The 107,336-nt window shown below is 72.4% G+C and carries 122 protein-coding genes, 3 pseudogenes and 1 riboswitch (2 of these 126 running past the window's edge); of the genes and pseudogenes, 78 read left to right on the top strand and 47 right to left on the bottom strand.

The genetic code is table 11. The features are described from left to right. From ACIA5C_RS08735 to ACIA5C_RS08690, 10 genes are all read left to right on the top strand, one after another. Positions 1 to 34, top strand: partial view of a right-handed parallel beta-helix repeat-containing protein gene (locus tag ACIA5C_RS08735; RefSeq protein WP_396052695.1) — the 3' end only. The gene continues 1,916 nt to the left of window position 1, outside the view; only the last 34 of its 1,950 coding nucleotides appear in the window; its start codon lies off the left edge, out of view; its stop codon occupies positions 32 to 34. After that, positions 31 to 222: a hypothetical protein gene (locus ACIA5C_RS08730; RefSeq protein ID WP_396052694.1), complete on the top strand. Its 192-nt coding sequence runs from the start codon at positions 31 to 33 to the stop codon at positions 220 to 222. The genes ACIA5C_RS08735 and ACIA5C_RS08730 overlap by 4 nt, the downstream gene beginning before the upstream one ends. A 50-nt stretch (positions 223 to 272) precedes the next feature. Further along, positions 273 to 623, top strand: coding sequence for a DUF6204 family protein (locus ACIA5C_RS08725; RefSeq protein WP_396052693.1), 351 nt, complete (start codon positions 273 to 275; stop codon positions 621 to 623). Positions 624 to 754: 131 nt separating this feature from the next. Beyond that, positions 755 to 2,845: a GTP-binding protein gene (locus tag ACIA5C_RS08720; protein WP_396052692.1), complete on the top strand. Its 2,091-nt coding sequence runs from the start codon at positions 755 to 757 to the stop codon at positions 2,843 to 2,845. 381 nt (positions 2,846 to 3,226) lie between these two features. Continuing rightward, positions 3,227 to 3,943 (top strand): Clp protease N-terminal domain-containing protein, encoded by a 717-nt coding sequence (locus tag ACIA5C_RS08715; RefSeq protein WP_396052690.1) that lies wholly within the window; start codon positions 3,227 to 3,229, stop codon positions 3,941 to 3,943. A 130-nt stretch (positions 3,944 to 4,073) separates the two neighbouring features. Next, complete coding sequence (locus ACIA5C_RS08710; RefSeq protein WP_396052689.1) at positions 4,074 to 5,018, top strand: ABC transporter ATP-binding protein; 945 nt, start codon at positions 4,074 to 4,076, stop codon at positions 5,016 to 5,018. After that, positions 5,015 to 5,806: an ABC transporter permease gene (locus tag ACIA5C_RS08705; protein ID WP_396052688.1), complete on the top strand. Its 792-nt coding sequence runs from the start codon at positions 5,015 to 5,017 to the stop codon at positions 5,804 to 5,806. Before ACIA5C_RS08710 ends, ACIA5C_RS08705 begins: the two co-directional genes overlap by 4 nt. Positions 5,807 to 5,826: 20 nt before the next feature. Further along, positions 5,827 to 6,951 (top strand): sensor histidine kinase, encoded by a 1,125-nt coding sequence (locus ACIA5C_RS08700; RefSeq protein WP_396052687.1) that lies wholly within the window; start codon positions 5,827 to 5,829, stop codon positions 6,949 to 6,951. Next, positions 6,948 to 7,559, top strand: a complete 612-nt coding sequence (locus tag ACIA5C_RS08695; protein ID WP_396052686.1) for a response regulator — start codon at positions 6,948 to 6,950, stop codon at positions 7,557 to 7,559. The genes ACIA5C_RS08700 and ACIA5C_RS08695 overlap by 4 nt, the downstream gene beginning before the upstream one ends. Positions 7,560 to 7,748: 189 nt before the next feature. After that, on the top strand, positions 7,749 to 8,594 hold the full coding sequence (locus ACIA5C_RS08690; RefSeq protein WP_396052684.1) for a sigma-70 family RNA polymerase sigma factor: 846 nt from the start codon (positions 7,749 to 7,751) through the stop codon (positions 8,592 to 8,594). Positions 8,595 to 8,966: 372 nt separating this feature from the next. Here ACIA5C_RS08690 and ACIA5C_RS08685 read toward each other — a convergent pair whose 3' ends face one another. Together ACIA5C_RS08685 and ACIA5C_RS08680 are read right to left on the bottom strand one after the other, a co-directional pair. Beyond that, positions 8,967 to 9,644, bottom strand: a complete 678-nt coding sequence (locus tag ACIA5C_RS08685) for a hypothetical protein (RefSeq protein WP_396052682.1) — start codon at positions 9,642 to 9,644, stop codon at positions 8,967 to 8,969. Between the two features lie 73 nt (positions 9,645 to 9,717). Then, positions 9,718 to 10,431 carry a VOC family protein gene (locus ACIA5C_RS08680; RefSeq protein ID WP_396052680.1) on the bottom strand — a complete coding sequence of 238 codons (714 nt, stop codon included), beginning with the start codon at positions 10,429 to 10,431 and terminating at the stop codon, positions 9,718 to 9,720. Positions 10,432 to 10,801: 370 nt separating this feature from the next. On the opposite strand from ACIA5C_RS08680, the gene ACIA5C_RS08675 reads away from it, so the two are divergent. From ACIA5C_RS08675 to ACIA5C_RS08650, 6 genes are all read left to right on the top strand, one after another. Continuing rightward, complete coding sequence (locus ACIA5C_RS08675) at positions 10,802 to 11,239, top strand: SRPBCC family protein (protein ID WP_396052678.1); 438 nt, start codon at positions 10,802 to 10,804, stop codon at positions 11,237 to 11,239. Continuing rightward, on the top strand, positions 11,236 to 11,583 hold the full coding sequence (locus tag ACIA5C_RS08670) for an ArsR/SmtB family transcription factor (RefSeq protein ID WP_396052676.1): 348 nt from the start codon (positions 11,236 to 11,238) through the stop codon (positions 11,581 to 11,583). Before ACIA5C_RS08675 ends, ACIA5C_RS08670 begins: the two co-directional genes overlap by 4 nt. 2 nt (positions 11,584 to 11,585) lie before the next feature. After that, positions 11,586 to 12,032: an SRPBCC domain-containing protein gene (locus tag ACIA5C_RS08665; RefSeq protein ID WP_396052675.1), complete on the top strand. Its 447-nt coding sequence runs from the start codon at positions 11,586 to 11,588 to the stop codon at positions 12,030 to 12,032. 122 nt (positions 12,033 to 12,154) lie between these two features. Continuing rightward, on the top strand, positions 12,155 to 12,307 hold the full coding sequence (locus tag ACIA5C_RS08660; RefSeq protein WP_396052673.1) for a hypothetical protein: 153 nt from the start codon (positions 12,155 to 12,157) through the stop codon (positions 12,305 to 12,307). Positions 12,308 to 12,336: 29 nt separating this feature from the next. Beyond that, positions 12,337 to 12,651 carry a hypothetical protein gene (locus tag ACIA5C_RS08655; RefSeq protein WP_396052671.1) on the top strand — a complete coding sequence of 105 codons (315 nt, stop codon included), beginning with the start codon at positions 12,337 to 12,339 and terminating at the stop codon, positions 12,649 to 12,651. Positions 12,652 to 13,294: 643 nt separating this feature from the next. Further along, positions 13,295 to 14,248, top strand: coding sequence for a tyrosine-type recombinase/integrase (locus ACIA5C_RS08650; RefSeq protein ID WP_396052669.1), 954 nt, complete (start codon positions 13,295 to 13,297; stop codon positions 14,246 to 14,248). A 6-nt stretch (positions 14,249 to 14,254) separates the two neighbouring features. Here the strand turns inward: ACIA5C_RS08650 and ACIA5C_RS08645 are convergent, their stop codons facing one another. Next, the gene (locus tag ACIA5C_RS08645; protein WP_396052667.1) at positions 14,255 to 14,674 is read right to left on the bottom strand and encodes an organic hydroperoxide resistance protein; all 420 of its coding nucleotides are present in this window, start codon (positions 14,672 to 14,674) and stop codon (positions 14,255 to 14,257) included. A 12-nt stretch (positions 14,675 to 14,686) separates the two neighbouring features. Next, positions 14,687 to 15,091: a MarR family winged helix-turn-helix transcriptional regulator gene (locus tag ACIA5C_RS08640; RefSeq protein ID WP_396053095.1), complete on the bottom strand. Its 405-nt coding sequence runs from the start codon at positions 15,089 to 15,091 to the stop codon at positions 14,687 to 14,689. Positions 15,092 to 15,196: 105 nt separating this feature from the next. Between ACIA5C_RS08640 and ACIA5C_RS08635 the strand changes: the two genes are divergently transcribed. Continuing rightward, positions 15,197 to 15,703: a GNAT family N-acetyltransferase gene (locus ACIA5C_RS08635; protein WP_396052664.1), complete on the top strand. Its 507-nt coding sequence runs from the start codon at positions 15,197 to 15,199 to the stop codon at positions 15,701 to 15,703. Positions 15,704 to 15,714: 11 nt separating this feature from the next. Here ACIA5C_RS08635 and ACIA5C_RS08630 read toward each other — a convergent pair whose 3' ends face one another. Beyond that, a complete protein-coding gene (locus ACIA5C_RS08630) occupies positions 15,715 to 16,488 on the bottom strand; it encodes an endonuclease/exonuclease/phosphatase family protein (RefSeq protein WP_396052663.1) in 774 nt (257 codons plus the stop codon). A 129-nt stretch (positions 16,489 to 16,617) separates the two neighbouring features. Between ACIA5C_RS08630 and ACIA5C_RS08625 the strand changes: the two genes are divergently transcribed. Next, on the top strand, positions 16,618 to 17,079 hold the full coding sequence (locus tag ACIA5C_RS08625) for a heme-degrading domain-containing protein (protein WP_396052661.1): 462 nt from the start codon (positions 16,618 to 16,620) through the stop codon (positions 17,077 to 17,079). Positions 17,080 to 17,118: 39 nt separating this feature from the next. After that, a complete protein-coding gene (locus ACIA5C_RS08620; RefSeq protein ID WP_396052659.1) occupies positions 17,119 to 18,114 on the top strand; it encodes an NAD-dependent epimerase/dehydratase family protein in 996 nt (331 codons plus the stop codon). Between the two features lie 3 nt (positions 18,115 to 18,117). Here ACIA5C_RS08620 and ACIA5C_RS08615 read toward each other — a convergent pair whose 3' ends face one another. Continuing rightward, positions 18,118 to 19,080: a pyridoxal-phosphate dependent enzyme gene (locus tag ACIA5C_RS08615; RefSeq protein ID WP_396052657.1), complete on the bottom strand. Its 963-nt coding sequence runs from the start codon at positions 19,078 to 19,080 to the stop codon at positions 18,118 to 18,120. 56 nt (positions 19,081 to 19,136) lie between these two features. On the opposite strand from ACIA5C_RS08615, the gene ACIA5C_RS08610 reads away from it, so the two are divergent. Beyond that, the gene (locus ACIA5C_RS08610) at positions 19,137 to 19,892 is read left to right on the top strand and encodes an alpha/beta fold hydrolase (protein WP_396052655.1); all 756 of its coding nucleotides are present in this window, start codon (positions 19,137 to 19,139) and stop codon (positions 19,890 to 19,892) included. A 14-nt stretch (positions 19,893 to 19,906) separates the two neighbouring features. Here the strand turns inward: ACIA5C_RS08610 and ACIA5C_RS08605 are convergent, their stop codons facing one another. Then, positions 19,907 to 20,341: a helix-turn-helix domain-containing protein gene (locus ACIA5C_RS08605; protein WP_396052653.1), complete on the bottom strand. Its 435-nt coding sequence runs from the start codon at positions 20,339 to 20,341 to the stop codon at positions 19,907 to 19,909. A 46-nt stretch (positions 20,342 to 20,387) separates the two neighbouring features. Here ACIA5C_RS08605 and ACIA5C_RS08600 point away from each other — a divergent pair, with 46 nt between their 5' ends. From ACIA5C_RS08600 to ACIA5C_RS08585, 4 genes are all read left to right on the top strand, one after another. After that, complete coding sequence (locus ACIA5C_RS08600) at positions 20,388 to 21,563, top strand: MFS transporter (protein WP_396052651.1); 1,176 nt, start codon at positions 20,388 to 20,390, stop codon at positions 21,561 to 21,563. Between the two features lie 96 nt (positions 21,564 to 21,659). After that, the gene (locus ACIA5C_RS08595; protein ID WP_396052649.1) at positions 21,660 to 22,391 is read left to right on the top strand and encodes a class I SAM-dependent methyltransferase; all 732 of its coding nucleotides are present in this window, start codon (positions 21,660 to 21,662) and stop codon (positions 22,389 to 22,391) included. Further along, positions 22,388 to 22,915, top strand: a complete 528-nt coding sequence (locus ACIA5C_RS08590; RefSeq protein ID WP_396052647.1) for a 2'-5' RNA ligase family protein — start codon at positions 22,388 to 22,390, stop codon at positions 22,913 to 22,915. The genes ACIA5C_RS08595 and ACIA5C_RS08590 overlap by 4 nt, the downstream gene beginning before the upstream one ends. Further along, positions 22,912 to 23,088 (top strand): hypothetical protein, encoded by a 177-nt coding sequence (locus ACIA5C_RS08585; protein ID WP_396052645.1) that lies wholly within the window; start codon positions 22,912 to 22,914, stop codon positions 23,086 to 23,088. The genes ACIA5C_RS08590 and ACIA5C_RS08585 overlap by 4 nt, the downstream gene beginning before the upstream one ends. A gap of 5 nt (positions 23,089 to 23,093) precedes the next feature. On the opposite strand, the gene ACIA5C_RS08580 is transcribed toward ACIA5C_RS08585, so the two are convergent. The 3 genes from ACIA5C_RS08580 to ACIA5C_RS08570 are packed head-to-tail and all read right to left on the bottom strand — an operon-like array spanning position 23,094 to position 26,511. Further along, positions 23,094 to 23,930, bottom strand: a complete 837-nt coding sequence (locus ACIA5C_RS08580) for an undecaprenyl-diphosphate phosphatase (protein ID WP_396052643.1) — start codon at positions 23,928 to 23,930, stop codon at positions 23,094 to 23,096. Positions 23,931 to 23,981: 51 nt separating this feature from the next. Further along, on the bottom strand, positions 23,982 to 24,923 hold the full coding sequence (locus tag ACIA5C_RS08575; protein ID WP_396052641.1) for a tyrosine-type recombinase/integrase: 942 nt from the start codon (positions 24,921 to 24,923) through the stop codon (positions 23,982 to 23,984). Positions 24,924 to 24,927: 4 nt separating this feature from the next. Continuing rightward, a complete protein-coding gene (locus ACIA5C_RS08570; protein ID WP_396052639.1) occupies positions 24,928 to 26,511 on the bottom strand; it encodes an ABC-F family ATP-binding cassette domain-containing protein in 1,584 nt (527 codons plus the stop codon). Positions 26,512 to 26,690: 179 nt separating this feature from the next. On the opposite strand from ACIA5C_RS08570, the gene ACIA5C_RS08565 reads away from it, so the two are divergent. From ACIA5C_RS08565 to ACIA5C_RS08550, 4 genes are all read left to right on the top strand, one after another. Next, positions 26,691 to 27,032: a PadR family transcriptional regulator gene (locus ACIA5C_RS08565; RefSeq protein WP_396052637.1), complete on the top strand. Its 342-nt coding sequence runs from the start codon at positions 26,691 to 26,693 to the stop codon at positions 27,030 to 27,032. Positions 27,033 to 27,186: 154 nt separating this feature from the next. After that, entirely contained in the window at positions 27,187 to 28,221 is a 1,035-nt protein-coding gene (locus ACIA5C_RS08560; protein WP_396052635.1) for a hypothetical protein, read from the top strand. A 152-nt stretch (positions 28,222 to 28,373) separates the two neighbouring features. Continuing rightward, positions 28,374 to 29,234, top strand: coding sequence for a phosphotransferase enzyme family protein (locus ACIA5C_RS08555; RefSeq protein WP_396053094.1), 861 nt, complete (start codon positions 28,374 to 28,376; stop codon positions 29,232 to 29,234). 246 nt (positions 29,235 to 29,480) lie between these two features. Further along, complete coding sequence (locus tag ACIA5C_RS08550; RefSeq protein WP_396052634.1) at positions 29,481 to 29,696, top strand: hypothetical protein; 216 nt, start codon at positions 29,481 to 29,483, stop codon at positions 29,694 to 29,696. A 38-nt stretch (positions 29,697 to 29,734) separates the two neighbouring features. Here the strand turns inward: ACIA5C_RS08550 and ACIA5C_RS08545 are convergent, their stop codons facing one another. Then, on the bottom strand, positions 29,735 to 30,604 hold the full coding sequence (locus ACIA5C_RS08545) for an alpha/beta fold hydrolase (protein WP_396052632.1): 870 nt from the start codon (positions 30,602 to 30,604) through the stop codon (positions 29,735 to 29,737). Here ACIA5C_RS08545 and ACIA5C_RS08540 point away from each other — a divergent pair. From ACIA5C_RS08540 to ACIA5C_RS08525, 4 genes are all read left to right on the top strand, one after another. Then, the gene (locus ACIA5C_RS08540) at positions 30,497 to 30,976 is read left to right on the top strand and encodes a tyrosine-type recombinase/integrase (RefSeq protein WP_396052630.1); all 480 of its coding nucleotides are present in this window, start codon (positions 30,497 to 30,499) and stop codon (positions 30,974 to 30,976) included. The genes ACIA5C_RS08545 and ACIA5C_RS08540 overlap by 108 nt on opposite strands. Before the next feature lie 18 nt (positions 30,977 to 30,994). Next, positions 30,995 to 31,327: a helix-turn-helix domain-containing protein gene (locus ACIA5C_RS08535; RefSeq protein WP_396052628.1), complete on the top strand. Its 333-nt coding sequence runs from the start codon at positions 30,995 to 30,997 to the stop codon at positions 31,325 to 31,327. Positions 31,328 to 31,330: 3 nt separating this feature from the next. Next, the gene (locus tag ACIA5C_RS08530; RefSeq protein ID WP_396052626.1) at positions 31,331 to 31,633 is read left to right on the top strand and encodes a hypothetical protein; all 303 of its coding nucleotides are present in this window, start codon (positions 31,331 to 31,333) and stop codon (positions 31,631 to 31,633) included. Positions 31,634 to 32,217: 584 nt separating this feature from the next. Further along, the gene (locus ACIA5C_RS08525) at positions 32,218 to 32,427 is read left to right on the top strand and encodes a hypothetical protein (protein WP_396053109.1); all 210 of its coding nucleotides are present in this window, start codon (positions 32,218 to 32,220) and stop codon (positions 32,425 to 32,427) included. On the opposite strand, the gene ACIA5C_RS08520 is transcribed toward ACIA5C_RS08525, so the two are convergent. From ACIA5C_RS08520 to ACIA5C_RS08495, 6 genes are all read right to left on the bottom strand, one after another. Then, complete coding sequence (locus ACIA5C_RS08520; protein WP_396052625.1) at positions 32,411 to 32,887, bottom strand: GNAT family N-acetyltransferase; 477 nt, start codon at positions 32,885 to 32,887, stop codon at positions 32,411 to 32,413. The two genes, ACIA5C_RS08525 and ACIA5C_RS08520, sit on opposite strands and share 17 nt — an antisense overlap. Next, on the bottom strand, positions 32,884 to 33,708 hold the full coding sequence (locus ACIA5C_RS08515; protein WP_396052623.1) for a class I SAM-dependent methyltransferase: 825 nt from the start codon (positions 33,706 to 33,708) through the stop codon (positions 32,884 to 32,886). The genes ACIA5C_RS08520 and ACIA5C_RS08515 overlap by 4 nt, the downstream gene beginning before the upstream one ends. Before the next feature lie 90 nt (positions 33,709 to 33,798). Continuing rightward, positions 33,799 to 34,605 (bottom strand): lysophospholipid acyltransferase family protein, encoded by an 807-nt coding sequence (locus tag ACIA5C_RS08510; RefSeq protein WP_396052622.1) that lies wholly within the window; start codon positions 34,603 to 34,605, stop codon positions 33,799 to 33,801. Between the two features lie 429 nt (positions 34,606 to 35,034). Next, positions 35,035 to 35,880 (bottom strand): phosphotransferase, encoded by an 846-nt coding sequence (locus tag ACIA5C_RS08505; protein ID WP_396052620.1) that lies wholly within the window; start codon positions 35,878 to 35,880, stop codon positions 35,035 to 35,037. A 113-nt stretch (positions 35,881 to 35,993) separates the two neighbouring features. Then, positions 35,994 to 36,521: a LuxR family transcriptional regulator gene (locus ACIA5C_RS08500; RefSeq protein ID WP_396052618.1), complete on the bottom strand. Its 528-nt coding sequence runs from the start codon at positions 36,519 to 36,521 to the stop codon at positions 35,994 to 35,996. A gap of 12 nt (positions 36,522 to 36,533) precedes the next feature. Next, complete coding sequence (locus ACIA5C_RS08495; RefSeq protein WP_396052617.1) at positions 36,534 to 38,912, bottom strand: LuxR C-terminal-related transcriptional regulator; 2,379 nt, start codon at positions 38,910 to 38,912, stop codon at positions 36,534 to 36,536. 182 nt (positions 38,913 to 39,094) lie between these two features. On the opposite strand from ACIA5C_RS08495, the gene ACIA5C_RS08490 reads away from it, so the two are divergent. The 6 genes from ACIA5C_RS08490 (at position 39,095) to ACIA5C_RS08465 (ending at position 46,054) form a co-directional block, all read left to right on the top strand. Next, positions 39,095 to 40,624 carry a dynamin family protein gene (locus tag ACIA5C_RS08490; protein WP_396052616.1) on the top strand — a complete coding sequence of 510 codons (1,530 nt, stop codon included), beginning with the start codon at positions 39,095 to 39,097 and terminating at the stop codon, positions 40,622 to 40,624. Continuing rightward, a complete protein-coding gene (locus ACIA5C_RS08485) occupies positions 40,621 to 42,420 on the top strand; it encodes a dynamin family protein (RefSeq protein ID WP_396052614.1) in 1,800 nt (599 codons plus the stop codon). Before ACIA5C_RS08490 ends, ACIA5C_RS08485 begins: the two co-directional genes overlap by 4 nt. Then, entirely contained in the window at positions 42,417 to 42,932 is a 516-nt protein-coding gene (locus tag ACIA5C_RS08480; protein ID WP_396052613.1) for a hypothetical protein, read from the top strand. The genes ACIA5C_RS08485 and ACIA5C_RS08480 overlap by 4 nt, the downstream gene beginning before the upstream one ends. A gap of 81 nt (positions 42,933 to 43,013) precedes the next feature. Continuing rightward, positions 43,014 to 44,396, top strand: a complete 1,383-nt coding sequence (locus tag ACIA5C_RS08475) for an MFS transporter (protein ID WP_396052611.1) — start codon at positions 43,014 to 43,016, stop codon at positions 44,394 to 44,396. Beyond that, on the top strand, positions 44,396 to 44,749 hold the full coding sequence (locus ACIA5C_RS08470; protein ID WP_396052609.1) for a GntR family transcriptional regulator: 354 nt from the start codon (positions 44,396 to 44,398) through the stop codon (positions 44,747 to 44,749). Before ACIA5C_RS08475 ends, ACIA5C_RS08470 begins: the two co-directional genes overlap by 1 nt. Before the next feature lie 66 nt (positions 44,750 to 44,815). Next, complete coding sequence (locus tag ACIA5C_RS08465) at positions 44,816 to 46,054, top strand: styrene monooxygenase/indole monooxygenase family protein (protein WP_396052607.1); 1,239 nt, start codon at positions 44,816 to 44,818, stop codon at positions 46,052 to 46,054. Here ACIA5C_RS08465 and ACIA5C_RS08460 read toward each other — a convergent pair. From ACIA5C_RS08460 to ACIA5C_RS08440, 5 genes are all read right to left on the bottom strand, one after another. Then, the gene (locus tag ACIA5C_RS08460; RefSeq protein ID WP_396052605.1) at positions 46,008 to 46,922 is read right to left on the bottom strand and encodes a sugar nucleotide-binding protein; all 915 of its coding nucleotides are present in this window, start codon (positions 46,920 to 46,922) and stop codon (positions 46,008 to 46,010) included. The genes ACIA5C_RS08465 and ACIA5C_RS08460 overlap by 47 nt on opposite strands. Positions 46,923 to 47,141: 219 nt before the next feature. Further along, positions 47,142 to 47,594 carry an Hsp20/alpha crystallin family protein gene (locus tag ACIA5C_RS08455; RefSeq protein WP_396052603.1) on the bottom strand — a complete coding sequence of 151 codons (453 nt, stop codon included), beginning with the start codon at positions 47,592 to 47,594 and terminating at the stop codon, positions 47,142 to 47,144. Further along, entirely contained in the window at positions 47,497 to 47,922 is a 426-nt protein-coding gene (locus ACIA5C_RS08450; protein ID WP_396052601.1) for an Hsp20/alpha crystallin family protein, read from the bottom strand. The genes ACIA5C_RS08455 and ACIA5C_RS08450 overlap by 98 nt, the downstream gene beginning before the upstream one ends. 154 nt (positions 47,923 to 48,076) lie before the next feature. Next, entirely contained in the window at positions 48,077 to 48,991 is a 915-nt protein-coding gene (locus ACIA5C_RS08445; RefSeq protein WP_396052600.1) for a phosphotransferase, read from the bottom strand. After that, positions 48,988 to 50,397: an FAD-dependent monooxygenase gene (locus ACIA5C_RS08440; RefSeq protein ID WP_396052598.1), complete on the bottom strand. Its 1,410-nt coding sequence runs from the start codon at positions 50,395 to 50,397 to the stop codon at positions 48,988 to 48,990. The genes ACIA5C_RS08445 and ACIA5C_RS08440 overlap by 4 nt, the downstream gene beginning before the upstream one ends. A 623-nt stretch (positions 50,398 to 51,020) precedes the next feature. Here ACIA5C_RS08440 and ACIA5C_RS08435 point away from each other — a divergent pair. The 4 genes from ACIA5C_RS08435 to ACIA5C_RS08420 are packed head-to-tail and all read left to right on the top strand — an operon-like array spanning position 51,021 to position 56,312. Then, on the top strand, positions 51,021 to 52,577 hold the full coding sequence (locus ACIA5C_RS08435; protein ID WP_396052597.1) for an IucA/IucC family protein: 1,557 nt from the start codon (positions 51,021 to 51,023) through the stop codon (positions 52,575 to 52,577). Then, on the top strand, positions 52,574 to 54,088 hold the full coding sequence (locus ACIA5C_RS08430; protein ID WP_396052596.1) for an IucA/IucC family protein: 1,515 nt from the start codon (positions 52,574 to 52,576) through the stop codon (positions 54,086 to 54,088). The genes ACIA5C_RS08435 and ACIA5C_RS08430 overlap by 4 nt, the downstream gene beginning before the upstream one ends. Then, entirely contained in the window at positions 54,075 to 55,202 is a 1,128-nt protein-coding gene (locus ACIA5C_RS08425; protein WP_396052594.1) for a type III PLP-dependent enzyme, read from the top strand. The genes ACIA5C_RS08430 and ACIA5C_RS08425 overlap by 14 nt, the downstream gene beginning before the upstream one ends. A 42-nt stretch (positions 55,203 to 55,244) precedes the next feature. Further along, entirely contained in the window at positions 55,245 to 56,312 is a 1,068-nt protein-coding gene (locus ACIA5C_RS08420; RefSeq protein ID WP_396052592.1) for a hypothetical protein, read from the top strand. Positions 56,313 to 56,320: 8 nt separating this feature from the next. On the opposite strand, the gene ACIA5C_RS08415 is transcribed toward ACIA5C_RS08420, so the two are convergent. Beyond that, the gene (locus tag ACIA5C_RS08415; RefSeq protein ID WP_396052591.1) at positions 56,321 to 56,812 is read right to left on the bottom strand and encodes a GyrI-like domain-containing protein; all 492 of its coding nucleotides are present in this window, start codon (positions 56,810 to 56,812) and stop codon (positions 56,321 to 56,323) included. A gap of 621 nt (positions 56,813 to 57,433) precedes the next feature. Next, a complete protein-coding gene (locus tag ACIA5C_RS08410) occupies positions 57,434 to 58,057 on the bottom strand; it encodes a class I SAM-dependent methyltransferase (protein ID WP_396052589.1) in 624 nt (207 codons plus the stop codon). Positions 58,058 to 58,126: 69 nt separating this feature from the next. On the opposite strand from ACIA5C_RS08410, the gene ACIA5C_RS08405 reads away from it, so the two are divergent. Then, a complete protein-coding gene (locus ACIA5C_RS08405) occupies positions 58,127 to 58,870 on the top strand; it encodes a winged helix-turn-helix domain-containing protein (protein WP_396052588.1) in 744 nt (247 codons plus the stop codon). Here ACIA5C_RS08405 and ACIA5C_RS08400 read toward each other — a convergent pair. The 4 genes from ACIA5C_RS08400 to ACIA5C_RS08385 form a co-directional block, all read right to left on the bottom strand. Continuing rightward, positions 58,800 to 59,300 carry a peptide deformylase gene (locus ACIA5C_RS08400; protein ID WP_396052586.1) on the bottom strand — a complete coding sequence of 167 codons (501 nt, stop codon included), beginning with the start codon at positions 59,298 to 59,300 and terminating at the stop codon, positions 58,800 to 58,802. The genes ACIA5C_RS08405 and ACIA5C_RS08400 overlap by 71 nt on opposite strands. Positions 59,301 to 59,322: 22 nt before the next feature. Then, positions 59,323 to 59,814: a SigE family RNA polymerase sigma factor gene (locus ACIA5C_RS08395; RefSeq protein ID WP_396052584.1), complete on the bottom strand. Its 492-nt coding sequence runs from the start codon at positions 59,812 to 59,814 to the stop codon at positions 59,323 to 59,325. Beyond that, entirely contained in the window at positions 59,811 to 60,587 is a 777-nt protein-coding gene (locus ACIA5C_RS08390) for a hypothetical protein (protein ID WP_396052582.1), read from the bottom strand. The genes ACIA5C_RS08395 and ACIA5C_RS08390 overlap by 4 nt, the downstream gene beginning before the upstream one ends. Before the next feature lie 103 nt (positions 60,588 to 60,690). Continuing rightward, positions 60,691 to 61,899: a chorismate-binding protein gene (locus ACIA5C_RS08385; protein WP_396052580.1), complete on the bottom strand. Its 1,209-nt coding sequence runs from the start codon at positions 61,897 to 61,899 to the stop codon at positions 60,691 to 60,693. A 121-nt stretch (positions 61,900 to 62,020) separates the two neighbouring features. Between ACIA5C_RS08385 and ACIA5C_RS08380 the strand changes: the two genes are divergently transcribed. Then, positions 62,021 to 62,221 (top strand): DUF5999 family protein, encoded by a 201-nt coding sequence (locus tag ACIA5C_RS08380; protein ID WP_396052579.1) that lies wholly within the window; start codon positions 62,021 to 62,023, stop codon positions 62,219 to 62,221. Between the two features lie 157 nt (positions 62,222 to 62,378). On the opposite strand, the gene gcvP is transcribed toward ACIA5C_RS08380, so the two are convergent. Beyond that, entirely contained in the window at positions 62,379 to 65,183 is a 2,805-nt protein-coding gene (gene gcvP / locus ACIA5C_RS08375) for an aminomethyl-transferring glycine dehydrogenase (protein ID WP_396052577.1), read from the bottom strand. Positions 65,184 to 65,278: 95 nt separating this feature from the next. Further along, positions 65,279 to 65,384, bottom strand: a riboswitch (glycine riboswitch). 52 nt (positions 65,385 to 65,436) lie between these two features. Between gcvP and mgrA the strand changes: the two genes are divergently transcribed. From mgrA to ACIA5C_RS08355, 4 genes and pseudogenes are all read left to right on the top strand, one after another. Then, complete coding sequence (gene mgrA, locus ACIA5C_RS08370) at positions 65,437 to 66,432, top strand: L-glyceraldehyde 3-phosphate reductase (RefSeq protein WP_396052575.1); 996 nt, start codon at positions 65,437 to 65,439, stop codon at positions 66,430 to 66,432. 15 nt (positions 66,433 to 66,447) lie between these two features. Continuing rightward, positions 66,448 to 67,122 (top strand): DNA polymerase beta superfamily protein, encoded by a 675-nt coding sequence (locus tag ACIA5C_RS08365; RefSeq protein ID WP_396052573.1) that lies wholly within the window; start codon positions 66,448 to 66,450, stop codon positions 67,120 to 67,122. Further along, a pseudogene (locus ACIA5C_RS08360) lies at positions 67,119 to 67,582 on the top strand (DNA polymerase beta superfamily protein). Before ACIA5C_RS08365 ends, ACIA5C_RS08360 begins: the two are co-directional and overlap by 4 nt. After that, the gene (locus tag ACIA5C_RS08355; protein WP_396052571.1) at positions 67,579 to 67,743 is read left to right on the top strand and encodes a hypothetical protein; all 165 of its coding nucleotides are present in this window, start codon (positions 67,579 to 67,581) and stop codon (positions 67,741 to 67,743) included. The pseudogene ACIA5C_RS08360 and the gene ACIA5C_RS08355 overlap by 4 nt, the downstream one beginning before the upstream one ends. Here ACIA5C_RS08355 and ACIA5C_RS08350 read toward each other — a convergent pair. Beyond that, complete coding sequence (locus tag ACIA5C_RS08350) at positions 67,740 to 67,880, bottom strand: hypothetical protein (RefSeq protein ID WP_396052569.1); 141 nt, start codon at positions 67,878 to 67,880, stop codon at positions 67,740 to 67,742. The genes ACIA5C_RS08355 and ACIA5C_RS08350 overlap by 4 nt on opposite strands. A 150-nt stretch (positions 67,881 to 68,030) precedes the next feature. Here ACIA5C_RS08350 and ACIA5C_RS08345 point away from each other — a divergent pair, with 150 nt between their 5' ends. From ACIA5C_RS08345 to ACIA5C_RS08325, 5 genes are read left to right on the top strand one after another with little or no spacing between them, the layout of a single operon-like run. Then, positions 68,031 to 68,360: a hypothetical protein gene (locus tag ACIA5C_RS08345; RefSeq protein ID WP_396052567.1), complete on the top strand. Its 330-nt coding sequence runs from the start codon at positions 68,031 to 68,033 to the stop codon at positions 68,358 to 68,360. Further along, positions 68,357 to 68,995 carry a nucleotidyl transferase AbiEii/AbiGii toxin family protein gene (locus ACIA5C_RS08340; RefSeq protein ID WP_396052566.1) on the top strand — a complete coding sequence of 213 codons (639 nt, stop codon included), beginning with the start codon at positions 68,357 to 68,359 and terminating at the stop codon, positions 68,993 to 68,995. The genes ACIA5C_RS08345 and ACIA5C_RS08340 overlap by 4 nt, the downstream gene beginning before the upstream one ends. Positions 68,996 to 69,014: 19 nt before the next feature. Further along, entirely contained in the window at positions 69,015 to 71,504 is a 2,490-nt protein-coding gene (locus ACIA5C_RS08335; protein WP_396052564.1) for a DEAD/DEAH box helicase, read from the top strand. Next, entirely contained in the window at positions 71,501 to 72,874 is a 1,374-nt protein-coding gene (locus ACIA5C_RS08330; RefSeq protein ID WP_396052563.1) for a DUF4118 domain-containing protein, read from the top strand. Before ACIA5C_RS08335 ends, ACIA5C_RS08330 begins: the two co-directional genes overlap by 4 nt. Next, complete coding sequence (locus tag ACIA5C_RS08325) at positions 72,871 to 73,542, top strand: response regulator (protein WP_396052561.1); 672 nt, start codon at positions 72,871 to 72,873, stop codon at positions 73,540 to 73,542. The genes ACIA5C_RS08330 and ACIA5C_RS08325 overlap by 4 nt, the downstream gene beginning before the upstream one ends. Here the strand turns inward: ACIA5C_RS08325 and ACIA5C_RS08320 are convergent. After that, entirely contained in the window at positions 73,505 to 74,167 is a 663-nt protein-coding gene (locus ACIA5C_RS08320; protein WP_396052559.1) for a DedA family protein, read from the bottom strand. The genes ACIA5C_RS08325 and ACIA5C_RS08320 overlap by 38 nt on opposite strands. A 210-nt stretch (positions 74,168 to 74,377) precedes the next feature. Between ACIA5C_RS08320 and ACIA5C_RS08315 the strand changes: the two genes are divergently transcribed. Together ACIA5C_RS08315 and ACIA5C_RS08310 are read left to right on the top strand one after the other, a co-directional pair. Continuing rightward, on the top strand, positions 74,378 to 74,977 hold the full coding sequence (locus tag ACIA5C_RS08315; protein WP_396052558.1) for a trypsin-like peptidase domain-containing protein: 600 nt from the start codon (positions 74,378 to 74,380) through the stop codon (positions 74,975 to 74,977). A 4-nt stretch (positions 74,978 to 74,981) separates the two neighbouring features. Beyond that, positions 74,982 to 75,425: a pyridoxamine 5'-phosphate oxidase family protein gene (locus ACIA5C_RS08310; protein WP_396052556.1), complete on the top strand. Its 444-nt coding sequence runs from the start codon at positions 74,982 to 74,984 to the stop codon at positions 75,423 to 75,425. Between the two features lie 125 nt (positions 75,426 to 75,550). Here ACIA5C_RS08310 and ACIA5C_RS08305 read toward each other — a convergent pair whose 3' ends face one another. The 6 genes from ACIA5C_RS08305 to ACIA5C_RS08280 form a co-directional block, all read right to left on the bottom strand. Next, positions 75,551 to 76,954 (bottom strand): pyridoxal phosphate-dependent decarboxylase family protein, encoded by a 1,404-nt coding sequence (locus ACIA5C_RS08305; RefSeq protein ID WP_396052554.1) that lies wholly within the window; start codon positions 76,952 to 76,954, stop codon positions 75,551 to 75,553. 44 nt (positions 76,955 to 76,998) lie between these two features. Beyond that, positions 76,999 to 78,318, bottom strand: coding sequence for a nitrate/nitrite transporter (locus ACIA5C_RS08300; protein WP_396052552.1), 1,320 nt, complete (start codon positions 78,316 to 78,318; stop codon positions 76,999 to 77,001). A gap of 1 nt (position 78,319) precedes the next feature. After that, positions 78,320 to 78,616 (bottom strand): Rieske (2Fe-2S) protein, encoded by a 297-nt coding sequence (locus tag ACIA5C_RS08295; RefSeq protein WP_396052550.1) that lies wholly within the window; start codon positions 78,614 to 78,616, stop codon positions 78,320 to 78,322. After that, on the bottom strand, positions 78,613 to 81,066 hold the full coding sequence (gene nirB / locus ACIA5C_RS08290; protein ID WP_396052548.1) for a nitrite reductase large subunit NirB: 2,454 nt from the start codon (positions 81,064 to 81,066) through the stop codon (positions 78,613 to 78,615). Before nirB ends, ACIA5C_RS08295 begins: the two co-directional genes overlap by 4 nt. Before the next feature lie 68 nt (positions 81,067 to 81,134). Continuing rightward, positions 81,135 to 81,785 carry a sirohydrochlorin chelatase gene (locus ACIA5C_RS08285; RefSeq protein WP_396052546.1) on the bottom strand — a complete coding sequence of 217 codons (651 nt, stop codon included), beginning with the start codon at positions 81,783 to 81,785 and terminating at the stop codon, positions 81,135 to 81,137. Next, entirely contained in the window at positions 81,782 to 82,873 is a 1,092-nt protein-coding gene (locus tag ACIA5C_RS08280) for a uroporphyrinogen-III synthase (protein ID WP_396052544.1), read from the bottom strand. Before ACIA5C_RS08280 ends, ACIA5C_RS08285 begins: the two co-directional genes overlap by 4 nt. A gap of 1,740 nt (positions 82,874 to 84,613) precedes the next feature. Between ACIA5C_RS08280 and ACIA5C_RS08275 the strand changes: the two genes are divergently transcribed. From ACIA5C_RS08275 to ACIA5C_RS08245, 7 genes and pseudogenes are all read left to right on the top strand, one after another. Further along, positions 84,614 to 85,600, top strand: a complete 987-nt coding sequence (locus ACIA5C_RS08275; protein WP_396052542.1) for a polysaccharide deacetylase family protein — start codon at positions 84,614 to 84,616, stop codon at positions 85,598 to 85,600. Between the two features lie 84 nt (positions 85,601 to 85,684). Further along, a pseudogene (locus ACIA5C_RS08270) lies at positions 85,685 to 85,897 on the top strand (hypothetical protein); the annotation flags it as partial. A 121-nt stretch (positions 85,898 to 86,018) separates the two neighbouring features. After that, positions 86,019 to 86,843, top strand: coding sequence for an alpha/beta fold hydrolase (locus tag ACIA5C_RS08265; protein WP_396052540.1), 825 nt, complete (start codon positions 86,019 to 86,021; stop codon positions 86,841 to 86,843). Between the two features lie 111 nt (positions 86,844 to 86,954). Then, positions 86,955 to 87,326: a maleylpyruvate isomerase N-terminal domain-containing protein gene (locus ACIA5C_RS08260; RefSeq protein ID WP_396052538.1), complete on the top strand. Its 372-nt coding sequence runs from the start codon at positions 86,955 to 86,957 to the stop codon at positions 87,324 to 87,326. Positions 87,327 to 87,384: 58 nt separating this feature from the next. Beyond that, positions 87,385 to 87,930, top strand: a complete 546-nt coding sequence (locus tag ACIA5C_RS08255) for a class I SAM-dependent methyltransferase (protein WP_396052536.1) — start codon at positions 87,385 to 87,387, stop codon at positions 87,928 to 87,930. A 20-nt stretch (positions 87,931 to 87,950) separates the two neighbouring features. After that, complete coding sequence (locus tag ACIA5C_RS08250; RefSeq protein WP_396052535.1) at positions 87,951 to 88,124, top strand: hypothetical protein; 174 nt, start codon at positions 87,951 to 87,953, stop codon at positions 88,122 to 88,124. A 231-nt stretch (positions 88,125 to 88,355) separates the two neighbouring features. Continuing rightward, on the top strand, positions 88,356 to 88,802 hold the full coding sequence (locus ACIA5C_RS08245) for an AAA family ATPase (RefSeq protein ID WP_396052533.1): 447 nt from the start codon (positions 88,356 to 88,358) through the stop codon (positions 88,800 to 88,802). On the opposite strand, the gene ACIA5C_RS08240 is transcribed toward ACIA5C_RS08245, so the two are convergent. After that, complete coding sequence (locus tag ACIA5C_RS08240; protein ID WP_396052531.1) at positions 88,773 to 89,225, bottom strand: winged helix-turn-helix transcriptional regulator; 453 nt, start codon at positions 89,223 to 89,225, stop codon at positions 88,773 to 88,775. The genes ACIA5C_RS08245 and ACIA5C_RS08240 overlap by 30 nt on opposite strands. Positions 89,226 to 89,283: 58 nt before the next feature. On the opposite strand from ACIA5C_RS08240, the gene ACIA5C_RS08235 reads away from it, so the two are divergent. From ACIA5C_RS08235 to ACIA5C_RS08220, 4 genes and pseudogenes are all read left to right on the top strand, one after another. Continuing rightward, complete coding sequence (locus ACIA5C_RS08235) at positions 89,284 to 89,874, top strand: dihydrofolate reductase family protein (RefSeq protein WP_396052529.1); 591 nt, start codon at positions 89,284 to 89,286, stop codon at positions 89,872 to 89,874. A 29-nt stretch (positions 89,875 to 89,903) separates the two neighbouring features. Then, positions 89,904 to 90,287, top strand: coding sequence for a PPOX class F420-dependent oxidoreductase (locus tag ACIA5C_RS08230; RefSeq protein ID WP_396052527.1), 384 nt, complete (start codon positions 89,904 to 89,906; stop codon positions 90,285 to 90,287). 9 nt (positions 90,288 to 90,296) lie between these two features. Then, a pseudogene (locus ACIA5C_RS08225) lies at positions 90,297 to 91,148 on the top strand (alpha/beta fold hydrolase). 36 nt (positions 91,149 to 91,184) lie between these two features. After that, complete coding sequence (locus ACIA5C_RS08220; protein WP_396052526.1) at positions 91,185 to 92,012, top strand: LLM class flavin-dependent oxidoreductase; 828 nt, start codon at positions 91,185 to 91,187, stop codon at positions 92,010 to 92,012. A gap of 4 nt (positions 92,013 to 92,016) precedes the next feature. On the opposite strand, the gene ACIA5C_RS08215 is transcribed toward ACIA5C_RS08220, so the two are convergent. The 3 genes from ACIA5C_RS08215 to ACIA5C_RS08205 form a co-directional block, all read right to left on the bottom strand. After that, positions 92,017 to 92,199 carry a hypothetical protein gene (locus tag ACIA5C_RS08215; RefSeq protein ID WP_396052525.1) on the bottom strand — a complete coding sequence of 61 codons (183 nt, stop codon included), beginning with the start codon at positions 92,197 to 92,199 and terminating at the stop codon, positions 92,017 to 92,019. Positions 92,200 to 92,204: 5 nt separating this feature from the next. Continuing rightward, positions 92,205 to 92,381: a hypothetical protein gene (locus tag ACIA5C_RS08210; protein ID WP_396052523.1), complete on the bottom strand. Its 177-nt coding sequence runs from the start codon at positions 92,379 to 92,381 to the stop codon at positions 92,205 to 92,207. 106 nt (positions 92,382 to 92,487) lie between these two features. Beyond that, positions 92,488 to 93,357 (bottom strand): diiron oxygenase, encoded by an 870-nt coding sequence (locus ACIA5C_RS08205; RefSeq protein ID WP_396052521.1) that lies wholly within the window; start codon positions 93,355 to 93,357, stop codon positions 92,488 to 92,490. A 46-nt stretch (positions 93,358 to 93,403) separates the two neighbouring features. Between ACIA5C_RS08205 and ACIA5C_RS08200 the strand changes: the two genes are divergently transcribed. Both ACIA5C_RS08200 and ACIA5C_RS08195 read left to right on the top strand, forming a co-directional pair. Then, complete coding sequence (locus tag ACIA5C_RS08200) at positions 93,404 to 94,072, top strand: TetR/AcrR family transcriptional regulator (protein WP_396052519.1); 669 nt, start codon at positions 93,404 to 93,406, stop codon at positions 94,070 to 94,072. After that, positions 94,065 to 94,346, top strand: coding sequence for a DUF4873 domain-containing protein (locus ACIA5C_RS08195; protein ID WP_396052517.1), 282 nt, complete (start codon positions 94,065 to 94,067; stop codon positions 94,344 to 94,346). Before ACIA5C_RS08200 ends, ACIA5C_RS08195 begins: the two co-directional genes overlap by 8 nt. A 34-nt stretch (positions 94,347 to 94,380) precedes the next feature. Here the strand turns inward: ACIA5C_RS08195 and sigJ are convergent, their stop codons facing one another. Beyond that, positions 94,381 to 95,262 (bottom strand): RNA polymerase sigma factor SigJ, encoded by an 882-nt coding sequence (sigJ, locus tag ACIA5C_RS08190; RefSeq protein WP_396052515.1) that lies wholly within the window; start codon positions 95,260 to 95,262, stop codon positions 94,381 to 94,383. A gap of 107 nt (positions 95,263 to 95,369) precedes the next feature. Between sigJ and ACIA5C_RS08185 the strand changes: the two genes are divergently transcribed. Continuing rightward, the gene (locus tag ACIA5C_RS08185) at positions 95,370 to 96,386 is read left to right on the top strand and encodes an LUD domain-containing protein (RefSeq protein ID WP_396052513.1); all 1,017 of its coding nucleotides are present in this window, start codon (positions 95,370 to 95,372) and stop codon (positions 96,384 to 96,386) included. Here the strand turns inward: ACIA5C_RS08185 and ACIA5C_RS08180 are convergent. Both ACIA5C_RS08180 and ACIA5C_RS08175 read right to left on the bottom strand, forming a co-directional pair. Continuing rightward, positions 96,383 to 97,096: a class I SAM-dependent methyltransferase gene (locus ACIA5C_RS08180; protein ID WP_396052511.1), complete on the bottom strand. Its 714-nt coding sequence runs from the start codon at positions 97,094 to 97,096 to the stop codon at positions 96,383 to 96,385. The genes ACIA5C_RS08185 and ACIA5C_RS08180 overlap by 4 nt on opposite strands. A 20-nt stretch (positions 97,097 to 97,116) precedes the next feature. Then, the gene (locus ACIA5C_RS08175) at positions 97,117 to 98,121 is read right to left on the bottom strand and encodes an AraC family transcriptional regulator ligand-binding domain-containing protein (RefSeq protein WP_396052509.1); all 1,005 of its coding nucleotides are present in this window, start codon (positions 98,119 to 98,121) and stop codon (positions 97,117 to 97,119) included. Between the two features lie 70 nt (positions 98,122 to 98,191). Between ACIA5C_RS08175 and ACIA5C_RS08170 the strand changes: the two genes are divergently transcribed. The 4 genes from ACIA5C_RS08170 to ACIA5C_RS08155 are packed head-to-tail and all read left to right on the top strand — an operon-like array spanning position 98,192 to position 101,893. Next, on the top strand, positions 98,192 to 99,628 hold the full coding sequence (locus ACIA5C_RS08170) for a flavin-containing monooxygenase (RefSeq protein ID WP_396052507.1): 1,437 nt from the start codon (positions 98,192 to 98,194) through the stop codon (positions 99,626 to 99,628). Then, positions 99,625 to 100,446, top strand: a complete 822-nt coding sequence (locus tag ACIA5C_RS08165; protein ID WP_396052505.1) for an SDR family NAD(P)-dependent oxidoreductase — start codon at positions 99,625 to 99,627, stop codon at positions 100,444 to 100,446. Before ACIA5C_RS08170 ends, ACIA5C_RS08165 begins: the two co-directional genes overlap by 4 nt. Then, complete coding sequence (locus tag ACIA5C_RS08160; RefSeq protein WP_396052503.1) at positions 100,443 to 101,279, top strand: alpha/beta fold hydrolase; 837 nt, start codon at positions 100,443 to 100,445, stop codon at positions 101,277 to 101,279. Before ACIA5C_RS08165 ends, ACIA5C_RS08160 begins: the two co-directional genes overlap by 4 nt. Then, positions 101,279 to 101,893: a maleylpyruvate isomerase N-terminal domain-containing protein gene (locus ACIA5C_RS08155; RefSeq protein WP_396052502.1), complete on the top strand. Its 615-nt coding sequence runs from the start codon at positions 101,279 to 101,281 to the stop codon at positions 101,891 to 101,893. The genes ACIA5C_RS08160 and ACIA5C_RS08155 overlap by 1 nt, the downstream gene beginning before the upstream one ends. Here ACIA5C_RS08155 and ACIA5C_RS08150 read toward each other — a convergent pair. Beyond that, a complete protein-coding gene (locus tag ACIA5C_RS08150; RefSeq protein WP_396052501.1) occupies positions 101,890 to 102,396 on the bottom strand; it encodes a GNAT family N-acetyltransferase in 507 nt (168 codons plus the stop codon). The two genes, ACIA5C_RS08155 and ACIA5C_RS08150, sit on opposite strands and share 4 nt — an antisense overlap. A gap of 50 nt (positions 102,397 to 102,446) precedes the next feature. Here ACIA5C_RS08150 and ACIA5C_RS08145 point away from each other — a divergent pair, with 50 nt between their 5' ends. Then, positions 102,447 to 102,788: a YnfA family protein gene (locus ACIA5C_RS08145; RefSeq protein WP_396052499.1), complete on the top strand. Its 342-nt coding sequence runs from the start codon at positions 102,447 to 102,449 to the stop codon at positions 102,786 to 102,788. Here the strand turns inward: ACIA5C_RS08145 and ACIA5C_RS08140 are convergent. Then, a complete protein-coding gene (locus tag ACIA5C_RS08140; RefSeq protein ID WP_396052497.1) occupies positions 102,757 to 103,602 on the bottom strand; it encodes a helix-turn-helix domain-containing protein in 846 nt (281 codons plus the stop codon). The two genes, ACIA5C_RS08145 and ACIA5C_RS08140, sit on opposite strands and share 32 nt — an antisense overlap. An 86-nt stretch (positions 103,603 to 103,688) precedes the next feature. Here ACIA5C_RS08140 and ACIA5C_RS08135 point away from each other — a divergent pair, with 86 nt between their 5' ends. Next, positions 103,689 to 104,387 carry an SDR family NAD(P)-dependent oxidoreductase gene (locus tag ACIA5C_RS08135; RefSeq protein ID WP_396052496.1) on the top strand — a complete coding sequence of 233 codons (699 nt, stop codon included), beginning with the start codon at positions 103,689 to 103,691 and terminating at the stop codon, positions 104,385 to 104,387. 281 nt (positions 104,388 to 104,668) lie between these two features. Next, complete coding sequence (locus ACIA5C_RS08130; RefSeq protein WP_396052494.1) at positions 104,669 to 105,271, top strand: hypothetical protein; 603 nt, start codon at positions 104,669 to 104,671, stop codon at positions 105,269 to 105,271. Here the strand turns inward: ACIA5C_RS08130 and ACIA5C_RS08125 are convergent. Continuing rightward, positions 105,268 to 106,104: an alpha/beta fold hydrolase gene (locus ACIA5C_RS08125; protein ID WP_396052493.1), complete on the bottom strand. Its 837-nt coding sequence runs from the start codon at positions 106,102 to 106,104 to the stop codon at positions 105,268 to 105,270. The genes ACIA5C_RS08130 and ACIA5C_RS08125 overlap by 4 nt on opposite strands. An 84-nt stretch (positions 106,105 to 106,188) precedes the next feature. Here ACIA5C_RS08125 and ACIA5C_RS08120 point away from each other — a divergent pair, with 84 nt between their 5' ends. Next, complete coding sequence (locus ACIA5C_RS08120; protein WP_396052491.1) at positions 106,189 to 106,944, top strand: SDR family oxidoreductase; 756 nt, start codon at positions 106,189 to 106,191, stop codon at positions 106,942 to 106,944. Next, on the top strand, positions 106,944 to 107,336 hold the 5' portion of the coding sequence (locus ACIA5C_RS08115) for a helix-turn-helix domain-containing protein (RefSeq protein WP_396052489.1). 1,563 nt of this gene lie beyond the right edge of the window; the window shows 393 of its 1,956 coding nt (coding positions 1-393); it begins with the start codon at positions 106,944 to 106,946; its stop codon lies beyond the right edge, outside the window. The genes ACIA5C_RS08120 and ACIA5C_RS08115 overlap by 1 nt, the downstream gene beginning before the upstream one ends.

Here is a 107,336-nt window from a genome sequence, read left to right as displayed (position 1 = left end):
GGCCCCCGGCCCGAGCCGTCTTCGCGTGTGGTGAGCGCCCAGCCACGACGACTGGCGGACGATGGCCGACGGCGCGGCCCCAAAGGCCTGCCGTCGTCGACGGTCGCCGCGTCCGGGCTGAGCCCGGCCCGCGACGTGCGGCTGAACTGCGACCGGGCGCGGTCACTGCTGACCGTGCGCCTGCGGGGCGTACAGGAGTTCCTGGACCAGAAAACCACCTGATTTCCGGCCGCCGGACCGCAATACTCGACCGTCGATCAGAGAGGACCACCATGAGAACGATCCGGGTCACGGTGCGAGGCGCTTTCGACGGGCTCAGCGCCGAGCAGACCGCGCGCTTGAGGAGCGAGCAGGCCGAACACGACTTCCTGCGCACCGAGTACACCGCCGAGGGTTATCTCGCCTATGAGGTGCCGGGGCGGCCGTTCTTCACCGTCCGCTTCGCCGAGCAGGCCGAGGACGAGGCCGGTGTCGCCGCGGCGGCCGCCCGTGCCGAGGCGAAGGCGGTGGCCTGGATGGCGGAGCAGGGCTATCCGATCAAGAACGTGACCTCGCAGGCGGTCGACATGTCGGAGGTGCCGCTGGGCAGGCGCGGCAAGCGGGAGGCCGCCCGCCGCGACTAATCCGGTTGCCGGGCCGGCGCCGCTCTGATGGGGTGAATGGGTTAGCGAAGCCGAGCGGAAAGAGCGGGAAATGCGAGCTGCGTCCATGTCCAACACAGCATTCATCCCGCTCACGGACAGGACCGTTCCGCTTGTCATCGCTCAATCTCGGCATCCTCGCGCATGTCGACGCCGGTAAGACGTCACTGACCGAGCGCCTGCTGTTCACCGCCGGCGTCATCGCCACGATCGGCCGGGTCGACCACGGCAGCACCACGACCGACTCGCTCGACCTGGAGCGCCGCCGCGGCATCACCATCAAGTCGGCGGTGGTGTCGTTCCCGCTGCGCGGCACCACGGTCAACCTGATCGACACCCCCGGCCATCCCGACTTCATCGCCGAGGTGGAGCGGGTGCTCGGGGTGCTCGACGGCGCCGTGCTGGTCGTCTCGGCGGTCGAGGGCGTGCAGGCGCAGACCCGCGTGCTGCTGCGCACCCTGCACCGCCTGGCCATCCCGACCCTGATCTTCGTCAACAAGATCGACCGGCCGGGGGCCCGCACGCGGAGCCTGCTCGACGAGATCGCCGCCCGTCTCGGCCCGCGGATCATCGGAATGTCCGTCGTCGAGGGCGGCACCGTCCGGCCGGCGCCGGACATGATGCGGCTGGCCGACCACGACGAGGACGTGCTGGCCGCTTTCGTCGACGGCCGCCCGCTGCCCGCTCCCTACGCCCGGGGCGACACCCACCCGGTCTACTTCGGCTCCGCGATCACCGGCGCCGGCATCGACGACCTGATCGGCGGCATCACCACGCTGCTGCCCCCGGCCGCGGCCGATCCCGCGGAGGACCCGAGCGGCACCATCTTCAAGATCGATCGCGGTCCGGCCGGGGAGAAACGGGCCTATCTGCGGATGTTCGCCGGCACGGTCCATGTCCGCGACACGGCCGGCCCGGACAAGATCACCGGCATCGAGCTGTTCCGCGACGGCGGCCTGCACCCGGTGGGGTCGCTGCGGGCGGGCGAGATCGGCCTGCTGCGCGGCCTCTCCCAGATCAAGATCGGAGACCCTCTGGGCGTACGCGCCCCCGCCGCGCCCCAGTCGCATTCGAGGCTCCAGCCACGCACCGCGCCGCAGCCGCACTCCGGCCCGCAGCCGGGCTCGGCGCTCCAGTCGCACTTGGGGACCCAGCCGCTTTCGGGGCCGCAGCCGGGCTCGGCGACCCGGCCGCATCTCGCGCCGCAGCCGGGCTCGGTGCTACAGCCGCATTTCGCGCCGCCGTCGCTGGAGGCGACTGTCGTGCCGCGCCACCGGTCCGACCGGGGCGCCCTGCACGCGGCCCTCGCCGAACTGGCCGAGCAGGATCCGCTGATCAACCTGCGGGGCGACGACGTCGTCTCGCTCTACGGCGAGGTGCAGAAGGAGGTCATCGAGGCGACGCTGGCCGACGAGTACGGCCTGGCGGTATCGTTCGAGGCGACCACGACGCTGTGCATCGAGCGCCTGGCCGGCTGCGGCGCCGCGTACGAGCTGAACAAGGTCGCCCCCAATCCGTTCCTGGCCACCGTCGGCCTGCGGGCCGAGCCGGCGCCGCCCGGCGCCGGGGTCAGCTTCCGGCTGGCGGTCGAGCCCGGCTCGATGCCGCCCGCGTTCTTCAAGGCGATCGAGGAGACCGTCGCCGAGACGCTGCGGCACGGCCTGTACGGCTGGCCGGTCCCGGACTGCACGGTCACCCTGACCCGTTCCGGCTATTCGGCCCGGCAGAGTCACTCGCATGCCGTGTTCGACAAGAGCATGTCGTCGACCGCGGGCGACTTCCGCAACCTGACCCCGCTGGTGCTGACCGAGGCGCTGCGCCGGGCCGGCACGACCGTGCTCGAGCCGATCCACGCGTTCACCGCCGAGGTCCCGCCGGACACGGTCCCGGCCGTCCTGCCGGTGCTGGCGCGGCTGCGGGCGGTGCCGCTGGCCACGACCGGCGCCGCGATCAGCGGCGAGATCCCGGCCGCCCGCGTGCACGACCTGGTCCGCGCGCTGCCCGGGCTGACCCGCGGTGAGGGTGTCCTGGAGAACGCGTTCGACCATTACGAACCGGTCCGCGGGACCGTGCCCGTTCGCCGGCGGACCGACGCGAACCCGCTGGACCGCAAGGAGTACCTGCTGCGCGTGCAGCGCCGCGCCGGACCCGGGAGCAGCCGTGACGGCGCCGGACGCGGGGCTGGTCCGCCGGCTTCTGCGTGAGCAGTTCCCGCAGTGGGCCGGTCTTGCGCTGAGGCCGGCCGGCACCGTCCACGTGATGAATGCGCCTGGGTGATGACCTGGTGGTCGGCCGACGTCGAGCTCGAGCAGAGGTGGCTGCCGCTGTCCGTCCCAGTAACGGCCGGCTTCGGCGAGCCCACGTCCTACCCCGGCGAGGTGGCGGTGCAGTGCCGGCTGGACGGAGACCACGAGTTCACCGACCTGCGGTCCGGCTGGCCCGCTTCCTGGCCGCTCTGCGCGCGGTCGACACCACCGGCACTGCGGCCCGCTGGGACGCGACCTCGACGTACCGCGCGGAACTCGGCCCGCGAACCGTCAACCATGTGTTGACGAACGGCACGCAGTCAACCTAAGGTTGACGGCATGACGCAGATCAAGCCTCCCGTCCGGCTGGACGACCTCATCGCCGCCATTACCGACAACGAGCATGACGCCCTGTCCCGCCTCTCCCAGGCGGTCATGCTCGCCGACCACCTGGGGGAGCTGTCCGATCATCTGATCGGGCACTTCGTCGACCAGGCCCGCCGCTCCGGCGCGTCGTGGACCGACATCGGCCGCAGCATGGGGGTGAGCAAGCAGGCGGCCCAGAAACGGTTCGTGACCAAGGACGAGCCCGACCCGTCGGACGGCTTCAAGCGCTACACGGTGCCCGCCCGCAGCGCGATCGTGGGCTCGATGAACGCGGCGAAGGAGTCGCGCCACCGGGAGATCCACCCGGAGCACCTGGCCATGGGCGTACTGGATGTGCCGCAAGGTGTGGCTCTCGCCGCGCTGGCCGCGCAGGGGGTTGATCCGGCCGTGGCCCGGCGGGTCCTGGCCGCCGCCCTGCCGGCGGCGGGCGACGGCGAGATGCCGACGCTGACGCCGTTCGGCGCGCGGTCCCGTAAGGCCCTGGAGCTGACGTTCCGGGAGGCGCTGCGGCTCGGCCACGAGCGGGTCGGCACCGGGCACATCCTGCTCGCCCTGCTGGAGGAGGAGCCCGACGGCGGGGTGCTGGCCGGCCTCGGCCTGACCAAGGCGGCCACCGACGAGGTGGTCTCGGCCGCCGCACCCGAGCCGTCGGGCGAGCAGGCGGCCTAGTTCCGGCGCCCCGATCCCGTCGCGCGGGCCGGTGCCTGCGCGACGCGTGTCATCACCCCTGACGAATGTCATGCCGGACAGATGACACGACGCCCGCGGTGCGGCAACCGGCGGCCGCCAGGATGGTCCCATGACCCTCACCGCCCAACCGAACCTCGCGGCCCGCGGCTCCAACGAGCTGGCCGTCGACCTAGACCGTGTCGTCAAGCGCTTCGGCGCAGTGACCGCCGTCGACGGCATAGACCTCCGCATCCGCCCGGGTGAGGTCGTCGCCCTGCTCGGCCCGAACGGGGCCGGCAAGACCACGACCGTCGACATGCTGCTCGGCCTGTCCCGTCCGACCGAGGGCGCGGTGCAGGTGTACGGCCGGCCGCCGCACGACGCGGTCGCGCTGGGCCTGGTGTCCGCGGTCATGCAGACCGGGGGACTGCTCAAGGACTACACGGTCGAGGAGACCGTGCGGCTGACCGCGGTGCTGTTCGGCCGGCCGGAGAGCTCGGCCAAGGAGGCCCTGCAGCGGGCCGGCATCGCCGACATCGGTGACCGCAAGGTCGGCAAGTGCTCCGGCGGCCAGCAGCAGCGGCTGCGGTTCGCGATGGCGCTGGTGCCCGACCCGGAGCTGCTGATCCTGGACGAGCCGACGACCGGCATGGACGTCAACGGCCGGCACGAGTTCTGGGCGGCGATCCGCGACGACGCGCGCGGCGGCCGTACGGTCATCTTCGCCACGCACTACCTGGAGGAGGCCGACGCGTACGCCGACCGGGTGGTCTTCGTACGCCGCGGCCGGATCGTCGCCGACGGCACCTCGTCGGAGGTCAAGGCCATGGCCAGCGGCCGTACGGTCCGGGCGACCCTGCCCGGCGCCGTCGAGAGCGAGCTGGCGGCGCTGCCCGGCGTGGAACGCGTCGAGATCCGCGGCGACTCCGTCTTCCTGCACAGCCGCGAGACCGACGACATCGCGCGTTACCTGCTCAACCAGACCTCGGCGCGCGACCTGGAGATCACCTCGCGCAACCTCGAAGAGGCCTTCCTGGCCCTGACCGCCGACGACGCCCCGGAGGGCACCAGATGAGCACCGCAGCCGTGATGCCGGCCGCCCGCAGCCTGCCGAAGTTCGGCGGCTTCAACCTCGGCATGATCAAGCTCGAGTTGCGCCGGATGCTGCGCAACCGCCGTACGGTCGTCTTCACCTTCATCATGCCGGCGGCGTTCTTCCTGCTCTTCGGCACCAACGCCTCCTCGCGCAACGAGTCGGTCGGCGCCGGCGGCAACGTCACCGGCTACATCCTGATCAGCATGGCCGTGTACGGCGCGATGCTGTCGACGACCAGCGGCGGGGCGATGGTCTCGGTCGAGCGGGCAGCCGGGTGGAGCCGCCAGCTGCGGCTGACCCCGCTCAAGCCGGTCGCCTACGTGGCGATCAAACTGGTCCTCGCCATGATCATCGGGGCCGCCTCGGTCATCGTGACCACCATCGTCGGCGCCCTCGCCGGGGCCAAGCTCCCGATGCACGCGTGGCTCGAGTGCATCCCGCTGGCCTGGGTCTGCGCGCTGGTGTTCGCCGCGTTCGGCCTGTTCATGGGCTACCTGCTGCCGAGCGAGAACGTCATGCAGATCCTCGGCCCGGTGCTGGCCGTGCTGTCGTTCGCCGGCGGCCTGTTCGCCCCGGTCGACACGTTCGGCCACGTCTTCGCCACGATCGCCAAGTTCACCCCGGTGTACGGCGTGGGCGAACTGGCCCGCTACCCGCTGACCCACGACGGCAACCTGTGGATCGCCATCCTCAACGTGGTCGTCTGGACCGCCATCTTCTCGGCCGGCGCGATGTGGCGGTTCCGCCGCGACACCGCCCGCGTCTGACCGGCCGGTAACGTACCCACATGAGCGCCGTCGAGGGGCAGCCGGCCAACCGGGCCTTCAAATACGGGTGGATCTTCGCCGCGGTCTGGCTGTTCTACCTCAGCGGCACCGTCGTCACCCTCTGGCACGACGACAACATGTTCACCCGCTACCTCGGCTTCGCCGGGGTGGCGGGGTTCGCCGCGACGTACCTGTTCATGGTCAGCCTGACCCGGCAGATCCGGCGGGGGATCGCCTCGCCCGGATTCACCGGCCAGGCGACCGGCCGGGCGACGCTGGGCGTCCTCGTGATGCTGGTGCTGTTCGCGATGCAGATCCCGGGCGCCGGCGACCACGCTCTGAGCTGCCTGGTCTTCATCGCCGCGTTCGGCATGGTCGGGCTGCCGCTGATCCGCGCCATCCCGCTCGCGGCCGCGCTCTGCACCCTGGCCGAAGTGCTGGTGAGCCTGCTGCCGGGCTGGCACGACGACGGCTACGGCCTCGCCGTGCTGCTCGGTTCGGTCGCCACCTGGGGCCTGCGGATGGCCGGGGAACGGCAGCACCGGCTCAGCTCGGCCCAGCAGGAGATCGCCGACCTCGCCGTACAGAACGAGCGCGCCCGCATCGCGGGCGACCTGCACGACATCCTCGGCCATTCGCTGACCGTGGTGACCGTCAAGGCCGAACTGGCGCAGCGGCTGCTCGACATCGACATCGAGCGGGCCCGCAAGGAACTCAGCGACCTGGAGGCGCTGGCCCGCGACGCGCTGTCGGACGTGCGCTCGACGGCGATGGGCATGCGCGGCATCTCACTGCCGGGCGAGATCGCCGCGGCGCGCGAGGCCCTGGCTGCGGCGAACGTGGAGGCCGACCTGCCGGGCGCGGCCGACGAGGTGCCGTCACGCAACCGGGAGCTGTTCGCCTGGACGATCCGGGAGGCGGTCACCAACATCGTCCGGCACAGCAAGGCCACGCACGCCCAGGTCAAACTGGGTGTGGGAAGTGTGGAGATCCTCGACGACGGCGTGGGGGGCGGCGTTGTCACCGGCGACGGGCAGGGCATCAAGGGCCTGCGCCGGCGTGCGGAGGCCCTGGGCGCCCACCTGACGGTGGGTTGCCGCGAGAACGAGCCCGGCTTCCGGGTACGCGTGGAGGTCCCATCATGATCAAGTTGTTGCTCGCCGACGACCAGGCTCTGGTGCGTGGCGCGATGGCGGCCCTGCTGGACATGGAGCCCGACCTGAAGGTCGTGGCCGAGGTCGGCCGGGGCGACGAGGTCGTCGAGGCGGCCCGCGCCCACGACGTCGACGTCGCCCTGCTCGACGTCGAGATGCCCGGCATGGACGGGGTGGCCGCGGCCCGCGAGCTGCACAAGGCGTTCCCGAAGTGCCGGGTGCTGATGGTGACCACGTTCGGCCGGGCCGGCTACCTGCGCCAGGCCATGACGGCCGGGGCCAGCGGGTTCATCGTCAAGGACACCCCGGCCCGCCAGCTGGCCGACGCCGTACGCCGCGTACACGAAGGCCTGCGCGTCGTCGACCCGGCCCTCGCCGCACAGTCGCTGGCCCAGGGCGACTCGCCGCTTACCGAACGCGAGACCGACGTGCTGCGCTCGGCCCGCGACGGCGGCACCGTCGCCGACATCGCCCGCGACCTGCACCTGTCCGAGGGCACCGTCCGCAACCACCTGTCCTCGGCGATCGGCAAGACCGGCGCCCGCACCCGTGCGGAAGCTGTGAGACTGGCCATCGACAACGGGTGGTTGCTGGCCTGAGCCTGTGAATCCGTGAAAGGGGCGCCCGCCGGGCGCCCCTTTCGTGTATGAGCCCGACCTGAGACAAACGCGCACGGTGCAACCAAGCAGCAACCGTAGGTGACCGTTTTCTGCACCCGCCGCCCCGAAGAGTTCACCCCGTCAGCCGGTCAGCCGTCACGGCGACGAACACACGGGGGGAACCGAACCATGAGTGCAGCGATCAAGACCGTCACCCGGGCCCAGGAAACCCTGATCCGCGACAACATGGCGCTCGTCGGCCACATGGTCCGCGAGATGCTCTTCAAGGTTCCCGCCCACGTGCACCGCGACGACCTGGCCTCGGCCGGCTACGCCGCCCTGGTCACCGCCGCGCAGGCGTTCGACGGCGAGCGGGGCATCCCGTTCGGCCGGTTCGCCGCCATGCGGGTCCGCGGCGCCCTGCTCGACGAGCTGCGCAGCATGGACTGGGCCAGCCGCTCGGTGCGGGCCCGCGCCCGCCGCGCCGAGACCGCCCGCACCGAACTGACCGCCCAGCTCGGCCGCACCCCGAACGCCCAGGAACTCGCCCAGCTCCTCGGCGTCGCCGTCAGCGAACTCAGCAACGTCGACGACGACGTGCAGCGCGCCGCCGTCCTGTCCCTGCAGGGCTTCGCCGCCGGCACCGCCGACGACATGGTCACCGAGAAGGCCCTGAACCCGGAGGAGATGCTGCTGCACCGCGAGCGCATCGGCTACCTGCACGACGCCGTGGCGGTCCTGCCCGAACGCCTGCGCTACGTCGTCGAGGCCTCGTTCCTGCAGGAACGCCCCCTCTCCGAGGTCGCCACCTCCCTCGGCGTCACCGAGTCGCGGGTGTCGCAGCTGCGCACCGAGGCCCTGGCCCTGCTCAAGGACGGCCTGACCACCCACATGGACCAGCAGGAGTCGTCGGCCGCCAAGGACGGCTGCGTGGCCCGCCGCCGCGCGGTCTACGCCGCCCAGATCGCCGCCCGCTCCACCATGTCGACCCGCCTGAGCGCCACCGACGCCCAGGGCTTCCGCAAGGCCGCCTGACCACTACTACCGGAGCGCCGTCTCGACCCGCTCCGCTTCCCGAGGCCGTCACGCTCACCGCGTGGCGGCCTCTTCCCGTACGCGGCGGCCTCTTCCCGTACGCGGCGGCCTCTTCCCGTACGCGGCGGCCTCTTCCCGTACGCGGCGGCCTCTTCCCGTACGCGGCGGCACCGCACCCCCCGGCTGCCGGCGCCCGCTGAGGGCGTCCCTGCAGCGGCGGCACCCTGCTGCCGACCGCACTGCCGACGCTCCTTCAGCCATGGGCACGTGTCCCTCCCGAGCTGCCCGGCACCGCGCCCCTCTCACGTCCGGCCGGCCCAACCGCCGCCGCGCAAGGCACACCACATTGCTTTCGGCCGGCCGCTGCGCCGGTCAGCCGGCCTCGCCCAGCTCGGCCAGGCGCGCCTCGATCTCGGCCAGCTCGGCCCGCAGCTTGTCGGCCTGCGCCTGCGCCTCGGCGCGCTCGGTGGACAGGATCTGCTCGACGGCCTCCTGCACGCCCGGCACGTCGACCAGCTGCACCATCTTCATCGCCTCGGCCGGGCGGATCACATAGGGCTTGGCCAGCGCCTTCGAACCCTGGGCGGCGGCCAGCGTCCACTCGCCCTCCGCGTACGCCAAAGTGACCGTGAGCGAAGCACCCGGCTTCGGTTTCGCCGGCCGTGAGGCCGCCTTGCGCGGAGCCGGAGCAGCCACCTCTGTCACCTCTGCCACCTCTTTCCGGGGAGCCGGCGCCGGCGCCGGGATCGGCTTGTCGATCACGAACTCGGGCTCCGGCCGCGCCGGCTCGGGCGGCGGCGGGGGAGCCGTCACCTTTCTAGCAGCCGCACCCCGCGGCGCCACCTGCAGATCGCCGGGGGAGAACGGCAGCTCGTCGCGGCCGAACCGCACCACCACCCACTCGTCGGACGCCGCCGGATCGGCCAGCTCCACCACCTGGCCGACCTGCCCGGCGATCTGACCGGCGGCCTCGGTGAACTGCACCTTGGGCTTGCGCCCCGCACCCACCTGACCCCGGATGGTCTCCAGCTCCTCGGTGTTCAACCCCACGACGACCCCGCCTTCCGCTAAGCTCTCGAACGCCTGTTCGAAGATGTTGTATCAGAAGCCACCGACAGAAACGTCAGAAGGGGGAGCGCGCCGTCACGCAATATTCGCGACCCGCCGGGTCGAGCAGCGTCGTCCACTCACCCGGCACCACCCGGACCACTCGGGCACCCAGCGCCACATGCCGCGCCACCTCGGCCGGCACGTCGTCGGACGCGAAGTCCGGATGCATGCCCGCCCGCTCGCCGCCGACCCGCTGAAGAAGAATCCGCAACGGCATCCCGCCCGGCCGCGCCAGCGACTCGAACTCGGGCCGATCCGTCGGCCGCCGCTCCCACCCGGTCAACGACGACCAGAAGGAGGCCTCCAACTCGAACCGCGCCTCCGGCACGTCCACACACACCTGATCGAGCCGGCTCGACTGCCCACCCGGCCACCGGACGGCCGGCGGACGCTCCTGCTCATTGCGCCACGACACCAGACAGAACTCCAGCCCGGCCGGCGACCTCATCACCACCAGGCCGCCCACGTCCCGGACGACACGCGCTCCGAACGCCGCAGCCTCACGGGCCGCCTCCGGCACCCCGGCGACATGAAGATCCAGGTGGGTCCCCGCCGGCCGGCCGGTCACTTGCGCCCGGAGGTATGCGTCGCCGCGCGCCGGCACCAGCGTGGCAAAAACACCACCGTCCCGCCTGGGGGACAGGGACATGCCGGTGACCGCCAGCCAGAACGGCTCCACGTCGGTCGTCGGCGAATCGAGAAACCCGGTAGTCCAGCGCACATCCACGCGTAGACCTTGCCATGCCACCATCCGGCCCCGCGCCGCGGTTCTCCAGCGGCGCGGGAGACCCGGCCGCCGCCGGGGAACGCGAGTGGGCTGCGCGCCGGCCGTGCGGCTGAGCCATGGGAGCGAGCACCGCGGCTCGAGTCATCTACCGGGGGCGCACCGCCCATGTCCCTTCCGCCACGCCGGACCCTCCGACCCGCGGGGTGCCGGCGCGCGAGATGAGTGCCCCGGGCCATGCTGGGTTCACGGCACCCTTGGCGGCCGTCACCCGCTGCACGCCCCAATGAAAGACCGAAAGCAACCTTTGGTTGCACTCCGAGCCGTACCCGCGTACGCTCGACCGCAACCAAAGGTTGCGGATTGGGGAGTCATGGAAATCGGAACCATCGAACGCCAAATCTTCGTCGAAGCGGCCCCGGAAATCGTCTTCGACGTGGTGAGCAAACCCGAACACGTCAAACAGTGGTGGCCCGACGACGCCCGCTACGAAACGTCACCCGGATCCACGGGGGAGATCAGCTTCGGCGACAACGCCGTCGGCTTCACCGTGGTCGAGGCGCAGCCGCCCCGGACCTTCTCGTTCCGATGGACCCAGCCCGCCGGCACCGAAGCCGCCGCCGGCAACTCGCTGCTGGTCACCTTCGACCTCACACCCTCGGGCAACGGCACCCTGATCCGGATGACCGAGACCGGATTCCGCGAAATGGGCTGGGAAACCGCCGTCCTCGAAGAGCAGTACCAGGACCACATCAAAGGCTGGGACCACTTCCTGCCCCGCATCGCGCCCTACCTCGCACGCCTGACATGACCGCACCCGCAGTCGACGACGAACTCTGGTCGGCCATCGGCGACCCCACCCGGCGCCGCCTGCTCGACCTGCTCCTGACCGACGGCGAGGGCACCGCCACCACCCTCGGCAACCAGCTGCCCGTCACACGACAGGCAGTCACCAAGCACCTCGTCATCCTCGGTCGCGTCGGACTCATCCGCCCCGCCACCCGGTCCGGCCGCGAACGCCGCTACCGCGTCGACGAGACCCAGCTCGCCCGGGCCGTCGCCCAACTCGCCGCGGTCGGCTCGACCTGGGGCGCCCGCCTCCAGCGCATCAAACGCCTCGCCGAAGCCATCCAGACCACCCACCCCAAGGAGTAGAAATGCCGGACATCCTGCATCGGATCGGCGTCCGCGGTGCGGACGCCTCCCAGGTGTACGCCGCACTCACCACCGTCGACGGCCTCGCCGGCTGGTGGACCGACAACACCACCGGAAACCCCGGGCCCGGCGGCAAAGTCGAGTTCCGCTTCCCGCCGGTCGGCGGCTTCGACATGGAAGTACTCGACGCCACGCCGTCCGCCCACGTCGCCTGGCGCGTCGTCGACGGACCGCCCGAATGGATCGGCACCACGATCGACTGGACCCTGCGCCAGGAAGGGGAGTGGACCATCATCCTGTTCAAACACGAGGGCTGGCGCGAACCCGTCGAGTTCATGCACCACTGCAGCACCAAGTGGGGCAGCTTCCTGATGAGCCTCAAAGCGCTCGTCGAAACCGGATCGGGCGCCCCGGCACCCCGCGACGTACAGATCAGCGACTGGCACTGACCGCCGGCGAACCGTGGCGCGGTGGCGGCACCCCGGCCGGCCGTGGTGGGGTAGGTGCAGCATCGCGTGCCGGTGACGGACTGCGTCAGGCATGGAGGTGCGGAAACGAAGGGCCGCCACCCGTGGCTACCCACGACCGCGACCGCGCCGTCGCGCTCAGCCTGCAACTCGCGCAGGCACACCGACAACTCCGCAACCGGATCGACGAGCTGCGCACGAACCCGGGGGAGAACCACACCCTCACCACCACTGCCTGGCCTTCTGCGAAGCGTTGACGGCACATCACCAGGGTGAGGACGCGGGGATGTTCACCGACCTGCTCCGCGAGCGCCCCGACCTGGCCACCACCGTCGACAACCTCGTCCAGGACCACGAGATGATCTCGTCGATCCTGGCGCGCGTGGCCGAACTGGCCGGCCGTGCCGCGGTCACCGCGGACTCCGCCGGACACGGCTCGATCGAACTCGAGCTGGACGGCCTGGCCGCCATCATGGACAACCATTTCCGCTACGAGGAACGCGCGATCAGCGCGGCCCTCGACCGTGGACTCGACGACACCCGCTGGTCCGGTCAGGTGTTCCGCTTCGAGCCCGCGGGGGAAGGCTCCAAAACTCCTTAGTTGACATAATGTAGATTATCGACCTGGCAAGACTATCGATCTTCAGAAGCGCAAAAACCACGAGAAACAGCCCGCGGGCTCATGCCCGGCAAGAACCACGCCGGACGACGGCCCGCGGGCTTTTGACGCCGCGACGTGAGCCGGGCCGCGGACGGTCGTAATGGCTGAGCTGGAGGCCGTGAAGGAAGTCGGACGGTCGTAGTCCCCGAACTGGAGGCCGCGAAATGAACCCGAAGCGCCTGGGACGAACCCGCGGGCCGTCGTAATTCCCAACTGGAGGCGTCTGGGAGAACTCGGCGCACTGCGGTCCCGAGCCGATGTCGCCGGCGGACCTGCCTCGGCGGAGCGGCGCGAGCGGTCGAGATCTGGACCGGGGGCATTGGGACGAACTCGGCTCGGCGGCCAGTCGAAATTCCGCGGTTGCATCGGCTGACCGCTCGTCACCGTCGTCAACTCTCGAGCCGGCGCGGAGCCTCGGCCCCCGCCCGTACATATGCGTGTGTCGGCGGCCGGGCGTCGACATGTTGACTGGATCGACTTGATGACATGTTGATTCAGTCAACATGTGTCAGACGCGCGTTCGGGAGTTATTGGGATCCGCCTGACCTGCCCAAATGCCCCTGGATGCTGCATAATATGACTTATGCAGGACGAACAAGACTTTCCGGTCATGGCGCTCGTCGACGACTTTCTGGATGCCCGGGCGGCGCGGAAGCCGTCGGTGCACACGCTGGCGGCGTACCGGAGGGATCTGGGTTTGATCGTGGGATTGATGGAGGGTGAGCCGACTACTCTGCGTAGCCTCTCCCCTCGCTCGCTGCGGGCGGCTTTCGCGAAGTTCGCGGCGGCGCGGGCGCCCGCGTCGGTCGCGCGGGCCTGGTCGTCGTGGAACGCGTTCTTCACGTTCCTGGTGACGGAGCAGATCGTGGCCGGTAACCCGATGCCGGCCGTCGACAAGCCGCGCCTGCCGTCCCACTCCCCTAAGCCGTTGCGGGGCGAGGACACGCCGGAGCATCTGCTGCACGCGGTGAGCACGGCCGACGAGAGTCAGCGTGACCCGTGGCCGGAACGCGATCTTGCGGTGCTGGCGCTCGGGCTCTGTGCGGGGTTGCGGCTGTCGGAGTTGCTGGGGCTGACGCTCGGGTCGATCAGTGGGCGTGCGGGTGAGCGGCGCGTCGAGGTGGCGGGTAAGGGTGGGCGGCCGCGTACGGTGCCGATCGAGCCGGAGCTGGATGCGGTGGTGGATCGCTATCTCGACAGCCGCCGGCGGCGGTTCGGGCGGGCACAGGCGGCCTCTCCCCTGCTGGTGGATCGCAAGGGTGAGCCGCTCAAGCGGGGCGGGCTGCAATATCTGGTGGAGTCCTGTTTTCGGCGGGCGGGGATCACCGATCGGGTGCCGCGGGGTGCGCAGTTGCATGCGTTGCGGCATACGTTCGCGACGCGGCTGGCGGAGGACGGTGCGAATGCTTCGGAGATCATGCGGTTGCTGGGGCATGCGTCGTTGTCGACGTCGCAGAACTACATCGAGGTGACGAACGAGCAGCAGCGCGCGGCCGTACGGGCGAACCGTACGAACCGCGCGCTGCGTGGGGTCTGAGAGGGGTCAGGCCAGGCTGAGGTTGACCTCGATGTTGCCGCGGGTGGCGTTGGAGTAGGGGCAGACCTGGTGTGCGGCCTCGATGAGTTCCTGGGCGGTGGCGGGGTCGACGCTGGGGATTTCGGCTTCGATGGTGGCCTGGAGCTGGAAGCCGCCCTGGCCGTTGGGGCCGATGCCGACGTCGACGGTGATGGCGGTGTCGGTGAGGGTGATCTTCTTGGAGCGGGCGACGGCTTTGAGGGCGCCGTGGAAGCAGGCGGCGTAGCCGGCGGCGAAGAGTTCCTCGGGGTTGGGCTGGGCGCCGCCGGGGCCGCCCATCTCCTTGGGTACGGCGAGGTCGAAGTCGAGGACGCCGTCGCTGGAGCGGACGTGGCCGTTGCGGCCGTCGCCGGTTGCGGTGGCGGAGGCGGTGTAGACAGCTTCCATGGTGGTGGCCTTTCAGGCGGGGGCGTTGCTGCCGCGGATGCGGCCGAGCAGCTCTTGCAGGTATTCGTAGTCGTCTGCGGTGAGTCCGGTGTTGCAGGCGGCGCGTTGGGGCAGGTCGGCGAGTTGGTCGCGGAGGCGCAGGCCGGTGTCGGTGAGGTGGATCCAGACCGTACGTTCGTCGGCGGTGCCGCGTTCGCGGCGGATGTGGCCCTGGGTTTCGAGTCTTTTGAGCAGGGGCGAGAGGGTGCCGCTGTCGAGGTGCAGGGTGTCGCCGAGGGTGCGGACGGTTACCGGGCCCTGGTGCCAGAGGACTCGCAGGGCGATGTATTGGGGGTAGGTCAGGTTCGCTGCGTCCAGGTGGGGCCGGTAGAGCGCCGTCATGGCGCGGCTGGCGGCGTAGAGCTGGAAGCAGATCATCTGCTCTAGTCCGGTGGTGTCCACGACAAGAACAGTAGTGCACAATTCAGTTGTGCACAGCCTGAAAGTGGCAGCGATCACCGGGCCCGTGTGATCATGCGTTACGTGCCGGACATCCGATTCGTACAGCTTTCCCCCGAGACGCTGGTGGCGTTGATCGACGGGGATCTCGCCGCGGCGAGCGCGGCCGCGGGCACCGAACTGTCGCCGTACCTGGTCGAAGAGGCCTGGCTGTGGCGCATCCGGCTGGATCAGGTACGCGCCGACCCGGCGAGCGCGGAGTGGATCGCCCGGGCCGCGGTGGTGCAGGGTGTGGGAGTGGTCGGGCACGGCGGGTTCCACGGGCCGCCGGACGACGAGGGCGTGGTGGAGGTGGCGTACTCGGTGGCGCCCGAGCACCGGCGCCAGGGTTACGCGAAGGCGATGTTGCAGGCGCTGCTCGAGCGGGCCGACGCGGATGAGCGGGTCACGGCGGTGCGGGCCAGCATCCGGCCGGACAATCTCGCGTCGCGGGCGACGATCGCCGGTTCCGGGTTCCAGAAGATCGGTGAGCAGTGGGACCCGGAGGACGGCCTCGAGGACGTCTTTCTGCGCCCGGCGAAAGGGTCGTGAGCGCTGGTGGTTCAGCCCAGCTGCACGACGAGCGGCCGGTGGTCGGAGACGTCGACCCGGGGCGCGCACACCTGGACCACCGGCCCGACCGGGTGCGCCCCCCGGGGGTCCAGCAGCACGTGGTCGAGTTGGGCGCGGGGACTGGGCGACGGGTAGGTGGCGGCCCGGCCGAGGGGCCGCCAGCCGGTGAACGCGCGTACGACCGCGGCGGGCAGGTTGAGATCGCCCAGCAGCACCCTCGGTGGCGGGAGGGCGCGCAGCGCCCGCACCGCATGCCGCAGCTGGCGCAGGTTCCAGCCGGGCACGAACGACAGGTGGGTGGTCGCGACGGTGACCGGGCCGCCCGGCGCGTCGATCACCGCGGCCAGCAGCACCCGGGGTTCGTCCTTGAGCAGGGCGATCCCTCCTCCCCCGGGCAGCAGCACCGGGGACCGGACCGGCGCGCCGGGTAGCCGGGTGATCTGCCAGCGGAGCACCGGGAACCGGCTGACCAGGGCGATGCCGTAGAGCGGGTGCAGGTTGTCGTCGTCGCTGCGCCACGGCTGCCAGGTCTCCCCCGGCGTGCCGACGACGGCGGCGGCGAAGCGGTGGACCGGGGCGTTCATCGCGTCGGCGGCGATGGCGGTGAGGTCGAGCAGGCCGCTGCGGGGCTGGGCCTTGTCGACCTCCTGCAGGCCGAGTACGTCGGCGTCGAGGGCGGCGACGGCGGCTGCGACCCGGTCGGCGTGTACGGTGCCGTCGGACAGGGATCGGCCGTGCAGCAGGTTGAAGGTGGCCAGGCGCACGGTTACCGACCCTAGCGAACCCGGAGGCGATGATGTTCATCAAGACGCTGTGCTGCTCGATGATGATCTTTGTCGCTGTCGGGTGGCTGGGTATCTGGTTGCGGACCAAACGGCGTCGATAATGATCGGGTGACTGACGACGACCTCATCGCGCGGCTCGAGCAGCAGGAGCGCGACCTGATTTTCACCCGGTTCGATTTTTCCGACGCCTGGCGGCTGGGTTCGCTGCTGGTCGAGATGGCCGGCGAGCGGGGCCTGCCGGTCGCGATCGACATCCGGCGGGGCACGCAGCAGCTGTTCCATGCCGCGCTGGCCGGTAGCTCCGCCGACAACGACGCCTGGATCGAGCGCAAGGTGCGGGTGGTCCAGCGGTTCGGCCACTCGTCCTTCCTGGTGGGACGCCGGCTCGCGGCCCAGGGCCGCGAGCTCGACGCGGGCATGGGGGTGAACCCGGCGAGGTTCGCGGCGCACGGTGGTGCTTTCCCCGTACGCGTGGAGGCCGCCGGCGTCATCGGCGTGGTGACCGTGTCGGGGTTGCCGCAGGCCGAGGATCACGCGTTGGTGGTAGAAGCCATCGAAAGGTTCCGCTGACTCTTCCCCGTACGCCGGTGGTCGTGCACCGTGGGCCGGATGAGGCTGCTGATTCTGGGCGGTTCCGGCTTCGCGGGCCGGGCCGTCGCCGAGGAGGCCGTGCGACGCGGCTTCGACGTGACCGTGTTCAACCGGGGGCACCGCGACGGCCCGGCCGGGGTGCGGACGCTGACCGGCGACCGGGACTTCCGGACCGGGCTGGGTGCTCTTCAGACCGGGTCGTGGGACGCGGTCGTCGACACGTGGTCGGGTGATGCGGAGGCGGTGCAGCGGGCGGCCGGCCTGTTGCGGGGACGGGCCGGGCATTACACGTACGTGTCGACGCGCTCGGTGTACGACTGGCAGCGCCCGATCGGGGTGCTGACCGAGCGGACGCCGCTGACGTCGCCGGCCGAGAAGGGGTACGCCGGGGACAAGCTGCGCGGCGAGATCGCGGCGGCGTCGTTCGACGGGCCGGTGCTGCTGGCCCGGGCCGGGCTGATCCTGGGCCCGGGTGAGGACGTGGGCCGGTTGCCGTGGTGGCTCAACCGGCTGGCCCGCGGCGGGCCGACGGTGGCGCCGGGCCCGGCGGACTATCCGCTGCAGTACATCGACGTGCGGGATCTGGCCGCGTTCCTGGTGTCGGCGGCCGAGGCCGGCCGGTCGGGCCCCTACAACGTGGTCGGGCCGTCGGGGCACGCCACGATGGGCGGGCTGCTGGCGGCCGGTAACGAGGTGACCGGCGGGCGGGCCGATCTGGTGTGGGTGAGCGCGGCGCAGATCGCCGAGGCGGGGATCCGGCCGTGGGAGGAGTTGCCGATCTGGCTGCCGCCGGGCCCGGACGCCGACTACATCCACCGCGGTGACGTGTCGAAGGCGCTGGCCGCCGGCCTGACGGTGCGTCCTCCGCGGGAGACGGTCGCCGACACGTGGGCGTGGTTGCGGTCGCTGCCCGGGCCGCCGCCGCAGCGCCCCGACCGGCGGCCGGTCGGGGTCCCGGCGGACGCGGAGGCGCGGGTGCTCGCTCTGGCCGGGCGGCCGCGGGCGAGTCGCTAGGCGTCAGCCGGCAAGCAGTGCGGCGAGCCGGGCCGCGCCGACGTTGCCGCCGGAGAGGATGACGCCGACCTTCTCCCCTTCGGCCGGCCGGTAGGCGCCGGCCAGCAGCGCGGCCAGCCCGCTGGCGCCGCTGGGTTCGAGCACCTGCTTGAGCCGGTCGACGGCGAACCGCAGCGCATTCCGGAGGTCGTCGTCGGAGACCAGCACGATGTCGTCGACCAGCCGCCGGTTGATGGAGAACGTGAGCTCCCCCGGGATCGCCGCGGCCTGCCCGTCGGCGATCGTGCGCGGTACCGGGATCTGCACGAGGTGCCCGGCGGCCAGCGAACGTTTCGTGTCGTCGCCCGCTTCCGGTTCGACGCCGACGATGCGGATGCCCGGGTGCAGGCCCTTGGCCGCGGTGGCGCTGCCGGCGATCAGCCCGCCCCCGCCGACCGGGACGATCAGCGTGTCGAGTTCGCCGGCGTCCTGCAGCAGTTCGAGGGCGGCGGTGCCCTGCCCGGCGATGACGTCCGGGTGCTCGTAGGGCGGGATCAGCGCCAGGCCGCGTTCCTCGGCGAGGCGCCGGCCGATCGCCTCGCGGTCCCCGGTGTACCGGTCGTAGGCGAGGATCTCGGCGCCGTAGCCGGCGACCGCGTCGAGTTTGGAGGCGGGCGTGTCCTCCGGCATCACGATCACGGCGCTGCTGCCGAGTTCCCGGGCGGACAGGGCGACGGCCTGCGCGTGGTTGCCCGACGAGTACGCGGCGATGCCCTTGGCCAGCTGTTGCGGGGCGAGCCGGGAGATCGCGTTGTAGGCGCCGCGGAACTTGAACGCCCCGACCCGCTGCAGGTGCTCGGCCTTGAGGGCGATCGCGGCGCCGGCCAGCTCGTCGAGGGCGCGCGAGCGCAGCACCGGCGTGCGGTGCGCGGCCCCCTCGATCTGGCGGGCCGCGTCCTGGACGTCCTGCAGCGTCACGCTCGTCATGGCGTCGATCCTAAATTGGGTGCGATCTTCCAGCGAGCGCGCCTAGTGTGCCGTCGATGACTCTCGCCCATGACGTGACCGGCTCCGGGCCGGCTGTCCTTCTGCTGCATTCGATGGTGTGCGACCGCCGGATGTGGTCGCCGCAGGTGGCCGCCCTGTCGGCCGCGGGTTTCCGCGTGATCCGCTGCGACCTGGGCGGTTTCGGCGAGTCGCCGCTGCCGGCCGGCCCCTACGACGACGCCGGCGACGTGGTCGCCCTGCTGGATTCGCTGGGTGTCCCGTCGGCGGCGGTGGTCGCCTCGTCCGGTTCCGGCCCGGTCGCGGCCGAGGTGGCCGCCCGGTGGCCGTCGCGGGTGCCCGCGCTCGTGCTGGTCTGTTCCGCCCTGCCCGGCTGGCCGCCGTCACCCGCCCGGCAGGCTTTCGCCGGGCAGGAGGACGCACTGCTCGCGTCCGGCGACATCACCGCGGCCACCGAGCTCAACCTCAGGACCTTCGTCGGTCCGGCGGCCGGCGATGCGGCCCGCCTTCTCGTACGCGACATGCAGCGCCACATCTTCGAGGTGCAGTTGTCGGCCGACGAGCCGGAGGCGATCGAGGTGCCGTGGGAGTTCGCCTCGATCACGGCTCGCACCCTGGTCGTCTCCGGAGATCTGGACCTGCCCGACTTCCCGGCCATCGCCGACGAGCTGGCCCGGCGCATCCCGGGCGCGTCCCGGGCCCGGCTTCAGTGGGCCGGTCACCTGCCGAGCCTGGAGGACCCGTCCCGTTTCGACCCGCTCCTGCTGGGCTTCCTGCTCGACGCGGCCCGCTAGCAGCCCGGTAGCGGTCAGGCCGGTCGGCTGATCAGGACGGCCGCGTCGAGCAGCCGGTGCCAGTCGAGGTCGGTGAGCGGGCGCGGGCTCAGCGCGGCCATCGCGGCCATGGCCTGCAGCAGGCGGGCACGGGCCCCGGTAAGGCCGGCGTCCCGCAGGAGGGTCGTCTCGGCCGCGAAGCGGGGTGTGCGGGCGAACGCGATCAGGGAAGCGGGCAGCGGCGGTTCCGGTTCGCCGGGCAGTGCCGCGCCGTCGAGGGTGATGCTGAGGCCGGCGCCGAGGGCCCGGCTGAGCGCGGCCAGCGCGGCCAGGGTGGGGTTGCCGCGGCCGTTCTCCAGGTTCGCGATGTAGGGAACGGACAGCCCGGCGTCGGCGGCCACCGAGGCGATGGTGCGACCGGCCGCGGCGCGGCGGGATCTCAGCTCGCGGCCCAGCGCTTCTATCTCCACAGAACACATGATGCCACGGACTGTTCTGCAGGGATAGCATGCGGGCATGTGGGGGCTGCTCGCGCGCAACGGCACGTTCCGGCGGCTCTGGGTGGCGGCGACCGTGGACGCCTTCGGCACGTGGCTGCTCGTCACCGCCGTACCCGTCGAGGTCTTCGCCCGCACCGGATCGCCCGGCTCGACCGGTCTCGCCCTGGCCGTCGAGGCCGGCCCGGCACTGCTGCTCGGACCCTGGGCCGGAGCCGTCGCCGACCGCCTGCCCCGCGCCCGGGTGCTGCTCGGCGCCGACCTCGCCGCGGCGGCCGGAGTGGCGTTGATGCTGGTGCCCGGCGTGCGATACCTCTACCTCGGCGTCGCGACCGAAAGCGTGGCGGTGTGCTTCATCGCGCCCGCGGTGCAGGCGTCGGTGCCGCTTGTCGCACCCGACCTGGCGGCGGCCAACGGCGCGCTCGCGGTCAGCCAGAGCACGTGGCGGGTGCTCGGCCCGCTGATCGGTGCGGCCGCCGCGGCGGCCGGCCGGTTCCCGGTCGTCGTGGCCGCCGACGCGCTGAGCTACCTGGCCGCCGCCGCGATCGTCGCGGGGATGCCGCTGCCCGCGCCGCCCGCCGCCCGGGGCGCCTCCCGGCGGGAGGTGCGGGCCGGGCTGACGTTCGTCGCCCGCCGCCCGGTGCTGCGCGCGATCATGGCGGGCAGCTGCCTCTACTGGACCGCCAACGCCGGCCTGACCGCGCTGCTCGTGCCGTTCGTGGCCGGCCGGTTGCACGCCGGCGGCGCGGCGGTCGGCTACCTGGTCACCGGGCTCGGCCTCGGCTATCTCGCCGGGTCGGCGCTGGCCCGGCGCCTGCTCGTACGGGGGCCGCGCGTCGTCGCGGTCGCCTACGCGCTGGCCGGGGTGTGCTTCCTGGTGCTGGTCACGGCGCCTACGCTGCCGGTCGCGGTGGCGGCGGTGACGGCGAGCGGGCTGCCCGGCGCGGCGGCCCTGGCCGCCACCGGCCACTGCCTGCAGGTCGAGGCGCCCGACGCGTTGCGGGGACGGGTGTCGGCGGCGTTTCGCACCAGCGACGCGCTGGCCGCGATCGCCGGGGCCGTGACCGCGCCGGCGCTGGTCGCCCTGGCCGGTCTCGGTGGCGCGCTGATCGGTCTCGCGTCCACGGTGCTCGTGGCCGCCCTGCTCACCGACCGGCTCTTGCGCCGGCACCACGAGACGGCTCCGGCCTCGTGACCGGCTCCGGCCGCGGAACCGTCGTCGGCGCCGGGCCGCTGTGATTTTGTGGGCGCGGGGTTGCCGGATGTCGCGGATGGACGGTGTGATCGCGGGATGGCGATGATCGCGTACGACCGGACGGACGCGGGGGCGTTCGCCGGCACCCGGCACCTCAGCGACGACGGGGCCGCCGCCTGGCGGGCGGCGGTGCGGCGTTACGGGCGGCCCCGGCCCGGTGACCGCTGGGCCGACCTCGGTGCGGGCACCGGCAGCTGGGCGGAGCAGTTCACCCGCTGGTTCCCCGGCCTCGGCGTGGTCGCGGTCGAGCCGTCCGCGGCGATGCGGGACCGCTGCCGGCACCGGCCCGCGGTGGCCGGGCACGCGGCGGCGATCCCGTTGCGGGCGGGTACGGCCGGCGCGGCCTGGATCTCGACCGTGCTGCACCACGTCCCCGACCTGCCGGCGGCCGCCCGCGAGCTGCGGCGGGTGCTCAGGCCGGGTGCTCCGGTGCTGATCCGGTCCGCGTTCGCCGGGCGGCCCGGCGGGATCAGCCTGTTCCGCTGGTTCCCGGAGGCGATCCGGGTCCTCGACACCTATCCGGGCATCGACGATGTCGAAGCCGCCTTCGCGACCGCCGGGTTCCGGCTCGAGACGGTCGAGGCGGTGCCGCAGGTGACGGCGCCGTCGCTGCGGGAGGCCGCCGGCCGGTTACGGCGCGAGGCCCACACGCCGCTGCAACTGATCAGCGACGACGCGTACGAGAAAGGCGTCGGGCGGCTGCAGGCCGCCGCCCGAACCGCGACCGGCCCGGTGATCGACTCGCTGGACCTGGTGGTGCTGCGATGAGCGCGCCGGCGCAGACCGGGCTGATCGTGCCGGTGCCGCAGTCCGAGCCGGTCGTCGGGCGGCACCGGGCCGCGCTGGACCCGAGCGCCGCCTGGGGCATCCCGGCACACGTCACCGTGCTCTACCCGTTCCTGCCGCCCGGGCAGGTCGACGACGAGGTGCTCGCCGCGCTGCGGTCGCTGTTCGCGGCGTTGCCGCGATTCGAGACGGCGCTGTCGCGGGTGGACTGGTTCGGTTCCGAGGTCCTGTGGCTGGCGCCGGAACCCGAAGAGCCTTTCCGCCGGCTCACCCAGGCGGTCTTAGACCGCTTTCCGTCGGCACCCCCGTACGCCGGTGCCTTCGACGACGTGGTTCCCCACCTGACCGTCGGCGACCGGGCCCCGCTGCCTGAGCTGCGGGCGGCGGCCGCCGGCATCGCCCCGCACCTGCCGATCCGGTCGGCCGTCGGCACCGTTCGGCTGGTCGAGGGCACGACGGGCGAGGTGGCGTGGCGCACGGTGGCCGAGTTCCCCCTGGGCGCATGATCGCCGCGGCGACCGGCGCCGACCTGGAGGCGGCGGCGCTGCGGTTCGGCAGCGGGGCCGCCGGGGCCGCCGCCTTCCACGAGACGCCGGGGACCCTCGCCTTCGTCGCCCGCGACGGCGAGGACGTGCTGGGGTGGTGCTGGGGATACTACTGGTGGCGGCTCAATCGGTGAGCTCGTCACTTCGCGGAGATGGTGTTCGTCGCCAGCAGGACGGCCAGCAGCGCCCCGAGCACCAGCCGGTACGCGATGAAGATGCTGTACGAGTGCCGCGAGATGAACTTCAGCAGCCACGCCACCGCCGCGTACCCGACGATGAAGCTGACCAGCGTGGCGGCCGCCGTGTTGGTCCAGCCGACCCCGTCGGCGATCTCACCTGAGTAGTCGTGCACCTGCAGCACGGTGGCGCCGAACAGGGCCGGGATGCTCAGGAAGAACGACAGTTTCGTCACCGTCACCCGGTCGAGGTCGCGCAGCAGGCCGGCCGACATCGTCGCACCCGAGCGGGACACGCCGGGGATCAGCGCCAGGCACTGCACGACACCGATGATCAGGGTGTCCTTCCAGGTGACGTCGTCGGAGTGGCGGATCTGGGTGGCGGCGTGGTCGGCGAACGCCATCGCCCCGCTCCAGATGATCAACGCGCCGGCGATGAACCACAGGCTGCGCAGGGTGTGCTCGACGGTGTCCTGGAAGGTCGCGCCGACGATGACGACCGGGATCGAGCCGAGGATGACCGCCCACGCGTACTTCCAGTCCGGGTTCTCCCGGCCGGCCGCGCTGAACAGGCCCTTGAACCAGGCCACGACGATGCGGATCAGGTCCTTGCGCAGGAAGATCAGCGTCGCCAGGACGGCACCGGACTGGATGATCGCGGTGAACGCGGTGATGTCGTCGGCGGCGATGTCGAACCCGAACAGTTTCTCCACGATGGTCAGGTGACCGGTGCTGGAGACGGGCAGGAACTCGGTGATGCCCTCGACCGCACCGAGGATCACTGCTTGGATGATGTTCAAACCAGTACCGCCTTCGCCGCCGCTGAACGCCGACGAGCATAAAGGGACGAGTCAGGCGCCGGTGCGACGGGCCCGGGCCGCCGCGATCGTGTACGCGGGATCGCGGTCCAGGTTGTGCCGGTCCCGGTCGTAGCGGCGTGTCGTGCGGGGATCGGCGTGCCCCATCGCGTCCTGCACGTCCTCCAGCGGCACCCCTTCGGCGCGGGCGGTGGTGGCGAACGCGTGCCGCAGCGAGTGCGGCGACATCCGGTCGGCGTCGGCGATCCCGGCCTCCACGGCCAGCCGCCGGACCAGCCGGAACACGGCGTGCCGGTCGACGCGCCCGCCGCGCGAGGTGACGAACAGCGGGCCCTCGTCGGCACCGCGTACGGTCAGATAGGCGTCCAGGGCCGCCGCCGCGCCGGGCGTGAGCGCCCGCCGCCGGGGCCGGCCGCCCTTGCCGGTGAACCGGACCGTGCGGTGGCCGCGCTCCCAGCCGAGGTCGCCGGTGTCCAGACCGACCAGTTCGCCGACGCGCAGCCCCAGATCGGCCAGCACGGTGATCATGGCGTGGGTGCGTTCCCCGGCCTGCGCGGCCCGGTCCAGCAGGGCGTCGACCTCCTCGGCCGACAGGCCGACGGTCGAGGAATGGTCACGGTCGACGTAGGGGCGGTCGGCGGCACCGACCGGATTGCCGTCGATCGCGCGCAGCTTCATCAGGAAGTCGTACCAGCTCGACACGCCCGACAGCTTGCGGGCCACGGTGGTCGCGGCGAGCGGGATCGCTTCCAGCTTGCGGGCGTACGCGTTGACGTCGAGGAAGGTGGCCCGCAACGGGTCGAGGCCCCGCTCGCGGCACCAGGCCAGCCAGCCGTGCACGTCGCGCCGGTAAGCGGCCCGGGTGTGCTCGGACAGCCGCCGGTTGGCCAGCCACACCTCGGTGACCTGTTCGGCGGGGCCGTCGAGCGCCGGGAGTCCGGGGATCTGGCGCGGCACCGGTTGCATGCCGCCCATCGTCTCAGTTCTCGATCACTTCGCCGTTGCCGACATGCCAGCGGCGGGTCGTGCCGACCGCGCCGGCGAAGTACCGGTCGTGGGTGACGATCAGGCACGTGCCGCGGTAGCGGCGCAGCGCCTCCTCGACCACGTCGAGGGCGTCGAAGTCGAGGAAGTTGGTCGGCTCGTCGAGCAGCAGGATGCGGGCCGGGCTGTTGACCAGCACCGCGAGCAGCAGCCGCCGCAGCTCGCCGGCCGACAGGGTGTGCAACGGGCTGTCCCACTGGTCCGGGCCGAACTGGTGGCCCTGCAGCAGTTTCTCGGCGTCGTCGACGTAGACCGGCACCCGGGAGCGGAAGAAGTCCATCATGGTCTGATCGGTGCGCAGGCCGTCGTCGGTCTGCGGGAGCACGGCCGTGCCGTCGCCGGCCAGAGCCCGCAGCAGAGTCGTCTTGCCGGCACCGTTGCGGCCCGTGATCAGGATGCGGTCGCCGCGGCGCACGTCGAGGTCGACGTGATCGAGGATCGTGACCGGGCCGAAGCCGACGCTCAGATCGCGGACCTTGAGGACCACGTCACCCGGGTCGCCGGCGTCGTCGGGGAACGCCAGGGTCAGCGGTGGCCGGGTCCGGGGGCGGGCGATCCAGCGTACGGACGCCATCTGCCGCTGCAGGCGGCGTTCCCGGACCTTGGCCTTGCGGGCCACCAGCCGGGCCACCCGGCGCAGGTGCGGCGCCTCCGCCCCGGAACGCACCGTGTTCTCCACGCCGCGCGCCTGGCCCTTGGTGCGCTCGATGTCGGCCTCCCAGCGGCGGCGGTCCTTCTCCTGGGCCTCGTAGTCGAGCAGCAGCTTCTGCCAGCGGCGTTGTTTCTCTTCCCGGTAGGCCGTGTAGCCGCCGCCCGGGTAGTCCTGCGGTTCGTCGTGGATGCCGTCGAGCTCGATGACGCGGGTGACGGTGGCGTCGAGGAACGCCCGGTCGTGGCTGACCGCGAGCACCCCGCCGGGGTAGCCGGCCAGCCACTGCTGCAGCCAGGCGGCGCCTTCGGCGTCGAGGTGGTTGGTCGGCTCGTCGAGCAGCAGGATGTCGGGTTCGTCGAGCAGCGCCCGGGCCAGCATGAGGCGGGCCTGCTCGCCGCCGGAGACGTCGCGCAGCGGGCGGTCGTCGCCGATGTGCACGATGTCGAGGCGTTGCCGGATCTCGTCGAGCCGGGTGCCGGCGGTCCAGCCTTCCAGGGCCGTCCAGCGTTCCTGCACGGCGCCGTACTCGTCGAGGACGTCGTGGCCGTCGGCGAGCCGGTGTTCCAGGCTTTTCATCCGCGCGGTCACCGCCGCGAGCTCGCCGAGCCCGCCGAGCAGGAAACCGCCGACCGTGCCGTCGGGGTCGGGCATCTGCTGGGCGACGTGGGCGACCCGGGTGCCCGGGCCCCGGCTCACCGTGCCGCCAGCCGGCGCGAGCTCGCCGGCCAGCGTGCGCAGCAGTGTGGTCTTGCCGGCGCCGTTGGGACCGACCACGCCGATGCGGTCACCCGCGCCGAGGACCAGGTCGAGATCGCGGAACAGCAGATCGCCGTCGTGAGCACAGCTGAGCGCCGAGATTTTCAGCAAGGAGGTCTCCAGGGGCAGACGCCGACAGGGGTTTTCCTGAGGTCGGGGTCGCTGTCACATGGAGAAAGGCACTCCTTCGGCCGGGTGACTCCCACCCTGCCTCGCGACCGGACCGGCCGCAACCGATTTACCGGATGCCTCGGTTGACGATATATAGCGCCTCTCGTAGCGTGATCGGCATGCAGGAACCCACCTTCCTCATCCTGACCGCCCTGGCCGCCGCACCCCGGCACGGCTACGGCGTGATCCAGGCGGTCGAGGAACTCTCCGGCGGCACGGTCAAGCTGCGGGCCGGCACCCTCTACGGCGCCCTCGACCGGCTCGCCGAGCAGGAACTGATCACGGTCGACCGCGAGGAGGCCGTCGAGGGCCGGCTGCGGCGCTACTACCGGCTCACCGACGCGGGGGCCGGGGTGCTGGCCGGCGAGATCTCGCGCCTGCGGCGCAACGCCGAGGCGGCGGAGGAGCAGTTGCGGCGGCGGCCCGGCGGGCTCGCCGCCGGTTTCGCGTACGGGCGGTGAACCGCCCGCGCCCGCGCGGCGTTTGGCAGGTAGTAGCACAGGCGCTCACGACGGCGCCGGGATCGGGGGCGGGGCCACCACGCGGGCGGCGTGGCGGCCCCGAGTCGTCCATAGCCCGGTTGACGGCATATAACGTCGACCATAATATGACCGCATGACCCGTCTCGAGCGCTCCTACCGCCGGCTGATGCTGGCCTACCCCGCGGCCTACCGGCGCCGGCACGCCTCCGAGATCGTGACCACGCTGCTGGAGATGAGCCCGCCCGCCCGCCGGCGCCCACCGGCCGGCGACGCCTGGCACCTGATCCGGGCCGGGCTGCGGCAGCGGTTCCGGCTGCCGGCACGGCGCCCGCTCGCCTGGGCCGGGGCACTGCTGGTCACGCTGGTGCTCGGCGCGTTCGGGGCGGCGGCCGGGTCGTGGGCGGCCGAGCAGACCTACGCCGCCCTGCCCTCGGCGGCCGGCTTCGCCGCGGTGTCCGGGCCGGTCGCCGGCGGCCACCTCGACCCGCCGGCCCGCGACCGCACCCCGCACGCGGTGACCTCCTGGTGGGGCACCGCCGACGCCCCCGGCTGGACGCCGTCCGCCGCCCGGGCTCAACTCGAGCGGACCGGGTGGGCGCCGACCGCGGTGCGGGCCCTGCCCGACGGGGCCGCCTACGGTCCCGGCGAACGGCTGTCCCCGGTGACCCGCACCGCCTTCGACGGCACCCGCGACGGCCTGCACGTGCGGGTCTTCGGCAACACCACGGCCGGCCACAGCCTGGTCGAGGTGATCATGTGGCCGGAGGCGAACGGGTCACGCTGGCCACTGACCGCGGGCGGCGCCCTGATCGGGCTGCTGACCGGCTGGCCGCTCGCCGCCTCCCTCGCCTACCGGCTGCGCCGGGCACCGGCCGGGCGGGCACGGCTCGCCGCCGGCCTGATCGGCTCGGCACTCGCCGCCTGCGCGGTGCCGGCCCTGGCCTGCTACGCCAACCTGGGCCTGATGGTCCGCACGGCCGGCACCGGCGACCTGCCGACGACGGTCCACAGCGCCTTCACGGCCGGGCCGTTCGAGACCTGGGGCTGGGGCTGGATGGTCCCGCAGCTCACCGTCGCCGGGCTGGCACTGGGGCTGGCCGGGGCCGCGGTGGCCCGGCGAGCCGGGGGCGAGGAGCCCGCAGCCGGCCCGGCCCTTGAGCGCGGGTAACGGTCCCACCTAGCCGTGTGTTTCGGTTCCATCGGCTTACTCGGTGTGATCGCTGGCGTTGACCGCCGGTCCGCAACGCGGGCCCAGACAGAGGAACGCCGATACGAGATGGTCCAAGACGCGTTGCTCGGCGACGGTAGCGTCCTGGGGTGATGTGGAGCGTATTACCGCCGCCGGCGGCGGCTCAGGTCCGCGATGCGTTCGGTGTCGAGGTTGGGAAGCTGCAGGCGCATCCGGGCGGGTTCGAGGCGGATGCCTTCACCGACGGGCGCTGGTTGGTGAAACTCTGGCGTCAGCAGCCCGACAGCGACGCCGCACTGGCGCTGACCGCTGAGCTGGCGGCCCGGGGCGTCCCCGTTCCCGCGGCGCAGCGAACTCTCGACGGCTCGTACACCTCCGCGCACCTCGGCCGGCGCTATGCCCTGTTCCCATTCGCCGACGGCCGCCAGGCAACCTGGGACGACGCCGACGCGATCGCGCAGGCGATGCGTGCCGTGCACGAAATCGCCGGTCTCCTCCTGCCCCGAACCGACATCTACGAATGGTGCATCGAGGCGCTGCGCGACCGGCGCGACCACCCGTGGATCGTCGACCGCCGCGACGAGGTCATGGCCAACGTCGACCGGCTCGAAGCGGTGATCGAAAGGGCACGCGCCATCGACGTTCCCCACGTCGTGTGTCACCACGACCTGTTCCCGCACAACGTCCTCGTCGACCGCGACGGTCACGTCGTGGCACTGCTCGACTGGGGTCATACGATGCTGGCACCGCGCGAGCACGATTTGTTCGCCGGCTTGTGCGGGCCCGACCCCGTGCGCTTCCTGAGCGCCTACCGCGCACAGCGGCTCGACCTCACGCACCTCGAGTACGCCCGGCTCGCCCGCTCGCTTCGCGACCTCGCCGTTCGCATCGACAACGAGGTCGACCTGGACGGCATCAACACGTGGGGCTTCGACGGATTGCGGCGAGTGGACGCCGACCTCGCGCTCGCCCGACCTTTCTGCGATCGCTGAGGTCGGCGGAAGCTGCGACACGGCAGGAAAGCTGGCCCCCGGTTTCCGACCGTTATGGCCTGGAGTTTGTTCACCGGTTCCGGGCCCACCTCGGCTGGTGGAGCATCTTCATCACCGCGCAGAAGAAGCCGCGGCGCGGCCCGAAGGTCATCCGGCTTGAAGACGGAGAGGCGGGGCTGTCGGCGCGGACGATCAAGCGTCGGCTCGCCAGCATCTCGGGGCTGTTCGGCTACCTGACGACCCGCGATGACCTCGCCGCTGAACGCAACCCGGTACCCGGCGCTCAAAGAACGCCTGGCAGCAGCCGACCGGACGACCGCGGAATTGACCGATTTCCGCAGCCAGGCCCTTGCCCGGCTGGCCGCCCAACACGACGAAATCCGTCGGCTGCACGTCGACGGCACCCCCGACAACGTGCGGCGCCTACCCTCCCGCACCCAGATCATCGGGCCTTGCCAATGAAGCCCCGCAGCACGACAGAACCGCCTCCAACGGCACCGCTACGCCAGCGACACGTCGTTCTGAAGAAAGCCCCGCAGCAGGTCGAACGCCCGCTGCGGCGCCTGGCGGAACACCCCATGTCCCACCCCGTCCAGGAGCTCCACGCGCACCGCCACACCGGTCAACCCATCAGCCAACCGCTGCGCGCCGACCGCCGGCGAGACCGGATCGTCCCGGCCGGCAAGGACCAGCGTCGGACACCCGATGGACGCGGCAAACGGGGCCACCTCCACCGGGCCACACCCGCCCTGGCGGAAATGATCCTGCACGTCCTCGTTGATCCGCGCGCGAGCACGGCGCACCTGCATGTCTCCACCATCCGCGCCGCCATACAGCGGCAACGCATGCTCCCGCCACGCCGACGCCGCCTCCGCACTGGTATCCCCGCCCAGAAACCGGGCCGCCGCCTCCCGCGCGACCACACCGCCGCGCCGCTCGAACACCTCCAAGCTCTCCGCCAGGCTCGTCGGCGCACCCAGCGTGCTGTCCAGCACCAACCCGGCCACCAACTCCGGGAACCGCGCCGCGCAGACCATCCCGACCAGCCCACCGCTGGAGGTGCCTACCAGCACGACGCGACGCAGGCCGACCAGCGCGCAGAACTCCGCCACGTCATCGGCCCATCGTTGCCACGTCCACGTGCTCGGATCGCCTCGGTCCGACCGCCCCGAGCCACGCTGGTCCAGATAGACCACCTGCGCGGCGTCGATCATCGCCGAGAATTCGGGCTTGAACAGGCTGTGGTCGGCGCCCGGGCCGCCATGCAGCAGCACCAGCGCCGGTCGCTCCTGCATCACCTCGCCCTCAGCGACCAGCCCGGCGCCTTCCACATCGAAGTACAGTCCGACCCCATCCACGATCACGCGCACCCCCACATCCTGCCCGACACCCGCGGCCGACACAGGATCCCGCGCTCCGGGTGCCGGACGACGGCGGCCTATGTCGTCAGTCACACGTCGGCACCGTTATCGCAACACCGGCGATCAGCACGATGCTCGGCAAATCCCCCCGCAAGTCCGAGCAGAATCGCCACACGGGGATCGGTGCACACGGCAAGTGCGGACAGAAGGCATACCTACGTGACCCAACTGACCGAGGACGGCGTCGACCGGCGGTTCATCCAGGAGCAGGTCGGACATCGCTGCGACACCTCGACGGCGATCTACACCCACGTCAGCGGGGACTTCATGAACACCGCACTGCGCAAGGCTTTGACCCCGGCCTTCACCCCGACGAGCTGACAGGGAAAGGATGCGGCGATGACGCGCAAACTCGACTACCGGTGGAACCTGCGGCAGGTGATGGCAGCCAAGGGCATGTTCGCCACCACCGACCTGACACCGCTGCTGGCGCACCGCGACATCGAGCTGTCGTCCAGCCAGGTCTATCGGCTTGTCGTCGAGCGACCCGAACGACTCAGCCTCAAAATCTTGATGGCGTTGCTGGACATCCTGGACTGCTCGATGGAGGACCTCATCGAGCCGATCGCCGTCGCCTCGTCGGCCCGCAAGGCCAAGGTCGCCGGCGGCGACGAGGCCGGCGTCGGCGCTCTGCGGCCGAAGCGAGCCCGCATCGTCGCGGTCAACGACTGACCCATGCCCGTCTTCACCCCGCAGGTGCTCGCCGACCCGGTCAAAGTCATCGTCGACCTGGTCACCGGCACCGATCCGCTGCTAGATCCCACCGAAGTCCAGCAGGTCGCGGAAGCCACCGCCGCGGCGCAAGCTCGCGCAGGCACTGCTCGACAAGCCGTCGCTGCTCATCGACGGGCGTTCGCCCGCTCCGCGCGTGGTCGGCGATCTGCTCATCGCGCTGCGCCAGGCAGGTTCCACCGCGGTGTCGGCGCCGGTCTGCGCCGAGTGCGGCAAACAGTTACGCACCCTGCAACGCCGTGGTGAGGACTGGTACTGCGGCGGCTGCGGCCCGAACCGCGAGCCCGGCGCCGGCTGCGGCAACCTGCGGCCCGTGTCATCCCGCGACAGACACGGCGATCCAAGACCTCGGCCACGAGCCCGTCGAGCTGCCCGAACCCCTCGCCAGCCTCGTCCTTCACCTCGTCGCCACACGTCGAGGACACGCCCGTCTCGGCGATCAAGGCACCTCCCGATGGCTGTTCCCCGGAGGCGAACCCGGCCGGCCCGTCAGCTCCTACCAGCTCACCGAACCGCTCCGCCACCTCGGGATCCGTCCCGGACAATCCCGGTCCACAGCCCTGTTCCAACTCGCCACCGAACTGCCCGCCGCCCTACTCGCCCGCATGCTCGGCATCCACATCAGCGTCGCCGTCGCCTGGCAACGGGCCAGCGCCGGTGACTGGGCCGCATACGCCGCCGACGTCGGGGCCTTCCGATAGCGGTGGTGGGTGTGGCCGCCACGATCACGCACCGGCGTGCTACCGGCGCCGCCGGCCGCGGCCCGCAACTCCACCGCCGGACGTGCTATCAGGCGAGCTGCCGCTCGCCCAATCGAAAGGATCACGTCCATGACCGAACTGCACGAAAGCCAGCGCGGACAGCTCATCTTCCTCGACCATTACCTAGAAGCTCTACTGCGCAAGCCGGGCGCTCTGCCCGGGTCCACGGTCCTCGAGCTGGCCCGCGCCGCGGCAAGTTCACCCCCGTCCGCGCGGATGCCGGCTCCGGGTTCTGAACGGGCCGGGCGCGGCGGGGCCGGGCTCAGATCGTGCGGGTAAAGGCGACGCCGGAGGCGGTGAAGCCGTGCCGTTGATAGAAGCGCACGGCGCCGGCGTTGGCGTGGTGGATGCCCGCGGAGAGATAGGCGATGCCGCACTCGGCGGCCCGGCGGGCGGCCGCTTCGACCAGGGCGCTGCCGATGCCGCCGCCACGGGCATCGCCGGCCACCACGGTGTGGATCTGAGCGGATCGTCTCGGCTGCAGGATCTGGTGGTCGGGCGGCTCCGGGTTCGGCACGATCTCCACCATGCCGGCCACGCGTCCGTCCCGCTCGGCGACCAGGATGCCGTCCGTGGCCGCCGGGGCGGCGAAGTAGCGCCGGACGGCGTCGGCGTCCGGCACCCGGTAGGCCACCGGGTCGAGGGCCACGTGCGCGCGGGCGTTCGCCAGCCGTAACCCCACCAGCGCCTCGACGTCGGCCGGGCCCGCCGGGCGGATCGTGATCCCCGCGGCGGTCATCGGTCGGGCTTACGCCAGAACTGCAGATCGGTGGGGCGCCGCTGCTCGGCGAACCGGCCGCCCGCATCGTCCAGCAGCGCGCGCAGATCCCGCTCGAAGTCGCCCAGGCGGTCACCGAACAGGTGCGGGGCCGAGCCGGACAGCGACAGCGTCCACGCCACCAGGTCGTCGGTGCCGCGCTCGACGGGCCGGCCCGCGGGCACGGTCACCCGCCGGGCAGCGACGAAGCCGGCCGCCGCGATGACGAGGTCTTCCCGGCCGGGCGTCCGGCCGCCGGCGATCGTGCCCTGCCCGGCGCGGCGGTCCGGGCCCAGGTAGCGGCGGACCAGTTCACCGATCCGCTCGTACGGCGGCAGCGGGCGCGGCAGCGGCACCGGCGAGGGCGGCGGGTCCTGCACGTCGGAGATGTGCACGATCGCGCCGCCGGGCTCCAGCATGCCCAGGACGGTGGCGGCGACCCGGGCGCGGTCCACCCAGTGGAACGACTGGGCGAACGTCACCACCCGGAACACGCCCAGCCCGGCCGGCAGGTCCTCGGCCCGGGCCCGCACCCAGCGCGCGTCGGTCACACCCTGACGGGCCGCCTCGGCGAGCATGCCGCCGTCCGGGTCGAGGCCGACGACCTCGGCGAACCAGGGCGCCAGCGGGACCGTCACGGTTCCCGGGCCGCACCCGACGTCCAGCAGCCGCCCGCGCCCGTCCAGCGCCAGCTCCTCGGCGATCGCCGCGGCGAAACCGGGCGCGTACGGCAGCCGCCCCCGCCGGTAGTACCGCGCCGCCCCGGCGAACAGCGACTCGTCCCATTCCCAGCCCTCGATCACGCCGGCTCCCCCAGCCCGTAGCGGACGGCCGCCCAGTCGTCGCGGCACCCGTTCCACGCATACCGGAGGCCAGGATCGGTCACGGCCGCATCATGACACCGGCGGCGGGCCGCCGGCCTTCGATTTCTGCCCGGCCGGGCGCGGACGCACCCGCGAGACGTCGTACGGGCGGGTGCCGTCCACGAACCGCGGCACCTGCATCTCGCCGGACCGCAGCGGGGCGAGCGTGTCGTCGATGGCGGCCATGATGCGCCGGGTCGCGTTCATCGCCTGCGCGCCCGGCGTGCCGGTCAGCCCCGTCATGTCCACCGGTTCGGTGCCGAAACGGACCTGCACCACCGGCCGCCGGCGCATCGCCTTCAGAATGTTGCGCAGCAGGCCGACCGGAGTCGCGTACGGCAGGACCGCGTGGGCGCCCCACTGCGCGACCGGCAGCACCGGCGCACCGGACATCGCGGCCATCCGGGCCACGCCGGTCTTGCCGCGTTCCGGCCACATCCACGGGTCGAGCCCGATGCGCCCCTCCGGGTAGACCATCACCATCGCCCCGCCCCGCAACGCCTCGGCCGCCGCCGGCAGCGCGTTGGCGACGTGGCTCTTGCCGCGGTCGACCCGGATGTGCCCGGCCGCCCGCATCGCCGCTCCCGCGATCGGCGCGTCGAACAGCCCGCCGGTCGCCATGATCCGCGGCGCGATGCCGATCTTGTGGCAGGCCGCCGAGATCACGACCGGGTCGAACGGGCTGACGTGGTTCGCGGCCAGGATCAGCGGCCGTCCGCGCAGTTCGGCGGGCACGGTCCCGCTCACCTGGAGCCGGCACAGCGGCCAGACCAGGATCCGGCCGAGCACGAGCATGAACCGCCAGACCGGCGGGGTTCGCCACGGAGTGCTTTCCATCAGGCCGACATGATGCCACGCCGATCACCGGCCGAAGGCCCGACCCGACCCCACGGCGTCGTCCTCAACCACGACGCGATTTGATCTTCCGGCGTGAGTTCCGGCCGGCGGGTGTGGCACGAGCGGGCCCCGACGCCGGCACCGCCGTCGCCGGGCCGGCGACCCGGCTGCTCCGCCGGCCACCCGGAGACCGGCTGCGGGGCAAGGCGATCCGCTCAGCGCCTTCCGCCGGCCGAGACGAACGGCCTGCTCGAAAAGCTGGAGGAGGACGGCGCCGGGATACCGACGCCGCGGCCTGTCAGGAAGGCGGCACCGACGGCCATTTTCCAAGGCCCGACGCCGGACCTGAGCGAGTGGTGCCCATGGCCCGCGAGTCCCGCGCCGCCACAGCCCGCCTGGCGGTCCGATCTCGGGCTGCCGGGCCGCCGGTCAGTCGAGGGTCATGCCGGACTCGGCCACGTCCAGCCAGTGGGTGACGGTGGCCGCGTCGTGGTGGCGGATCGACCAGTCGACCTGGCGCAGGCTCAGGTGGGCCCAGTAGGCGCGGCGCCGGTGCGCCGAGATGTCGGCCAGCCGTTCGTCGAGCGCCCCGGCCAGGTGCGGTGCCTGCCCGGCCAGGTAGAACCGCAGGGTGCTCAGGTCGAAGTGCCGGTCGCCGCGGGCCGCGCCGTCCCAGTCGACGACCCCGGTCAGGCGGCCGCCGGAGACCAGCATGTTGCCGGGCTGGAAGTCGAGGTGGACCAGGTCGTCGCCGAGCATCGACGTGCCGTCCGCGCCGACGGTGCGGATCCAGTCGAGCAGGCGGGCGGTGCGGGCGTCGTACGCCGACAGCGGCCCGTGCAGGCAGAAGCCCGGGCCGTCGGACAGCAAATGCAGTGGTGCCGGTCTCGGGTCGGGTTCGCCGGCGAGGAGCCCGGCGAGCCGGTCGGTGACCGCGATCATCTGCGACACCAGGTCGGCGGAGACGGCCGACGGCGGCCGGCCGGGCAGGCGTTCCTGCACGATGACCCGGACCCCGTCCACATGGGCCACCAGTTCGTGCCGGGCGGTCGGCACCCCGGCGGCGCGGGCCCGGTCGACCAGCGGCCCGGTGCGGGTGCGGCCCGTGGTGAGCACCGACCGGCGGCCGTCCGGCCACCGCACGTAGGCCGCGCCGATCTCGCCGCCCGGGCAGGGCCCTTCGATGATCAGGCGGACGCCGGTGATGTCGGCGATGCGGTCGACGACGCGGGGCGCGTCGAGGCGGGCGCTGCGCGGCCAGGCCTCCGTGGTCACGGGCACCACCCGCTGCTCATGGTCATCCGCGGCCCCCGTCGCGTCGCACGCACCTTCGGTGATGCACCGTAGTCCCTCGCCCGCCGCGAGGGTGTCGGCTAACTTACCGTTTTCTATTCGGGGCTGCGTTGCCGCAGGTAGGCCAGCACCGCCTCGCGGGTGGTCCGCACCCCGAACAGGGCCCGGGCCTCGGCGATCCGCCGGTTGGCGGTGCGCAGCGACAGGAACTCGGCCGCCGCGGCCGCCGCGATGGTGTCGCCGGCGGCCAGCCGGTCGAGCAGGGCCCGCTGCTCGGGGACCAGGTCGGCGACCGCGTCGTCGCCGCCGCCGTCGGCGCCGTGCCGCACCGGGCCGAGCCGGCCCAGGTCGTCGACCAGGGCCCGCCCGAGTGCCGACTCGGGGTCGCAGATCGCCACGATCCCGGCCCCGCGGGCCGCCGCCAGTACCGCCAGCGCGAGGGTCTCCTGGTCGCCGATGCGGCCGTGCAGGACGAGCCGGGCGGCGGTGACGTCCCACGACGGGTCGGGCAGGGCGAAGCCTTCGCGGGCCGACCAGCCGTCGCGGGCGAGGCGGCGCAGCACGGTGTCGGCGTCGCCGGGGCTGCCGACGACGTGGCGTGGAGCGTCAGGCTGTCTGGTCACCGGCCATCCTTGTCACTCGGCGAGTCGGGCGAAGGCGAGGGCGGCTGCTTCGGTGCGGGTGCGGGCGCCGAGCTTGCGCATGCCGGCGCGGATGTGGGTGTCGACGGTCTCGGCGCTGATGCCCAACTGCCCGGCTATCCGCCGGGTGGGTTCCCCGGCGGCGACGAGTCGTAACACGTCGGTCTCCCGCCGGGTGAGCTGGTCGCCCGATCGGGGGCTGCGGGTGTCGCGGTGGATGTGGTGGCGGCGCAGGCCGCGGCGGGCCCGCCCGGCCAGGACGGTCAGCCCGGCGTCGTCGGCCAGTTGCTCGGCGGCCAGCAGCGCGTCGACGGCGCGTTGCGGGTCGGGGTCGGTGAGCCCGGCCGCCAGCAGGCAGCGGATCTGCTCGCGGCGGGCGACCGGCTGCCAGCCGTCGGCGGCGGCCGTGAACCCCATGCCGGTCGCCCAGGCGGTCAGGGTGCGCCGGGCCGCGGTGGGCAGGCCGGCCGGGATCGGCGGGGCCCCGGTCACGCCGAGGTCGTAGGACGCCCACCGGGCGGTGATGGCGTGCAGGCCGGCGAGCAGCCCCGGCGAAGCCGGTTCTCCCACGGCGCGCGCCCGGTCGGGCTGCCCGTCCAGCCAGGCGGTCTCCTGCGCCACCCACGAGGTGGCCGGGTGGGCGGGACCGCCGTCGAGGTGGGCGCGGGCCGCGCCGAGCAGCCCGGTGTCGGCCTCGATCAGCGCGGTCGCCGCGGTCGCGTAGCCGCGGGCGTCGTCGGGCAGCGCCCGGTCGGTCAGGTCGCCGGCGTGCCGCAGCACCCCGTCGTCGCCGCCGTGCAGCGCCAGGGCCCAGTCGGCGGCGGCCACGAACCGGGTCTGCCACCCGTACGCGTAGTCGGCCACGCACCCGTCGGCGGCGCGCCGGGCCGCGGCCGCCGATTCGAGCAGCCGCCCGTCGGCCGCCAGGGCCTCCACCAGCAGCCACGCGCTGTGCCGGGCGACCGCCGGGTCATCGCCGGAGAACGCGGCGGCGGACAGCGCCGAGTCCCAGCCCGGCGCCCGCGCGGCCGCCTGCACCGCGGCGAGCGCGGCCGCGACACCCGGCGTGGGATGCGGATGGCGTGCACTGACCTTGCCCGCCAGGTCCTGCGCGTCGGACGGCTCCGAAGCCAGCAGCAGCACCCGGTCGCGGGCCGCCAGCACTCCGGCCGGCGCCGCGTCGGGCACCGCGGCGACCGCGGCCCGCGCCGCCACCGGGTCACCGGCCTGCAGCAGCGCCTCACCGCGCAGCACGTCGGCCTCGGCACCCAGCGGCCCGGCACCGGACAGGACCCGCGCGGCCGCGGCGGCCCGCCCGCAGGTCAGCGCGGCATCCGCCGCGGCGATCCGCACCCGTACGTCGACCGTCGTGCCCAGCTCGCAGGCGAACAGCAGCAGCGCCGCCCGGTCACCGCCGGCCGCCTGGTCGGCGGCCAGCAACGCGGTCCGGTACGCGGCGGCGTGGTCACCGGCCGCAGCCAGGTGCCGGGCCGCCTCGGCGGGCGGGGTCAGCTGCGCGAGGCGGGTGTGCAGGTCGGTGCGGGCGGCCGCGTCGAGCAGCCCGGCCGCCGTCTCCGCCAGGTAGGTCGACACCGGCAGCAGCGACCCGTCGGCGGCCGCGGTGACCAGGCCGGCCGCCTGCAGGTCGGCCGCGCCCGGCCCGAGCAGCCCCGCCGCGGCCGGGCGCCCCAGCAGGCCCAGCGCCGCCAGCGCGGTGCGGGCCGGCCGCGGCAGGTCGGCCAGCGCGGTCGCGATCGCGTACGCCACCTGGTCGATGTCGCCGCCCGGCAGGCCCCGCCCGGCCGCCGCGTTACGGGCCAGCGCGGTGACGGCGAGCGGGTTGCCGCCGGCCCGGTCGGCCACCGCCTCCAGGGCGGCGTCGTCGAGCCGGCCGCCGACGGTGCGCCGGGCCAGGTCGAGGGCGGCGTCGCGGCGAAGCGGCGGCACGCCGATCCAGGCGGCCGCCGCCTCCCGCAGCGCCCGTTCCGCCGCCTCCGGCAGCCGGTGCGGGGTGCGCAACGCCACCAGCACCCGGCACCGGCCGGCAAGCAGCGGCAGGGCGGCCAGCGTCGCCGGGTCGGCGTACTGCAGGTCGTCGAGCACCAGCAGCCCGCCCCGCACCCGGGACCGGACCGCCTCGGCGAGCAGGTGCACGTCGTGGGCGGGCAGCCGGGCCCGGACCGCCCGCGACAACGCCAGCGCCGGCACCGCCGACAGCATCGCCAGTCCGCCGCCGGCGTGCACCGGCCCCGGCACCGCGGCGGTGATCTCGCGCAGCGCGGTGCTGCGGCCGCAGCCGGGCGGCCCGGTCAGCACGACCAGAGCGGGCCCGCGCAGCAGGGTGACCGGGTCTTGCGCGGGCACTGCCGCCACCGGCCCCTCCCTCTCCGTGCGTCGGCGCCTGGCACGAACACGGGATCCCGTGCCCGGCGGCGCTCCGTAGGCTGTCCGTCAGCGGGCACCCCTGCCCGCCGAATGGAGGGTGCCGTGCCGACGTCCGCGGACTGCCCATTGTCGCTGACAGTCTGGCTGACAGTGTGCACGGCTGACGAGCCATGGTGACCGGCCCGCTGAGCACCACCGTCGCGACGCTCTGTGATCAGCTGCGTGGTGAGCTCGGCCCCGACCCCGCTCAGCAGGTCGGACAGATCCGTGACCGGCTCGGTGAACCGTTACGCGTCGCCATCGCCGGCCGGCTGAAAGCCGGAAAGTCGACACTCGTCAACGCCCTGATCGGCCGCCGGGTCGCCCCGACCGCGGTCGGCGAGTGCACCCGGGTCGTCACCCGGTTCCGCTACGGACCGGCCGACCGCATCGACGTGGTGTGCCGCGACGGTGACCGCCGGTCACTGCCGCTGGACGACGACGGCATGATCCCGCAACGCCTCGGCGTCCCGGCCGGCCGCGTCGCCTACGTCGACGTCACCCTGACCAGCGGCAAACTGCGCGACCTGACCGTCGTCGACACGCCCGGTCTGGCCTCCACCGACACCGCGGTCAGCGAACGCGCCCGCGAAGCCGTCGGCAGCACAGCACCGCGGGCCGGCAGCACAGCACCGTTCGACGCCGACATCGACGACGACTCGTCGGCCGAGATCGCCGCCGCCGAAGCCGTCGTCTACGTGTTCACCCAGGCCGTCCGGGCCGACGACGCGGCCGCCCTGGAAGCGTTCCGGGCGGCGTCGGCCCGCCTGTCGTCCAGCCCGATCAACGCGATCGGCGTGCTCGGCAAGGTCGACACCCTGGTCGCCGGAGCCGCCGACCCGTGGCCGGTCGCCGGGCCCCTCGCAGGGCAGCAGGCGCAGCTGCTCGGGCGCACGGTCAGCGACGTCGTGCCGGTCGCCGGACTGCTCGCCGAGACCGCCGAAGCCGGCCGCCTCACCGGCGCCGACGGCAACGCCCTGCGCGAACTCGCCCGGATGCCCGCCGACCAGCTGCGTCTGCTGCTCGCCTCGGCCGACCTGTTCCGCACCCGGCCCGGCCCCCTCGCCGCCGAGCAGCGCGAACGCCTCCTCGACCGGCTCGACCTGTACGGCATCGGCTTCGCCCTCGCCCAGTACGCCGCCGAACCGCGCCTGCCCACCGGCGAGCTCGTCCGCCGCCTGGAAGCCGCGTCCGGGCTGCCCCGGCTGCGCAACACCCTCGACGAGGCGTTCCGGTGGCGCTCCGACGCGATCAAAGCCGGATGGGCGCTGTCGCGCCTCGACCGCCTCGCCGGCCGGGTCCGCGACCCCCGCGGCCGCGACCGGCTGCGCGACACCGTGCAGCGGCTGCTGCGCGAACCCGCCTACCACCGGCTGCGGCTGCTCGACGCCGCCCAGCGGGTCGCGACCGGCGACGTACCGATGCCCGCCGACCGGGAGGCCGAACTGACCCGCCTCGCCACCTCCGAGGACCCGCGCTGGATCCTGCGGCTGCCCGACGCCGGCCCGGCCGAGCTCGCCGCCGCCGCGACCGCCGCCGCCGGCCGGTGGCGGGTCTACGCCGTCGCCGGCGCCGGGCCCGCCCAGTCCAGGATCGCCCAGGTCGCCCACCGCGGCTTCCAGCTGCTCGCCCAGCAGATCCGCGGGCCGGTGACCCGATGACCGACCTCACCGCCGCCCTCGACACCGCCGTCCGCGACACCCTCGCCTACGTGCGCACCGCCGACCCCGACGCCGGCGCCGAACTCGCCGACCTGCGCCGCCGCCACCTCGTGCGCCCCGCGGTGGTCGTCGTCGGCGAAACCAAACGCGGCAAGAGCTCCCTGATCAACGCCCTGCTCGGGGTACCCGGCCTGTCCCCCGTCGACGCGGCCGTCGCCACCGCCACCTACCTGCAGTTCGGGCCCGGCCCGGCACTGTCCGCCCGCGCCTGGGCGCCCGGCAGCGGCGAACCCGCCGAGATCACCGACCTGGCTGCCTGGGCCACCGGCCGGCAGAAAGCCCGCCGCATCGAGGTCACCCACCCGGCCCCGCTGCTGCAGTACCTCAGCCTGCTCGACACCCCCGGCGTCGGCGGCCTCGACCCGGCACACACCGCCGTCGCCCTCGACGCCGTCGACCGCGCCACCGCACTGCTGTTCGTGGCCGACGCCTCCGCCCCGCTCTCACAGCCCGAACTCGACTTCCTCGCCACGGCCAGCGACCGCGTCGACGCGGTCGTCTTCACGCTCACCAAGATCGACGCGTACCCGGGCTGGCGCCGCATCCTCGACGACAACCGCGCCCTGCTGCAGGCGCACGCGCCGCGCTTCGCGCGGGCGCCCTGGTTCCCGGTCTCGGCCACCCTCGCCGAACTGGCCGTGCCCGCCCCGGCCGGCGAACAGGCCGCCCTCATCGAGGCGTCCCGCATCGCCGAACTGCAGCACGCCCTGGTCGCCCTCGCCGGGCACGGGCACCAGCTGCAACTGGCCAACGTGCTGCGGGCCGCCCGCGGCGAACTGGCCCGCCTCGAAACCGCCGCCCGCACCCGCAAAGAAGCCGCCGACGCCGACCCGGCCCGCCAGGCCGCCGCCCGCGCCGAACGCGCCGCCCTCGCCGCCCGCAAACGCACCGAGTCCCGCCAATGGACACTGCTGCTCAGCAGCGAGACCCAGCGCGCCCGCGTCGAGACCGTCGGCGCCCTGCGCACCCGCATCGCCGCCCTGCAACAGGACTTCTCCGCCCGCATCGACACCGGCCGCGGCGACACCCTCAGCGGCCTGCCCGACGCCCTCGACACCGAACTGCAGGCCGTCGCCGTCCGGCTCTCCGAACAACTGCAGCTCACCTTCCAGCAGGTCGGCGAGAAAGTCCTCGCCGAAGTGTTCACCCTCGCCGAACGCGAACAGATGATCGGCCGGCTCAACGCCACCCTCCGGCACACCCTGGCCGCCGCACCCCCACGCGACGGCTCCGGCGAAAACCTGCTGATCGCCCTGTCGGCCGGCGGCATCGCCTTCATGGCCGGCCGCGGCGCCATGCTCGGCGCCTCCGTCCTGGCCGTCGGCGGCCTGCTCGTCCCCGTCGCCGGCATCGGCCTCGGCCTCGCCGCCGGCGGCTACGTGCTGTGGCGCCGCCGCGTACAGACCGACCGCCAGCAGGCCCGCACCTGGCTGCGCGACATCCTCGCCGAGGTCCGCGCCGCCCTCGCCGACGAGATCGCCAACCGCTTCACCGACCTGCAGTACGCCCTGAGCACCGCCGTCGACGACGCCGTCGAACGCCGGCTGCGCGACCTCGACGCCCACATCGCCGAGATCGACGCCGCCGCCGCCGAGGACGCCGCCGGCCGCAGCCGCCGCCGCGCCGCCGCCCAGCAGGAACTCGACACCGTCCGGGCGCGCCTGCGCGCGGCCGACGACGCGCTCGCCCGGGCGCGCGCCCTCACCCCCGGCGAGCCCACCGAGGAGACACCATGACCGACCACCACGACTTCGGCGACCACGACTTCGACCACCGGTTCGACCACGACGACTACCAGCAGCCCGACTTCCACCACGACGACCAGCCCACCTTCGACGAACCCGAACACCCCGGGCACCTCGACGAGCCGGAACACAGCCCGTGGCACGAACCCGAGATCCACCACGAACCCACCCCGACCACCGAGGACGTCCACGTCGTGGACGAGACCGGCCACCACGACACCGCCCTCTACGACGACCCGGCCCCGGCCGACGTCTTCCCGCCCCCCGTCGACGTCGGCGCCCTCCCCGAACCCGTCGACGGCTTCCCCTGGACCGACGCCGCCACCCTGGGCGCGGCAGACTTCAGCGCCCACGACACCACGCTGCCCGTCGACCCCCACGAACTCGCCGAATACGCCGGCACCGAAATCCCGCCCGGCGCCGACCCCTGGGCCGTCCTCGCCGACAGCGACGACCCCGCCACCAGCACCCTCGCCCGGTTCTTCAACGACACGAACGAATGAGTACGCGGCACCTAGGAAACGGCCGCACCCACCTGGCATAGTGACCGGCGCCAACGCGTTCGACGACCGGGAGCAACCGCCATGGCCGCCAGCCAGACCCAGCTCGACCCACCCGCGGCCGGCCGCCGCGAACGCACCGGCTGGTACTTCTACGACTGGGCCAACAGCGCCTTCCAGACCACCGTCATCACCGTCTTCCTCGGCCCGATGCTCTCCGCCGTCGCCAAACAGGCCGCCGGCTGCCCGCTAGGGGCCGACAGCTGCCACGGCACCGTCCACCCCCTCGGTATCCCCGTCGCCGCCGGCAGCTACTTCCCCTACCTGGTCTCCCTGTCGGTGCTGCTCACCGTCGTCGTGCTGCCCGTCATGGGCGCCGTCGCCGACCGCGTACCGAAAAAGAAACCCCTGCTCGCCGCCACCGCCTTCACCGGCAGCGCCACCACCGTCGCGATGGCCTTCGTCACCGGCGACCGCTACCTGCTCGGCGGCGTCCTGTTCCTCATCGCCAGCATCGCCTACAGCGCCTCCATCGTCATCTACAACTCGTTCCTGCCCCGCATCGCCGGCCCCGACGACCGCGACAAGGTGTCCAGCCGCGGCTGGGCCGTCGGCTACCTCGGCGGCGGCCTCCTGCTCGCCGTCAACCTCGTCGCCGTCAGCTTCTTCTCCATCGAGGGCAACGACCTGCGCACCCTCGACATCGCCCGCTGGTGCATCGTCTCCGCCGGCGTCTGGTGGGCCGTGTTCACCCTCGTCCCGCTGACCGCCCTGCACGAACACCCCGGCACCTCGGCGGTCGAGCAGGAACGCGGCAACCTGCTCACCGACGGGTTCAAACAACTCGGCCGCACCCTGCGCGGCCTGCGGGCGTACCCGCTCACCCTGTTCTTCCTGCTCGCCTACCTGATCTACAACGACGGCATCCAGACCGTCATCGCCCTGGCCAGCACCTTCGGCACCGAAGAACTCCACCTCGCCCAGTCCACACTGATCGTCACGATCCTCATCGTGCAGTTCCTCGCCTTCGGCGGCGCCCTGCTCCTCGGCCGGATGGCCGCCCGCATCGGCGCCCGCAACACCGTCCTGTTCAGCCTCGTCCTGTGGCTCGGGGTCGTCGTCGCCGCGTACTGGCTGCCCGACCGCAAAGCGGTCCCGTTCATGATCCTCGGCGCCGGCATCGGCATCGTCCTCGGCGGCAGCCAAGCCCTCTCCCGAAGCCTGTTCGCCCAGCTCATCCCCACCGGCCGCGAAGGCGAATACTACGGCTTCTACGAGATCAGCTCCGGCGGCACCAGCTGGATCGGCCCCCTCTTCTTCGGCCTGATCTTCCAGCTCACCGACAGCTACCGCCTCGGCATCATCTCCCTGGTGATCTTCTTCGTCGTCGGCGGCATCCTGCTCGCCTTCGTCCCGCTCCGCCGTGCCGTCCTCGCCGCCGGCAACACACCCCCCAGACTGCTCTGATGGACATCACCGTCGACCACCAGGCGGCAACGCCGCCCTACGAACAGATCCGGCTGCGCATCGCCACGCTCGCCGCGGACGGCACCCTTGCCGCCGGGTTCCGGCTTCCCCCCGTACGCGGCCTGGCCGCCGACCTCGGCGTCGCCGTCAACACCGTGGCCCGCGCCTACCGGGAGCTCGAACAGGCCGGCCTCGTGGAAACCCGCGGCCGCGCCGGCACCGTCATCACCTCCCGCGCCACCGGCACCTCCGTACAGGCCCAGCAGGCCGCCCGGAACTACGCCGCTGTCGTCCGCGCCCTCGGCATCCCCACCGAAACCGCCCTCGACCTGGTACGCGCCGCCCTGGCTTGACGACTGCGGACCGGACGAGGAAACGTAGGCCCCGACCTGCTTGCTGTCCGTAAGGAAGTGATGACGATGCGCCGTGTCCTCGTCGTGGGCGCCGGCCACTCCGGCCTCCAGCTCACCCTCAGCCTGCTCGCCGAAGAGGACTACGACGTCACCCTCATCAGCGCCCGCACCGCCGACGACATACGCGACGGCTCACCCATGAGCACCCAGGGCATGTTCCACCAGGCCCTCGAAACCGAACGCGCCTACGGCCTCAACCTGTGGGACGACACCGTCCCCCACTACGACGGCCTGCACATCACCCTCTCCGCCCCGCCCGGACAACTCGCCCTCGCCATCAACGCACCCCTCGACTTCCCCGGGCAAAGCGTCGACCAACGCGTCAAAATGGCCACCTGGCTCGACCTGGCCGCCGAACGAGGCGCCACCATCATCCACGACACCGTCGGCCACGACGACCTCGACCGCTACACCAGCAGCGGCGAATACGACCTCGTCATCGTCGCCGCCGGCAAAGGCGACCTCGTGTCAGCCTTCGAACGCGACGCCGCCCGCTCACCCTTCACCACCCCCCAGCGGGCCCTCGCCTTCACCTACGTCAAACCCCTCGAACCCGACCCCGCCTGGCCGGCCCCGCACATCGGCTTCCACGCCGTACCGGGCCACGGCGAACTCTTCGTCATCCCCGCCCTCACCCGCAGCGGCCCCAGCGACATCCTGTTCTTCGAAGCCGTACCCGGCGGACCCCTCGACGTCTTCACCCCCGGCATGGACCCCGCCGACCAGCTCACCCGCACCCTCGAACTCGCCGCCCGCTACGTACCCTGGGTCCACGAACGCGCCGAGAAAGCCGAACTCGCCGACACCCGCCCCACCCTCGCCGGACGCCTCACCCCCACCGTCCGCAAACCCGTCGCCCACCTGCCCGGCGGCGGCATCGCCCTCGGCATGGCCGACGTCGTCGTCCTCAACGACCCCATCACCGGCCAAGGCAGCAACACCGCCGCCAAATGCTCCGCCGCCTACCTCGCCGCCATCCTCGCCCACGGCGACCAGCCGTTCGACGAAGCCTGGATGACCAGCACCTTCGAAACGTTCTGGGACAACACCGCGAAAGCCGTCACCGACTGGACCAACGCGATGCTCCAACCCCTCCCCGAACACGTCCAGATGCTCCTCGGCACCGCCGCCGGCGAACCCGCCGTCGCCCGCCGCTTCGCCAACGGCTTCAGCGACCCCACCGACTTCGCCGACTGGTTCATGACCCCGCAAGCCGCGCAGAACTACCTGGAACACCTTCAATAGCCGACACCAGCCGCACATCCAGAGCCCCGGGCAGACCCGTCCCCGCCCGCAGCCCCGGCCGCAACCGCGACACGTCCAGACCGTCCCGGCGCGCGATCAGCAGACCCAGCGCGTACCGGGAAAGCGCATCGCCCCCGGCGATGTGCCGGATCCCCCGGCCCGGCGACGCCGCAAACCCCAGCAGCGCCGCGGCAAGGTCACCCACGCCGATCGGGCAACGGACGTCGTCGGTGAACAACACGCCGTCGGCGTCGCCGCGCGCCAGCGCATGCACCTGGGCGACCACGTCCCGGCCGGCCGGGACATCACCGACGATCAACGACGTACGGACAATCACCGCGTCCGGATCCAGTCCCTTCACCGCGGTCTCGGCGGCGGCCTTGGCAGCACCGTAGACCGTGCCCGGGCACGGCGGGCACGACTCGTCGTAGGTGCCCGAACGGCCGGAGAAAACCGCGTCGCTCGAGACGTGCACCAGACGGGCACCGGCCGCCGCGGCCGCCGCGGCGACATGCATCGCGCCGTCCGCGGTGGTCGCCCAATCCGCCTGGCGATAGGCGGCGTTGATGACGGCGGCCGGTTTCGTCCGCTGCAGGAGTCGCGCCACCGCCCCCCGGTCGGTGATGTCGAGGCGATGCCAGGCGACGCCGTCCCCGTCTTCCGCGTGGTCTTTCGCCGCGTCGACCGGTTCCGCCCGGTCACCGCCTTCTGCGTGGTCTTTCGCCGCGCCGACCGGTTCCGCCCGGTCACCGCCCGATCCGGGCCCGCCGCTGTAGAACGTCGCCGCGACGACGGCCCCGGCTCGCCGTGCCTGGGCGACCACTTCCCGACCGAGCAGCCCGCTGCCCCCGACCACCAATAGATCCATCGCCCCAAGCTAGGGCCTCCAGCAAGCCGGGCTGCCCCTCAGGCGATGTCGTTGATTCCTTTCTGGGTTTGACCTTCGGTTTGTGTGCGCGTCCCGGAGCGCACGCCGTGTAAGGCATCCTAGGATGGACGTCCGGCAAGATGACGAGGAACTCGGCGGTACGTCGGCGGCGACCTCTACTCCACCCGCCCGGAGCAGGACTTCGCGGGGTGAGCCGGGTCAGCCGGCGTTGACGGTGATGCGGCGCGGTTTGGCCGTCTCGCTCTTGGGCACGCGCACGCTGAGCACGCCGTCGGCCAGATCGGCGCTGATGTGCTCGGCGTCGATACCGCCGGGCAGCAGCGTCCGGTAGCTGAACTGGCCCACGCGGCGGGTGCGGTGCCGCAACCAGCCGACCTTTTCCTTCTCGACGATCTCCCCGGACACGCGCAGCTCGTCGCCGGCGACCTCGACGGTCAGGTCCTTGCGTTCGACACCGGGCAGGTCGATCTCGACCAGGTAGGCGTCGTCGGTTTCGGTGACAGGGCGCCCTGCGGGCCCGGCCGCCGGTCGCGGCCCGGCCCGCGGGTAAGGGTCAGCCCTTGATCTGCTTGCGGCCGGAGGTGCCGGACCCGATGCTGATCTTGCGCGGCTTGGCCTTCTCCGAGACCGGGATGCGCAGTTCGAGGACACCGTTGTCGTAGCTGGCTTCCAGCTTGTCGGTGTCGAGGGTGTCGGCCAGGAACAACTGCCGGCTGAACACGCCCATCGGCCGCTCACTGATCACGGTCTCAACGCCGTCCTTGATCTGGCGCTGCCGCTGGGCGTTGACCTGCAGCACGTTGCGCTCGACGGTCAGCTCGATCGAGTCCGGGTCGACGCCGGGCAGGTCGAAGAACACGTTGAACCAGTCCCCGTCGCGCTCGGCGTCGACGTGCATCACCGCCGGCCGGTTCGAGGTGCCGGTGAACTGCTGGAACATCCGGTCGATGTCGCGGAACGGGTCGGTACGCATCAGCATGGTCATCCCCTCCTCGGGTGCTCCTTCACCAAAGGTCTCCAGTTCCCGGGGATCTCCCGGTAGTTGAGTGCTCCTGACTCAACTTTTCTTTACCAATACAACGAAGTCGTCCCAGCGTCAAGGCCGGCGTCCAAAAGACAGCCGTGCGGACGTCCTAGGTCGAGTGCTCCCGCAGGAGGCGGCTGACCAGCGGGCGTAACGCGACCGACCGGGCTCGCCGCCACGCCGAAATGTCCGGCATCACCGTGTCCGGGATCGTCGCGGCACGGATGCACCACATCCCGGCCAGGCCGACGACGAAACGCGACGCCTCGGGCGGCAGCGTCCCCAACAGGCGACAGGCCCGGTCCGTCGCCGCCTCCGGGCCGGCGACATGCCCGGTCGCCACCACGTCGGCCGCCAGTTGAGCCAGGTCGATCCACGGGGCGCCGGACGCCGCGTACGCCCAATCGACCAACACCGCCGACCCCCGCGCACCGGCCGCCGTGTTGTCGAGCCGCACATCCCGGTGCACCAGGGCATCGCCGGCCGTCCAGCGTTCCCACCCGGCCACCATCGCTGCCGCCGGGCCGGCATGAGCGGCCTCCCCCACCCCGGTCGCGAGCACCCGCTCCCAGCCGTCGAAGTCGAAGATGCGCTCGGCCACCCGCGGCAACCCGCCCGGCGCCCGATGCGCGCTCGCCGCCCGGCACGCCGCCACCACCGCCCCGATAGACGCATCGGTCCACAGCGCACCGGGTGACGCGCCCGCCCACGTGGTGGCCAAGGCGACCCACGGACCGCACTCCACGGTGGCGAGACGCCGCGGCGCCGGCACCGACTCCGGCAGCACGTCGAGGATCGCCGACTCCTGCCGGATCATCGCGTGGTTGTGCGCCCGCACCTCGGCCGACACCGCCTTGACGAAAACCTGCCGCCCGTCGCCCAGCCGGACGTCCACCGCCGGACCGGGCGACATCCCGCCGTGCAGATCCCGGTGGCCGACGATCGGCGCACCGAGCGCCTCCGCCACCGCCGCCCGCACCGGCTCCGGCGTGGAGGCCCAAGCGGCCAGCGGGGTGAACGTCACCCCGCATCACCGAACCAGCGCGCCAGGCGACCGTCCAACTCCCGCTGATCGGACCCCACCCACGCCACATGACCGTCCGGCCGCAACAACACGCCCGGCCACGCCGAACCCGCATCGACCACCCGGTCGACCCGGTCCGACCAGCCCCCGGCCGACAACGCCCCGGCCCGGTCCAGCAGAACACCCCGCCCGGCGCGCATCCGCCCGTACAGGTGGCCTTCCGACAGCGGAAGATCCCGCATCCGCCGCCCCACCAACGGATCCGGGTCGGCGAAGTCGTACCGGATGTCGATCGCGGTCACCTTGCCGACCAGGAAGCGCATCACATCCTCGAAGTCCATCAGCTCCGACAGCAGCTGCCGCATCGCCTCCGGGCCCGGCTCCGGCCGCAGCAACATCGCCTGCGCCCGCGCGTTCACCAGAACATCCGCACCGACCGGGTGCCGCTCCACCTCGTACGTGTCCAGCAGCCCCGGCGGCGCCCACCCGGCGACCGCCCCGGCCAGCTTCCAGCCCAGATTGAACGCGTCCTGCACACCCAGATTGAGCCCCTGCCCACCCATCGGCGGATGCACGTGCGCCGCATCCCCGGCCAGGAAGACACGACCCTGCCGGTAGCGCTCGGCCTGCCGCGTCGCATCCCCGAACCGGGCCAGCCACCGCGGCGAATGCACCCCGAAATCGGTACCCGCCAACTCCCGCAGCCGCGCCCGGAACTCCTCCTCCGTCGGTGCCTCACCCCGCGCGGCCACCGAAGCCGCCCTCGGCACGAACCGCCACAACCCCGGCACGTCCGGCGACGGCCCGAACCTCAGCAACGGACCCGACACCTCGGCCGCCGCGGCGGCCAGCGCTTCATCCGGTACGCCGACGGCGAACTCACCGAGCAACCACTCCATGCTCGCCGGCTCCCCGGGAAACCCGATCCCGGCCAGCCGCCGCACCGTGCTCCGCCCGCCGTCGCAGCCCACCAGGTAACGCGCCCGCAACTCGCTGCCGTCGGCCAGCCCGACAGTCACCCCGTCCGCGTCCTGACCGAAACCGGCCACCTCCGCCCCGAGCCGCACCTCGGCGCCGAGCCGCGCCGCATGCTCGGCCAGCAGCCGATCGGTGATCCTCTGCGGAATGCCCAGCAGAAACCCGTGCGCCGTATCGAGCGCCGGCACCGGCTTGCGAATCCCGGCGAACGCACCCACCGGATTCCGAGTCCCCTCGGCCAGGAACTGCTCAAGCAACCCGCGCTGATCCATGATCTCGATGCTGCGCACGTGCAGACCGAGCGACCGCGTGTGCCGCACCGGATCCGCCTGCTTCTCCAGCACCACCACGTGCACCCCGTGCAGCCGCAGCTCGGCGGCCAGCATCATGCCCGTCGGGCCACCACCGGCCACGATCACGTCAACCATCGCCTGTTTCCCCCTGAACGCCGCTCCGGCGGGCGATTCTGCGCCCCCACCCGGGTCTTGCCGCAAGGCCCCCTCGGCCCTATATGTTGGTAGTGGCAGGAGAGCTGTGGCAGGCAATCGACACCCAGCGCCCGCATAGCCGGCCGCCACACCACCACCCGGCTCGCCAACGCCGTCGGCGGCCTTTCCGGCACGCGACGGCGTTTCCCGTACGCCCCCACCCGCGCCACAGGCCGTCCAAACCGGATCCGTCCGCCCCCACCGGCCTCGTCGCACGGCAATCGGCGATGCCCAGCAAAACCCGATCCGTCCTGATCCGGCTCATCCTCGCCTCCCGGCACGGCTCATAGGCGGCTGGCCGAGCCGTCCCGTCCTCCCTGCCGGGCACACTCAAACCAAGTTCGAGCTTCCCCGCGCCGCGTCGAATGCCGAGGGAACCGGCGGGTCCTGGTGGGCTGTCGTTGATTCCTTCTTGGGGTTGACTTTTGCGGGCGCGTTGTCGCAGCGCACGCCCCGTCTGGCGTCCTAGGATGCTAGGTCAGCGGGGGTGGGTCGGTGCGACGTCGCTCACCGGGGCCGCCACGCAAGGCGGAAACGGGGCGTGGGTGTCGCAGAATGGGCGCGTGCCGCGTTCCTCCCCCCACCCCGCACCGGCCCGGCACACCGCCGGCCCGGCGCACACCCGCGCCGACCTCGACGCGCTGCGGCCCGATCTGGTCGCCGGTTACGACGCCGAGTTGCCGGGTGCGCGGGCCGCCGTCCTGGCCCGCTTGATCGGCGCACTGGACCGGGAAGACCTGCCCGGCCTGGTCTACCGCGACGGCGACCGCGAGCTTGGGATCGGGATGGCCCGCTTCGCCGATGGCACCGAGGTCCGCTACCCGGCCCGGGCCGCCGCCCTGTTCGCACCGGGCACGCCCGGCCTGGCCGTGCGGGTCACCCGCCCGGGCGGCCCCGGCCCGGAAAATCACCGCGACGAGACCGGCGCGGATCCCGGCGCGCTCGTGCGCCTGCTCTGGCCGGACACCCCGCTGGCCGCCGAGGTCGACAACAGCGTGGCCAACCTGGCTCTCGCCCGCGCCGACCGCCCGGCACCGGACCTGCCCGCCCCGCACGACCTGGGCCGCATCGAGCAGCTTCTCACCGACGGGCACCCCGTTCACCCCTGCTGCCGCACCCGCGGCGGCATGACTGTCGCCGACGTGCTCGCCTATGCACCCGAGCATTCCCCGGTCATCCGGCTGCGGCGGTTCCGGGTGCCGGCGGACCGGTGGTACGGCACCGCCCCGCCGATTCTGTTCGCCCACCCCTGGCAGGCCGCGCGGCTGCAGGACCGCTACCCGTGGCTGGCCGACGACGGCGAGACCGGCCCGGCCCGGCCGCTGATGTCGTTGCGTACGGTCGCCCCGCTCGGCGGCGGCCCGCACGTCAAGACCGCGGTCGACGTCCAGATGACCTCGGCCGTGCGGACCGTCTCCCCCGCCGCCGTCCACAACGGTCCGATCCTGTCGGCGCTGATCCGCACGCTCACCGCCGACCTGCCGATCGACATCCTGGCCGAGACCGGGGCGGGGGCCGTCGTCGTCGACGGGCAGCCCCAGCGTCACCTGGCCTACCTGCGGCGGGAGGCACCGAGCCTGGGCCGGGGCGAGACGGCCGTGCCGATGGCGGTGCTGAGCGCGACCCCGATGCTTCTGGGGCGCGTCCACGACGCGTACGAATTCATGGCCCTGCTCGGCGATGTGCTGTTCGCGCCTCTCCTGGCGCTCCTGAAACGCGGCGTCGCGTTGGAGGCGCACGGGCAGAACACGCTGGTCGTGCTGCGCGACGGCCGCCCGGTGCGGATTCTGTACCGTGACCTGGGCGGGGTGCGCGTCAGTTCGACCACTGTGGACCTCGAGGGTGATCTGCCCAGCGACGACCCGCAGGTGCTGCGGGACAAGCTGACCGCCGCCGCGTTCTCCACCGTGGCCGCCGAGTTGATCGACGCGCTGGCGAGGACGCGGGGCGCCGACGAGCACCGGCTGTGGGGCATCGTGGCCCAGGCGATCAAGGGCACCGCGGACGGGCGGCACATCCTGGGCAACCCGCTCCCGATCAAGGCGACCACCGCGATGCGCCTGGCCGCCGACCCGCTCGAAGACCGATGGGCCCGAATCGACAACCCGATGGCGGCATGATGACCCGAAGCCTGTCCACCGGACGCCTGGCGATCGCCGCGGCGCACGCCGAGGCCGCCCTGGCCGTCCACGCCCCCGAACTCACCGACGGTTTCCTGGCCGCGCTCGGCGAGGCGGCCGACACCGTGGGCCGGCGCCTGCGGGGGGCCCTGACCCGGGAGGGCATCCGCGACTGCGGGCCCGGCGAGCGGCACGCGTTCAACCGGGTCGAATACGCGACCTCCGGTGTGCGGGATCCGGTCGAGCTCCTCGGACAGGAGGCGCCCGGTTTCGTCGCCGAGCTGCACAACGCCGTGGTCAACCTGGCCATCGCGATGGCCCGGCCGCCCGCGCCGACCGACGACGACCCGGACGCCCGGGCGATCGGTCTGGAGAGGCTCGCCGTGGCCGGCCACAATCTCCACCCGTGCGGCCGCACCCGGCTGGGCTGGGACACCTCCGACGTCCTCGCCTACGACCTCGAGACGGAGAAGACCACGATCGGGTTCGTTGCCGTCCGCGACGAGCTGCACCTGGGCGACGACGTCTGGCCGGCCGGGGAGAGGCCCGGCTTCCGCGTCCAGCCGGTGCATCCGTGGCAGCGCGACAGTGTCATCCCGCAGCGCTACAAGGAGTTGCTGGACCGCGGCGACCTCCGCATCCTCGACGACGAGATCGAGGCGGTCCCGACGGCCGCGCTGCGCACGCTGCTGCTGCCACCGGGCCCGGACGGCCGCCGCGACTACCTCAAGGTGTCGCTCGACATCCAGGTCACCTCGACCCGCCGCAGCATCAGCGTCGCCAGCACCCGCAACGGCCCGGCCGTCTCGCGCCTGCTGGAACGGCTGGTCGACAGCGACCGGCTGATCCTGATGCACGAGACGGCCGGCGCCGCGGTCCCGGTCGGCTCGGGGCGTGACCTGTCGGCGATCCGCCGCGACGGCCTGACCGGCCGCCTCGAACCGGGCGAACGCGCCATCCCCGGCGGTGCCCTGCCGTTCCTGCTCGGCGAACTCGTGACGGGCGACCCCGCCCAGTGGCTCCGGGAGTACGCCGCGCTCCTCCTCCCGCCGCTGCTGCGCCTCACCGCGCGCGGCGTCGCCCTCGAGGCGCACCTGCAGAACTGCCTTCCCACGTTCGTCGACGGCCGGCCGCACCGGCTGGCGTTGCGCGACTTCGCCGGCCTCCGGCTGCATCTGCCGCGGCTGGCCGCGGCGGGGCACGAGGTCGAGCTGTGGCCCGGCTCGGTGGTCGGCACCGACGACCTCGACATCTTCCGCGCCAAGATCGGCTACACCGCGTTCCAGGCTCACCTCGGCGAACTGGTGATCCGGCTCGGTCACGACTTCGGCCTCGACGAGGACCACGCCTGGCGGATCGTCCGCGAGGTCGTCGACGAGTCCACTTCGGGCGACGACCACGCGTTCTTCACCGCGCCGCAGGTGCCGCACAAGGCCCTGGTCCGCATGCGGCTGGCCGGCCCGGGCGACATCTACATCCCGGTCCGGAACCCGCTGCATGCGCCCGCCTGAGCACGTCCGGCGGGCGCTGCGCACGCTGCCGTCGCCCACCTGCGCCTACGTCTACGACACCGCTGCGCTTCGCGCGCGGGCCGCGTCGGTCCGGGCCGCACTTCCGGTTCCGGCGAGTTTCCTGTACGCGGTGAAAGCCAACGGTCATCCCGACGTCGTCGCCGCCCTGGCCGAGGAGTGCGACGGGCTCGAGGTCGCGTCCGGCGGCGAGCTGCGCCTGGCGCTGGCGGCCGGCGCGAAGCGGATCGTGTTCGGCGGCCCCGGCAAGACCGACGCCGAACTGGCCGCGGCCCGCTCCGCCGGGGTGCTCATCAACGCCGAGAGCGTCCACGAGCTGCGCCGCATCGCCGCCCTCGGCGGTAACCCCGACGTCGTGGTGCGGGTCAACCGGCCGGGCGGCGCCCTGATCGGCAGCCACGCCATGACCGGCACCCCGACCCCGTTCGGCATCGACCCGGCCGAACTGCCGGCCGCCCTGGCCGTGCCCGGCGTCACCGTGATCGGCTTCCACCTGCACGCCGTCTCCAACAATCTGGACGGTGCCGCCCACGCGTCGTTCGTCACCGACGGTCTGGCCTGGTCGGCCCGGACGGCCGCCCGGTTCGGCATCGACCTGCGCGTGGTCAACGTCGGCGGCGGCTTCGGCGTCGACTACCTGAGCGACGACAGCATCGACCTGACCCCGCTGTCGGAGGTCGAGGTGCCCCGCGGCGTCGACCTCATCTTCGAACCGGGCCGGCTGCTGGCCGCCGACGCCGGCTGGTACGCCGCCGAGGTCCTGGATGTGAAGACCACCCACGGCCGGACGTTCGCCGTCCTCCGCGGCGGCACCCACCACTTCCGCCTGCCCGCCGCGTGGGGCTACGACCACCCGTTCACGGTCCTCCCGGTCGACGACTGGCCGTTCGATCTCCCCCGGCCGGGCGTCACCGACACCGAGGTCGACGCGGTCGGCGAACTGTGCACCCCGCGCGACGTCCTCTGCCGCGGCCGGCACGTGAAGTCCGTACGTGCGGGCGACATCCTGGTCTTCGGCCGCACCGGCGCGTACGGCTGGGACATCTCCCATCATGAATTCCTGCGCCACGAGCCGCCCCGGTTCATCGTGCTCTGAGCGGGGTCGCTACCGCCATGGTCCGTTGCTACAGTGCCCGCCATGTTTGGCGACGTCGATCAGGAACTGCGCCGGCTGGCGGACGACTCCGACTTCCCGCACCGCGACACCGCGCGGGTCGCGCAGCGGTTCCGGGCCGGCGGCCGCGCCGCCGATCTGGTCGCGATCGTCGACGACCCGCACGCCTGCGCGATGACCGACGTCCTGTTCGCGATGGCCGGCGCCCAGCGGCCGTGGCTCAACTGGGTGCCCATGCCGTCGGAGGCCATCACCAACATGGCCGACGAGTTCGGTTCCCGCATCGCCCGCGGCGAGGAACTCCGGCTCGGCCAGGCCGGCCTGTCCGCCGCCGAGCCGCCGAGCGCGATCGCCGCGGCCCGGCGCGTGGCCGGCGATTTCGAGGTCGGCATCGGGGCGTTCCCGGCCCCCGACATCCGGGTTCCGCTGCGCCGCGGCGACTACCGGATCTGGCGTTACGACGGCACCGATCCGGTCGCGGCGGTCGCCGCTCCCTCCCCCGAGGCCGTACGCGTCTTGCACGCGGTCGCCGACCAGCCCTGGGCGTCGCCGCTGTCCGGCCGCATCCAGGCCGAGCCGCTCGGCGACCTGCCGATGGACGACCTGCTCGGCATGCTGGCCCACCTGCCCGGACCGCCCGACACCGAGCGCTACCGTTTCCTGGCCGTCGACAGCCCCACCTACTGGTACCGGTTCCTGCAACCCTGGGTGTGCCTGGGCATCCTGCGGCACCGCGAACAGGAGCCGTGGGCCACCTCGACCCGTCGCCGGGTGCTGGTCGACCTGGCGTTCGGCGCCGAGGACTGGACGTCCGACGCGGCCCTGTTCGCCCTGGTCACCGCCGCCTACCACGACCCGGCGCGGCGCCGCGAGGTGCACGACCTGGTCCGCGCCCGCCTGGACGCCGCGCTCGCCTCGCACCGGCTGGTCACCATCGAGGTCTCCCTGGCCCGCCTGATGCTGATCACCCCGGGCTGCACCGCCGACGACCGCGCCGTCGCCGCGGCCGCGATCGCCCGCGCCGCCACGGACGACGAGGAGCCGGCCCCCGCCCCGCCCCCGAAGCGCCGCTGGTGGCGCCGCAGCCACTGACCGCCGCTTCAGCCGGCCAGCCGGACCGCCAGTTCGATCCGCCACTTCGTCTTCATGCGCTCGGTCCGCGAATCGGTCAGATAGGCCTCGTAGCGCGCACCGAACCGGTCCCCGGCCGGATCGTCGGCCCGGTCGAGCCGCAGACCCTCGGCGGCCGCCCACCCGAGCAGCGTCCGGTTGGCCCGCATGCCGTGGTTGACGTAGACCAGCGTCGCGTACCGCCCGCCCGGCAGCAGGGTCGGGCGCACCCGCTCGTCGCCCTCCTGCGGCCCGTCGGTGAGGACCCCGACCTCGATGTCCATCGGCCCCGCCATGTCGACGACGTGGAGCCGGAAGTAGACCGTGCCGGCCGTCAGCGAGCGCCCCTCGAACCAGGCCAACAGCGAAGCCATCAGCTCGTCCCGGACGGCGAACATGCCCCGGAACGGCGTGACCGTCCGAAGGCCCAGCCCGTACCGATCCGGCTGAGTGACCACCGACGGGCCGCTGAGAATCTCCATGAAAAGCCCCTCGTCCAGGTCCACGTCGCGGCGGACGGCTCACCGTATACCGAACAGCCCGAGCGGGTGGGGTCCCTTCGCTGCGGAGGTACCGCGATGCCGCGGCAAGCGTGACCACCGGCCGGTTGCGGGTGGCCTTGCTCGACCGCCGCGCCAACCCGCCCGGCGCAAAGTTACCGAGACGGGAGCGGACCGCGTTACGCCCGGCGGCCTCTGCCGGGCAACCTCGCCTGGCCGGCAGAGCATGGTCATCCAAAAGGGATCTGCGACCTTGGCGTGGAGCGGTCGAGGGAGCGGAACCCGAGAACTCCGGCCACCGCCAAGAAGGTTGTGCTCCCGAACTCATTTCCGGGCGGGCGGCGCCGGCACCACGCTCCAGATCGGACAAGCTGAATCGCGGCGGCGGGTCGTCGGTGGTCAGTAAGGGCTGCCGCGGCTGGCCCTGCACGCCCCCGGCGAACTGGGCCGGTGCGAACGCCATCCGGGTGTGGGAGCGCCACAGGTCGTACGCGCCGGTGGCGTCGCCGTTCTGCAGGTCGGTGACGAAGGTGTCGGCGGCGTCCCGGACCGGCCCGGTCGCCTTGGTGACCCCGCGGTACAGGAAGACGCCGCCGATGATGGTCAGCGGGTAAAGAGTCCCCGCCACCGCCCGTCGAACCGGTCGGCCGGGAGCCGGTCGAGCGTGATCAGCCGCACGCCGCCGGTTGCGAAGGCCAGTGCCTCGTCGCGGGTCAGCGGCCACGGCGGGCCCTGGCCGGAGGGTGTGTCGACGGCCGCGGCGAGGACGACCAGTGTGCCGCCGGGCGCGACGAACGACGCCACTGCGGCGGTCGCCGCCGGGCGCAGGGTCCGCGGCAGCGCCTGCACGGTGTTGCTCTCCACCACCAGGTCGAAGGACGAGGACCAGGCGGCCGGCGGGCTCAGCAGGTCAGCGACCTGGTAGGTGACCTCGGACCCGGCATGTCGGGCACGCGCGTCGCGTACGGCCGTGGGTGAGATGTCGAAGGCGGTCGTCGCGTATCCCAGCCCGGCCACGAATTCGGCGTCGCGTCCGAGGCCGCAACCCACCACCAGCGCCCGCCTGCCGTCCCCGGGCGGGAGCCCGGCCGAGTCGAGGCCTCCGCTGGGGCCGGGCGCGTCCCACGGCACCACCGCGCGGCCGGCCGCCGCCTCCTGGTAGAGCCGGTCGAACCAGCCGGTGGGGTCGGCGGCGGCCAGCCGGTCGGCGTCGTTCTCCATGGTCATGGAGCCATCTGAAGCAGATGCGGGGAAGCTTCGGTGCCCGCCGAACCGTCGCCGGGGCACTATCGGGTCATGGACGAAGCGCAAGCTCTGGCACATCGGGCCGCTCTGCTCGCCGACCGCACGCGGGCCGCGTTCTGCCTGGCTCTGCTCGACGGCCGGGCGTGGACCGCCGGTGAGCTCGCGAAGGTGGCCGGGGTCGCGGTGTCGACCGCGAGCGAGCACCTCGACCGGCTGGTCGGCGGCGGTCTGCTGGTCGAGCACCGGCAGGGCCGCCACCGCTATCTGCGGCTGGCCGGCCCGGAGACGGCCGCGGTGATCGAGTTGATCGCGGCGGCGGGCGAGCACGTGGAGGGCACGCCGCGTTCGATGGCCGCCGCCCACCGGCAGCGCAATCTGCGCCTCGCCCGCACCTGCTACGACCACCTGGCCGGGGTGGCGGGGGTGGCGCTGGCCGACGGCCTGATCGGGAACGGTCTGATCGACGACCGTGACGGGCTCGCGCTGACCGCGCAGGGCCGCACGGCGCTGGAGGCGGCCGGCATCGAGGCGGGGCCGCGGAAGAGGCCGGCGCTGCGGGAATGCATCGACTGGACCGAGCGGAGGCCGCACCTCGCCGGGGCGATCGGCGCGGCGATCTGCCGGCACGCCTTCGGCGCCGGCTGGATCACCCGGCTCGGGTCGGGCCGGGCGGTCCGGGTCACGCCCGCGGGCGTACGCGATCTGCGCCGTTATCTCGGCGTCGTCATCGTCCCTGCGGAGCCGGGGCGATCCGCCGCAGCTCCCGCAGTGCCTGCCGGCGCACGTCGCCCTTGAGGGTGTCGATGTAGAGCGTGCCCGACAGGTGGTCGGTCTCGTGCTGCAGGGCCCGGGCCAGGAAGCCGGTGCCCTCGATGACGAGCGGCTCACCGTGCTGGTCGGAACCGCGCGCGACGACCGACAGGGCGCGCCTGGTGGCGAAGCCGAGGCCCGGTAGCGACAGGCAGGCCTCCTCGTCGTCCTGTTCGCCGTCGGACTGCGACAGGACCGGGTTGACCAGGTGGCCGACCTGGCCGGCCACGTTGTAGCTGAACACCCGCAGGCTGACGCCGATCTGGGGCGCGGCGACGCCGGCGCGGCCGGGCACCCGCACGGTGTCCTCGAGGTCGGCGACGAGCTCGCGTAACTCCCGGTCGAAGGACGTGACCGGGTCGCACTCGGTGCGCAGCACGGGGTCGCCGAAGAGCCGGATGGGCCGAACTGTCATGCCGGAAGATGCTATCCGGTCGTTACGCGAAGAGTGCCGGCTGGTCGGAGCCGAGCATTTCGCGCAGCTTGGCCAGCGAGCGCCGGGTCTGGCTCTTGACGACGCCGGCCGGCACCTCGAGCGCCTCGGCGACCTGGTCGACGCTGAGGTCCTCGAAGTAGCGCAGGATCACGATGGCCCGGTCGCGGGCGGGCAGCCGGCCGAGCGCGTCGAGCATGGTCAGCCGCAGGTCGGGGTTCTGCCGGTAGGCCGGCTCGTGGAGCACGCCCGGGACGGCCTCGGTCGACGAGCGGCGACGGCGGTGGTCGAGGTAGGCGCGCAGGAGGATCTTCTGGGCGTACGCCACCAGGTTGTCGGCCTGCACCGCGCGGCGCCAGCTCAGGAACAGCCGGGTGAGCGCGGTCTGGGTGAGGTCCTGGGCCAGGTGCCAGTCCCGGCACATCATGTACGCAGTCGTGCGCAGCCGCTCGGCGTGGGCCTGCGCGAACTCGGCGAACTCCTCGTCGTCGGTCATCGACCGAACACCGGCAGGGCCGTCGGGAACTCGGTCGCCGCCTGGTCGACGAGGTCCGCGTCCATGGTCACGCCCCAGCGGCGGTCGGCGACGATCAGCACGGCCTCGGCCTCGCTGAGCTGGGCCTTGGCGGGCGGGCCGGTGCGGCCGCCGGACGCGAGGCAGCTCGCGATGTCGAGCTGGACCGCCGTCCCGTCGGGCCAGGTCGCCCGCACGGCGGTGTCCTGCACGCAGTCGTCGGGAACGTGCGTGACGGTCAGCTTCGCGGCCGGGCCGCGGGGAGCGCCGGTGGCCTTGCGGGTGACCTGGAGCCGGAGCATCGACGGACCGTAACCGGCGTCGTAGTACAACTGCACGCGCAGATCATTGTCGCCGCCGTCGCCGTAGTGACTCGTCCGTCCGGGTGGCAATAGCGTGGTCAAAAGGTGAAGCATGGCAGCCGATGTCGCTTTCTTCTGCATTCCCTCGGCACGCTGAGTGCCATTGCGGACCGTCACGGTACGCGTCGGGACGACGGCCGCCGGGGGCACCGCGATCGATGGCACAGATCCGGGAGGTAGCGCGGAAGGAAGCAGGGGAAGCTGCGGGCCGGGCCCGAAGGCGGCGAACGCGACGGCCGCCAGGACGGCCACGGCGGCCCCGCCGACGGCGAGGCGGCGGTTACGGCGGATGCGGCGGCCCTGGCTGATCGCGACGCCGACGACGTCACCCAGCGGGGGCGGTCGCTCGCCGGCCAGATCGGCCCGCAGCGCCGCCCGCAGATCTTCCTCCACGGCCGACCAGTCCCCTTCTCGTGCCTCTCGCGCAGCTCCCACCGGGAAAGACGCGGCCGGGCCCGGGCAAGGTTACCCGCGGGCCGGGCAAAACCCGGCGCGGTCAGCCGGCCAGAGCCGCCCGGATCGGTGCCGCCTTGGCGGCCGCTTCGGCGACCTCCTCGGCCGGGTCGCTGTCGATGGTGATGCCGCCGCCCGCCCACGAGTGGACACGTTGTCCGTCGACCGCCACCGTGCGGATCGTCAGCGCCAGGTCGAGGTGGCCGGGCCCGAGCCAGCCGACCGCGCCCATGCTCACCCCGCGGCCCACCGGCTCGAGCCGGGCGATCTCCTCGAGAGCGGCCCGCTTGGGCGCCCCGGTCACCGAACCGCCCGGGCAGAGCGCCCGCAGCAGATCCGGAAGCGAGAGGTCCCCGGTCACCGGGGCGGCGACGACGGACTCGGCCTGCCACAGGCCGGCCCATTCCCGTACGCCGAACAGCTCCTCCACCCGCACCGGGCCCGTCGCGTCGAGCCGGGCCAGGTCGTTGCGCTCGAGGTCGACGATCATGATGTGCTCGGCGCGCTCCTTGGCCGAGCCGAGCAGGTCCGTGCGCCCGGCGCCGGTGGCCGGCCGCGTCCCCTTGATCGGCCGGGTCACGATCAGGCCGTCCCGCACCTCGACCAGCGTCTCCGGGGAGGCCGTGGCGAGGGCCCAGCCGTCGCCGCCGAGCACACCGCCGTACTTCGCGCCGGGCAGCCCGGCGACCCGCCGCAGCGCCGCCGCCGGGTCGCCGCGGTAGGCCGCGCTGGCGTGCCCGACGAGGTTGACCACGTAGACGTCGCCGCGCCCGATCGCGTCCCGGACCGCTTCGACCGCTCCGGCGTGCTCGTCCGGGGTCCAGCTCGGGGTCCATCTACCGAGATCGAAGGGGCGCTTGCCGATATCCGACAGATTCTCGTGCGCGGGTGCGTACCGATGGCCGTAGACGACCGCGTAGATGTCCGGGACCGCGGGCACCGGCGAGGGCGCGCCGGGCTTCCCGCCAGCCATTACACATCCGGCGGCGGCCGACACATAGAGTGCCGCGCCACAGATTCGGCTATCGCCGATCGGGTGAAACCGGCTGACCGAACGGCCAATGTTTCGCACCGGCAGTCCGTTGTCGGCGAGGAACTCGGCGAGACGCTCGGCACCGTCCTGGCCGTCGCTTGCACGCCACTGGAACACTGATAACGCAACGTGACGAGCTTGGCAGGCCGCCGGAGCCCCCGGCGGACGTCCGAGAGGAGGCTCCGCAGAGTGGTCGACCGCGTCTGTTTCGTGGACCATCAGAGTCGAATGATTGCGTCTGGCGCCGTCACCCCGTCAATCCGATCTCGTTCGGATTGAGGTAACGTCCGTCACCGTCGTTGTGAATCAACACACAAGCCCCCCGACCGGAGAAACCACGATGTGCCAGCACCAACCTCACTGTCCCAGCGCCGATGCGAGCGATCGCGAGGCGGCCCGCAGCGTGGCGTCGTTCTGCGAACAGGGCTGGACCCTGCTCTGCAACGGCGTCATCGTCTTCGAGGACACCGGCGAGATCCTGCCGGACGGGACGATGATCGAACCGCACCGCGGCCCCGCGGTGCACGCGCTGGCCGCTTGACGCTTGGCGGCTACTGAGCGTAACAGCTTGACCCCGTTCGACGCGGAACGGGCCCCCTGGCGTAACGGCCATAACCCCCGCCCGATACGCCGGTGGCAGCACCAAAGACGGGCCGGGCCGCGGCCGATCGTGACCGCGACCCCTACCGCCGGACGCCTCAGTCCTCGAACGCCTCCGGAGACGGGCACGAGCAGACCAGATTGCGGTCGCCGTAGGCCCCGTCGATCCGGCGCACCGGCGGCCAGTACTTCGCCGTCCGGTCCACACCCTCGGGAAAACCCGCCACCGACCGCGGATAGGCGTGCTCCCACACGTCGGCCGTGACCGCCGCCGCGGTGTGCGGCGCATTCGCCAGCGGGTTGTCGCCGGCCGGCCACACCCCCGCCGCCACCTGGTCGATCTCGCCCTTGATGGCGATCATCGCGGCGCAGAACCGATCGAGCTCGGCCAGGTCCTCGCTCTCGGTCGGCTCCACCATGAGCGTGCCGGCCACCGGGAACGACATCGTCGGCGCGTGGAAACCGTAGTCGATCAGCCGCTTGGCCACGTCGTCGACCGAGACGCCGGTCGCCTTCGTGATCGGCCGCAGATCGAGGATGCACTCGTGGGCGACCAGGCCGTTGTTGCCCGCGTAGAGCACCGGGTAGTGCTCGCGCAGCCGGGCCGCCACATAGTTGGCCGTCAGCACCGCCACGCCGGTCGCCGCGGCCAGGCCGTCGGGACCCATCATCCGCAGGTACGCCCACGAGATCGGCAGGATGCCGGCCGAGCCGTGCGCGGAGGCCGAGACCGCGTGGTGGTCGCCCGGCTCGAGCGGGTTGCCGGGCAGGAAACCGGCCAGATGCGCGCGGACCGCGACCGGGCCCACGCCGGGACCGCCGCCGCCGTGCGGGATGCAGAACGTCTTGTGCAGGTTGAGGTGGGAGACGTCGGCCCCGAACTTGCCCGGCCGGGCGAAGCCGACCAGCGCGTTGAGGTTGGCGCCGTCCACGTACACCTGGCCGCCCGCCTCGTGCACCTTGGCGCACAGGTCGGCGATCGACTTCTCGTAGACGCCGTGGGTCGACGGGTAGGTCACCATGATCGCGGCGAGCGCGTCCGCGTGCTTCTCGATCTTGGCGTCGAGGTCGGCGAGATCGACGTTGCCGGCCTCGTCACAGGCCACGACCACGACCTTCATGCCCGCCATGACCGCCGACGCCGCGTTGGTGCCGTGGGCGCTGGACGGGATCAGGCAGACGTTGCGGTGCTGCTCGCCCCGCGAGCGGTGGTAGCCGCGGATCGCCAGCAGGCCGGCCAGCTCGCCCTGGGAACCGGCGTTCGGCTGGACGCTGACCGCGTCGTACCCGGTGATCTCGGCCAGCCAGCCCTCGAGCTGGGCGACCAGGGCCTCGTAGCCCGCGGTGCGCGACGCCGGGGCGTACGGGTGGATGTTGCCGAACTCGGGCCAGGTCACCGGTTCCATCTCGGTGGTCGCGTTCAGCTTCATCGTGCAGGAGCCGAGCGGGATCATGCCCCGGTCGAGCGCGTAGTCGCGGTCGGAGAGCTTGCGAAGGTAGCGCAGCATCGCGGTCTCCGAGCGGTGGCTGTGGAACACCGGATGGGTCAGGAAGCGGGTAACCCGTCCCAGCGGCTGGGCACCGCAGGCGGCAGGCGTTGCCGGGACGGCACCGAAGGCGGCCAGCACGGCCCTCACGTGCGCGTCGGTGGTGGTCTCGTCGGCCGCCACCGAGACGTGGTCGGCGTCGACCAGCCGCAGGTCGATGCCGTCGGCGGCGGCCGCGGCCACGATCTGCGCCGCGCGGCCCGGTACGACCGCGGTCACGGTGTCGAAGAAGGCGTCGTGGGTCAGCGGGACGCCGGCCGCGGTCAGGCCACCGGCCAGCGCGAGCGCGCGGTCGTGGACCCGCTTGGCGATCGCCCGCAGGCCGTCCGGGCCGTGATAGACCGCGTACATGCTCGCCATGACCGCCAGCAGGACCTGGGCCGTGCAGATGTTGCTGGTCGCCTTCTCCCGGCGGATGTGCTGCTCGCGGGTCTGCAGGGCGAGCCGGTAGGCGGGCGCGCCGTCGGCGTCCCGGGAGACGCCGACCAGGCGCCCGGGCAGCGACCGCTCGAGACCGGCCCGCACGGCCAGGTAACCCGCGTGCGGGCCGCCGAAGCCGAGCGGCACGCCGAAACGCTGGGTGGTGCCGGCCGCGATGTCGGCACCGATGTCGCCCGGCGCCCGCACCAGGGTCAGCGCGAGCAGATCGGCGGCGACGGTGACCAGGGCGCCCTTGGCGTGGGCGGCCTCGACCAGCGCAGCATGGTCACGCAGCGCGCCGGACGCGCCGGGATATTGCAGGTGCAGGCCGAAGAACTCGTCCGGCAGCACCTCGCCGGCGTCGAGGTCGACCAGGACCAGCTTGATGCCGAGCGGCTCGGCCCGGGTGCGCAGCACGGCCAGCGTCTGCGGGAACGTGTCGGCGTCGACCGCGTACACGTCGCTCTTGACCTTGGAAGCGCGGCGGGCGAGCGTCATCGCTTCGGCGACCGCGGTCCCCTCGTCGAGCATCGACGCGTTGGCCGTGGTCAGGCCGGTCAGGTCGGTGACCATGGTCTGGAAGTTGAGCAGCGCCTCGAGCCGGCCCTGGCTGATCTCCGGCTGGTACGGCGTGTACGCCGTGTACCAGGCCGGGCTCTCCAGCACGTTGCGCCTGATCACCGCCGGCGTGAACGTGCCGTAGTAGCCCAGGCCGATCATCGAGGTGCTGACCTGGTTGCGGGACGCGATCTCCCGCAGCTCGGCGATGGCCTCCTCCTCGGAGGCGGCCTCGGGCAGATCCAGCCGGCCGTGCCAGCGGATCACCTCCGGGATGGCGGCGTCCATCAGCGCCTCGAGCGAGGGGTAGCCGATCGACTTGAGCATCTGCGTCTGCTCGTCGGGATCGGGACCGATGTGCCGGTCGGCGAACGTCATGGCGGCTCCACGGGCGGGAAGAGGTCGGCAAGGCGGCCTCCCCCTCTGTCATACCCACCGCCTCGGTCAAGACACTGCGGGCATTTCAGAGTCGCGCAGCCCATGCGGTCCGTTTGCCTGAGAGGTTCCGGGGAGGATTTGCCCCTTCGGCGCCGTCGCAACCCCTTTGACGAGGCCGACGAACTCTCCCGCATGGCTGGACGCAAACCTACCAGCGATCATGTTTCCGGCGCCTGTACCTAGGGTGTGGTGTGTGACCTACGAACCGGCGGCCGACCGCTACGAAAAGATGACCTACCGCCGCGCCGGGCGCAGCGGCCTGCAACTGCCCGCGATCTCGCTCGGGCTGTGGCACAACTTCGGCGACGGGCGCCCGTGGGACCGCCAGCGCGAGATCGTCCGGCGCGCGTTCGACCTCGGCGTCACCCACTTCGACCTGGCCAACAACTACGGGCCGCCGCCCGGCAGCGCCGAGAGCAACTTCGGCCGCATGCTCGCCACCGACCTGCGCGCCCACCGCGACGAACTGGTCATCTCGACCAAGGCCGGCTACTACATGTGGAACGGCCCGTACGGCGAGTGGGGCAGCCGGAAATACCTGGTCAGCTCCCTCGACCAGTCGCTGAGCCGGCTCGGCCTCGACTACGTCGACATCTTCTACCACCACCGGCCCGACCCGGACACCCCGCTGGAAGAGACCATGGGTGCGCTGGACGCCGTGGTCCGGTCGGGCAAGGCGCTCTACGTCGGCATCAGCAACTACAGCGCCGAGCAGACCGCGGCCGCGGCCGCGATCCTGAAGGAGCTCGGCACGCCACTGCTGATCCACCAGCCGTCGTACTCGATCCTCAACCGCTGGATCGAGCGCGACAACCTGCTCGACACACTGGAAGAGGCCGGCGCGGGGTGCATCGCGTTCAGCCCGCTCCAGCAGGGCCTGCTGACCGACCGCTACCTCAACGGCATCCCGGACGACTCGCGGGTGCGCACCAGCGTCTTCCTCAACGAGAAGGACCTGGACAACAAGACGATGGGCCGCATCCACGCGCTCAACGACATCGCCAAGCGGCGCGGTCAGAGCCTCGCCCAGCTGGCCCTGGCCTGGGCGCTGCGCGACCCGCGGATGACCAGCCTGATCATCGGCGCGAGCAGCGTCGGCCAGCTCGAGAACAACATCGCCGCCCTGGACAACCCGGCCCTGAGCCGGTCCGAGGCCGACGAAATCGACGGGACAGTTCTCGACCTCTGACCTATCGTCTCGGCCATGATCGAACTGGTCGAGCGGCACACGATCCTCGCGGTCGTGGTCGGATCCCGGGCCTACGGTCTGTCCGGTCCCGGTTCCGACCACGACCGCCGGGGCGTGTTCGCCGCACCGACCCGCCTGTTCTGGCGACTCACCAAGCCGCCGACGCACCTCGACGGCCCGCTGCCCGAGCAGTTCTCGTGGGAGGTCGAGCGGTTCTGCGACCTCGCCCGGCAGGCCAACCCCACCGTGCTCGAGGTGCTCTGGTCCCCGATCGTCGAAAAGATCACCGACCTCGGGCAGGCCCTCCGGTCGGCCCGGCCGGCGTTCCTCTCGCGGCGCGTCGAACAGACCTACGGGGCGTACGCCCAGCAGCAGCTCACCCGGGTCGCCAACCGGCGGGCGCGCACCGGACAGACCAACCACAAACAGGCCATGCACATGATCCGGCTGCTGCTGGCCGGCATCCACGTGCTGCGCACCGGCGACGTCCTGGTCGACATCACCCCGCTGCGGTCCCGCCTGCTGGCCGTCCGATCGGGCGAGATGCCGTTCGACGACGTGGTGGCCTGGGCGGCGGCCCTGCAGGAGGAGCTGGCCGAGACGGCCGCGGCCAGCTCGCTCCCGGCGGCGCCGGACCTCGATGCGATTGATCGACTGCTTGTCCGCGTACGGGAAGAGGGCTTGCCATGACCTTGACGGTGCCGCCGTGGACGGCCGGGAAAGCCGCGTCCCTGCCCTACCCGCTGGTCTTCGCCACCGTCTCCGGGGCCCACCTGTACGGCTTCGCCTCGGTCGACTCCGACCTCGACCTGCGCGCCGCCACGTGCTGCCGGTAGCCGAGGTGGTCGGCCTGCGCACCGGCCCGGAGACGGTCCAGCACATGGGCGTCCGCGACGGCATCGAACTCGACGTGGTCAGCCACGACCTGCTCGGGGCGGGGCTTCCCTACGTACCGGAACTGATCGCCGCCAAGCGGGAAGCGGAGGACGGACCGCTGCCACCGGCGGCCCGGGCCGCCCTCGACCGCGACGTGCCCCGCCTGCGCGCCGACCTCGAATCGGCCCGGGACTCGTCGGTGCTCCCTCTATCGGCGCCGCCGGAAGCCGTCGACGCCCTGCACGACCTGATCGTGCAGGCGAGGCTGCCATGAACCTGCGCGCCGCCGACCTCGACGACCTTCCCACCCTCCTCGACCTGGCCGTCGCGTTCTACGAGGAGGACGGCTTCGCGACGCCACGGTCCGCGCCGGCCGCCCACCTGCCGGTCCTGATCGACTCGGCTTCGGCCCGGGTGGCGGCCGGCCGCCCTTAAAGAAATTCCCGGAATTGCTCGGCCACGAGGTCGGCGACCGCTCCGGCATCCCGGGAACCGTCGACGCGAATGACGCGGACGCCCAGCTTCCCGGCGCTGCGGACCGCGTCCGAGGCGACCAGCCGGTCGCGCTCCATCCGGCGCCGCTGGGCCCTTGTTCTTCCCGCCCCCACCCTGGTTGTCTGTCCTTAGCGCACCGAGCCGCTCACCCCGCCTGGAGCGTCCTAGGAAACTAGGAATTATGTCGGTCGGCGATCAGCGCTTACCCTGATCACATGCTCGCCACGATGAGTGACGCCCCGGTCGTCCACCTGGCACGGCCGCACCGGCCCGTGCTGGTGGCCGGGACGCTCGACGAACTCGGCGGCCCCACGGGCGGCCGGGTCGAGCTGCCGCTGCGGCTGTGGTGGAACCCGAACCACACGTTCGACCTCGATCAGCCGACCATGCTGGCCTGGATGTACGAGAACGTCCTCCGGGAGGCCATCCGCGTCGACGAACTGCGCCGCTACCTCAACGGCCAGACCCTCGTACGCCTGTGGCCGGACCTCAATCTGCCGCGCGCCGTCCGCCTGGCCTGGGAGGCACGGCATCCGCGCCTGAAGCGGGCGGCGTGACCGACGCCTTCTACGCGCAGGTCGCCCGCATCGCCCTCACCGTCGCCGCCGAGCACGGCTTCGTGCTCGGCGGCGGTTTCGCGTGGCTGGTCAACGGCCTGGTCCAGCGCCCGACCGAGGACGTCGACCTGTTCACCGACACCGCCGGCGGCGTGGCCGCGGCGGCCGGCGAGGTCGCGCAGGCGCTGACCCGGGCCGGCTACCGGGTGGTCCGCGAGGAGGGCGACGAGCTGTTCGCCGGCATGGACGAGGACCTGCAGGAGTTCCTGGTCGCCGCCCCCGACCGGGCGCTGCGCCTGACCCTGTGCCGCCTCGACCGCCGCCGCTCACCCGTGGTGATGGAGCTGGGCCCGGTCATGCACCTCGACGACCTGGTCGCCACCAAGGTCGCCGCGCTGGTCAACCGGCGTGAGGTGCGCGACTACATCGACGTCGCGGCCGCCCTGGAGCGGTACCCGATGGCGAAGGTCATGGAGCTGGCCCACGCGGCCGATCCGGCGCTCGATCCGGCGGACATCGCGGACGCCGGGCGTTATCTCGACCGGCTCGACGACATGCGGTTCGCCCTCTACGGGCTCGGCCCGGACGACATCAAGCGGCTGAGGGAGCGCCTGAGGGACTGGCCGCGCACGTAATCCATATAGTTGACACATCATGACGCTGACCGATCGCCTGCCCGCCAAGAACGACCCCGACGCTGTTTTCGACGCCTTCCAGAAGTGGGCGGGCGAGCAGGGCCTCTCGCTCTACACCCATCAGGAAGAGGCCCTGATCGAGATCGTCTCGGGGGCGAACGTCATCCTCAGCACCCCCACCGGGTCGGGCAAGAGCCTGGTCGCCACCGGCGCGCACTTCGCCGCCCTGTCCGACGGGCGCACCACCTTCTACACCGCGCCGATCAAGGCGCTGGTCAGCGAGAAGTTCTTCGCCCTGTGCGCGACCTTCGGGGCGCACAACGTCGGCATGCTCACCGGCGACGCCAGCGTCAACGCGGACGCCCCGATCATCTGCTGCACCGCCGAGATCCTGGCCAACCTCGCGCTGCGCGAGGGCAAGGACGCCGACGTCGGCCAGGTCGTGATGGACGAGTTCCACTTCTACGCGGAGCCGGACCGCGGCTGGGCCTGGCAGGTGCCGATCGTCGAGCTGCCGCAGGCCCAGTTCCTGCTGATGTCGGCGACGCTGGGCGACACCACGCGCTTCGTCGACGACCTCAGCCGGCGGACCGGCCGGGCGACCGCCGTCGTGAGCAGCGTCGAGCGGCCGGTGCCGCTCCTCTTCTCGTACGCGATGACGCCGCTCCACGAAACCATCGAGGAGCTGCTGTCGACCAAGCAGGCCCCGGTCTACATCGTGCACTTCACGCAGGCGGCGGCCCTCGAACGCGCGCAGTCGCTGATGAGCATCAACATGTCGACCCGGGCCGAGAAGGACGCGATCGCCGCCGCGCTCGGCAACTTCCGGTTCACCGCCGGCTTCGGACGCACGCTGACCCGGCTGGTCCGCCACGGCATCGGCGTGCATCACGCGGGCATGCTGCCGAAGTACCGCCGCCTCGTCGAGACCCTCGCCCAGGCCGGCCTGCTGAAGGTCATCTGCGGCACGGACACGCTCGGCGTCGGCATCAACGTGCCGATCCGTACGGTGCTGTTCACCGGGCTGTCGAAGTACGACGGGGTGAAGACCCGGCTGCTCAAGGCCCGCGAGTTCCACCAGATCGCGGGCCGGGCCGGCCGGGCCGGGTTCGACACGATCGGCACGGTGATCGTGCAGGCCCCCGAGCACGTGATCGACAACGAGCGCGCGCTGGCCAAGGCGGGCGACGATCCGAAGAAGCGGCGCAAGGTCGTCCGCAAGAAGCCGCCGGAGGGCACGATCGGCTGGGGACAGCCGACGTTCGACCGGCTGGTCGCCGCCGATCCGGAGCCGCTGACCTCGTCGTTCCAGGTGACCCACGCGATGCTGCTCAACGTGATCTCGCGCGGCGGCGACCCGTTCCAGGCGATGCGGCACCTGCTCACCGACAACCACGAGGAGCCGGCCGCGCAGCGCCGGCACATCCGGCGGGCGGTGGCGATCGCCAAGGCGCTCCTCGCGGGCGGGGTCATCGAGCGTACGGCCGAGGGCACGTACCGCCTGGTCGAAGACCTGCAGCTCGACTTCGCGCTCAACCAGGCGCTGTCGCCGTTCGCGCTGGCCTGCCTGGAACTGCTCGACCGGGAGGCGCCCGACTACCCGCTCGACGTCGTCTCGGTGATCGAGTCGACGCTCGAGGACCCGCGGCAGGTGCTGTCGGCGCAGCGGCAGAAGGCCCGCGGCGAGGCGGTCGGCGCGATGAAGGCCGAGGGCATCGAGTACGAGCAGCGGATGGAGCTCCTCGAGGACGTCACCCATCCGCGGCCGCTGGCCGACCTGCTCGACGGGGCGTACGAGACCTACCGGCGCGGCCACCCGTGGGTCGCCGACTACGAGCTCAAGCCGAAGAGCGTGGTCCGCGACATGTACGAGCGGGCGATGACCTTCACCGAGTACGTCTCGTTCTACGGCCTGTCCCGCTCCGAGGGTCTGGTGCTGCGCTACCTGGCCGACGCCTTCCGGGCGCTGCGGCAGACGGTGCCCGAGGACGCCCGCACCGAGGAGCTGACCGACCTGATCGAGTGGCTGGGCGAGCTGGTCCGCCAGGTCGACTCCAGCCTGCTCGACGAGTGGGAGCGGCTGCGCAACCCGGGGGCGGTGATCGAAGAGGCACGCCTCGACGACAAGCCGCCGGCGGTCACCCGCAACACCCGCGCCTTCCGGGTGCTGGTGCGCAACGCGATGTTCCGGCGGGTCGAGCTGGCCGCGCTGCGGCGCTACGCCGATCTGGGCGAACTCGACGCCGAGGCCGGCTGGGACGCCGCCGCCTGGGAGGACGCGATCGAGGACTACTACGACGAGTACGACTCGATCGGCACCGGCCCGTCCGCCCGCGGCCCGGCCCTGCTCCACATCGACGCCGGCGCCTCGAGCTGGACCGTCCGCCAGGTCTTCGAGGACCCGGACGGCGACCACGACTGGGGCATCGACGCGGTGATCGACCTTGCCGCCTCGGACGAGGCCGGCGCGGCCGCGGTCACGGTGACCGCGGTCGGCCCGCACGAATGAGGTCGCGCCGGCGACAGCTCGGCGGCTTCGTCGCAGCCGTCGCCGGCCTGCCGCTGCTGACGCTGGCGCTGCACGCCGGGAGCGGGCTGCCGCTGACCGACGACATCCTGCTGTTCCTGGCCGCCGTGGTCGGGGTGGCGTTGCTCGGCGGTCTGTGGCCGGCCCTGCCCGCCGCGGTCGGCGGGTTCCTGCTGCTCAACTACTTCTTCACCCCTCCCCTGCACACGCTGACGATCGCCACCGCGGCCAACCTGGTCGCGCTGGCCGTGTTCGTGGTGGTGGCGCTGGCCGTCTCGTGGGTCGTCGACCTGGCGGGACGCCGTACGGCGCAAGCGGCCCGGGCCGGCGCCGATGCACAGACCTTGGCCACCGTGGCCGGAAGTGTTCTGCGCGGCGCCGATCCGCTCGACGCCCTGTTGCACCAGCTCCGCGACACCTTCGCGCTCGCCTCGGTGACCTTGCGGGAACGCTCGGGTTCCGGATGGCGGACGGCCGCGGCGGTCGGCTCGCCCTCGCCCGCATCCGGCGACGGCGAGGGCGAGGGCGAGGACACGACCGTGAAGGCGGACGAAGATCTGGTCCTCGTACTGCACGGCCCCCCGCTGCCGCCGGGCGCCCGCCGGATCGTGGAGGCTTTCGCGGCCCAGTCGGCGGTTGCCCTCCGGCAGCAGCGGCTGGCCGCCGCGGCCGAGGGCGACCGGGTCCGCACCGCCCTGCTCGCCGCGGTGAGCCACGACCTGCGCACGCCACTGGCCAGCGCGAAAGCGGCGGTCGCCGGCCTGCGCAGCGACGAGGTCGCCTTCGGCGAACAGGACCGCGCCGAGCTGCTGGCCACCGCCGACGAATCCCTGGACCGGCTGACCGCGCTGGTCGCCAACCTGCTCGACATGAGCCGGCTCCAGGCGGGCGCCCTTGGAATGACGCCGGTGAGCGTGGGCCTGGAGGAGGTCGTGCCGCGGGCGCTCGACGAACTCGGCCCGGCCGCCCGGCGGGTCGAGGTACGCATCCCCGATGATCTCGCGGCGGTCCGGGCCGATCCGGGCCTGCTCGACCGGGTGCTGGTCAACGTCGTCGGCAACGCCCTGCGCTACGCCCCGGCCGGCCGGCCCCCGGTGATCACCGCGGCCGACGTTGCCGGACAGGTCCGGCTCAGCGTCATCGACTGCGGGCCGGGCATCCCCGCCAGCGGCCGTGACCGCGTCTTCCAGCCGTTCCAGCGCCTCGGCGACCGGGACAACCACACCGGCGTCGGGCTCGGCCTCGCGTTGTCGCGCGGCCTCACCGAGGCGATGGGCGGTACGCTCACCCCCGAGGACACCCCCGGGGGCGGACTGACCATGGTGATCGCCCTGCCGAAGGCCGATCGGTGACCCGCATCCTGGTCGTCGACGACGACCCGCAGATCCTGCGGGCGCTGCGCATCAACCTGCGCGCCCGAGCCTACGAGGTGGACGTCGCCGACGACGGGCAGACCGCCCTCAGGACGGCCGCCGCGCACCCGCCCGACCTGGTCGTGCTCGACCTCGGACTGCCGGACATGGACGGCAACGACGTGATCCGCGGGCTGCGCGGCTGGAGCACCGTGCCGATCATCGTGCTTTCCGGCCGGGCCGAGGGCACGGACAAGGTCGGCGCGCTCGACGCGGGCGCCGACGACTACATCACCAAGCCGTTCGGCGTCGACGAACTGCTCGCCCGCATCCGGGCGGTCACCCGCCGGGCCCACCCGCAGGACGCGGCGGCGGCGACGGCGCGGATCGGCCGCTTCACGATCGACCTCGGCGACCACACGATCACACCGGCCGAGTTCCGGCTCACCCCGACCGAATGGCAGCTGCTCGAACACCTCGTGCGCAACCCCGGCAAGCTGATCACCCAACGGCACCTGCTGCGCGAGATCTGGGGCCCGCAGTACAGCACCGAGACCAACTATCTGCGGCAGTACATGGCCCGGCTGCGGCGCAAGCTCGAGGACGACCCGACCCGGCCCCGGCACCTGCTCACCGAGCCGGGGATGGGTTATCGCTTTCAGCCTTGAGATCTTCCGCCCGGTGCGCGCGCCTGCGGCGCACGTGGTGCCAGATGTACGCGGCGACGAGCACCACGATCGCGGCCAGCGCCACGTTCGAGTAGCGGTGGAACGCGCCCTCGATGGCGTCCAGATGGTTGCCGGCGAAGTAGCCGGCCGACGACCACACCCCGACCCAGAGCGCGGCGCCGATCGCGTTGCAGATCAGGAACTTCAGGAACGGCATGCGCGTGACGCCGGCGACCACGCCGTTGAGCTGGCGCAGCCCCTCGATGAACCGGGCCACCACGACCATGGCCGCGCCCCGCCGGGCCATGAACTTCTCGACCCGGGCCAGCCGGCGCTCGTTCAGCCCGACGTACCGGCCGAACCGCAGCAGCAGGCTGCGTCCTCCGGTGCGGCCGATCAGGTAGCCGATGCTGTCGCCGCCGACCGCGGCCAGGAAGGCGACGAGGGCGACCACGAAGATGTTGAGCCGGCCGCTGCCGGCCAGCACCGACCCGGCGATGATCGACGTCTCGCCGGGCGCCGGGACACCGAAGCTCTCGATGAACACGATCCCGCTCACCCCGAGATAGCCGAAGCGGCTCACCACCCCGAGCAGCGGAAGTGCGACCACGTCCAAAATGCTCATCCCCCCGTCGGCTCCGCCCCAATCTAGGGCAGGTCGGCTGTGACCACGATGAGAGACGTCACGGCCGCTCGGCCGGCCTCAAACTGGGGTGCGTACCGGCCGATCGGCAGTGAACATCCGGCAGGCGGCCAACGGTGGCCACCCGAAGGGACGATCCTCGACTCCCCCCGACTACGGAGAGGATGGAAGCTCTCACGCAGCGATCGGGGGATGCGGGTGCGTGCAGAAGGCAGTCGTGTCGGTCTCCTGGGCGCGCGTCCGGCCATCGGGCGCGCGTGCCACCCTTACGCGCGCCTCGCGGTCGAGGTCGTCGCCCGGGGCCGGCGCGGCTCGGGCTACCTCGTCGGCGAGGACACCGTGCTCACCGCGGCCCAGCCGGTACGCCGGGCCGCCCGCATCGTGATCCAGCTCGACACCGGGCGGCCCGGCTCCCGCGAGGTCCTGGCCGCGGTCGTCTGGCTCGACGTCGACGCCGACCTGGCCGTCCTGCGCCTGACCCCGGGCGCCGTCCCGGTGCTGCCGTCCCCGACCCGCTACGGCCGGGTGACCGGCCGGCCGGCGTCGCTCGACGTGTCCACTTCGCTCGGTGCCGAGGTCGGGCGGGTCGTCGGCTCCTCGAGTGACACCTTCGACATCGCCGCCGAGGCCCGCCCGGGAGCGGTGGCCTTCGCGGGCGGGCTCGCCGTCGGCGTGGTGACGGCCCGCGACCGGTACGCCGTGGCCCGCCTCGACCACCACCTCGGCCACGCCCGTTCGGGGCGCCGCCTGGCCGCGCTTCTCGAGGCGGGACCCTTGATCGACGTAGCCTGAGCGGATGACTTCGTGGCACGAGTTCACCCGGGCGTCACCGGCGTTCGCGGAACGCGTACGAGCACTGTTCGACGCCCACCGGCACAAGACCCTCGCGACCCTGCGGGCCGACGGTTCACCCCGCATCTCGGGCATCGAGTGCACCTTCGACGACGGCGAACTGGTGTTCGGCTCGATGCCGCACGCCCGCAAGGGCGCCGACCTGCTCCGCGATCCCCGGTTCGCCCTGCACAGCGGCACGGTCGACCCGATCGAGGGCGCCGAGGCGTCCTGGCCCGGCGAGGCCAAGATCTCGGGCCGGGTGGTCGCCTCGACGGGGCCGGACGGGGACCGCTTCCGGGCCGACATCGCCTCGGTCGTCCACACTCACCTCGATCCCGCGGCAACGCTGCTGGTCGTCGAGTGGTGGACGCCGGGCGAGGGGCTCCGCACGGCCGAGCGGGCCTAGGTGTCCACTTCGGTTTCGAGCTGCGTCCCTCGACGAGGTGACGCCGTGCGGCCGCGACCGGGCGACGCTGCATCGGTTCGGCCTCACCGACCGGGACGCCGTCCGCGAGGGCGTAACCCACCTGCTCAGTTCTGCAAGCCGGTGATCAGCTCGTGCAGCACGTCCACGAACAACTCGATGTCGGCCGGGCCGGTCCGCCAGTTGACGATCGCCGGGCGCAGCGCCACCCGGCCCGCGTAGACGGTGGTGCCCGCGTAGACCCGGCCGTCCGCGATCAGGGCGGCACCGAGGCGGCGGTTGAAGTCGTCCAGGCCGGAGGGTTCGACGCCGGGCGGGCAGGCGCGCAGGCACACGATGCAGAGCGGCACGTCGGCGAGCCGCTGGAGCACCGGTGAGGCGTCGACCAGGCCGGCCAGGTGCTGGGCCAGATCGAGGTGCCGCTCGACCATCTCCCGATAGCCGGACCGGCCGTACGCCGCGAGCGTCGCCCAGATCGGGAGCGACCGCGCCCGCCGCGACGACTCGGGGCCGTACAGCGCGTACCCGCCGGCCAGGTCCCCGGGTCCGGGCAGGTAGGCGGCGCCCGGCATGCCGAAGGCCTGTCCGAGGCGGTCCGGGTCGCGGATCAGGGCGAAGCCGCTCTCGTACGGCACGTTCAGCCACTTGTGGCCGTCCGCCGCGATCGAATCGGCGCGGTCGATACCGGAGACCAGGTGGGCGGTCCGGGGCGACACGGCCGCGAAGAGCCCGAACGCGCCGTCCACGTGCAGCCAGCAGCCGAATTCCGCGGCCAGGTCGGCCAGGTCGGAGACCGGGTCGAAGTCGCCCGCGTTGACCTCGCCCGCATTCGCGATGATCACCGCGGGGGCGCCGTTCAACGCCGAGAGGCGGGAGCGCATCTCGGAAAGGGAGACCCGGCCGGCCTCGTCGGCCGCGCACACCTGTACGGCATCACGCCCGTGGCCGAGCATCTGCAGCGCCTTCCGTGCGCTCGCGTGCACATAGCCGCCCGAGAAGACCGGCATTCGCGGCAGCCCGGAAAGGCCGTCCCGGACCGTATCGGCTCCGAGCCGCGAACCCCACCACTGTGTGGCGCACCCGAGCGACGTGAAATTGGCGAACGTCGCCGATGCCACCAGGGCCCCGCCCCATCCTCCAGGCAGCCCGGCCAGGTCGCGCAGCCAGTCGATCGCAACGCCCTCGGTGAATGTGGCGAACGGCGACGCCACGCGCGAGAACGCGTTCTGGTCGAGCAGGGAGGCGGTCCAGTCGGCGGCGAGCGCGGCCTCGGTGACGCCCCCGGTCACGAAATGGAAGAAGCGGGGACCCGCGGACGCCGTTGCCGCGCGCGTACCGACGTCGAGCAGTTCGGAAACCGCCGAGGCGGCGCCGACGCCGGTTTCCGGAAGTGGCCCGCCGAGGCGGGCCAGCAGTTCCTCCGAGGCCGGATCGTGGACCGGCCGGGTGGCGAGGGAGTCGAGGTAGGGACCGGCCGCGTCGAACACCTGGGAAAGCACGGGTTCTGCCATGTCAGCAGCATCGCGCAACGCGGCCGGGAAACGAGGTCCGATCCTCAGACGGTGGCCGGTCGGCGGAGATAGACCGTCCAGGTGACCACTACGCAGACGACGTAGAAGGCGATGAACGCCAGGTACGCCGCATTCGCGCTGCCGGTGGTCAGGAACGACTGCCGGAACGCGAGGTTGACCAGCACCCCGCCGAAGGCGCCGACCGCCCCGGCGATGCCGATGACGGCGCCGGTCAGCCGGCGTGCCTCGTGCGGATCGTGCGGATGTTTGCGGCCGAAGACGGCCGGGATCATTTTGTACGTGGACCCGTTGCCCAGCCCACTGAGCACGAAGAGCACGACGAACCCGACCAGGTAGAGCGGCAACGATTTCTGGCCGGCCGCGAACAGTACGATCCCGGCGCCGAGGGCCATCGCGATGAAGTTCACGAACGTGACCCGGGCACCGCCGAGCCGGTCGGCCAGGAAACCGCCCAGCGGCCGCACCAGTGAGCCGAGCAGCGGCCCGAGAAACGTCAGGTAGGCGGCCCGGACCGGCGTCGCGAACTGGTCGTGGAACTGCACCTGCAGCACCTGTCCGAAGGCGAAACCGAAACCGATGAACGAGCCGAACGTGCCGATGTAGAGCAACGACATGACCCAGGTGTCGGCGTCCCGGACGGCGTCGCGCAACCCGCGTTTCTCGGTGCGGGCCTGGGACAGGTTGTCCATCGCGAGCGCCGATCCGAGTGCCGCCAGCACGATGAGCGGAATGTAGATGCCGGCCACGATCCCCGGGTGTCCGGCCCCCCAGACGGCGAGCACGAGCAGCCCGACCAGTTGCACCGCGGCGACGCCGAGATTGCCACCGCCGGCGTTGATGCCGAGCGCCCAGCCCTTGAGCCGTTCCGGGTAGAACGCATTGATGTTGGTCATCGAGGAAGCGAAGTTGCCGCCGCCGACCCCGGCCACCGCGGCCAGCACGACGAGGGTCGGGAACGACACGCCGGGCCGGATCAGGAATGCCGCCGCCACCGCGGGAATCAGCAGCAGGGAGGCGCTGAAAACGGTCCAGTTCCGCCCGCCGAAGCGGGTCACGGCAAAGCTGTACGGGATCCGGAGTGCCGCCCCGACCAGCGTGGGCACGGCGGTGAGCAGAAACTTGCCGGCCGGATCGATGCCGTAGGCCGGTCCGAGGAACAGCACCAGCACCGACCAGAGCGACCACACCGAGAAGCCGATGTGCTCCGAGATGATCGAGAAGATCAGGTTGCGGCGGGCGATCCGGGCGCCGGTGGCGCGCCAGAACGAGGTGTCCTCCGGCCGCCAGTCATCGATCCAGCGGCTGGTTTCCGACGGCCGGACGGCCGGCAAGGTCGCGGTCATGTCACTCCCCCAGGACGATCCGGTCGCCGTCGAGGCGCACCGGGTAGCTGATCAGGTCGGGCTGCCCGGAAAGCGAGCAGCCGGTGGTGAGGTCCCAGGCGTTCAGGTGCAGCGGGCAGACGACCTGCTTGAGGTCGATCTGCCCGTCGGCGAGCGGGCCGCCCCGGTGCGGGCAGACCGCGGAGAGGGCACGGACCGAGCCGTCCCGCAGCCGGAAGACGGCCACCGACTCGCCGCCGACCGCGTACGCCCGGCCCTCGCCGAGCGGGATGTCGCGAATGTCGCCGAGAACGGTCATGCCCGCACCGGCACCTGGGGCAGAACGGTCAGCGGCAGGGAGGTCCGGAACTGGCCCGGGGTGATCTCCCGCGCCCGCTCCTGCCAGGGGTCGCGGTAGGCCGCCACCGAGGCGTCCATCGCCGCGTCCAGGGCGCCCGCGGTCCCGTCGGCGTCGTCGACGACGATCGCCTTGATGCGCTCGATGCCGATCCGCGGGACGAAGGCGTACGTCCGCTCCAGCCAGTTGCCGTTCTCGCGGTAGAACTGCAGGAACCGTCCGGCCAGGACGATCACCTCGTCGGCCGAATCCACGGTCGCCAGCAGGTCGCCCTTGCGTACGTGGGCCCCGGCGGCTCCGCCCACGTAGATTTCCCATTTACCGCCGTCGATCGCCACCACGCCGAGATCTTTCACGTACGCCTCGGCGCAGTTCCGCGGGCACCCGGTGACCGCGAGTTTCATCTTCCCCGGGCCCTCGATGCCCTGATAGCGCTCCTCGAGCGCGATACCCAGCGCCGTCGAGTCGCCGACCCCGAACCGGCAGAAGTCCGAACCGACGCACGTCTTCACCGTGCGGAAGCTTTTCGCGTACGCATATCCGGACGGCATGTCGAGGTCGGCCCAGATGTCCGGCAGTTTCTCCTTCGGGACGCCCAGCAGGTCGATCCGCTGACCACCGGTCAGTTTGACCATCGGGACGTCGTACTTCTCGGCCACCTCGGCGATCCGCTTGAGCTGGGCCGGGGTGGTGACGCCGCCCTTCATCTGCGGCACCACCGAGAACGTGCCGTCGCGCTGGATGTTGGCGTGCACGCGGTCGTTGATGAAACGGGCGTCACGCTCGTCGACGTACTCGTCGCCCCACATCATCTTGAGCAGCGACGCGAGGCCCATCTTGCTCTTCGCGTCCTCCTCACCGCCGAGGGCGCCGAAGACCGCCGACACCGACTTCAGCCCCAGCCGCCGGACCGCGGCCATCAGCTCGGACTTCGGCAGCGGGACACCCGGCACGTAGTAGGACGCGGCCGGGTCCTCGTCGAGGGCGCCCCCGGCCGCCCAGGTGACGATCCGGTCCACGAGCGGCTTGCACGTGCCGCAACCCTTGCCGGCCCGGGTCCGGTCCATGACCGCGCCGACCGTCCGGCAGCCGTCGGCGACCGCGCCGCAGATCGCCGACTTGGCCACCCCGTTGCAGTTGCAGACCTGGGTGCCGTCCGGCATCTCGGCCGGGCTGACCTCGGCGCCTTCGCCGCCGAGGTCGAACATCAGGGACGCACGCTCGGCGGGCAGGTCCAGGCCTCTCTCGTACGCCTGGATCAGGTACGCCGCCTTCCCGACGTCACCGACCAGGGTCGCACCGACCAGGCGCCCGTCGCGCACGATGACGTTCTTGTAGATGCCCCGGGACGGCTCGGCGAAAGTGACGGACTCGTCGCCGTCGGCCGGCGCGGTCAGGCCCATCGAGGCGACGTCGACGCCCGCGACCTTGAGCTTCGTGCTGACCTTCGACCCGCGGTAGGCGGCGTCCGGGGCGGCCCCGGTCAGGTGGTCGGCCAGCACCCGGGCCTGCTCCCACAGCGGAGCGACCAGACCGTAGACCTCGCCGCGGTGCTGGGCGCACTCCCCGACCGCGTAGACGTCCGGGCCGGCCCGCATCTGGTCGTCGACCACGATGCCCCGCTCCACCGGCAGCCCGCTCGCCGCGGCCACCTCGGCGTTGGCCCGGATACCGGCCGCCACCACGACCACGTCGCACGGCACGACCCGGCCGTCGGCCAGCCGGACGCCGGTCACCGCGTGCTTCCCGAGGATCTCGGTCGTGGTGGCGCCGACCAGCACCTCGATGCCGAGCCGCTGCTCGATGGTCCGCTGGAGGGTCCGACCGGCCGCCTCGTTCAACTGGGTGTTCATCAGATGGCCGGTCGCATGGACCAGGGTGACGTGCGGCAGATGGTTCTGCAGGCCGCGGGCCGCCTCCAGCCCGAGCAGGCCGCCGCCGATCACGACCGCCCGTTCGTGTTCCCGGGCGTACCGGATCATGGCCCGGGTGTCGTCGAGCGTGCGGAACGCGAAGACACCCTGGTGGTAGCCGCGGCCCGGCCGGTGCAGCCCCGGGATCGGCGGCACGAACGCGCGGCTCCCGGTCGCGATGATCAGCTTGTCGTAGCCGGTCGCGCGGCCGTCCTCGGCGTGGACCGTCCTCGAGGCGCGGTCGATGCGGTCGATGCGGGTGCCGGCGTGCAGGGTGATGCCGTGGTCGGCGTACCAGGAAAGGTCGTTGAGGAAAATGCCGGCCTCGTCCTCCACCCCCGCGAGAACGTTGGACAGCATGATGCGGTTGTAGTTGCCGTAGGGCTCGTCGCCGAACATCGTGATGTCGAAATCGCCGCCGCGGGCAAGGATTTCCTCGACCGTCCGGGCGCCGGCCATCCCGTTGCCGATGACCACCAGTCGTCTTTTATCGGTCACGACCCAAATGCTGTCCGGCGAATGTTTACCGCCGGGGCCGCCCCTATTGCGGGCCCGTTCGGATTTCCCTACAACCGGCTCAGCGCCATTGTGAGGTCATATCGCCGGAGCACCAGCGAGGCGACGGCCGGGTCCAGACTGAGCGGCGGCGTCACCGCGTCGGCGCCGGCCCGGTGCAACGTGCGGTAGAAATGGCCGTCGGCCAGCAGATAGGCGGCGATCGCTATCCGCCGGGCTCCGCGACGCCGTAACGCGGCGACCACATCGGCGACTTTCCGGTCACTCCCCGAGGCGTACGCGACGGGCGCGCCGAAATCGGCGCCGACCTGTTCGACGGAGGCCCGCCAGGCCGGATCCTTCGATCCGGCGGCGGCCACCACCACCGCGTCGGCGGCGGGCAGGTGCCGGGTGAGGCTTTCCTCCAGTACGCGGTCGGGCCCGAGCGGCTCGGCGACCACCGCGGGCGTGCCGGCAGCCGCGTCGGCGATGTCGACCCGCACGTGATGCCCGGCCGACAGCAGCAGCGGCACGACCACGCCGCCGTCGACCACCTCGCCGACCCGCGGCCGTTGCACGTCGGCGTAGCAGAGCCGCACGTCCAGCCCCGGCCGCTGCCGCGCGACCCGGGTGACCAGCTCACGGATCTGGACCTGGCCGGACGCACTCCGCGTCCCGTGCGCGACCGCGATCAGGACGGGCCGTGCCCCCCGCATCGTCATTCCGCTTCGTCCACGCGCAGGCGGTAGCCCCGCTTGATGACCGTCTCGATGTGCCGCCCGGAGCCGAGCGCGGTGCGCAGGCGGGCCACGGCGACGTCGACCGCGTGGCCGTCGTTGCCCCGCGGCAGCACCTCGATCAGCTGGTCCTTGCCGACGACCTTGCCCGGCTTGGCGGCCAGCGCCTCGAGGATCGCCATCCCGGCCGGGGCGAGGGTGTGCGCGGTGCCGCCGATCAGCACGGCGTGGCCGCGGACCTCGAGGTCGTCGCCGGCCACCCGCAGGTGCCGGGCCCGTTTGGGAAGTTCCTCGGTGACCGTGCGGATCAGGGCGCCGAGGCGGTAGCGCTCGGGCATCACGACCGGCACGTCGTACTTCGTCAGCTGCGCCGCGGTCACCGGGCCGACGCAGGCGGCGAGCGTCCGGCTCTTCATCGCCTCCAGCACCGCCGGCCCGGCGACCCGCAGGAACGCTTTGACGGCCGGCGCACTGGTGAACGTGACGGCGTCGATCTGACCGGCGACGATCTGGTCGGCCATCCGGCGTACGCCGGAACCGTCCGCCGGAATCACCCACCGGTAGACCGGCACCTCGACCACCGCGGCACCGGCGGCACGAAGCGCGGCGACGAACTCGGTCTGCGGCTCACCGTGCTCCTGCACCACGACCCGATGCCCAGCAACCCCGTCGGCGAGCAGCCGCTGCAGAATCTCGTCGGTCGACTCGGTCTTGGCCGCCCAGTCCTCGGTCAGCCCGGCCGCCCGGATCGCCCCGCACGGCTTCGGCCCCCGGGCAATAATCTTCGCCTGGCCGAGCGTGGCCCGCAGCGTGTCCCCCAGCCCCCAGCCCTCGGCCGCCTCGAGCCACCCGCGAAACCCGATCCCGGTGGTGGCGATCACCACGTCGGGCGCGAGCCCGATGCAGGCCGAGGTGGCCGCGTGCAACGCCTCGTCGTCGACGAGCGGCACAATGCTGATCGCGGGCGCACTGACGACACGGGCCCCCCGCCGCTCGAGCAGAGCGGTCATCTCCTCCCGCCGCCGCTCGGCGGTGACCGCCACCGTGAACCCGGTCAGCACACCCGCACCCATAGATTCCCCATCCCGCGACTTTCCCCAGCCCAAATTTCCACCCGATCGACCCGATGTTTCCGCGCCGCTAACGCGGCATCACAACCACCCGGTACGCCCTGTGACCACAACAACAGCCGCCGCCCAAGCATCCACCAGGCCCCCGCCCCACCACGAACCCCGCCCTGCGGCGCCCAGCACCACCCCGCCCGCCGGTGCTGGTCGACACACGTCGGCCACGCCGGCCCACAACCGACGACACCGACCGCACCGCCCACGCCAGCAACACCGCCCACGCGGGCAACAACGCCGATGCCCGCAGCACCGCTGATGCCCGCAGCACCGCTGATGCCCGCAGCACCGCTGATGCCCGCAGCACCGCTGATGCCCGCAGCACCGCCGATGCCCGCAGCACCGGCAGACCGCATGTGCCTCTCACACTGCTGGCCGCCTCCACAGCGTCGGCACACGGACCAGCCAGCCAAGCCCACAGCAACAGCGGCACCATTGCGGCCAACCAAGCTGGCAGCAATAGCGGAACCGTCCCGGCCAGCCAAACTGATAGCTAGGACGGCACCGCCCGCCGCCGGTGCCAGCAGCCCGGCACCCGTCCGCCAGCCGGGCCAGCCGGGGCGTCGTTCGGTCCGAGCTGGGCTGAGCGGCCGCGGGTCAGCTGGACTCGGTGATCAACATGACGGTCTCGGACCGTTCGGGCCGTCGAAGGCGATCACGTCGCCGAGATCGCCGCCGGCCTTGTCCGCCACCCAGGTCAAGCCACTCCGGCCAACCTGTTGGGTCCGGCCACGCTGTCGGACCCGGGCCTGGCCCGTTCCCAGTTCACGGCTGGCAGGCATCGTCGGCTCCGCAGACACAGTCGGCCCAGGCGCCGCTGGCCCGCCAAACGTGGCCGGCCCCGCAGACACCGTAGGCCCGGCAAACGCGGCCGGCCCGGCCGGCATCGCGCGCCTGGCAGACACGGCCGACGCGGCAGACACCGCCGACGCGGCGGACGCGGCGGACGCGGCGGACGCGGCGGACGCGAGATTTTGGCGTGAAGGGCGGGCGGGCTGCTGCCTCGGTCGGACCGGTTCCCTGGTCGGCGCTTGGCGGTGCGACTGGGGCAGGGTGCTGGGGCCGGTGGGCTGGCGGCGGCCCGGTGGGTGCGTCGGCGTGCTCGTGCCTGCCGGTGGTTGCGGTCGGCTGCTGTTGGCGCCCTGCGACCGTTGTCGCTTCCTGGCGTGGCGCTGGGCTAGGCCCCACGCTCGGTGGCGCTCGTGCTCTCGTCGGAATTCGTCGCGTTCGGGAGAATAATTGCGCGACGCTGTGCGGTCGCGCATCTGCGCCAGTTCTGCTGGGGTGAAAAGCTCTAGCTGTCGCACTCGATAATTCTCTCGCGCGATCACTTCCTTTCGCCAATATTCGATCATGCCAAAGCAATTTCCAAATGTCGGCGACACAGCCCGCACACATTAACGGGTGGGATATCTAAGCACACGCGTATGACATTTCCGGCCGTTATCCACAGCCTGAGGCGTCCACAGCCATGACGGGCCGCCGGGGCCAAGATCGGGCGGGAGATGGGAGGCTTCCGGCGTGGTGATGACAGTTCTGGGGTCGGGCAGGCATGGGCCGGCCGTGCCGAGTGCACGGGCGGTGAATGGGAGTGGCATACGCCAGTGGTCGGGCCGCGGAGCTGGGCTGCCCGGCCGAACGGGCCCGGCTCGCCGCGGAGTTGAACCGGCCCGATACTGTGCGGCCCTTGTGAGGGAACGCCTGGCCTGCGCGGCCGCTGTCCTACTTGTCCTTGCCGGAGTGGCCGCCTGCAGCCCGGCCGCGCAGCCGGTCGCCGCGCAGCCGGTCGCCGCGAAGCCGGTCGCCGCACAGCCGGCCGCCTCGAAGCCGGCGCCTGAGCAATCGTCGGCACCGGCGCAGGGCCAGGCGCCGACGGCCGCCGTGACGATCGGCGTTGTCAGCACGCAGAAGGTGGCCGGCGCCGAGATCGCGGAGGCCGAGCCGGTCGGCGGCGCCACGATCCTGCAGTTCCCCGAGCCGGCCGGGCCCGGCGCCCGCAAGCGTGGCACCCACCCGACCGTGATCTTCCACGGGTCGCGCAGCAGGAAGGAGATCGCGCTCACCTTCGACTCCAACATGACCGATGCCATGCTGCGCCGGCTCGCGGACGGCAAGGTCAAAAGTTATGCCAACGCGGCGGTCGTCGATGAACTGCAGAAGTCGCACACGCCGGCGACGTTTTTCCTGGCCGGGAAGTGGGTCGAGGCGTACCCGCAGCTGACCCGGCGGATCGCCGCCGACCCGGAGTTCGAGATGGCCAGCCATTCGTGGGCGCACGAAGGGTTCCGGGGCAAATGCTACGGGCTCGGCACGATCGGACGGGCAGACATGGCGGCCGACGTCGAGCGGTCCTTTCAGGTGCTCGGGCGCTACACCGACCATCCGACGCGGTTCTTCCGGTTCCCCGGTGGGTGCTATGACGCGGCCGCGCTCGACGCGGTCGCGCCGGTCGGGTGCACGGTCGTCGAATATGACGACGTCTCGGGCGACGCCTTCGGCAACAATCCGGCGCGGATCACCGCCGACACGGTCAAAAATGCCAGACCGGGCTCGATCGCGGTGCTGCACATCACCGAGGCCAACGCACCGGAAACCGCGATCGCCCTTCCGGCGATCATCAAACGCCTCCGGGGGGCGGGCTATCGATTGGTCACGCTCGGCGATTTGCTTGCTTGACGCGTACGGGAAGACGGCCCGTACGGGAAGACGGCCCGTACGGGAAGACGGCGCGTACGCGCAAAGGTGCGCAAGAATCGGCGCATGCGTAAGTCATGGCTGTCCTACCGATCCGAAGGATCGGTACTGAGTCTGTGGTCGAAAGGTTCCGTGCTCTCGATCGGCTCCAGCGGCTCCGTGCTGTCGATCGGGTCGATCGGGTCGATCGCGGCAATCGGGTCCATCGGGTGTTTCGTGGCTATAGGGTCGGTCCTGTCCGCGGCCTCGGTGGGTTCGGTGCTCAGCTGGCGGTCCCGCGGCAAGGGGCTGAGCGCGCCAGTTGTTCATCACTTCGGTCTGGCCTCGCAACAAGAGGCTGGCTAGCGTCGTCCGAGGGGCTCGTTCGGGCCCTCAGGGGGATGAAGACGGAGGTCGGCAGATGCCAACGATCACGACCAACGACGGTGTGGAGATTTTCTACAAGGACTGGGGCACGGGACAGCCCATCGTCTTCAGCCACGGGTGGCCGCTCTCGGCGGACGACTGGGACACCCAGATGATGTTCTTCCTGGGCCACGGCTACCGGGTCATCGCGCACGACCGGCGCGGGCACGGACGGTCGTCGCAGGTCTCCGACGGTCATGACATGGACCACTACGCCGACGACCTGGCCGCACTGACCGCCCACCTCGACCTGCACGACGCCGTCCACGTCGGGCACTCGACCGGCGGTGGCGAGGTCGCACACTACCTCGGCCGGCACGGCGAGAGCCGGGTCGCCAAGGCGGTGCTGATCAGCGCGGTTCCGCCGATCATGGTGCAGACCGAGGCCAACCCGGGCGGCCTTCCCAAGAAGGTCTTCGACGACATCATGTCGCAGGTGGCCAACCACCGCGCCGAGTTCTACTACGAGCTGCCGGCGACCGCGTTCTACGGCTTCAACCGCGACGGTGTCGAGCCGATCGAGCCGCTCATCCGCAACTGGTGGCGCCAGGGCATGATGGGCTCGGCCAAGGCCCACTACGACGGGGTGGTCGCGTTCTCGCAGACCGACTTCACCGAGGACCTGAAGAAGATCTCGGTGCCGGTCCTGGTGATGCACGGCGACGACGACCAGGTGGTGCCGTACGCCGACTCGGGCCCGCTGTCCGCCCAGCTGGTGCAGAACGGCACGCTGAAGACGTACCCGGGCTTCCCGCACGGCATGCCGACCACGCAGGCCGAGGTCATCAACGCCGACCTGCTGGAGTTCATCCGCTCCTGACGTTGCCCTCCCGGGCCGCTTCCGGCGGCCCGGGACCGCTCCCGCATGCCTTCTTCGCGTCACCTGCCCGGGGGGGTTGAGGCGCCGTACGGTCGTGCCCAGACTGGAGCGGTGACGGTCCGAGAGGCGTCGGCCGAGGCAGCCGCCGGAGCGCAGTCGCTGATCGCGGACGCTGTCGCGGCGCTGGCCGAGATGCAGCGGCGCCTGCCGGCGGAACCGGCCGACCGGGTGGTCCAGTTGCCGTGGGGCCGGTGGGCGCTGACGCTGGACGACTACCTGACCACGCGGCTGCTCGAATTGACCGTGCACGGCGACGACCTGGCGGTCAGCGTCGGACTGCGGCCGCCCGCGCTGCCGGCCGGATGCCTCGACTCGGCGGTCGCGGTGCTCTGCGGGATGGCCGCCCGGCGGCACGGGGTCGCCGCGCTGGTGCGGGCGCTCAGCCGCCGGGAGAGGGCACCGCAGTCGATCGCGGCGCTGTAGCGAGGTGATCACGTCATGCCGATCGTGAAGCGGCGGGCCGAACACGAAAGCGGGAGCAGTGAACGCTGACGACGTGGACCCCGGGCCACCGCGCGCGATCTTCGACGCGGGCCTGGCCGGACGCTACGACCGGGGGCGGCAGTTGCGGGCGGCGGACGTCGACGCCTGGATGGCCGCGGCCCGGCCCTACCTGCCCGGGGCCGACGGCCTGGTCCTCGATCTCGGGGCGGGCACCGGACGGTTCACCCGCGCGCTGGCCGACGCGGCCGACGCGGCCGTCGTAGCGTGTGAGCCGGCGGCGGCGATGCGGGCCGTCTGCCGTTGCCGACCGCTCGTGGGCGGGGCGGCCGAGGCTCTGCCGTTCCGCGCCTCGGTGTTCGACGCGATCTGGGCCTCGCAGATGGTCCATCACGTGACCGATCTGGCGGCGTTCACGGCCGGCGTACGCCGTGTGCTCAAGCCGGGCGGGCACCTGCTGCTGCGCGGCGGGTTCGGACGGCCGGAGGAGTTGCCGTACTACCGCTACTTCCGGCGGCCTGGCCGGACCGGACGCAGATGGCGTCGCTGCTCGCCTCGATCGACCTGCCGCGCGTCGCGCGTGTGAAGGTTCCGCAGGTGCTCGCCGTGAGCGCAGAGGAGTTCGTCGCGCGGGCCTGGAGCCGGTCGCTGAGCAACCTGGCAACTTTGGACGACGCACTGTTCGAGGAGGGTCTGCGGACGATGGAGCGGGACGCCGCCGAGGGCCGCCTCCCCGACCGCATCGTCGAGCGGCTCGACCTGGTCGTCTTCGCCTGCTGATCAGGCCCCTCCGGAGCGTGGTGGACCAGGGTCAACGACCGGTCCGGCCGGAGCAGGACGGACCAGGGTCCACGACCGATCCCGCCGGAGCAGGACGGACCAGGGTCCACGACCGGGCCGGCCGGGGCGCAAGCCGCGCAATGGCCGCGAGGCGGCCGGCCAGTTCGGGGACGAGGCGCCCGGGCCGGAAAGCCCCGGGACCGGTGGACGGGTCGCTGTAGCGTCGGGGCCGTGCGGGTGCTGGTGACCGGGATGTCGGGGGTGGGCAAGTCGACGCTGCTCGCCGAGCTGGGCCGGCGGGGGCACGCGACGGTCGACACCGACTACGACGGCTGGACGCGGCCGGACGGCCAGTGGGACGAGGGGCGGATGAGCCGCCTTCTGCGCCGGCCCGATCTCGTCGTCAGCGGGACGGTCGCCAATCAGGGGCGGTTCTACGACCGGTTCGACCACGTCGTGCTGCTGACCGCGCCGCTGGCGACTCTGCTCGAGCGGGTCGGGAAACGCGTCGGGAACCCGTACGGGAAGAAGCCGGAGCATCGCTCCGAGATCGCCCGATATGTCGAGGAGGTCGAGCCGTTGCTGCGGCGGGGCGCGACGCTGGTGCTGGACGGCCGCCGGGCCGACCTGGCCGACACCGTCGAGGAGCTATTGCGCGGCTCCGGGGCCGGGCAGTAGGTCGATGTCGCCGGGGTGCATCGGCGCACCGCAGTGGGCGCAGGTCAGCGTGGCGTGGCTGATCTCGCCGCACGTGTGGTGGCGGTAGAGGACGGGCGGACCGGCCTCCCCGGCGAGCCATCGGTCGCCCCAGGCGACCATGACCATCAGCATCTCGAGCAGTTCGGTGCCCTGCTCGGTCAGCACGTATTCGTGGCGGGGCCGCTGATCGTAGGGCCTGCGGGACAGGATGCCCCGGTCGACCAGGTAGCCGAGGCGCTCGGTGAGGACCTTGCGGGAGATGCCGAGGTCGGCCTGGATCTGGTCGAAGCGGTTCATGCCGACCCACACGTCGCGCAGGATCAGCGGCGACCACGGCTCCCCGATGACGTCGAGGGTGCGCGCGATCGAGCACGCCATGTCGCCGAAGCTCGTTCGTTGCATGGCACGAACTTTACCAGTTGGGGTTCCCTTAGGGAACTCTGATTGCTACGGTCAGGTCATGAGCAAGGTGATCAGCGCACTTTCGGTGTCGGTCGACGGCTACATCACCGGTCGCGACCCGGGGGCCGGGCACGGGCTCGGCGACGGCGGCACACTCTTCGACTGGTACTTCAACGGGGACACCGCCAGCGAGGTCTTCGACGGGTTCCGGCTGAGCGCGCCCAGCGCCCGGGTGTTCGACGCGCTCGCCGGCCGGATCGGGGCCGTGGTGGCCGGGCGGAACACCTACGACGACTCGGAGGGGTTCGGCGGCGGCAGCCCGCACCCGGCGGCGCCGCTGGTCGTGCTCAGCCATCGGCCCGTGCCGGTGAGCGAGCGGCAGACGCTTGTCACCACGGGCATCGCGGACGCGGTAAAGGCAGCGCGCGCGTTGAGCAGGGGCAAGGACGTCGGCCTTCAGGGCGGCGGCACGGTGACCGCCGCGCTCGAAGAAAACCTGATCGACGAACTGATCCTTCATCAGGTGCCGGTCCTGCTCGGCGAGGGCCGCCCCTTCTTCCGGAAGCTCCCCCGGCATGTCCGCCTGCGCCTCATCGAGGCCGTCCCGGCACCGGGCGTAACCCACATCCACTATGCCGTCGAAAACTAGGCCGCCGAACGTCAAAAAGGAGAAACGAGATGCTCGACCCGCAGATCCGCGCCCACCTCGACAGCACCGCCGTCGCCCACCTGGCCACGGTCCTTCCGGACGGGTCGCCGCACAGCGTCCCGCTGTGGGTCGGCACCCACGGTGACCGGATCGTGTTCCTGACCGGCCCCGAGTCGCGCAAGGCCCGCAACCTGCGGCGCGACCCGCGGGTGGCGCTGTCACTCACCGCGGTCGACAACCCGTACCTGCCGGTGACCGTCCGCGGCCGCGTCGTCGAATGGCTCGACGGCGACGAGGCATGGGAGATCATCGACCGGATCGCGATGAAGTACATCGGGTCGCCGTACGACCGCTCCCGGAACCGGGTCGTCGCCGTCGTCGAACCCGACCGGCAGACCGTGGGCGTCAGCTGACCGCCTACCATGGCCCGCCGCGCCCTGTTCCGGCGGCCGGCGCCCCCGGCGCCACCATCGACGGAGGCATCACCCGGGAAGAGGTCTGGAGAAGCACGCCCTGCGGGACTGGGTCTGGTCGGCGTCGCCACTCGGGCGGCCCCGGGCATCGACTCCGGCTATCTGCGGGCGCCGGGCCTCGAGGAGCACTTCACGATGGTCTACCTCGAGCCGGTCGGCACCGGCGGCTCCGGCCGCCTCGACACCTACGACATCGCGACCTATGTGCGGTTCCTCTCCGCGGTCGTCGATCACCTCGGCGAACGCGAGGTCACCGTCCTCGGTCACTCCTACGGCGGCTTCGTCGCCCTGCAATACGCTCCGCAGCACCCGGGCCGGGTTGCCGGGCTCGCCCTCTACGACACGTCGCCTCTGACCGGCCGGACTTCTTCGCCGCCGCGCCGGCCGGGCTCGCGGCATATCCGGCGCGCTACCCGGACGTGCCCGGGGCCGCCGCGGTGCCGGCCGCCTTCCAGCAGGCGATCACCGCCACCGATGACGAGGCGCTGAGTGCCGCTCTATTTCGCCGACTACTGGGCGCGGCGGGCGGAATTCCGGCGCTTCACCGAGAACGTACGCGCGTGGGCCGCGCCCGCGTCGGCGCAGGACCCGGTCCCGTACGACGTCACGCCGCGCCTCGGCGAGATCAGCGCGCCCACCGCCGTCGCGCACGACTTCATCTGCGGCCCGCGCTGGGCGCGGATGCCGGCCGACGGCATCCCGGGCGCGCGGTTGACGGTGCTGGAGGACAGCGGCCACTTCGGCCACGTCGAGCAGCCGGCCGAGTTCGCCAAGGCGGTGGTCAGCGCCCTGCTACGGTAGGGCCGGCGCCGGGCCGGCGCTCTAGGATCTCGGTTCATGACAGTCGGCTACGGAATCTACCTGCCACCGTTCGGGCCGTTCGGCGATCCACGTGACCTCGTCGAACTGGCCCGCCGGGCGGAGGCCGCGGGCTGGGACGGCGTCTTCCTCTGGGATCACGTCACCGGGGCGCGGAGCCCGATCGTCGACACCTGGAGCACCCTGGCGGCGATGACCCAGGTGACCGAGCGCCTCCGGCTCGGCCCGATGGTAACCCCGCTGCCGCGGCGGCGCCCGTGGGTCGTCGCCCGCCAGGCGGCCACGGTCAGCCGGCTCTCCGGCGGCCGGCTGGTGCTCGGCGCCGGACTGGGATCGGACGAGACCGGCGACTTCGGGGCGTTCGGCGAACAGACCGGCGAGCGGCTGCGGTCGGCCCGGCTCGACGAGGGCCTCGGCCTGGTCCGGCGCATCTGGGCGGGCGAGGAGATCCGCCACGAGGGCGAGCACTACCGGGTCAGCCTCGACGCCACCACACCGGAGCCGCACCCGCTCCCGATCTGGATCGGCAGCTCGACCGGCCACCCGCGCGTCCTCGAACGCGCGGCCCGCGCCGACGGCATCTTCCCCAACCCCGGCGAGCGCACGCTCACGCCGGACGACGTGTGCGGACTGGCCGCCGCCATGCCGCGCGACCGTCCCTTCGACATCGTGGTCCGCGGCAACGCGAGCCCGGCCTGGGACGAACCTCAGCACGCCGACCTGGCCGGCCTGGCGGAGGCCGGCATGACGTGGTGGCTGGAGTCGCTGTTCTGGCTCGACTCCCTGGAACTCTCCATGCAGGTCGTCGACGCCGGCCCGCCCGGGCCATTGGGAACCCGGCCGTAGGAATCTAGTGGCCGTCGTCGAGGAACTTGCGGACCTGGGCGAGCATCTGGAAGACCTCGATGCGGCCGTCGAGGAAGCCCATCCGGTAGTCGGCGCCGGTCTGCGGGTCGTCGGCCCGGGCGGTGTCGCGGCGGCCGGCGCCGCCGTCGGCGCGGCCCAGGTTGTACGCCATGAGCTCGTCGTCCATGGTGTTCACCGGGCCTCACCGAGGGCCCGCCGGACGGCCGCGATCAGCTCGTTCTCGAATTTGGCCAGCTGACCGTCGGTCAGCCCGGTGCGGTAGTCGGGGTCGGCCAGGCGGCCCTCGTCGGCCTCGCCGGCGAGGCCGTCGGCGTGACCGGCTCCGTAGGCCCGCAGGGCGTCGTCCATCGGTCGTGATCCTTTCCGAGCCGGCCGGGGGGCAGCAGACTCGGCGGCCACTGTCGCATGCCGCGCGGGAAACACCCACCGGCCGTCCGGCCGATAGCGACGCGACTCATCGGTCAAGCAGCGGGAGCAAGCCGGACATTCTCCACAAAGGTCCCGCCACGAGGTCGAGCGACGAGAGGTACGCCACCACCCGTTCGCCGGCCCAGCGCAGCGTTTCCCGGTAGTGCGGGTTGGCCCAGGCCGCCCGCCGGCCGGCCGCCGGATCGATGCCGACCGAGCGGTAGACCGCGGGATGGATCAGCCGGGTGCCGCACAGGTAGGCGGCCCGGCCGATCACGACCTTGTCGAAGGCGAGCCGCGCGCGACCGGCGGCGCGAACCGAGGAGGCCAGTTCGTCGCGGGCGAAGCGCACGTGCCGGGCCTCCTCGACGACGTGGACCCGGGACACCATGCGGACCAGCGGCTGCACCTGCTCACTCACCATCGCCTCGCGCTGCAGCGTGTCGAGGATCTCCTCGCAGATGAGGATCGCCGCGTACATGCGGGGGCCGGTCCCGGTCGCCGCGATCCATTTGCCGAGGGCCGCGTTGACACCGTCCGGGCGGTAGACCGGAGTGTCCAATTTGTCGATCATGCGGCCGAACATCACCGAGTGGCGGCATTCGTCGGCCACCTCGGTCAGGGCGTACTGCGAGGAGGCGGTCGTCGGATCGTCCCGGTAGTACGAGCGGATCAGCAACTGCATGAGGATCGTCTCGAACCAGATGCCGAGCCCGGCGATGCTCGATGCCTCGTGCCGGGTCAGCGTGATCCGCTGCTGCTCGCTCAGGGCATCCCACAGCGGGGTGCCGTAGAGGCTGGACCGGTGCGGCGGCACGAAGTAGAGGTCGTCGGCGAGCGGGGCATCCCAGTCGATCTCGACGTCCGGGTCGTAGGAGTGTTCGGCCGAGGCACGGAGGAGGCGGTCTGCCGTCATGAGAAGCTCCTTGACGTTACCGGCGGTAACAGTTACTTCTAGTAGCATGAATCCGGACGCCGACGGGCGCAAGGGCCGCTGGGCCGGCCACCGCGAACAGCGCCGGGCCGAACTCACCGCGGCCGCCATCGACGCGATCCGCCGGCTGGGCCCCGACGTCGGCATGGACGCGATCGCCGCCCACGCCGGCGTCAGCAAGCCCGTGCTATACCGCTACTTCGCCGACAAGTCCGAGCTCTGGCTCGCCGTCGGCCAGGAAGCGGCGGGCATGGTGCTCGATGCGATCGCTCCGGCCGTCGCCTCCGTACGGGAAGAGCAGGCGGCAATAGCCGCCGCCATCGACGCCTACCTGGCCCACATCGCCGCCGACCCCGACCTCTACCAGTTCGTCGTCCACCAGCCCGAGATCGCCCGCGGCCGCGACGTCGTGGCCGACGTGGTCGACACGGTCGCGAGCGGCCTGGCCCGCATCCTCGGCGACCGCCTGCGCGCCCGCGGGCTCGACTCGGGCGCCGCGCTCCCCTGGGCCTACGGCGTGGTCGGCTACGTCCAGTCGGTCGGCGACTGGTGGCTGCGGCAACAGCAGCCGATCAGCCGGGAGGCCCTCGGCGACTACCTGACGGCCTTCCTGTGGAGCGGCGTCTCCGGCATCCGGCAGGCCGCCGACGTGCCGGGCGGGCTGGCGGCCTATCGGGAGGAGACCGGCCATGAGTGACCTCGGCTACCGAGGACCGGCGGTGCTCGACGGCGTTCCGGTCGAGGTGCGCCTCTCGGCCCGGTTCGAGCCTCTGGAGGGCCGCTTCCGCTGGGCGGGCCGCACCGGCCCTTCGAGGTCGCTGTGCGACCAGGTGGCGGCGGGGTTGCGGTCGGCGACCCTCGTGCTGCCGGGTGCGGAGCAGATTTCCGTACGCGTGAGCGAGCCCGACCCCTGGGGCGGCGTCCGCCTCTCCGGAACCGGAACCCCGCCCTGGTTCCGCGCCGGTCCCTGACGTCACCGGACCGCTTCTGCCGGTCCGGACGGCGCTACGACTCGGCCGGCTCGTGCTCCGGCGGCCCGAGCGGGTCCTCGGACCATAGCCGGAGCTTCTCCGGGTTGCGGACGATCCAGAGGCGGCTGATGCGGTCGCCGGTGAGCTGGAAGGCGTAGACCGTGGTGGTGACGCCGTCCAGCCGCGCGATGAGGCCGGGCCGGCCGTTGACCGTGCTCTCGGCGATGACCAGGCCGGCCGGGACCTGGCCGACCAGCCAGACCAGCAGGCGGGCGACGTTCGCGCCGCCCTCCACCGGGTCGCGGAACGCCACGGCCCGGCCGCCGCCGTCGGCGATCGCCACCGCGTCCGGGTCGAGCAGGCCGATCAGCGACTCGATGTCCTGGGCCGTCCACGCCACCCGGAAGTCGCGGACCACCTCGGCCTGCCGGGCCGGTGCCACCGGCGCCGGTGCCTCGCGCACCCGCCGGCGGGCCGACGAGGCGAGCTGGCGGCAGGCCGCGGGCGTACGCCCGACGATGTCCGCGACCTCGTCGAACGAGTAGCGGTAGACGTCGTGGAGGATGAACGCGACCCGCTGCGGCGGCGTCATCGACTCGAGCATCACCAGGAACGCCGTGCTGATCGACTCGTCGAGGGTGATCCGCTCGGCCGGGTCACCGGCCCGGTCCGGCACGGGTTCGGGGAGCCACTCGCCGACGTACCGCTCCCGGCGCATGCGGGCCGACCCGAGCAGGTCGAGGCAGATCCGGCTGGTCGTCGTGCTCAGCCAGGCCCCGGGTGACGCGATCTGCTCCTGCCGTTCGGCCGGCATCGCGTACCAGCGGGCGTACGCCTCCTGCACCGCGTCCTCGGCCTCGGCGAGCGACCCGAGCATCCGGTAGGCCAGGTTGAGCAGCTGCGACCGTTCTCCCATGATTGCCATCACCCCCCTCTGACGATTCTGGCCGTGGATTTGTGAGCCTGACATTCGGGCCGGGTGTGTCGTCGGACCGGTGAGAACGATTCACGAGGGGGAAGACGATGAGTGATCTGCAGGCGGTCGCCGACCGGGTCGAGATCGAGGCGTTGCGGGGCGAGTTCACCGACTGCGCCATGATGCGCGACCGGGCGCGGCTGGCCGGGCTGTTCACCTCCGACGGTGTGCTGCGGATGCCGAACGTGCCGATCGAGCTGACCGGGCCGGAGGAGATCCGGGCCGGCGGGGAGAAGCTGCAGGAGCAGTGGGACTTCTTCGTGCAGACGTACCACCCGGGCACGATCCGGCTCGACGGCGACGTGGCGACCGGCCGGGCGTACATCCACGAGCTGGCCCGCATGCTCGACGGGCGCCAGGGGCTCAACTACGCGATCTATCACGACCGCTACCGGCGTACGCCCGAGGGCTGGCGGTTCGCCGAGCGGGTCTACGAGGTCCGCTACGTCGACCCGTCGCCGCTGGGCGGTTTCGCGCCCGGGCCGCGGCTCGACGTGGCGGCGACCGCGCTGACCGCCAACGGCTTCCGGGTCGAGATCCTCGATGACGCGGCGGCCGCCCGGGCCCGGGTCCGGGAGCTGGTCCCGGACGGCGCCGAGGTGTTCACCGCGGCCAGCGAGACGCTGCGGCTCTCCGGCATCGACGAGGACATCAACGCGAGCGGGCGCTACCGGGCACTGCGGCCGCGGCTGCTGGCGATGGACCGGGTGACGCAGGCCGACGAGTACCGGCAGCTGCTCGGCCGCCCGGAGGTGGTCGTGGGCAGCGTCAACGCGGTCACCGAGACCGGCTCGCTGGTCGCTGCCTCGGGCAGCGGCAGCCAGTTGCCCGCCTACGCCGGGGGCGCGGCCCGCGCGATCTGGGTCGTCGGCGCGCAGAAGGTCGTGCCCACGCTCCAGGACGCGCTGCGCCGCATCGAGGAGCACGTGCTGCCGCTCGAATCGGCCCGCACCCAGCAGGCGTACGGCGCGCCCAGCGCCGTCAACCGCCTGCTGGTGCTGAACGCCGAGCCCCGGCCCGGCCGCGCCACCGTCCTGCTGCTGCGCGAGCCGATCGGGTTCTAGGACGGCTTGCGGGCGAGCAGCAGGCCGCAGCGGAGGGTGCCGTCGCCGCGGGTGCCCAGGGCGGGCAGCGGCCGGACGCTCACCGTGAAGCCGGCCGCGAGCAGGTCGGTGCGGAGGTCGGCGAACTCGGCGGTCAGGTAGTACATGACGAACGGCGGCCGCCAGAGGGCGTTGCGGACCCGCATGGCGACGTCGAAGCCGAGGGCCGCCCAGTACCAGGGTGAGGTCAGCGGCAGCGGCGCGACGGTCGGGAAGGCGAACAGCCCGCCCGGCCGCAGCGCCCGGAAGACGCCCCGGAAGACGGCCGGGCGTTCGGCGGGCAGGAAGTGGCCGAGCGCCCCGAACGTGACCGCGAGGTCGAAGTCGCCGTCGAACGTCAGCGCCCGCGCGTCGGCCCGCACCAGCTCGGCGCGCGGGTGGCCGGCCCGTGCCTGGGCGAGCATGCCGGCGCTGAAGTCGACGCCGGTGAAGCCGCGGCGGCACACCCGCGCGAGGACGTCCAGCCCGGCTCCGGTGCCGCAGCAGACGTCCAGCCCGCGGTCGAACGGGCCCAGGCCGGACAGTGCGTCGGTCGTCGCGGCGAGGATGCGCGACGGGGTGCGGAAGGGGGTGTAGTCGAACTTCGGGGCCAGCAGGTCGTAGCCGTGCTCGACCGAGGAGAGCGCCTGGACGGTCAGTTCGCGCAGCGAGGGGCCTTGGGGCGAGAACATCGGCTGAGGATAGCCGCCGCTCAGGAACTCCGCCGCAGATCGCGCGGAGATGACCCGAACCACCGGCGTACGGCGCGCGTAAGGGCGGACTGCTCGGTCAGCCCGACCATGGCGGTGATCTGGGTGAACGGGATCGACGTGCCGGTGATGAGGCGGTGGGCGGCGTTCCGGCGTACGGAATCCAGAATCTGTTCGAAGCCGGTGCCCTCCGCGGAAAGCCTTCGTTGCAGCGTGCGGGGGTGGGTGGAGAGGTTCCGTGCGATCGCCGAGATGTCGACCGGCGCCGAGCCCAGACCCTGGGTGATCAAGCGCTCGACGTGCTCGGCCGCCGACAGCGAGGGCGCCGGATAGTGACTGCTCAGGTAGTCGAGGGCGGCCGCGTGGAGCATCCGGTTGCCGCCCGCGATCGGGGTGGCGGACAGCGCCTGCGGGACGCGCAGCAGGGCATTCGCCTGGCCGAAGCGGACGTCGGCGCCGAAGAACTCGGTGTAGCGGGCGACCGGGGCGAGCGGCCGGTGCGGCAGGTGGACCGAGCGCAGGCCGTAGCGGCCGCCGGCCAGCAGTGTGACGCTGCGGTGCAGGAGGCCGAGGCCGAGGTCGGCGGACTGCGGCGGCATGGGTTCGAGTTCGGTGCTGCCGTAGCACAGGGCGACCACGCCGGGGCGGCCCGACGGGTCGCCGACCTGGCCGACGGTGAGCGCGGGACTGTGCACGAAGAGGAAGCGGGTGGCGCAGTCGAGCGCCTCGCCGAGGGTGTCCGCGCTCTCGATCGCCAGCGACAGCGGGCCGAGCACACTGATGTTCTGCTGGCCGGCCAGGCGCAGGCCCAGGTCGGGGCAGTCCAGTTCGGTCGCGGCGGCCTCCAGGATCAGCCCCGCCGCCATCGACTCGACCACCGCGTCGTCGGTGGCCGGCGCGGCCGCGTCGGCGCCGAAGCGACCAAACAACTCCCGGCCGTCGCCGCCCAGCTCGTCGATCAGTGCCGGGAGTCCCCGCAGCCCGGCCGCCCGCACCATCGTCCCCATGTCGTCACAGGGTAAATCAGTGTCGCGCGAAGGCAAGTCTGGTCGCCGCGCCGATGGCCAGACTGGCGCCATGACCGAACACTTCGACGTCCTCATCATCGGCGCCGGCCTGTCCGGGATCGGCGCGGCCTGGCGGCTCCAGCAGATGCGACCGGGCACGCGCTACGCGATTCTCGAGGCGCGCGACGCGATCGGCGGGACCTGGGATCTGTTCCGCTATCCGGGGGTGCGCTCGGACTCCGACATGTTCACGCTCAGCTATCCGTTCCGGCCGTGGCGGGGGGCCGAGTCGCTGGCATCGGGTGCGCAGATCCGGAAGTACATCGTGGAGACCGCCGACGAGGCCGGCATCACGCCGCACATCCGGTTCGGCGCCCGGGTGGCCGGCGCGAACTGGTCGTCCGCCGGCTCGAGATGGGAGCTCCGGCTGGCCGACGGGTCGTCGGTCAGCTGCGACTTCCTGTACGCCTGCGCGGGCTACTACGACTACTCACAGGGTTACCAGCCCGACTTCCCCGGAATCGAATCGTTTGCCGGGCAGGTGGTCCATCCCCAGTTCTGGCCGTCCGACCTGTCCTATGCGGGGAAGCGGATCGTGGTGATCGGCAGCGGAGCCACCGCGGTGACCCTGGTGCCGGCGCTCGCCCGGACCGCGGCGAGCGTGACCATGCTGCAGCGCTCCCCCACCTATCTGACCGTGCTGCCGCGGCGCGACGTGATCGCCGATGCGGTGCGCCGGGCGCTGCCGCCGAAGCCGGCGAACCGGGTCGTGCGGGCCAAGAATGTGCTGTTGTCCCAGGGGTTCTACCACCTGGCGCGGCGGCGGCCCCAGACCGTCCGGAAGCTGCTGCGGACCGTGGCGGTCCGCTGGCTCGGCGACGAGGAGTACGTCGACCGGCACTTCAAGCCGGTCTACGACCCGTGGGACCAGCGGCTGTGCGTGATACCGGGCGGCGACCTCTACGCGTCGGTGAAGACCGGCCGGGCGTCCGTCGTGACCGACCAGGTCTCGTCCTTCGAGGCCGAGGGCATCCGGCTGGCATCCGGCGAACTCCTGGCGGCGGACATCGTCGTCTCGGCCACCGGGCTCTCGCTGATACCGTGCGGCGGGGTCGAGGTGTCACTCGACGGGACGCCCGTCGACATCGGATCACGCACGGCCTACCGCGGGCTCATGCTCGACGGCGTGCCCAATCTGGCCTACTGCATCGGCTACACCAACGCGTCCTGGACGCTGCGGGCCGACCTGTCGTCGCGCTACGTCTGCCGGCTGCTGCGCCACATGGCGCGGCACGGCTACGCCGTCGCCACGCCGAAGACCCCCGGTGGTCGAGGCCGTCCCCTGCTCGACCTCAGTTCCGGGTACGTTCAGCGCGCACTCGAGAAATTCCCGCGCCAGGGCGATCGCGATCCGTGGCTGGTCCGGCAGAACTATCTACGGGACGTCTTCGCCGCGCGCCGGACCGACGTGGCCGAGGACATGATCTTCGAAGGGGCCAGGGCATGAAGCCTTACGTGTTCGCCGGCAGGACCGCGGTGCTGACCGGCGCGGCCAGCGGGATCGGCGAACAGCTGGCCCACGGGCTTGCGGCCCGGGGCAGCTCGCTGGTGCTCGTCGACGTGGACGCCACCCGGCTCAAGGACGTCGCGGCCCAGGTGTCGTCCGCCTATCCCCGCGTCGCGGTCGAGTCCCGCGTCGTCGACCTGGGCTCCCGGGAAGCCGTCGACGGGCTGGCCGAGTCGCTGCTGAGCTCGCTGCCCTCGCTCGGCCTGCTGATCAACAACGCCGGCATCGCGCTGGGCGGACGGTTCTCGCAGGTCACCGTCGAGGAATTCGAGACGGTGATGAACGTGAACTTCCGGGCGCCGATGCTGCTCACCCACGCGCTGCTCCCCCTGCTCACGGCCACCCCCGGCAGCCACCTCGTCAACGTGTCCAGCCTCTTCGGACTGATCGCGCCGCCCGGGCAGAGCGCGTACAGCGCCAGCAAGTTCGCCCTGCGCGGACTCAGCCAGGTGCTGCACGCCGAACTCGGCGAGGTCGGCGTCGGGGTGACGACGGTCCACCCGGGAGGCGTACGGACCCGGATCGCCGAGAACGCGCGCGCCGGCAGCGGCGTACCGCCGGAGGAGGCCGCCTCCGGCCGCGAGGTGTTCGCCAAGCTGCTGAGTTACCCGCCGTCGAAGGCGGCGGCCGAGATCCTGGCGGCGGTGCGGCACCGCAAGGCCCGGGTGCTGATCGCGAACAGCGCGCGCGTGCCCGACCTGCTGGCCCGCCTCTTCCCGGCCGGGCACCAGAGCATCCTGCGGAGGGCGGCGCGGTGAACTACGTGGAGGTCTCCGGGGCGCGCATCCGCTATCACGAGACCGGCCCGGCCGGCGGGCCGCCGATCGTGCTGCTGCACGGCATCGGGCGCAGCCTCGAGGACTGGGAACTGCAGCACTCGCGGCTGCCCTCGACGCATCGCATCATCAGCCTGGACATGCCCGGATTCGGGCTGTCGCAGCGGCTCGCCCCGGTCATCTCCCTCGGCTCGCTGGCCGACGGCGTGTGGGCGACCCTGTCGGCGCTCTCGGTCGACCGGCCGGCCGATCTGATGGGCAATTCGCTCGGCGGCGCGGTGGCCATGCGGATGACGGTCGACGAACCGGACCGGGTGCGTACGCTCACGCTGGTCAACAGCGCGGGCTTCGGGCGTACGGTGACCGCCGCGCTCCGCATCCTGGCGCTGCCCGGCGTCGGCCGGCCGTTGCTGCGCCGCATGGCCGACCCGCGCATCGCCCGCCGCACCGAACGCAGCATCTTCTTCGACGGCGCCCTGGTGACCAGGGAACGCATCGAGACCGCGGTGAAAATCGCCCGGCAGCCCGACTTCGCGGCGGTCTACCTCCAGGCCGCGCGGGCGCTGGGCGGCGTGTGGGGCGTCGCGCCGGCCTGGCGGCGGGAACTGCTGCCGCAGGTGGCCCGGCTCGAGAAACCGACCCTGCTGGTGTGGGGGTCGCGCGACCTGATCCTGCCGTCGGCGCACCTCGCGGCGGCCCGGCTGGCCTTCCCGTCCGCGCAGTCGCACCTGTTCCCGGACACCGGCCACATGCCCCAGATCGAACGCCCGGACGAGTTCGCCGCGCTGGTGAGGCCGTTCCTGGAGGCGTACTGATGCTCGACGTCCTGGTCGCCGAGTCGGAGGCCCTCGTCGCCGCGCTGCCTGCGGGCCGGTGGTCGCGGCCGACCCGGTGCGCGCCGTGGGACGTCCGCGAGTTGCTGGCGCACGTACGCGTCGCGGTGGGCCGGGTGACGACGATGCTGGCGGCACCGGCGCCCTCGGAGGCGACCGTCCCGGCCGTGGACTACTACCGGCCCGACGCCCGGTTCAGCCCGGCCACCAACGCCGACCGGGTCGCGACGGCCCGGTCCGCCGTGGTCGACGACGAGCTTGCGGCGTTCGCCGCGACGGTGTCGGAGGTGGCCGCGGCCTGCCGTGCTCAGCCGCCCGGCCGGGTGGTCCGGACCCGGCACGGCGACCCCATGCTGCTCGACGACTTCCTGACCACGCGGGTGGTCGAGGTGGCCGTGCACGGGTTCGACCTCGCCGACGCCGCCGGGGTGCCGTCGTGGCTGACGCCGGCCGCCGCCGAGGTGCTGCAGGACCTGCTGCTCGGACCGGGCGGCCGGGCGCCGGACCCGCTGCACTTCCTGCGGGCGGCGACCGGGCGGGCGTCCGACCCGGCGCTGCTCGAACGGCTGTCGCCGCGGCGGCTCGCGCTCGGCTAGAGTGCCGCGGGCCGCTGTGGGTCGCGCTCGGCTAGAGCGGCACGGCCGCCGCGGGTCGCCCTCGGCTGGAGCGGCGCCCGCAGCAGGGGCAGCCGGCGGCCGGGGTCGACCTCGGACGCCACCTCGCCGACGCGGACCGCGCCCATGGCCCGGTAGAAGCCCTCGGCGTGCGGGTCGGCGACGACCAGCAGCTCGGCCCGGCCGAGCCGGCGGGCGGTCTCGACGGCGTGTTCCCAGAGGCGGCGGCCGACGCCCCGGCGCAGGTGAGCGGGGTCGATCCAGAGGTTGCCGAGTTCCTCGCCGTCGATCGTGTAGAACCCCTGAACCGCCCCGCCGTCCTCGGCGACCACCGTGTGCCGGGACTCGACCTCACCGGGCCGCAGCGTGAGCACCGGCCGGCAGCGCTCGAGAAACGCGGCGTCGTAGCCCCAGTGGGCCTTGGACCGCAGGGCCAGGTCGCTGAGCAGCGCCGCCTCGCCCGGGCGCGCGGGCCGGAGATCCATCGCCCTATTGTCGCCGCCCCGGGCCGGCCGGGCCCGGGTAGGTTCCTGGCATGACCGTGGTCCGCTCGCTGCTCCTGTTCGTGCTGGCCGCGCTGGCCGAGATCGGCGGGTGCTGGCTGATCTGGCAGGGCCGGCGCGAGCACCGCGGGCTGTGGTGGGTCGCCGCCGGGGTGATCGCGCTCGGCGCGTACGGCTTCGTCGCCACCCTGCAGCCGGACGCGAGCTTCGGGCGGATCCTGGCGGCCTACGGCGGGATCTTCGTCGCCGGCTCGCTGGGGTGGGGCATGGTGGTCGATCGGTACCGGCCGGACCGCTGGGACGTGATCGGCGCCGCCGTCTGCCTGGTCGGCGTCGCCCTGATCATGTACGCGCCGCGGGGGCGGCCCGGCTGAGGTCCCGGAACTTCGTCTCGTCCTCGGAGTCCGGAGCCGCGGTGAGCAGCACGATCTTCAGCTCGGCGTCGGAGTCGGTGAGAACGTCGCAGTCGACGTGGATCGGGCCCGCCACCGGGTGGTGGACGACCTTGTGGTCCTCGCGGTGGGCGGCGACCACCCCGGACGACCAGAGGGCGGCGAACCGGGCGTTCCCGGCCGTCAGGTCCCGGATCAACGTGGTCAGCCGGGGGTTGCCCGGGAAGCGGCCGGTCGCTCGCCGCAGGTCGGAGACGATCGCGGCGTCCTTCATGTCCTCGGCGTCCGAGACCACCGGCCAGCGGGACAGCACCGGGGCGTCCCCGGCCACGCCGAACGTGTCGCGGGCGAAGTTGCGCAGCGCCGGCGGGGTCGTGGACGGATCGCCGAGCAGGGCGGCCCACGCGGGGTTCCACCAGATCATCTGCCAGTCGGCGGCGAAGACCGCGGCCGCCGAGTCGCCCACGCGGCTGAGCACGCGCTGGATGCCGGGCGGCAGGTGGTCGGTGAGCACACCGGCGGCGGGTGGCATCAGGCCGGCCAGCCGGTGGAGGTGGTCGCGTTCGTCGGCCGTCAGCCGCAGTGCGCGGGCGAGGGCGGCGACGACCTGGGCCGACGGGGTGGCGAAGCGGCCCTGCTCGAGGCGTACGACGTAGTCGACCGAGATGCCCGCGAGCCCGGCCAGTTCCTCGCGGCGTAGTCCCTTGGCGCGGCGCCCGTGCCCGGCCGGCAGTCCGACGGCCGCCGGGGTGAGACGGTCGCGCCACGCGCGCAGGGTGCCGCCGAGTTCGGTCATGCAGCGATTGTGACGCGGCCGGCCGCCGCGAGGGTGGTAACAGCCTTCCCTGGAGCGGCCGCCGGGCCCGGCCGACAGTTGACCGCATGACGATCACTTTCATCACCGGGGCGAACAAGGGCCTCGGCCACGAGACCGCGCGGCGGCTCATCGCACTCGGTCACACCGTGCTGGTCGGCGCCCGCGACGCGGAGGCCGGCGCGGCGGCGGCCCGGGAACTCGGCGGGCGGTTCGTCCGGATCGACGTCACCGACGAGAGGTCGGTCGCGGCCGCGGCCGGCGACGTGGCCGGCCACGAGGGCCACATCGACGTGCTGATCAACAACGCGGGGATCCACGGCCCGCACGGCGAGGTGACCGCGGCCGGCCTCGCGGAGGTGCTCGACGTCAACGTGGTCGGGGTGGTGCGCACGACCAACGCCTTCCTGCCGTTGCTCCGGAAATCCGCCGACCCGGTCGTGGTGAACGTGAGCAGCGCCATGGGCTCACTGTCCGCCACCCACGACCCGTCACGCCCCGAGTCGAAGGTGATCGCCCCCGCCTACACCGCGTCGAAGGCGGCGCTCACGATGCTGACCACCCAGCTGGCCCGCGCCCTGCCGGACGTGCGCATCAACGCGGCCGACCCGGGCTACACGGCCACGGACCTCAACGGCAACACCGGCCCGCAGACCGTCACCGAGGGCACCGACGCGATCGTCACCCTGGCGACCGAAGGTCCCGGGCACGGATCGGGACGTTTCATCGACCGCGAGGGGTCACTGCCGTTTTTCCGTACGCGGTGAGCCGGTGACCGGAAATCTGCCGGGCCGACGAGTTCACGTCCGCCGCAGCCGTGCGACGAGGTGGGCTCCACCGTGAACAGGCCCCGGGTGCACAGCGGGTTCGGGGCGAGCATCCGGGCGCCGGGCTGGAGATCCGCCCTCACGGGTGGGCGATCGGCGGATCACCGGCAGCTCCGCGCGTACGCGCAGGGAGCGAAACCGAAAGTCGGAGCCCTGGCCGCCGATAGGGCTGCCACGGAACCCGGCCATGGACGGTCGGGCGGGGGAACCGAGGAGTAACGATGCGCGGCAAGCTGGCTGTGCTCGGTGTTGCCGTCGTGGCGACGTTGAGCGGTTGTTCTGCGGTGACGGCCAGTGCGACGGCGACGCCGACGACGGCCCCCAAGGCCACCGCCTCGCCCACCCCGATGCGGGTGATCGCGGTCGCCACCCCGAAGGCGCACACCGGCGCGCCCGGTCTCGGCACCACCGGCTCCAACTGGCAGTCGATCGTGAAGTCGCTGACCGGGTACGGGCAGTGGCTGCTGGGCAACCCCGACCCGTCGATGACCGGCAACGTGGCGATGCCCGGCTGCGGCATGTCCGGCCGGCTCGGGCAGCAGGTCTCCGGCCTGTTGAACAGCAACACCTACGTGCAGGCCGTAGCGCCGGTCATCACCCAGGTGGTCGGGCCGTCCGCGCCGGCCGGCAACACCGTCGGCCTGATCGTGGTCGCCGGCCGGGCCGCCGAGCCGGTGCTGGGCCAGAAGAAGGGCACCGTGATCACCACGATCGCGCCCTACGCGCCGACGACACTCAGCGTCACGCTGACCAAGGGCAGTGACAGCAAGTGGCGGCTGTGCGAGGTCACCGGACCGGACGGGGCGCCGGCGCCGCTGCTCTAGGGCCGGGTCTTGATGGCGGCGATCACCGCCGGGTCGAACAACATCGTCAGGTGGTTGGCGCTCAGCCGGGCCGAAGTCATGCGCGGCAGCTGGGCCTTGCCGGTGGCCATCGCACGGTCGGAGAGGAACGGCCCGGCGTTGTCGTCCTTGCCGTTGCTCGCCACCATCACGTGCACCGGCACGTCGAGCGCGGACAGCAACGGCAGCATTGCCTCCCCGGTCAGGCAGTCGACCGCGTCGGCCACCAGCCGGCCGCCGTCGATCCGGGCGCGCAGGTTGCCCTCGGGGCCGTCGAGCAGGTAGGACGCCCACTCGAAGAGCCGGGGGCGCAGGTCGGCCCGGTTGGCGATCGCGTTGCCGTTGGTCGCGCGCACGAACGACTCCACGTCCCGCCACCGCCGGGACAGCTGCCGCACCTGAAGGCCGAACAGCGCCCGCACCACCGGCCGGCGCACGAGCAGGCTCGGCTCGGGCGCCACGCCACCGTCGAGCAGCACCACCCGGCGGACACGCCGGCCCAGCCCGGCGGCGACCAGCGGCCCGAGGAAGGCACCCATGGAGTGCCCGACCACGGTCACCTCGTCGAGATCGAGCTCATTCACCAGGCGTACGACCGCGGCCGCATGCCCGGCCAGGCCGGGCCCGACCCGCACATCGGCCGAGCCGCCGCGCCCCGGAAGGTCGGGCGCGACGACCCGGGTACCGGGCAACGCCTCGGCGAGCGCACGCCACACCTCCGAGGTGCTCGTCAGCCCGTGCAGCGCGAGCACCGTGGGGCGTTCGCCCGGCGACCACTGTGCGCACGTCAACCCGGCGATCTCCGAACGTGTCATGCCCTGAATCTACGTCCGCGGTGACCATGGTGTGTGCGGCCGACACATGTGCGCGCCACCGGGGATGCGCATAGGTTCGCCTTCATGACGACGGCACGAGTGGTCGACCTGGATCTGTCCGGACGCACCGCGATGGTGACCGGCGCCGCCAGCGGCATCGGGCGGGCGTGCGCGATCCGCCTGGCCGCGGCGGGCGCGGAGGTCATCGCGGTCGACATCGACGAGGAGGCGGCCCGGTCGGCCGGTGGCCGCGTGATCGCGCTCGATCTCGGCGACCTGGACCGGATCAGGGACCTGCCGGCGAACGTCGACGTGCTGGTCAACAACGCCGGGCTGCAGGTCGTGGCACCCATCATCGAGTTCCCGGACGCCAAGTTCTCCCTGATCCAGCGGGTGATGGCCGAGGCGCCCTACCGTCTGATCAAACTGGTGCTCCCCCACATGTTCGAACGGGGGTGGGGCCGCATCGTCAACATCTCGTCGGTGCACGGGTTGCTCGCGTCGCCCTACAAGGCGGCCTATGTGACCGCCAAACATGCCCTGGAAGGTCTCAGCAAGGTGACCGCCCTCGAGGGTGCCCCGCACGGGGTTACGTCCAACTGCATCAACCCCGCCTTCGTGCGTACGCCTCTGGTCGACAGGCAGATCGCCGACCAGGCCGCGGTCAACGGCATCCCGGAGTCCGAGGTCGTCGAGCGGATCATGCTCGACCGGGCCGCGATCAAGCAGCTGATCGAGCCGTCGACGGTCGCCGAACTGCTCGCGTACCTCTGCACGCCGGTCGCCGACATGATCACCGGGTCGTCGATCACGATCGACGGCGGCTGGACCGCGCACTGATGCTCGCCGAATTCCTTCAACTGCTGGCCCGGGAGGCCGCACCGGTCGAGTTCGAACGCCCGGTCCTGGCGGCGCGGGCGGCCGGCGCCCCGCCGGCCGAACTGAAGGACCTCGAGGAGGTCAAGCTCGCCGCGCTGAAGGTGCGGGCCCTCCTCGAGCGCCGGCGGCGCCGCGAGGAGGAACTGTCCGGGCTCTACGACACCGCGAGCGACCTGGCCGGCCTGCGCGATCTCGACGCGGTGCTCCGCGCGATCGTCCACCGGGCCCGCACCCTGCTCGGCGCCGACGTCACCTACCTCACCCTGGACGACCCCGCCCGCGGTGACACGTTCATGCGGATCACCGACGGCTCCGTGGCGGCCAGCTTCCAGAGCCTCCGGCTCCCGGCGGGC

Source organism: Actinoplanes sp. NPDC051343, assembly GCF_044455125.1.
Taxonomy (GTDB): domain Bacteria; phylum Actinomycetota; class Actinomycetes; order Mycobacteriales; family Micromonosporaceae; genus Actinoplanes.
This window is presented reverse-complemented; position numbering and strand designations above follow the sequence as displayed.

Coding starts and splice junctions, on each gene's coding strand:
- ACIA5C_RS08725 (WP_396052693.1), top strand. CDS start 273: ATGAGAACGATCCGGGTCACGGTGCGAGGCGCTTTCGACGGGCTCAGC.
- ACIA5C_RS08715 (WP_396052690.1), top strand. CDS start 3,227: ATGACGCAGATCAAGCCTCCCGTCCGGCTGGACGACCTCATCGCCGCC.
- ACIA5C_RS08710 (WP_396052689.1), top strand. CDS start 4,074: ATGACCCTCACCGCCCAACCGAACCTCGCGGCCCGCGGCTCCAACGAG.
- ACIA5C_RS08705 (WP_396052688.1), top strand. CDS start 5,015: ATGAGCACCGCAGCCGTGATGCCGGCCGCCCGCAGCCTGCCGAAGTTC.
- ACIA5C_RS08700 (WP_396052687.1), top strand. CDS start 5,827: ATGAGCGCCGTCGAGGGGCAGCCGGCCAACCGGGCCTTCAAATACGGG.
- ACIA5C_RS08695 (WP_396052686.1), top strand. CDS start 6,948: ATGATCAAGTTGTTGCTCGCCGACGACCAGGCTCTGGTGCGTGGCGCG.
- ACIA5C_RS08690 (WP_396052684.1), top strand. CDS start 7,749: ATGAGTGCAGCGATCAAGACCGTCACCCGGGCCCAGGAAACCCTGATC.
- ACIA5C_RS08675 (WP_396052678.1), top strand. CDS start 10,802: ATGGAAATCGGAACCATCGAACGCCAAATCTTCGTCGAAGCGGCCCCG.
- ACIA5C_RS08670 (WP_396052676.1), top strand. CDS start 11,236: ATGACCGCACCCGCAGTCGACGACGAACTCTGGTCGGCCATCGGCGAC.
- ACIA5C_RS08665 (WP_396052675.1), top strand. CDS start 11,586: ATGCCGGACATCCTGCATCGGATCGGCGTCCGCGGTGCGGACGCCTCC.
- ACIA5C_RS08655 (WP_396052671.1), top strand. CDS start 12,337: ATGTTCACCGACCTGCTCCGCGAGCGCCCCGACCTGGCCACCACCGTC.
- ACIA5C_RS08650 (WP_396052669.1), top strand. CDS start 13,295: ATGCAGGACGAACAAGACTTTCCGGTCATGGCGCTCGTCGACGACTTT.
- ACIA5C_RS08645 (WP_396052667.1), bottom strand. CDS start 14,674: ATGGAAGCTGTCTACACCGCCTCCGCCACCGCAACCGGCGACGGCCGC.
- ACIA5C_RS08640 (WP_396053095.1), bottom strand. CDS start 15,091: ATGATCTGCTTCCAGCTCTACGCCGCCAGCCGCGCCATGACGGCGCTC.
- ACIA5C_RS08620 (WP_396052659.1), top strand. CDS start 17,119: ATGAGGCTGCTGATTCTGGGCGGTTCCGGCTTCGCGGGCCGGGCCGTC.
- ACIA5C_RS08615 (WP_396052657.1), bottom strand. CDS start 19,080: ATGACGAGCGTGACGCTGCAGGACGTCCAGGACGCGGCCCGCCAGATC.
- ACIA5C_RS08610 (WP_396052655.1), top strand. CDS start 19,137: ATGACTCTCGCCCATGACGTGACCGGCTCCGGGCCGGCTGTCCTTCTG.
- ACIA5C_RS08600 (WP_396052651.1), top strand. CDS start 20,388: ATGTGGGGGCTGCTCGCGCGCAACGGCACGTTCCGGCGGCTCTGGGTG.
- ACIA5C_RS08595 (WP_396052649.1), top strand. CDS start 21,660: ATGGCGATGATCGCGTACGACCGGACGGACGCGGGGGCGTTCGCCGGC.
- ACIA5C_RS08590 (WP_396052647.1), top strand. CDS start 22,388: ATGAGCGCGCCGGCGCAGACCGGGCTGATCGTGCCGGTGCCGCAGTCC.
- ACIA5C_RS08585 (WP_396052645.1), top strand. CDS start 22,912: ATGATCGCCGCGGCGACCGGCGCCGACCTGGAGGCGGCGGCGCTGCGG.
- ACIA5C_RS08575 (WP_396052641.1), bottom strand. CDS start 24,923: ATGGGCGGCATGCAACCGGTGCCGCGCCAGATCCCCGGACTCCCGGCG.
- ACIA5C_RS08565 (WP_396052637.1), top strand. CDS start 26,691: ATGCAGGAACCCACCTTCCTCATCCTGACCGCCCTGGCCGCCGCACCC.
- ACIA5C_RS08560 (WP_396052635.1), top strand. CDS start 27,187: ATGACCCGTCTCGAGCGCTCCTACCGCCGGCTGATGCTGGCCTACCCC.
- ACIA5C_RS08555 (WP_396053094.1), top strand. CDS start 28,374: ATGTGGAGCGTATTACCGCCGCCGGCGGCGGCTCAGGTCCGCGATGCG.
- ACIA5C_RS08550 (WP_396052634.1), top strand. CDS start 29,481: ATGACCTCGCCGCTGAACGCAACCCGGTACCCGGCGCTCAAAGAACGC.
- ACIA5C_RS08540 (WP_396052630.1), top strand. CDS start 30,497: ATGCAGCAGCACCAGCGCCGGTCGCTCCTGCATCACCTCGCCCTCAGC.
- ACIA5C_RS08535 (WP_396052628.1), top strand. CDS start 30,995: ATGACGCGCAAACTCGACTACCGGTGGAACCTGCGGCAGGTGATGGCA.
- ACIA5C_RS08530 (WP_396052626.1), top strand. CDS start 31,331: ATGCCCGTCTTCACCCCGCAGGTGCTCGCCGACCCGGTCAAAGTCATC.
- ACIA5C_RS08525 (WP_396053109.1), top strand. CDS start 32,218: ATGACCGAACTGCACGAAAGCCAGCGCGGACAGCTCATCTTCCTCGAC.
- ACIA5C_RS08520 (WP_396052625.1), bottom strand. CDS start 32,887: ATGACCGCCGCGGGGATCACGATCCGCCCGGCGGGCCCGGCCGACGTC.
- ACIA5C_RS08510 (WP_396052622.1), bottom strand. CDS start 34,605: ATGGAAAGCACTCCGTGGCGAACCCCGCCGGTCTGGCGGTTCATGCTC.
- ACIA5C_RS08490 (WP_396052616.1), top strand. CDS start 39,095: ATGGTGACCGGCCCGCTGAGCACCACCGTCGCGACGCTCTGTGATCAG.
- ACIA5C_RS08485 (WP_396052614.1), top strand. CDS start 40,621: ATGACCGACCTCACCGCCGCCCTCGACACCGCCGTCCGCGACACCCTC.
- ACIA5C_RS08480 (WP_396052613.1), top strand. CDS start 42,417: ATGACCGACCACCACGACTTCGGCGACCACGACTTCGACCACCGGTTC.
- ACIA5C_RS08475 (WP_396052611.1), top strand. CDS start 43,014: ATGGCCGCCAGCCAGACCCAGCTCGACCCACCCGCGGCCGGCCGCCGC.
- ACIA5C_RS08470 (WP_396052609.1), top strand. CDS start 44,396: ATGGACATCACCGTCGACCACCAGGCGGCAACGCCGCCCTACGAACAG.
- ACIA5C_RS08465 (WP_396052607.1), top strand. CDS start 44,816: ATGCGCCGTGTCCTCGTCGTGGGCGCCGGCCACTCCGGCCTCCAGCTC.
- ACIA5C_RS08460 (WP_396052605.1), bottom strand. CDS start 46,922: ATGGATCTATTGGTGGTCGGGGGCAGCGGGCTGCTCGGTCGGGAAGTG.
- ACIA5C_RS08450 (WP_396052601.1), bottom strand. CDS start 47,922: ATGCTGATGCGTACCGACCCGTTCCGCGACATCGACCGGATGTTCCAG.
- ACIA5C_RS08440 (WP_396052598.1), bottom strand. CDS start 50,397: ATGGTTGACGTGATCGTGGCCGGTGGTGGCCCGACGGGCATGATGCTG.
- ACIA5C_RS08430 (WP_396052596.1), top strand. CDS start 52,574: ATGATGACCCGAAGCCTGTCCACCGGACGCCTGGCGATCGCCGCGGCG.
- ACIA5C_RS08425 (WP_396052594.1), top strand. CDS start 54,075: ATGCGCCCGCCTGAGCACGTCCGGCGGGCGCTGCGCACGCTGCCGTCG.
- ACIA5C_RS08420 (WP_396052592.1), top strand. CDS start 55,245: ATGTTTGGCGACGTCGATCAGGAACTGCGCCGGCTGGCGGACGACTCC.
- ACIA5C_RS08415 (WP_396052591.1), bottom strand. CDS start 56,812: ATGGAGATTCTCAGCGGCCCGTCGGTGGTCACTCAGCCGGATCGGTAC.
- ACIA5C_RS08410 (WP_396052589.1), bottom strand. CDS start 58,057: ATGACCATGGAGAACGACGCCGACCGGCTGGCCGCCGCCGACCCCACC.
- ACIA5C_RS08405 (WP_396052588.1), top strand. CDS start 58,127: ATGGACGAAGCGCAAGCTCTGGCACATCGGGCCGCTCTGCTCGCCGAC.
- ACIA5C_RS08400 (WP_396052586.1), bottom strand. CDS start 59,300: ATGACAGTTCGGCCCATCCGGCTCTTCGGCGACCCCGTGCTGCGCACC.
- ACIA5C_RS08395 (WP_396052584.1), bottom strand. CDS start 59,814: ATGACCGACGACGAGGAGTTCGCCGAGTTCGCGCAGGCCCACGCCGAG.
- ACIA5C_RS08385 (WP_396052580.1), bottom strand. CDS start 61,899: ATGGTCCACGAAACAGACGCGGTCGACCACTCTGCGGAGCCTCCTCTC.
- ACIA5C_RS08380 (WP_396052579.1), top strand. CDS start 62,021: ATGTGCCAGCACCAACCTCACTGTCCCAGCGCCGATGCGAGCGATCGC.
- gcvP (WP_396052577.1), bottom strand. CDS start 65,183: ATGACGTTCGCCGACCGGCACATCGGTCCCGATCCCGACGAGCAGACG.
- ACIA5C_RS08365 (WP_396052573.1), top strand. CDS start 66,448: ATGATCGAACTGGTCGAGCGGCACACGATCCTCGCGGTCGTGGTCGGA.
- ACIA5C_RS08355 (WP_396052571.1), top strand. CDS start 67,579: ATGAACCTGCGCGCCGCCGACCTCGACGACCTTCCCACCCTCCTCGAC.
- ACIA5C_RS08350 (WP_396052569.1), bottom strand. CDS start 67,880: ATGGAGCGCGACCGGCTGGTCGCCTCGGACGCGGTCCGCAGCGCCGGG.
- ACIA5C_RS08345 (WP_396052567.1), top strand. CDS start 68,031: ATGAGTGACGCCCCGGTCGTCCACCTGGCACGGCCGCACCGGCCCGTG.
- ACIA5C_RS08335 (WP_396052564.1), top strand. CDS start 69,015: ATGACGCTGACCGATCGCCTGCCCGCCAAGAACGACCCCGACGCTGTT.
- ACIA5C_RS08330 (WP_396052563.1), top strand. CDS start 71,501: ATGAGGTCGCGCCGGCGACAGCTCGGCGGCTTCGTCGCAGCCGTCGCC.
- ACIA5C_RS08320 (WP_396052559.1), bottom strand. CDS start 74,167: ATGAGCATTTTGGACGTGGTCGCACTTCCGCTGCTCGGGGTGGTGAGC.
- ACIA5C_RS08315 (WP_396052558.1), top strand. CDS start 74,378: ATGCGGGTGCGTGCAGAAGGCAGTCGTGTCGGTCTCCTGGGCGCGCGT.
- ACIA5C_RS08310 (WP_396052556.1), top strand. CDS start 74,982: ATGACTTCGTGGCACGAGTTCACCCGGGCGTCACCGGCGTTCGCGGAA.
- ACIA5C_RS08305 (WP_396052554.1), bottom strand. CDS start 76,954: ATGGCAGAACCCGTGCTTTCCCAGGTGTTCGACGCGGCCGGTCCCTAC.
- ACIA5C_RS08300 (WP_396052552.1), bottom strand. CDS start 78,318: ATGACCGCGACCTTGCCGGCCGTCCGGCCGTCGGAAACCAGCCGCTGG.
- ACIA5C_RS08295 (WP_396052550.1), bottom strand. CDS start 78,616: ATGACCGTTCTCGGCGACATTCGCGACATCCCGCTCGGCGAGGGCCGG.
- ACIA5C_RS08285 (WP_396052546.1), bottom strand. CDS start 81,785: ATGACGATGCGGGGGGCACGGCCCGTCCTGATCGCGGTCGCGCACGGG.
- ACIA5C_RS08280 (WP_396052544.1), bottom strand. CDS start 82,873: ATGGGTGCGGGTGTGCTGACCGGGTTCACGGTGGCGGTCACCGCCGAG.
- ACIA5C_RS08265 (WP_396052540.1), top strand. CDS start 86,019: ATGCCAACGATCACGACCAACGACGGTGTGGAGATTTTCTACAAGGAC.
- ACIA5C_RS08240 (WP_396052531.1), bottom strand. CDS start 89,225: ATGCAACGAACGAGCTTCGGCGACATGGCGTGCTCGATCGCGCGCACC.
- ACIA5C_RS08235 (WP_396052529.1), top strand. CDS start 89,284: ATGAGCAAGGTGATCAGCGCACTTTCGGTGTCGGTCGACGGCTACATC.
- ACIA5C_RS08230 (WP_396052527.1), top strand. CDS start 89,904: ATGCTCGACCCGCAGATCCGCGCCCACCTCGACAGCACCGCCGTCGCC.
- ACIA5C_RS08220 (WP_396052526.1), top strand. CDS start 91,185: ATGACAGTCGGCTACGGAATCTACCTGCCACCGTTCGGGCCGTTCGGC.
- ACIA5C_RS08215 (WP_396052525.1), bottom strand. CDS start 92,199: ATGGACGACGAGCTCATGGCGTACAACCTGGGCCGCGCCGACGGCGGC.
- ACIA5C_RS08210 (WP_396052523.1), bottom strand. CDS start 92,381: ATGGACGACGCCCTGCGGGCCTACGGAGCCGGTCACGCCGACGGCCTC.
- ACIA5C_RS08205 (WP_396052521.1), bottom strand. CDS start 93,357: ATGACGGCAGACCGCCTCCTCCGTGCCTCGGCCGAACACTCCTACGAC.
- ACIA5C_RS08200 (WP_396052519.1), top strand. CDS start 93,404: ATGAATCCGGACGCCGACGGGCGCAAGGGCCGCTGGGCCGGCCACCGC.
- ACIA5C_RS08195 (WP_396052517.1), top strand. CDS start 94,065: ATGAGTGACCTCGGCTACCGAGGACCGGCGGTGCTCGACGGCGTTCCG.
- sigJ (WP_396052515.1), bottom strand. CDS start 95,262: ATGGGAGAACGGTCGCAGCTGCTCAACCTGGCCTACCGGATGCTCGGG.
- ACIA5C_RS08185 (WP_396052513.1), top strand. CDS start 95,370: ATGAGTGATCTGCAGGCGGTCGCCGACCGGGTCGAGATCGAGGCGTTG.
- ACIA5C_RS08180 (WP_396052511.1), bottom strand. CDS start 97,096: ATGTTCTCGCCCCAAGGCCCCTCGCTGCGCGAACTGACCGTCCAGGCG.
- ACIA5C_RS08175 (WP_396052509.1), bottom strand. CDS start 98,121: ATGGGGACGATGGTGCGGGCGGCCGGGCTGCGGGGACTCCCGGCACTG.
- ACIA5C_RS08170 (WP_396052507.1), top strand. CDS start 98,192: ATGACCGAACACTTCGACGTCCTCATCATCGGCGCCGGCCTGTCCGGG.
- ACIA5C_RS08165 (WP_396052505.1), top strand. CDS start 99,625: ATGAAGCCTTACGTGTTCGCCGGCAGGACCGCGGTGCTGACCGGCGCG.
- ACIA5C_RS08155 (WP_396052502.1), top strand. CDS start 101,279: ATGCTCGACGTCCTGGTCGCCGAGTCGGAGGCCCTCGTCGCCGCGCTG.
- ACIA5C_RS08150 (WP_396052501.1), bottom strand. CDS start 102,396: ATGGATCTCCGGCCCGCGCGCCCGGGCGAGGCGGCGCTGCTCAGCGAC.
- ACIA5C_RS08145 (WP_396052499.1), top strand. CDS start 102,447: ATGACCGTGGTCCGCTCGCTGCTCCTGTTCGTGCTGGCCGCGCTGGCC.
- ACIA5C_RS08140 (WP_396052497.1), bottom strand. CDS start 103,602: ATGACCGAACTCGGCGGCACCCTGCGCGCGTGGCGCGACCGTCTCACC.
- ACIA5C_RS08135 (WP_396052496.1), top strand. CDS start 103,689: ATGACGATCACTTTCATCACCGGGGCGAACAAGGGCCTCGGCCACGAG.
- ACIA5C_RS08130 (WP_396052494.1), top strand. CDS start 104,669: ATGCGCGGCAAGCTGGCTGTGCTCGGTGTTGCCGTCGTGGCGACGTTG.
- ACIA5C_RS08125 (WP_396052493.1), bottom strand. CDS start 106,104: ATGACACGTTCGGAGATCGCCGGGTTGACGTGCGCACAGTGGTCGCCG.
- ACIA5C_RS08120 (WP_396052491.1), top strand. CDS start 106,189: ATGACGACGGCACGAGTGGTCGACCTGGATCTGTCCGGACGCACCGCG.